Genomic DNA, 110,965 nt, shown 5'->3' on the forward strand with positions numbered 1-110,965 from the left:
GAGTTATTGGTTACAAAGGCGAAACCTTTCAATTGACAGATCCTTCAACAAGAAATATCTCTAACGGTATTGCTAAAAAATTAAATGATATCCGTTATGGCTTGGCTCCAGATGAATTTGGCTGGAACTGGGTATTGTAAAAAAAATATTTAACACAAAAAAATGCCTCAACTTCTTTTAAGTATGGGGCATTTTTTTTTGAGCTAATCTTTATTCCTTTATCTAATCTTATTTATCTAAAATTACTACACCTTTAGCTTCGAAAGCCAATTCCTTTTTTGGATCAGTAATTTTGGCAACTTCCTCTGGCGATTTTTTAGCATCTTCAGCATAGTGACGTAAAGTTTCTACCGAGATGGTTTGTTTTTTAGCGATACCGTCTAAAACAACGTTTTTACCAACAATATCCATTGGCATAAAGAAAGCATAATCTTTAAACGTTACACGCATTGGGTCGCCGTTTGGCATTTGCAATGTCATCCAACACCCTTTTTTCTTGCAAACATCAACAACCTTACCTTCAATTTTCATGTCGACTGTTTTTTTGTCGCCCATTGCTGCTTCCATTTTAGCTGCAGGCTTAACATCACCAGATTTAACTTCTTCACCAAATTTCTGACCTGTATAGGCTGTTTGAGCAAATGCTATTGCGGCGAATAGCCAAAAACCAAGGCTTAAAATGATCTTTTTCATTGTTTATATTTTAATATCTGTTTCAGTTACTTATCTGATCCAAAGTTATTTAAAATTTTTCTAAATAGTGAAGACAAAAAAAATCCTTGCTAGCTCTCACTAACGAGGAAAATCATCCCTATTGTTATAGATCACATCCCATGATGTACAACATAATACGTTAGGCAAATCTTAAACCAAAATGCCAAACTCCTATTGTTAGGTTGTTATTATGTTGCTTATTAATATTTTATAAATTTTTAAATAGTGTGCCAAATATTTTTATAATGTGGGACTGGGTAATCTATTCAACTAATTGTAGAAAAGTGTAGAAAATATTCCCCGGGATATAAAGCGAAATTTAACCGAAAATCATTCCAAAAACTTCCTCAATTTTACTTACCGCTTTAATTTCGATGTTGTATTTTGAAATGTCTATTCCTTTTAGATTATATTTTGAAATGAAAATGGTTTCAAAACCTAATTTATCTGCTTCGGCAATACGTTGTTCAATTCTATTTACTGCTCTAATTTCTCCTGATAAACCAACTTCAGCAGCAAAACAGTTTTTTGAAGAAATTGGAATATCCTGCTGCGATGAGATGATGGCAATTAGCACTGCCAAATCAATCGCAGGATCTTCAACTCTGATTCCACCTGCAATATTTAAGAAAACATCTTGCGTACTTAATCTGAAGCCACAACGTTTTTCTAAAACAGCCAGTAGCATATTCATTCGCTTAGTGTCGAAGCCAGTTGCAGACCTTTGCGGTGTGCCATAAGCGGCAGAACTTACCAGTGCTTGTGTTTCGATAAGCATGGGTCTGGCACCTTCTAACATTGCTGATATAGCGATTCCGGTTAATTCTTCATCACGTTGAGATAAAAGAATTTCTGATGGATTAGAAACTTCTCTCAATCCACTTCCCTGCATTTCATAAATACCCAATTCTGCTGCGGCGCCAAAACGATTTTTAATGGAACGCAAGATGCGATACACGTGATGCCTGTCGCCTTCAAACTGCAAAACCGTGTCGACCATGTGTTCCAGTATTTTAGGGCCTGCAATGGCACCATCTTTTGTAATATGGCCTATAAGAAAAACAGGAACGCCGGTTTCTTTAGCGAAGCGCAACAATTCGGCAGTACATTCTCTTACCTGGGATACACTTCCTGGTGTGGAATCAATATGAGAAGAATGTAAGGTTTGGATGGAATCAACAACCAATATTTCAGGTTCTAAAATTTCAATTTGCTTGAAGATGTTTTGGGTTGATGTTTCGGTTAAAATATAGCAATCTGATGAAGGTGTTTCTTTAATTCGTTCGGCCCGCATTTTGATTTGCTGCTCACTTTCTTCACCAGAAATATAAAGCAGTTTTTTGCCTTTTAGGTTTAATGCCAGCTGGAGCATTAAGGTAGATTTGCCTATGCCAGGTTCTCCTCCAATTAACACCAATGAACCTTCTACCAAACCTCCGCCTAAAACCCGGTCCAGTTCTTTATCGCCAGTTAAAATTCTTCTCTCGACCGATGATTGAATATCATCAACCTTACTGGGTTTACTTAATTTCCTGGTGCTGGTTTCTGTTTTCCATGTTGGAACCGATGTAGCAGTTTTCTCAATGATTTCTTCTACAAAAGTATTCCATTGATTACATGATGGGCATTTACCCAACCATTTTGCCGATTCATAGCCACAGCTTTGACAGAAGTATGCCGTTTTTGTTTTTGCCAATTGATTTTGAATTTTAGATCCGATTTTTTAATCAGATTACGAATTTAGCTTTTCTCTTTTAAAAACCTCGCAGGTTTATTTTGGGGTTAATGTTTTTATTCGCCTTGTGGAGAACTGTGCTATTTTTAAACCTGCTGGGTTTGGAAATTCTTTTAAACAAAAAAGCCTGAATTTTAAAAATCCAGGCTTTTTATAAAAGGTTTTGAGTTATAATTTTATCTCTTCATCTTTTGATGAGATGAAATGAAACTCGTTTAAGTAGTACGATGATTGTGATTTCACCTTCACCCATTGGCCATATTTGAAGAACCAACGACGCTGAAGGTTGAAAATGCCTTTTGTTATGTAAGCTTCTATGTAAGGGTGCACGCAAAGGGTCACACCTTTTTCATTCTGCTCACGTAAAATATAATTCAGGTTATTTTCAATATCATCCATTAAAACGATACTCGCTTTAATTTCGCCAGTGCCTCCGCAGGCTGGGCATTTTTCTACCGTAACAATATTCATCTCCGGACGCACACGTTGTCTGGTGATTTGAACCAAACCAAATTTACTTGGAGGTAAAATGGTGTGCTTCGCTCTATCCAATAACATCAGCTCACGCAAATAATCGAATAGCATTTTACGGTTTGTTGGCTTGTGCATATCGATAAAATCGATGACCACAATGCCGCCCATATCACGCAAGCGCAATTGACGGGCAATTTCTTTCGCCGCCTCTTTGTTTACCTGTAAAGCATTTTCCTCTTGGTTTTCTTTACTGGCAGTACGGTTTCCACTGTTCACATCTATTACGTGAAGTGCTTCGGTATGTTCTACAACTAAGTAGGCGCCACCCGGTAAATTTACTGTTTTGCCAAAAGCATTTTTAATTTGCTTTTCTATTCCAAAATGATCGAAAATGGGTTCTTTTTGCTTATAAAGCTTCACGATCTTTTCCATTTCTGGAGAAATATCGTGTACATAAGAACGGATATCATCGAACAGCTCGGGTGTGCTCACGTAAACGTTTGTAAAATCAGGATTCAGAATATCACGAATTAACGTAGATGATCTGTCCATTTCGCCCCAAACTCTTTTTGAAGGTTCGGTAGAAGGTACTTTCTTAATGAAGTTTTCCCATTTTGCAATCAAATCCAAAAGATCTTTTTGCATTTCGGCAACTCCACGTCCTTCAGAAACGGTTCTGATAATTACCCCAAAATTTTGAGGTTTAATACTTTCGATAATCTTTTTTAAACGATTACGTTCGGTATTGCTTTTAATTTTTTTTGATACAGATATGGTATTGGAGAATGGCACCAGTACCACATACCTGCCGGCAATCGAAATGTCGGAGCTTAAACGAGGTCCTTTAGTAGAAATTGGTTCTTTAGCAATTTGTACCGGTAGGAGCATGTTTTTCGCCAGCACATCAGAAATTTTGCCCGCCTTATTTATATCGGCTTCGAGCTTTAAATTATCTAATAATGTGCCTGTAACCGAGCCATTACGCTTGATCTTCGTTAGCTTAATTAAAGATTGCACCTGAGGGCCCAAATCAAAATAATGCAAAAATGCATCTTTTTCATAACCAACATCCACGAAAGCAGCATTCAGGCCGGGCATAATTTTTTTAATGCGGCCTAAATAAATATCGCCTACGGCGTAGTTATTATTGATTTGTTCTTTGTGAAGCTCAACAAGTTGTTTGTCTTCAATCAACGCTATGGTAACTCCGGCAGGAGTCGAATTGATAATTAATTCTTTTACCAACAGCTACAGATTTAAGGCTTTCGCCTATTAACAAATGGATAGTAAACGAGAAAAAAAACTTTGATATAGCGCTATTAATGGATTAAAAAAATACATAAATACTTTAAACCTCATAACATTAGCTATGAGGTTTAAAGGGCTTTTATCAAAATAAGAAATCTATTTTTTCTTATGTCTGTTTTTTCTTAAACGTTTTTTACGTTTGTGGGTAGCCATTTTATGTCTTTTTCTTTTTTTACCGCTTGGCATAGTTTTAAGTTTTAAATGTTTTTATTAATCCGTTAATTAATTTTTATTCTTTAGTTCGGCCACTTTTTTATCAATGAAAGAAGATAAAGTCGGGTTAGCCGCTAATTTTTTGCTGTCTAAATAAGCATTCACTGCTTCTTTGTTTCTGCCTAAATTTTCTAAAGCTGTCCCTAAATAGAAATAGGCTTCAGGGGTTGGAGCAGTAGCAATTACCGTATTAAAACGCGGAATCGCCTTGTCGAACTGACCTGATTTAATAGAGAAAATACCTAGATTCATATTTGCTTTAACATTTTTAGGTTCTTTAGCAACGACTTCAAGCAGCATTGCAATACCTTGCATTGGTGCGCCTAAGCCGTTTACTATTGTTACACCTAAGCCAGTTTTAGCTTCAATGTTTGTAGAGTCTTTCTCTAATGCATTTTTGTAGGATGTATTCGCCTTCTGTAATAATGCAGGTTGTGCTAAACTATCCTGTGTACTTTCAAAAGCTTTTATAAATTGATTGCCTGCTGCTACCCATGTTTTTGTTGTGGGTTCGCCTTGCGCAACTATCTCTAAATAAAGTGCTGATGGAGTAATTTGCTCTACATCGTCCCATTTCTGAGCCAACTGTTTTGCTAATTCAATTTTTTCAGTACCATTTGATCCTTTGTAACTGTTTTCTAATGCTGTAATATCTGTAGCTAAATTTTTATTCAGTACATTTTTCGCGGCAGTAGATGAAGTTTCTAGGCTCAACACTGATGAAGCTGATGGTGTTTCTGCTCCAGCCATTTGGCCAGTTGCAGGCATTTTGCCATTTTCTTCTGTTGGTTTTACTAAACCTTTTATGTCTCTTGTAAATAGAAAAGCAACAAGCAATAAAACTGCTCCAATAATAATGATTTGTTTTGATCTTGTGCTGCTATTCATAAAAAAGGACTTAGGCTTCTACACTAATTTTTTTTGAGTTGCTTTTAACTTTATCAACAAAAACTTTTGCTGGCTTAAAGCTAGGTACAAAGTGTTCTGGGATAATTATTGCAGTGTTTTTAGAGATGTTTCTAGCAGTTTTTTGTGCTCTCTTTTTAACAACAAAGCTTCCGAAGCCTCTTACATAAACATTTTCACCGCCAATCATACTCGTTTTGATAACCTTGAAAAATGCCTCAACTGTTTCCTGTACATCAACCTTCTCAATTCCGGTTTTTGTTGATATTTCTGAAATAATATCTGCCTTAGTCATATTTACTTATTTATATATATTGTGTTTTAATATTACTACTGTTTTGGGGTTGCAAAAGTATTGCTTTTTAATGAGATAGGGAAATAAAAGATGATTTTTTTATCAGTTAAGTTATCACTCTAATGCAAGTTTTTTTTTAAACCGATAATTACACCGTAATTTGCAGTAATGACATTCCAAAATGAATTGATAAACTGGTATCAATTAAACAAAAGAGATTTACCTTGGCGACATACAAAAGATGCATATACCATCTGGTTATCAGAGATTATACTGCAACAAACACGTGTTGAACAGGGCTTACCATACTTCAATAAATTTGTAGAAAATTTTCCAACTGTACAGGATTTTGCATCAGCTACTGAAACCCAGGTTTTGAAGCTTTGGCAGGGTTTAGGTTATTATTCCCGGGGTAGGAATATGCATGCTACTGCACAAATTGTAGTCAATAATTTTGATGGAATCTTCCCAAATCTACATGATGAGTTGTTAAAATTAAAGGGAATTGGAGAATATACTGCGGCTGCAATTTCCTCTTTTTCATCAGGCGAAGCCCGAGCTGTTGTAGACGGAAATGTGTTTAGAGTTCTAGCTCGTTACTTTGGTATCGATACACCAATTAATTCTCCGGCGGGTAAAAAGCAGTTTTTTAAACTTGCCAATGAACTGCTCTATCGTGAAGATTCTGCATTGTACAATCAAGCTATAATGGAGTTTGGTGCAATACAATGTAAACCTAAATCTCCAAACTGCAGCATCTGCCCGCTAAACCAAGGATGTTTTGCATTAAGAAATAGCATGGTTAATGTATTACCTGTTAAGATTAAAAAGGCAGCACAAAAACATCGGTTTTTGAATTACTTTATATGTAGAAAGGATGATCAGATTGTAGTAAGGGAGCGTAAAGCAGGTGATATTTGGCAGCATTTGTACGATTTTCCCAGTATAGAATTTGATGAAAATATAGACTGGAAGGATTTATCATTCCAAACTAAAGTGGCAGAGTTATTTGGTGAGGATGTTATTTTAGCGTTTTTAACAAGCAAAAGGCATATTTTAACGCACCAAATTATCCATTTACATTTTTTTGCATTAAAAAATTATATATTTAACTTTAGTAAACAAAAGGAACTTAATTGGGTTTCTTTACATAAGCTAGATGAGTTGCCGCAACCGAAAGTTATTCACGATTTTATAAATGAATATCTTACACCTTAACAGGATGGAGTAACTAACCATTTTGCGATAGATCATTAGAAACAAAAAAAACTAACCAAAAATATTTATGTCTGGCATCAACAAAGTTATTTTAGTAGGCCATTTAGGCAAAGACCCTGAAGTTCGCCATTTAGACGGCGGTGTAACAGTAGCAAGTTTTCCTTTAGCTACTTCAGAAACCTATAACAAGGATGGAAAGAGAGTAGAACAAACAGAATGGCATAATATTGTATTGTGGCGTGGACTTGCCGAGGTAGCCTCTAAGTATTTGCAAAAAGGTAAGCTTGTTTACATTGAAGGGAAATTACGGACAAGATCATTCGAAGATAAAGAGAAGGTGAAAAAGTATGTAACTGAAATTGTAGCAGAAAATTTTACCATGTTGGGTAGGAAAAGTGATTTTGAACAAAGCCCAAATGCTGCAGTATCGCAAAGTAGCGATTCTAAAATTCAAGATGAATATACTATTGGGCCATCAGATGAAAATGGAGATCTACCCTTCTAAATATCATTATGGGGCATAAAAATAAATTAGGCCATCAACTTTTTATATTTTCCATTTTACTTCTAATTATAAATGATTTTTATTTAAAATATACTTTTCACAATTCATTTACGGGAAAGCTATCAGATTTTGTTGGTCTGTTTGCTTTCCCTTTTTTCTGGAGTATAGTTTTTCCTAAAAGAGTAAAGACAGTGCATTTTATTACGCTTATTCTGTTTTTATTTTGGAAATCCGAGTTCTCGCAACCTTTAATTGATTATATAAATTTATCAGGTTTAAAAACTTTCCGAACGGTAGACTATACTGATTGTATGGCGCTTGGAAGCATCTTGCTGTCATACTGGATAATTCGTGAGCCATTTCATTTTAACAGTAAACCTATTTTTAAGAAATTATTGTTTGGATTATCTCTTTTTGCTTTCGTTGCAACTACTCAAAAAAAGGATGCACCCACTTATGAAGATGGTTTCAAATCAATTGATGTGTACAATCAAGGGAGTAAAAAACTTAAATTAATCGTTGATTTTAAATATTCAGAGCAATTACTTAAAGAAGATAGCCCATTAAATAACGAATTTAATCGAATTGATACTCTAGATTTACCTGCAGGAGGTAGTGAAAGAATCATCACGCCCATTTTGCAGGTTGATAGTGCAAATTTCCCCATCAATTTTAATATAACTGTTTTAGACTCTTTAGGCAATAAGCTTAAAGTTTATTCTAAAGAAACGTTTTTGAAAGCAGCCACAGTAGATTACAAAAGCGAATTTGGAGATGAATATTCATCATCCTGGAGTCTCATTGTTGGTGATAAAATACCGGATAAATTAAAAGTTTACAAGATTTACGGTCGTTGGAAAACAGAATCTTCTGTAAAGAGAATGCACACATTTGAGATAAGAGAGCAATACTATTACGATGTAGATCCAGATAGTGATTTAGCCAAATACGAAATTCAGGACAGCTCAATTATAATATCCTATCCGAAAATGAGAAGACAGGGTAAAATAGTAGAGTTGGATGGCAGAAATTTAACCATTAAATGGGAGGATAAGGGAATGTTGAAGTACCATAAACTTTATGAATAGACCCACTCGTTTCCGAGCGGGTCCTGATTTTTATTTATTCTACTGTTACAGATTTAGCCAAATTTCTAGGTTGATCAACATTACAGCCTCTCATCACCGCAATATGATACGATAATAATTGTAAAGGAATGGTAGCCAAGAGCGGTAAGAATGCCTCATTCGCATCAGGAATTTCAATGCAATAATCAGCCATTTTCTTCACTTCTGTATCGCCTTGCGTTACAATAGCGATAACTTTTCCTTTTCTTGCTTTGACCTCTTGAATATTACTAATTACTTTCTCATAAGATGAATTTTGTGTAGCGATAAACACTACAGGCATTTCCTCGTCGATTAATGCGATAGGTCCGTGCTTCATCTCTGCGGCAGGATAACCTTCAGCATGAATGTAAGAGATTTCCTTAAGTTTTAATGCGCCTTCTAAAGCAACAGGAAAACCACTTCCTCTTCCTAAAAATAAACAATTTGTCGAATCCTTTATTTTTTCGGCAACCTCTTTAATGATATCATTTGATTCAAGTGCTTGCTGAATTTTCTCTGGGATGTTATCCAGTTCTGTCAACAATTCAATCATCTTCGAAGTGGTAATGGTTCCCTTTTGTTGGGCCATGTAAAAGGCCATCAGCGTTAATACTGTTACCTGTGCGGTAAATGCTTTTGTTGACGCTACTCCTATTTCTGGTCCGGCATGCGTGTAAACACCTGCATGTGATAATCTAGGAATGGATGCACCAGCAACATTACAAATGCCAAAAATAGTTGCTCCACGTTCTTTTGCCATCTCTATGGCAGCCATAGTATCGGCAGTTTCACCAGATTGAGAAATGGCGATTACCACATCCTTCTCTGTAATGATTGGATTACGGTATCTAAATTCTGAAGCATATTCTACCTCTACAGGAATTCTGGCATATTCTTCAATTAAATACTCACCAACCAAACCAGCATGCCACGATGTTCCGCAGGCAACAATAATAATTCTATCTATGTTTTTGAGTTTCTCAGCAAATTCTTTGATCCCGCCCAGTTGAACTTTACCTTCTTCAGGGTAAATACGGCCACGCATACAATCTTTTATCGATCGGGGTTGCTCATATATTTCTTTAAGCATGAAATGATCAAATCCTCCTTTTTCAAGCATTTCTAGTTTTAGTTCCAGCTCTTGAATTAATGGAGTTTGAACAACATTGTCCAATTGCTTAACCAAAAGATCATTTTTGGTGATCAGTGCAATTTCATTATCTTTTAGATAAATTACATTTTTTGTATATTCAATAATTGGAGTAGCATCAGATGCAATGAAATATTCTCCCTTGCCAACGCCAATTACCATAGGACTGCCCTTTCTTGCGGCAATAAGTCGATCGGGATTTTCTTTGTCCATAATCACGATAGCATAGGCACCGCTCACTTGGTGTAGCGACAAACGAACTGCCTCCAATAAATCAATTTGTTCTATTTTTTGAATTTCTTCAATTAAATGGATCAGGACTTCTGTGTCAGTATCGCTATTAAATTTATGCCCACGTCCAAGTAATTCTTCTTTCAGCGTGGCATAGTTTTCAATAATTCCATTATGAATGATAGAAAGCTTCCCATTATTAGAGGTGTGAGGATGAGAATTTCGATCTGAGGGAACTCCATGGGTTGCCCATCTGGTATGGCCTATACCGATAGATCCTGTACGATCCTGATTTTCGGCAAAATCTTCGAGAACTGCAACTTTCCCGGCTTTTTTATAAATTTGTTGCCCGCTTTCATTCATTAGGGCGATGCCAGCACTATCGTAACCGCGGTATTCTAATCTTTTTAAACCTTTTAATACAATTGGCCAAGCTTCTCTATAGCCTATGTAGCCTACTATTCCACACATATTTTTGAGATATTATAAATCGCTACTAATATACTAAACAAACGTTTGTTTTAAGCCCAAAGGAACTGTAATGCAAAAAAAAAGCCTTGACCATCTTATAATGATCAAGGCTTCTAAATGATTAAATTCCTTAATTTATTTTGGTGTAATAAATATTCAGTTTGATTTTATTGGTAGTATTTCCTGCTGATCCTATTACAGCTCTACCAGCTGATGTTACATCTGGCGACACATAAAAATTGGTCGGTGATGCTGGTGTAACCAATGAGGTTGGTGCTAAAAATGTACCATAATCAGTTAATTTTTTATCAATAAGATCTTGCACATATGAGGTTACGATAAATACATATCTGTTCTTTATTGAATCAAAGTATCCATCGAAATAAGGACCGGTAATTGAAGACCTAGGATCAGTTGGATTGTTGTCTGGTAAAAAGGTTGGTTGTTCAGCGATATCCCAACGATAAAGTGAAAGTCTTTGTGCAGGCGCAAATGGATTAGCAAATGTACCAGCACTTAACTCAACAACTAATTCTGCTTTATTTACTAATGCTTTACCATATGTATTAGTAAAGTTAGTTAATGATGGAAAAGAAATTTTAGTTTTAACACCAGCTAAAGCCTGTAAATAAGTCACATTATATTGTGTATTTGCATTGGCAGGAAGGAGTTGGGTAGCAATTTCGGTTCCCGAGTAATCGTGTTTAATGTTTGCAGCAGCATTCGAAGTAGAAATTGGAAAATTTACACTTACCGTATCTTTTCCGTTAGAGGTGTTCGTTTTTTTATACACCAATTGTAAATAAGAACTTGCACTAGCGAAGTTTAAAAATGCTACACCACCAGCGCCTGTAGTGTTTTGTTTATTTACTTGGGCATATAATCCTTTAAAATAATCAATAAACTTAGCTTCTGTAGAAGTTGCTGTAGGCGCAAGGTTTAATATCGTTGACTGAACAAAATTATTATCAAGTTTAATTCTGATTTGAGCTTTAACAGTTTTTAAGGTGTCGGCTTTTCCAGTAACAATATCCGTTACTTTTATTGGTGTTTTTGGGAAAATTTTACTGTTAAAACTTCCTAACAATTGAGCATTGTGAGCTTGCACATCAGAACTTTTATATGTTGTAAGTTTGTTGGTAAGCTGATAAACATCAATACTATATTTTGTATTTGCTGTATCGCCATAAAATTGTGTACCAAGGTTTAATACCAAAATTGCCGAATCTAAAACGGGTGATGTTCCGAAATCTTTACTAAGAACATCAGGAACAATAGTCATTGATAGATTTGATTCAGTTTTGCCGAAAATTGGATCAACCATGTACCCAAGTGGATAAGCACTTAACCCTGAAGTATTCACATCGCCTTCTTTAATAGTTTGCGATTTAATTGGTTCGTTGTTTACTAAAGTTCCCGTGATAGCAGTACCTGGATCAACATCTAAACCAACACCATCCGGATTTTTACACGATGCAAAAAGAAAAAGACTTATCAACAGGGTTAATAAGTCTTGTTTTGTAAATTTCATATTTAAAATAATAATACCTAATTAAGCAAGAGAAACCAATTCGTCATTTGAAATTTCTTCGTAAAAGTTATAGAAGTTTTCAAAATTCTCGGTTAAGTTAAAAGCTAATGTTGGCTTATTGGAATCTTTAACAAATTTTAACACATCTTTGTTCAGGTTTTCATCTGCTAAAACAATTGCATCAGAGTGAGTTACAGCGCCAATATGCATGCTATTGCAGTCTGATGGTAAGAATGCTTTAGTGTCATCCTCTGTCATATGTGCCATTACTGCCTTTTTAGAGAAATTAGCATTTAATTTTTCTTCAAAGCAATCTTCATAAATAGAATACACAACTTTAGAATTTTTAAAAGTTGGATCGTTTTTATAAGTTGTTTTAATGTAAGCAGGAACTAGAGAACTCATCCAACCATGACAGTGAACGATATCTGGAGCCCAGCCTAATTTTTTTACGGTTTCTAATGCGCCTTTGCAGAAGAAAATTGTACGTTCATCGTTATCATCAAAGAATTTTCCGCTAGCATCTCTAAACACTTGTTTGCGTTGGAAATACTCTTCATTGTCTAAGAAATAAACCTGCATGCGTGCAGCTGGGATGGATGCTACTTTAATAATTAAGGGATTATCATTGTCATCAATAATGATGTTCATTCCCGATAAGCGGATTACTTCGTGTAAACGATTTCTTCTTTCGTTGATGTTACCAAACTTAGGCATCAAGATGCGGATTTCGAATCCTTTCTCTTGCATCGCCTGTGGTAGTTGACGTGTGATTTCAGAAATTTTAGTAAGCTCGAGGAAAGGCGACATCTCGTGTGTAACAATCAGCAGCTTCGTTTTTGCCATCTCCATATTCTAAGAAAATATTAAGTTAAATAAAAGATAATGAGCTGCAAAGGTAAGCATAATAATACTATTTATCAATATAGGCAAGCATTTGTTTGGTTTCGTTTAGATTATTTTACACCTTTACCGCTTTAACTTAGATTGTCCAATTGGAAATATTTAAAACCAAATCAGCGCTTAAGGCTTTCTTAAAACCTTTAAAAGCATCGGGTAAAAAAATAGCACTTGTGCCAACCATGGGTGCTTTGCATAATGGTCACATTTCACTTATCGATCTTGCAAAAGAAAATGCCGACACTATTATATGTAGCATTTTTGTAAACCCAACTCAATTTACCGATCCAAAGGATTTGGAAAAATATCCCCGACCTATTGAACACGATTTAGCCATGCTTGAAGCCGCAGGGTGTAGTGGTGTTTTTATGCCCGATGTAAATGAGATGTATCCGCAGGGGGGAGACGAAAATTGGCATATTGACTTAGGAAATGCAGAATTTTTATTGGAAGGTGCATTTAGAAAAGGACATTATCAGGGTGTAACCCAAATTGTTAAAAAACTCTTTGATGCTGTTGAGCCCGATGTTGCCATGTTTGGGCAAAAAGATTTTCAACAGGTGCTGATGATTAAAAATATGTTAGCCTATTTTAAACTTCCCATTACCATTATTACCTGTCCGATTATTCGTGAGGAGGATGGGTTGGCCATGAGTAGCCGCAATATTCATTTATCTACAGTTGATCGCAAACACTCTTTAGTACTAAGCCAATCTCTTCAGTTTGTTGTAGATCATTTTGATAATTATTCGCTAAAAGAATTAGAGGATAAGGCGAAATCATTTTATAAAAATATTGATGGCGTGGAATTAGATTACTTTACCATTGCAAACGGCGAAACACTTATGCCTGCCAACTCAAAAGAAGAGCACAATTTGGTTGCTCTCGTTGCTGCCAAGGTTGGATCAACGCGTTTGATCGATAATATGATTATAAAATGATGTAAGATATGAGAGGTAAGATGCCTGTGTCAGCTTATGATCATTCATTTTCCATATTATATCTTCTATTACCTAAACTCCAAACTGATTACTAACTTTGCTAAATGGTTATTACAATATTAAAATCGAAAATACACCGTGTTAAAGTAACACAAGCTGAATTAAATTATGTTGGCAGTATTACGATAGACGAAGATTTGATGGATGCAGCTAACATTATCGCTAATGAAAAGGTGCAAATCGTAAATAATAACAACGGTGCCCGTTTCGAAACTTATGTAATTAAAGGCGAACGTGGAACCGGCACCATTTGTTTAAATGGTGCAACAGCTCGTTTGGCGCAACTTGGTGATATTTTAATCATTATGTCTTATGGTGCGCTTCCAATTGAAGATGCTAAAAAATACAATCCAATACTTGTTTTTCCAGATGATAATAACCACTTGCTAAAATAACCTTGTGACATTCGATCTCAAAACAGCGCTAAAGTATATTCTCCTGTTTTTAATAGGAATAGTAGTTTTATACTTAGCATTTCGAGGTCAGGATTTAGAGAGGATTTGGTTTGAAATTAAAACAGCCAACTATTTTTGGATTAGTGCATCAGCTTCTGCTGTACTAATTGCGCATGTATTGCGGGCATTACGATGGCAAATGCTGTACAAATCTCTTCACTACAAGGTTACTTTATCGAATGCTTATCACGCCGTAATGATTGGGTATCTGGCGAATTTAGCACTGCCTCGTTTTGGCGAAATTGGTAGATGTTCAGTAATTCACGAAGCTGAAAGGGTGCCAATGTTTGCTTCGATTGGTACTGTAATTACCGAGCGGCTTGTTGATGTACTGGTACTTTTACTCACAGCCATCGCGATGATAATTTTTCAATATCATGTCGTATCAGGTTTTTTATACAAAGCCATTTATATTAATCTGATAAGTAAAATTTCTTCTTTAAATTATCTTTGGATAACCATTATTGTGATTTTACTGCTTTCTACTGTTGTAGTTGCTGTATATCTTCTTCGTCAAAAATTTAGTAAAAAGCTATTAAGGATATTTGTAAACCTTCGTCAAGGCTTTGGCTCATATGGTAAGTTAAAGCAAAAAGGCTTATTTCTTACATACACGCTTGCGATTTGGGTTTTTTATTGTTTATCTATGTATTTTGCATTTTCGGCAATCCGGGCAACGGCTGATTTAAGTTTTAATGCTGCGTTTACTGCAGTTGTATTTTCTGGTTTTGCCATGGCAGCCCCAGTACAAGGTGGAATAGGTGTTTTCCATTGGATGGTTGCCCAATCGCTAGTATTGTATGGTATCTCCTTTAAAGATGGATTAGCTTATGCAACTATCATTCACTCCTCACAAGTTTTACTAATCTTAATTCTTGGAAGTTTAAGTTTATTGATCATCTTAACAAAGAAAAAAATCCATTAATTTTTTCTTTCTCTTTTAAATTGAGGTATGTTATCTTCTACTGTCACCCTTCTGAATACATTTCTTATTTGATCAGTATAATAGTTAAAGTAATACTTTCCGTTATTAACTTAATAGCCCTTAGCCACAATCATCAAAAATAATACTATGCAGCCATAGCATTATTAATCTTAAATTGGTACATTTGATTTACTAACCTTTTATACATAAATGTTATGCATTTCGAACTAAGTGAAGAGCAATTAATGATTCAACAAGCTGCCCGCGATTTTGCACAGCAAGAACTAAAACCTGGAGTAATTGAGAGAGATGAACATCAAAAATTTCCTGTCGAGCAAGTAAAAAAACTGGGAGAGCTTGGTTTTTTGGGAATGATGGTCAACGAAAAATACAATGGTAGCGGATTGGATGCAATTTCTTATGTTTTGGTGATGGAGGAGCTTTCTAAAATCGATGCTTCTGCATCAGTTGTGGTTTCCGTTAACAATTCTTTGGTTTGTTATGGTTTAGAAGCTTATGCCAGCGAAGAACAAAAGGAGAAATATTTGAAGCCATTGGCATCAGGAGAAAAAATTGGAGCTTTTTGTCTTTCGGAGCCCGAAGCTGGATCTGATGCAACCTCGCAAAGAACTACGGCTGAAGATAAGGGCGATTATTATCTGTTAAACGGGACTAAAAACTGGATTACTAATGGAAATTCGGCCTCAACTTATCTGGTCATCGCACAAACCCACCCGGAATTAAGACATAAAGGCATTAATGCTTTCATTGTAGAGAAAGGAATGGAAGGATTTACCATTGGTCCGAAAGAGAATAAGTTAGGAATTCGTGGTTCGGATACACATTCTTTAATGTTTAATGATGTTAAAGTACCAAAAGAAAACAGAATTGGAGAAGATGGCTTCGGTTTTAAATTTGCTATGAAAACATTGGAAGGTGGCAGGATTGGGATTGCGGCACAGGCATTAGGCATTGCCCAGGGAGCGTTTGAATTGGCCACGCAATATGCAAAGGAACGTAAATCGTTCGGAAAGCCTATTTCAGAACATCAGGCCATTGCCTTTAAATTAGCAGATATGGCTACGCAAATAGAAGCGGCAAGATTGCTGGTTTACAAAGCGGCCTGGTTAAAAGATCAAGGTTTGCCTTACACTCAAGCAGGTTCCATGGCTAAATTATTTGCATCAAAAGTTGCAATGGATATAACCATTGAAGCGGTTCAGGTACATGGCGGTTATGGTTTTGTAAAAGAATACCACGTAGAGCGTTTAATGCGTGATGCCAAAATTACTCAAATTTATGAGGGTACTTCGGAGATACAAAAAATGGTGATTTCGCGAGAAGTTATAAGATAAATTAAATGATGGAAGATGTAAAATGGATAATGGAATTTGATTACCCATTTTCCATCTAACATCTTCCATCCTTAACTATTCTTTTTCTCCGGCAATTGCACCAAAAATTGCTTTAATCAGGGCAACAATGATGGCTAAAAAAGCAGCTGCTAAGAAACCTGATGTATTAAATGAGGTCATCATATTATCTACCAATAAAATCATTAAAACAGTAATGATAAAAGATACCAATCCCAACGTTAGGAAGTTAATCGGGAAAGTAAGTAATCTTAAAATGAACCCAATAGTAGCGTTTGCTAATGCAATTAAGATTGCCGCAATAAGTGCGCTGGTGTAGCCAGAAACCTCAACTCCAGGCACCAGTTTTGCTCCAATAAAAAACGCCAATCCCATCAAAAGGATTTCAATAATTAATCTCATAATGTTTAATTTTGTGAATGTTTAAAAGCTTATTTAAATTTTCGGTTTTTGTTGTAATAACATCAGTTATTATTTCATGTTCAGGTACAAACAATAAACCAATAATTAAGTTTTCCAGGGATAGTACATCAATTATAATTAAAAATTTCGATGAGGCAAGCTTAATGCAAGTTAGAAATGCATATTCAAATCAAGCCAATTCAAATAATTTAGTTGCAGTACTAAGGCAGGCTGGTGAATTAGATAGTTTGCAAGATGATATTTTGGTTTCAGGAAATTTTAAAATGTACGGCGATTCTCTTGTTTTCGTTCCAGAAAAGCCTTTTATCAAAGGAAATAATTACTTAATAGAAAGTTTTATTGATGTGCAATTCGGAAATGCCGGAAAATTGATTTCAGGCAATGCTAATTACAATTTGAAGCCACAAAAACAAATACTTAAGCGGTAATAATCAGTAGAATAATTAAAGCAGGTGTTTGATTTTTCATATAAATTTCTTACATTTGCATCGTAATCGAAGAAAAGAGAAGGGGACCGTGTCCCCTTTTTCTATGAAATCAGGTTAAAATATGCAGGTAGAAAAGAGAGTTGCAACCCTAGTTGAGGAAAAAATTGCAGATCGACCAGAACTGTTTTTGGTTGAAGTGAAAATGTTGCCAAACAATAAATTAATTATTCATGTTGATGGCGATGAAGGTATTAGCATACAGGATTGTGTAGCCATAAGCAGGCATGTTGGTTTTCATTTGGAAGAAGAAAACGTAATTGAGCAAGCTTATAATTTAGAAGTTTCTTCGCCAGGTGTTGGTGAGCCGTTGAAGTTAAATCGCCAGTATGTTAAAAATATCGGGCGTACTTTGAGCATCAAATTAAACGGCGGTGTTAAAAAAGAAGGTAAACTTTTATCAGTTACAGAAAATAACCTACTGATTGAAGAATCGGTTAAAGAAAAAGGGAAAAAAGCGGCTACAGTGCAAACAGAAGTGCCGTTTAATGATATATTAGAAACCAGTGTGTTAATTTCTTTTAAATAAAAATGAGTACTACAACAATTAATTTGATCGACTCTTTTCAGGAGTTTAAGGATTTTAAAAATATAGATCGCCCAACGGTGATCAGTGTGTTGGAAGAAGTTTTTCGTAGTATGTTGCGTAAAAAATACGGAACAGACGAGAACTGTGACGTAATTGTGAATCCTGACAACGGGGATTTGGAGATCTGGAGAACAAGAAGAGTAATGGAGGATGGGTTTTCTGAAGATGATGATTTGGAAATTGAACTTGCTGAAGTTTCTAAGTTAGATAGCACTTTGGAAGTTGGTGATGATTACATCGAACAAATTACATTAGAGAGTTTTGGGCGCAGAGCGATTTTAGCGGCTCGCCAAACTTTGGTTTCTAAAGTATTGGAGTTAGAAAAAGACGAAATCTTCAAAAAATATAAAGACCGTGTGGGTGAAATTATCACTGGCGAGGTTTATCAGGTTTGGAAAAAAGAAACTTTGGTTTTAGATGATGAAGGTAATGAGCTTTTAATGCCTAAAACGGAGCAGATTCCTGCTGATTATTTCAAAAAGGGAGATTCGGTAAGAGCTGTGATCTCTAAAGTAGAAATGATCAATGCGAACCCAAAAATTATTATTTCAAGAACTGCACCTGAATTTTTACAGCGCTTGTTCGAGCTTGAGGTTCCAGAGATTTTTGACGGTTTAATTACTGTTAAGAAAATCGTTCGTGAACCTGGAGAACGTGCTAAAGTTGCGGTAGAATCTTACGATGATCGTATTGATCCGGTAGGTGCTTGCGTAGGTATGAAAGGGTCTCGTATCCATGGTATCGTTCGCGAATTGAAAAACGAAAATATTGATGTGATTAACTTCACAAATAACATTTCATTATACATTACCCGTGCTTTAAGCCCGGCAAAAATCACCTCTATTAAATTGGATGATGAAACTAAACATGCATCAGTTTACTTAAAACCTGATCAGGTTTCATTAGCTATCGGACGTGGCGGACACAATATCAAATTAGCTGGAAAATTAACTGGCTATGAAATTGATGTATATCGCGAAGCTGGAGAAGAAAGTGACGAAGATGTGGATCTAGAAGAATTCTCAGATGAGATTGATAGCTGGATCATTGATGAATTAAAGGCTATCGGTTGCGATACTGCTAAGAGTGTTTTGGCACTTACAGTAGAAGATTTGGTAAAACGCACCGACTTAGAAGAAGAAACCATTAAAGAAGTGGTTCAGATTTTACAGTCAGAATTTGAATAAGTGGTGTAATTGCCAAATAAACACTACTTTTGTATTATTAAGAAAAAATAACAGGAGCTAAATGTCAGACGACAAACCAATCATTTTAATTAAAGCTATTAAAGAACTTAATATAGGCATGGGTACGGCCGTTGAGTTTTTAAACAAAAAGGGATTCTCTGCCGAGAAAAGCCCTATGTTTAAACTTACGGGAGACATGTATGATGCCTTATTGAAAGAGTATCAGGGAGATAAGATCGTAAGAGAAGAAGCCAAACAAATAGTGATTGGTAAAATACGTCGTGACGAGCCTGAGACTGAAAAGCCAGTAGAAGCGCCGAAGAAAAATATCGACTTTGAAAAAAGCGATGAGATTCTGATTAAGAATGCTCAGTCATTTAATCCTCCGGCAGAGAAACCAAAGGCTATTGAAACTCCAGCACCTAAGGTAGAAACTCCTGCTCCTGCGGCAGCAGAGCCTGTGAAAGAAGCAAAAACAGTAGATAAAACTGAAGAAAGTGGTTTGCCAGGTGTGAAAATTGTTGGAAAGATCGATTTAAATGATCTTAACTCAAAAACACGTCCTGTTAAAAAGGAAGAAGCACCTGTAACTCCACCTGCACCAGTAGCTAAAGTTGAGGAGCCAGCTAAACCAGTTGAGCAGCCGAAAGCAGAAGAAAAACCAGTTGAGGCTAAGAAGGAAGAAGCCCCTGTTGTTCAAACGCCAGTTCAAGCTTCACCTCCAGCAGCGAAAGCAGAAACGCCAGCTAAACCAGTTGAGCAACCGAAAGTAGAAGAAAAACCTGCTGAAGTTAAACCTGCTACTAACGAACCGGAAGTAATGAAGGCTCGTACTGTTAAATTAACTGGTCCGAATATTATTGGTAAAATTGTATTACCAACTACTCCAGATAGAAGAAACGGTCCGGTTGCATCTTCAAGTGATAGTGAAGCAGCAAAACGCAAACGTAAACGCAAAAAAGCTCCGGGAGCTCCGGGTCAACCAGGGCAACATGGTGGTCAAGGTCAGCAAGGGCAAAACCCAGCAGGCCAAGGTCAAGGTGGAGCACCAGGACAGCCTCGTCAACCTTATCAAGGTAACAGACCAGGTGGCGGTACACCATACCAGGGTAACAGGCCAGCCGGACAGGGTGGTACTCCTTACCAAGGAAATAGAAATAATAACAGACCAGGTTTCCAAAATAGAAATGCTACACCTAGCGGACCTAAAGAAGAACCTACTGAGAAAGAAATTCAAGATCAGATTAAAGCAACACTTGCTCGTTTAAGTGGAGCAGGTAAATCTGGTAAATTTGCGCAACGTGCTAAGTTGCGTCGTCAGAAACGTGATGATGTCGCTTATAATGCAGAAGAAGCAGCAAACGAACTTGAATCTCAATCAAAAATATTAAAAGTAACAGAATTTGTTACGGCGAATGAGTTGGCGAGTATGATGGATGTTCAGGTAACCAAAATTATTGGTACTTGTATGAGTCTTGGCATGTTCGTATCAATCAACCAACGTTTAGATGCTGAAACTTTAACTATTGTTGCTGATGAGTTTGGATACGAAATTCAATTCGTTAAACCAGATGAAGACGAAGAAAACGTTATTGAAGAAGTTGATGACGAAGCAGATTTAATCGAAAGAGCGCCGGTTGTTACAATTATGGGTCACGTCGATCACGGTAAAACCTCATTGCTGGATTATATCCGTAAAGCAAATGTGGTTGCTGGTGAGGCAGGGGGTATTACACAGCACATTGGTGCATACATGGTGACTACACCTTCAGGAAAAAAAGTTACATTTTTAGATACACCAGGTCACGAAGCCTTTACAGCGATGCGTGCCCGGGGTGCTAAAGTTGCTGATATTGCCATTATTGTGGTTGCTGCGGATGATGCGGTGATGCCTCAAACAAAAGAGGCAATTAACCATGCGCAGGCGGCAGGTGTACCATTGGTATTCGCTTTTACTAAAGTAGATAAGCCAGGTGCAAATGCAGATAAAGTTCGTGAGCAATTATCAGTAATGAACATTTTGGTTGAAGATTGGGGTGGTAAATATCAATCACAAGAAATCTCAAGCAAAAGTGGTTTAAACGTAGATTTGCTTTTAGATAAAGTATTATTAGAAGCTGAATTATTAGAATTAAAAGCTAATCCAAATAAGAGAGCTACAGGTTCGGTTATTGAATCAGCATTAGATAAAGGTCGTGGTATTGTAACTACAGTATTGGTTCAGGCTGGTACCTTGAGAGTTGGAGATCCAATTTTGGCAGGTAGTTATAGTGGACGTGTTAAAGCGTTAACGAACGAACGTGGTCAAAAGGTTGAATCTGCTGGTCCATCACAACCTGTACAGGTTTTAGGTATGCAGGGCGCACCAACTGCTGGTGACCGTTTCAATGCTTTAGAAAGCGAAACTGAAGCACGTGATATTGCAAACAAACGTATGCAGTTACAACGTGAGCAAGGTTTACGTACGCAAAAACACATTACCTTGGATGAGATTGGTCGTCGTTTGGCTATTGGAAACTTTAAAGAACTTAACATCATTGTTAAAGGTGATGTGGATGGTTCAATCGAGGCATTAGCCGATTCACTATTGAAGCTTTCTACCGAGCAAATCCAAATCAATATCATTAGTAAAGGTGTTGGTCAGATTTCAGAATCTGATGTATTGTTAGCTTCGGCTTCTGATGCGATTATTATCGGTTTCCAGGTTCGTCCATCAACAGGTGCACGGAAGTTAGCTGAAGCAGAGCAAATTGATATCCGTTTATATTCTATCATCTACGATGCGATCAATGAGATTAAATCGGCAATGGAAGGTATGTTGGATCCAGAATTTGAAGAGAAAATCGTGGCTAACGTAGAGATTCGCGAAACGTTCAAAATCACTAAAGTGGGTACCATTGCAGGTTGTATGGTATTGGATGGTAAAATTACCCGTAACAGCAAAATCCGTATCGTTAGAGATGGTGTTGTGGTTTACACAGGTGAGTTGGCATCATTAAAACGCTTTAAAGATGATGTGAAAGAGGTAAATAAAGGTTACGAGTGTGGTCTAAACATTCAAAACTTTAATAACATTGAAGTTGGAGATATCGTAGAAGCTTACGAACAAGTTGAAGTAGCTAGAAAACTGTAATATTTTACATACAAAAATGTTAAAGAGTCTCGAATTTATTCGGGACTCTTTTTTTTTAATTGATATTTGCTGAATCAACTACCTATTTTATTAATGAATACTGAATTACAACAGACGGCTCAACCTGCAAAAAAGAATTTTAATTTTATTGATACCATTCGCTGTATTTCAATGATGGGAATAGTATTTGAGCACTGTTCTGTATTTTGGGGATTTAGTTATGCCAGCAAAGTCGATACCTTTATTGAGGTTTCCATTATGCAATTTCTGAAGTTCGCAACTATCGCTTTCTTTTTAATTAGTGGTTTCCTGATTAATCATAAATTTCAAGAATATACTCCTCTAGAATACCTTAAAAATCGATTTAAAAATACCATCAAACCTTGGATAATCTGGGTTCTAATATTTGTATTCTTAGATATTGTAGATCGGCTTGTTGCATTTAGTAAAGGGAGTGATGATCGAATTGCTACGCAAACTTTATCTTACATAGGAATGGATTTTGTTGATACCATTTTCTTTACCAGTTACTGGTTTATACTAAATTTTCTAATCTGTATTGCAATATTGCTCTTATTTAAGAAGTATTTGTATAAAGTTTGGTTTGGTGTAATACTAGGTTTAGTGTCAATTGTTTATAGTCTCAACTTGTATCACAATTGGTTTATGACACAACATTCAACAGCACTTTTTGGATTCGTGTTTTACCTTTGGCTTGGCGTTTATCTGAATCGGAACTTTGATCAGCTACAGAAATGGATTGCTCGTACTCCCATTTATGTTTTTATTATCATTACCCTAACGCTTCTTGTTGCATCCAATGTCGAAGCAATACACCTTATAAAATTAGGAAATGATGATCCTTACAATACATTAAAAATTACTAATATTTTATATTCACTTGGTGCATTTTTGCTTTTGCTAAAAATTGGAAACATTCCATTTTTACAAAAGAAATTCGATCCAAGAAATACAACATTTGGTATTTATTTGGTGCACTCGGTGGTAATTAGTAGATTACTTCCACTCATTTTTACGCCACTTAAATTAGATTACAAGCAATATTCTGTATGGACGAATGGAGGAATAACTTTGCTGAAATTTTTATTCGTTTATTTTATCAGTTTTTGGCTGACTAAATTATTGCTTAAAACCAGAGGGAAGTGGATTGTTGGACGATAATTTGTTATTCAAATTTTTTATATTTCTCCACATGATCTTCTAAACCAGAAATTTTATACTTTTCAATTTCTCTATCTAAATGGCCGTACTGCTTTGCATAGTAAGGACCACAGGCATGAAAGCAGTAGGAGTTTTTGATTAAGCCATATTTAAGGTGCAAATATTTTGAGAATAAAAAAGATAATAACCCATCTTCACTAACTTTCATATTTACTTTAGCAAATAAGAACTTGAATAAAATTTTACGATAATCTTTTTTTCTAAAACAAGCACACCATCCTCCAGCGGGTCCAAATTCCATTACTTTATCACCTTTAGTTTCTTCAGTATACAATTCTATTGGAGGCTTAGCGCCATCTGTAAATTCATTTTGAATTACGTTCAATGCAATAAATCCATAATCAGTGAATGTGGTCATGTAATCGAGAAACAATGCATCTAGGTTTGCTGGGAAATCAAGTACATCATCATCAATAATTACTACATATTCTCCTCTTGTATGAAAAAACAATCTCTTATAAGCATTTAAGCCATAATTTTTGCTTCTTGTAATTACCCTTATGTTTTTGTTTTTTTTGTATTCTTTTAAAATTTGAGGAGTTTCGTCTGTAGAGCCATTATCCATTATAACGACTTCATATGAATGTGCTCCGCTAATACTTTTTAATAATGCGGGAATACACTTTTCTAAAAACTTGTACCTATTCCAAGTTAAAATAACAAAACTGAATTTCATTATAGTGAGTTGATTTGGTTGATCTCTGATGAATAAATTTTTCTTACATGATTTAGCTCACTAAAGAAGCTCTTGCGATCAAGATAAAAAAGGATTGAATTGTATTGGAGCAAAAATAGGAAAAAAGAAACACCTTTTTTACCAAGACTGTAATTGTATAAAATGTTATAAATTTTATTGATTAGGCGAGCATTCTTCGCATATTTAAATTGTGCTAAATGTTTTATCCATTCTAAATCGTAAGTGAAGTATTTATTCCCAGGTAATGTTTTTTGTTTTTCTTCTGCTGTTGAATGGGAATTAGTGACATTACTATCATGTTTCCTATAGTGTACAAGAATATTTGGAATGTATTTTATTTTGCCAACACTTGCTGCAACGTATGCAATCCACCAATCGTAATAAAATCTTTCATCAAATGGAAAAATATAATCTTTCAACTCTTTTCTGAATAAACTAGCATGCCCTGAAACCGAATTTTTTGTGAGGAAGTATAAATTGCAATTTCCAGAATGGATTCTGGTTTCAGTAGACATTTTTTGATTACTTAATTTTTTATCATCTACGTCGATTAAATGCGAATCGTGATAAATAAGAATGTTATCTTCAATTTCTTTATATAAAATTTCAATTTTATTAAGCTCCCATAAATCGTCCTGATCGCTAATGGCTATAAAATCTCCGGAGCAAAGTTTTATAGCTTTCTCGAAATTTTTCACAAAACCAAGATTTTGATCATTGATAATTGCTTTGAAAAAAGAATACTTTTCTTCGTATTCTTTTAAAATTTTAAATGTCCCATCTTTTGATTGATCATCTAATGCAATAATTTCAAGGTTTGGGTATGTTTGTAAAACTAAGGTATCTAATTGTTTGCGAAGATATGTTTCACCATTATAGGTGCAAAGTGCAATGGAAATAAGCGGGAAAGTATTATTCATGTAGTTTAAGGTAGTGATCTATTTTAACTGCTCTTATTATAGAACGGTGGTTTTTTGGAAAACGCTACTTTACGGGCATAGTTTATTTTACTGGTTAAGCTTTTTTTCTTGCTGATGATATAGAATATCTGGTCGTAATAATGGATTAAGAATAAAAATAACCTTAATCGGCTTTTACCAAATTGAATATCATAAAATAATTTATAAGCTTTTTTTATCAATTGGGGTTGTTTGTTTGCGCTAAATTTACTGCACTTTTCTACCCAATCAATATCGATTGCAATTCTATTTGTTGGCTCAATAACAACTCGTTTCTCTTTTAAATTCAGATTATCCGTAATGCTTAAATCATGCTGGCGATAGTGAACCAAAATATGATCCAGGTATTTTACAGAACCAATATTGAATGCCACATAGGCTAACCACCAGTCATGGTAAAATCTTTTATCAAAAGGAAGTAGATACGGAACAAGTTTTATAGAGAACATTGCAGCATGACCGGATATGCAATTTGATAAAATAAATGGCAAAGCACTATATCCTTGATACATATTATACCGACTAGACATGCTTTGAAAACCTATTTTATCTCCCTCATCGTTAATAAAATCAGAGTCGTGGTAAATTAAAATGCTATCATTAATATTTTTTACTAACTGCTCAATTTTATCTAATTCCCAAATATCATCCTGATCGCAGAGGCAGATATATTCTCCTTTGCATAACGTAATGGCCTTCTCGAAATTTTTAGTGTATCCTAAATTCATCTCATTTTGATGAAAAGAAAGCTTTATATTATTGTAAGAAAGGCAGATTTTTTCTGTATCATCAGCCGAGCAATCATCAACTATAATGATTTCTATTTTTTGATAAGTTTGATTTATTAAACTATCAAGTTGCTCCCTGAGATAGGTTTGACCATTATAAGTGCATAAAGCAATAGAAACTAAAGGAAGCTCTAAATCCATCATTGATCCTTGTCCTTTAATACATACCGCTTCTTATGAAAAAAAATTTTGTAATACTGCCTCACAAAAAACTTAACAGGTTGCAAATTGTAAAGCCAGGCCGTAAACCAATTGCCCGAAATGTAGAAACGAGTAATAGTGGTAGTTAAAAAGCGGCTGCGAAAGGCATGTTCATATTTGGTTATAAATTCTTTTCTAAGCTTGTGGAAAGTATGGTCGGCATTTCCATCGCTTTTATGAATGATATTAAAATCAATAATATAGGAATTGAAGCCCAAAACATCTGCAATCAAACACAGATCTGTTCCGTATAAATGAAAACCAGAAAGATTATGAGAAAGCACCAAATTTGCGCTATTCTTTACTATCATAAGGTTTTCATCAACAGTTTTGGTTTTAAGCGGCAAACGTTTTTCTTTAATCCTATTTCCAGATCCTTGAGTTAAATTTGTAGCTATCCATTTAAAATTAATTCCACCAGCATTGGCCAATAAAGCCCAGTTTGGATCATTTTTTTCAATCTCTTGGATCTTTTTATCTAAATGATTTCTATCGTGGTCATGAATGATAATATCCTGATGGCATAAAATGATGTATTTTCCTTTTGCTTGTTGCAGAAAATGATTTAAGCCTTTAAAAGCTTCGAATGTACACTGACTAGAATTGTCGATATAGAGATATTCACAACTTTTTTCATCAAAACCTTTTTGAAGAAAAGAACTGAGCATTTCCTCATATTCTGCTTTTCGTGTTACAAGAGTACAAATTGAATATTCAAACTCATAATTTGTAGCTGTAATAGAACGGGCGATATTTAAAGTACTGCTCATCTGCTAATCAACAAAAGCCTGCATATCAATTAAACGTTTGTAAAGCCCACTTTGGTTCATCAGATCGCTGTGCGTACCTGTTTCAACTACATGTCCTTTATCAATCACCACGATTTGATCTGCGTGCTGTATTGTGCTTAAACGGTGGGCAATTACGATTGAAGTGCGGTTTTTCATTAAATTATTCAAAGCTTCCTGGACTAACTTTTCTGATTCTGTATCCAAGGCAGATGTAGCTTCATCGAGTAACATAATTGGAGGATTTGCCAAAACTGCACGAGCTATACATACACGCTGTCTTTGTCCGCCCGATAACCTATTGCCTCTATCGCCTACAAAAGATTGATATCCGTTTTCAGTATTCTCAATAAAATCGTGCGCATTTGCAATTTTAGCCGCAGCAATAACTTCTTCCATTGTTGCATCAGGTTTTGCGAAAGCTATGTTGTTAAAAATGGTATCATTAAAAAGAAACGATTCTTGATTAACAGTTCCCATTTGCGCCCTAATACTTTCTACTGTCAGATCTTTATAGTCGTTACCATCTATAAGGATTTTTCCAGACTTGGGATCGTGAAAGCGGGGAATTAAATCCATAAGCGTACTTTTTCCGCCGCCAGATGGACCGACCAATGCTATCGTTTTTCCCTTTTCGATATTGAAATTAATTGAATTTAAGATTGCTTTTTCGCCATAGCTGAAAGAAACGTTTTCAAATCTGATTGCGTTTTTAAATCCACTTAACACTTTAGCATCAGGTGCATTAACTAATAATGGTTTGGTGTCAATTAAATCCAAAACACGCTCGCCTGCGGCAATACCAGAATGAATACCACTGAATGAATCGGCGAGTGCCTTAACGGGCTGCATTACTTGTGAGAAAGTGGCTATATAAACCAAAAATTTTGACGGCGTCAAGTCTCCTTGCCCGGTCAAAATCATTGTTCCCCCGTAAAGCACTATAAAAACAACCACAAAAACGCCAAGTGTTTGCGAAACCGGCGAGGCCAGTTGCTGTCGCCTTGCCATTTTTCGATTTAAAAAAGAATAAAATTTATTCTCTTCATCGAATTTATCTTTAATTCGTGGTGTGGCGTTAAAGGCTTTAATAATTTTTATTCCACTTAACGATTCATCTAAAAATCCTAGCATTTTTGCGAAAGATTCATGAGATTCTTTTGCTTGATGCTTCAATCTTTTAACAATTTTACTGATGATAAATCCAGAAATTGGAATAACCAAAAGCGAAAAAAGAGTTAATTTAATTGAAATGGAAACGAGTACGCCGATGTAAAATAATAATTGTAATGGTTCTTTAAAAACAACCTGAAGTGTATTTGTAACGGTAAACTGAACTACTTGAACATCAGATGCAACCTTCGAAATAATATCGCCCTTGCGCTCATTGTTAAAGTATCCAATGTGTAAATTCATTACATTGTTGAAAACCGTTTTCCGCAGATTTAACAATGTATGCACTCTCAAATCTTCCATAAAACGCTGCGATAGATAACGGAATAAATTTGCGAGCACTACTGTAATAACAATGACAATACACACAATTTTAAGCGTTTCAGTTTTGCCATATACATCAATAGCATGCTTAATGTACTCACTAAATTTGCCCATGAAATCAATAGAAGAGCTTACTTTAGATAAGGCAGTTGGCGCATCTTTAATAAATAAGGTTTCTAATAAAGGCCCTAATAAAGTGAATAAAAAAGTATTAAAAACGATCGCAAAAATTGTTGCAATTAAATAAGGAATGGCAAACTTTTCAATTGGTTTGGCAAAAGATAATAAACGAAAATATGTTTTCATTTGCTGTAAAATGGAATATGTAAGGTGGATGATGGTTCAAGTCATCTCCAAAAAAAATCTAATATAACTTGGTAAAGGTAAGGTTTTCGATTAAACCAATCACGATTTACATATTGAAGCACTTTAAAATTACAATCGCTTAATTATTTTGTTAACAAGTGATTGATTAATAAAGCTAATAATGTCATCTAATTCGAGGTTAGAGTTATATTTGCTTTTCAAAAAAAGCAATCTTTCTTTACTTGCAGCAATTTTTGCCTTATGGTTTAAAAAATCTCTATAGCTTGCCCAGATCCAGGTTTTACCTGTGATAAGTTTTGGAATAAGTTCTGTGAAAATTTGCTGTAGTGGATACATCGTTTTTCGCCAGCCATTGAGATGAATCCCTTGTAAAATATAACGGTTTCGGTAATATATCTTTTTAATGAAGTTCGATTTAATTTGTGTTTTGGTACTTCCGCTAACATGATGGAAACAAAAGGATTGATGCTCATAATAACATTTCCATCCAACTTTCCAGGCACGTAAACTTAAATCGAAATCTTCAGATGAAAATGGTGAAAAAATTTCATCAAAGCCGCCAAGTTCTTTAAGCTTCTTTGCATCTACCAATGCATTTGCGCCAGAAAGATAAGCTGTATATATGTTTTGATCTTCAGGATTTTCATTATAGTAAAATTTATTTGCCTTAATTCGGCAGCCAGAATAGTAAAGCAATCTTGCTGAATCTTCAATTCTGCTTTCGTCGAAACTCATAATTCTGGCCATAACGCCAAAAGTATCTTTATGATCAAAATATTTCCATTGCGCTGCAAAATAATCGGGATCTAATTTGACATCAGAATTTAATAATAGTATAAGTTCATATTTAGATTCTCTTATTCCGTGATTGCAGGTAAAGGAAAAACCACGATTACTATCATTAATAAGCAGTTTAACATTTGGATACTCCGATTTTATAAAAGCTATGCTATTATCTTTTGATCCATCATCAATTACAATAATTTCAAATTCTGTTTTTGCATTTTCGGCTGCTAAAAATACCGAGGGCAAATATTTTTCTAGCAAATGCTTGCCATTATAATTGGGTATAATGATGGAAATGCTTCTCTGCATTTATTTAACAATTTTATAATTACGGTATTCGAATAAACGCAATCCAGTCAAGTCCTCAATTTTTTGCAACAACTTTCTTCTGAAATTCATTTTAGGTGTTTCCTTGGTTAAATCCTTCTCGAATTTCCAATTTGCAGCCTTTATTCTGTTGGCCATTACTGCCGGGTGTGTTCCTTTGAAATGAACCAGTCGATCAGCATTATGCATATCAAAAGTCTCCTGGACAGGATAATTTTCTTCAATCCATTCTTCAGTCTGATAAAACTGATTGAAATTTCTCACTTTACCTTGTAAGCCTTTAGGTGGTTTTACCCAACCATAATGGTAAATGTAAGCATCTATTAACTTAACTTTAAGTTTGCGATCATTTATTCGAAAACCTTGTGCATCGCGATAAGAATGAACACCAGGCAAATTCTTAATAATTCTAACCTCTCTTCTATACCAACGCCTTGATTCGGCCAGATAATCGTATGATGCGTAAAAGTGTTTGTATTTAAGCAGCAAAGCCTCCACTTGATGGTTTTTTAATTCCATCTCCATCTCTTTTTTAATTAAGGGAAGATAATCCTCACGAATGGCTTCATCGCCTTGAATGTAAATCATCCAATCGGTATCACTAGAAATGGCAGCAATGGCTTTATTGGTTTCGTCGGCGAAAACTCTACCGCCTTCCCTGATGCTTTCATCCCAAACGGTATCAACGATTTTGATTTTTGGATCGATATTTTTAACGAGTTCTGCTGTTTCATCAGTGGAGTTACCCAATGCAATTACAAACTCATCGCAAAGCGGAAGTACTGAAAGAATGGCTTCTTTAGCCGGATAATCATTTACGATTGCATTTCTTAAAAAGGTAAATCCGGTAACTTTCATTTGGGTGTGATAGATTGCTTAGGCTGGCTGTGTTCCTCGCCTCACAATAGCTATTAAAAATAAATATGTTAATTTGTACAAAGATAGTTTTATTGATGAATACCCATCTATCCATTTTAAGCGAAGTAAAGAGAGGCAATTATAAGGTTTTGGCCAGGGTACTAACCTTAGTTGAAAACGATATTGCTCCGTCAGACTTAATTTTAAAAAATTTAGAAAATAACGCTAACAAACTTGTGATAGGCATTACTGGGCCACCGGGTGCTGGTAAAAGCACATTGGTAAATGCGATTACCAATTATTTTACCGCAGCGAATAAAAGAGTGGCCATATTGGCTATTGATCCCACTTCGCCTTTTAACTTTGGTTCATTATTGGGCGATCGCATCAGGATGGCATCACAGTTTAATAACCCAAATGTGTTTATTCGTTCATTAGCCACTAGAGGTGCATTAGGTGGTATTTCGGCAAAAACCATCGAAATGGTTGATGTATTGAAAGCTTCAGATTTTGACTTAATTATTGTAGAAACGGTTGGTGTAGGTCAATCGGAAGTTGAAATTGCAGGGCTTGCCGATAAAACAATTGTGGTCTTAGTGCCAGAATCTGGCGATGAAGTGCAAAATATTAAATCAGGCCTGATGGAAATTGCAGATTACTTTGTGATTAATAAAGCTGATAGGGAAGGTGCAGATACTTTTGCAAACAATTTGAAAAAGATTGTGCATCAGGGTGCAAAATCAATACCCATACTAAAAACTGTTGCTGATAAAAATATAGGAATAGATGATTTATGCAGATGGATATTAAAACCTATTGAAACAACAAACCAGCGAAGAGAATTTCTATATGCCGAAAAGGCCTGGCGGATAATTCAAAGTCAAAAGATGATGAGCGTGGATAAAAAAAGGCTGCGAGAAGAGATTCAGGCAGCCTTAAGTGCTAATGATTTTAATATTTATCGCTTTGTAGCCGATTTTGTAGAAAAGAATTAGGCAGTCGTTTTGTTTTTTAGGTCGTTACTCCTCAGTTTTTTTAATCCCAACTTCTGGCTGTTTGATTAGACTTACGTTAACTATTCATAATGCTTTCAATCTCGTCAGCTTCAACAGGAATATCAGCCATTAAATCGATATTGCCACCAGCAGTAATCAAAATATTATTCTCTAATCGAATACCTAAACCTTCTTCAGGTATATAAATCCCAGGTTCTACTGTTAAAATATTTCCTGCAGCAAATGCCGTATATCTCCCTGCAAAATCGTGAACATCAATTCCTAAGTGGTGAGATGTACCATGCATAAAGTATTTTTTATAAGCAGGATAGTTAGCGTTCTGATTTTTAACATCAGTTGTAGAAATTAAACCTAACTTAACCAATTGCTCTGACATGATTTCCCCAACTTGCTCGTGATAAGTATTCCAAACTGTATTGTCAACAAGGAGTTTTGTAGCTTCTCTCATTACATGCAAAACAGCGTTGTACACCTCTTTTTGTCTCGAAGTAAATCTCCCGTTTACAGGAATCGAACGGCTCATATCAGCATTGTAATTTGCGTATTCAGCACCGAAGTCGAAAAGGATTACATCTCCATCTTTACATTCCTGGTTATTGTCGTTATAGTGAAGAATGTTGGCATTGTGGCCAGATGCAATAATAGGCGTATAAGCGTGTCCGGTACCACCTTGCTTAATAAATTCATGAATAATTTCTGCCTCGATTTCATATTCTTTTACGCCAGGCTTTGTAAATTTTAAAACCCTAACAAAAGCATCACGGGTAATTGCGCAAGCTTTTTTAGTGAGTTCTATTTCCACATCAGATTTTATAGCCCTTAAACCACGCATAATTGGTGCCGAACGCTCATAATGGTGCAATGGATATTTCGAACGCATTTGTTCTATAAAACGGACATCACGGTATGGAACCGAATGTGCATATCTATCATTTTCATTTGTGTTGAGATAAATGTTATCAGCATAATGAACAATACTGTGCAAAATATTATCAAAATCTTCCAGCCAATAAATGCTTTCGACACCAGAAGCTGCTTTAGCTTGCTCTTTTGTGTATTTATAGCCTTCCCAAACCTTAATATAATCGTTGGTCTGTCTTAAAAACAGGACTTCTCTGTATAAAGGATTAGGACAATCAGGATATAGTAGTAATATTGTTTGCTCTTGATCGATCCCTGATAAATAAAATAAATCGGGATTTTGCTTGAAGATAAAATTTTGGTCACCACTTCTGGGAAACTCGTCTGCAGCATTAAAAATAGCTAAAGAATTGTTTTTAAGCTTATTAGCGAAGTTTTTTCTATTTAATATAAAAAGTGATTGATCAACTTGAGGATATTTCATAATAATAACTGTTTTAACGAGGTAATGGTCAAATGTAAGAAAATGATTAAACAGAGAGAACTTTGGAACGGAGTTTGTATAAAAGTTTGAAAATTTAAAATTTTGTTTAATTTTGCGATTACAAAAAATTAATCAATTAGATTGTTTACCCTTAAAAAGAAAAAAAGATTATGAATTATTCTACTTTAAAGAAAAGTGTTGCGCTTTCTTTAGTGGCTTTAACAGGAGTTGCTACTCTTGCTGTCGCTCAAGATGCACCTGCAACTACTTCTGGTACCAAGGTATTTGGTGGCAGAGGACAGTACAGAACCTGGTCAATTGGTTTAAACGGTGGTGTTTTAATGCCAATCGCTCCAATCAGCAGTACTAATGATTACAACAGATGGGATGTTAATTTAGGTTACGGTTTAAATATCCGTAAACAATTAGGTCATTCATTTGCATTAGAATTAAACGGTACACGTGGTAAAATCTCTGGATCAAATGATGCTACCATTTTTGGAGCTGGTTCTACAAACAGAGAATTTGAAACTGAATTACAATATGCTGTAGATTTACGCGGTGTTGTTAATTTAGGTTCTATCGATTTCTTACGTCGTGAGAATGCAGTTGGTTTCTTCTTAACTGCTGGTTATGGTTATATGGCTTATGCACCTAAAGTAACGTTAGCTAACGGTACAGTTATCGATTCTAAAGGTAACAATGGTGGTAATGCTGATAACGGTAACAACGTAACTAAATCAGGTGACAGATCTGATTATGCTAAAGGTTTCTACATTCCAGTAGGTGCTGGTGTTAAATTCAAAGTGTCTGAGCGTGTTAACTTTAACTTAGGTTACACTATGAACTTTGTTGATGCTGATAACTTAGATGGAACTTATGCAAAAGGTACTTCACAAGATAAATTCTCTTACGGATATGCTGGATTAGAATTCTCTTTAGGTTCTTCTGCAAAACCAAGTTTAGAATGGTCTAACCCATTGGCTACTATGTATGATGAGTTAAAAGATCCTACTTTACGTCAAGAAGTTGAAGCGTTGAAAAACCGTGTATCTAATGTAGAAAAATCTGTTGAAGATTTGAAAAAAGATACTGATGGTGATGGTGTTGCTGATCAATTCGACAAATGCCCAGGAACTCCTGCAGGTACTGCTGTTGATGGTTCAGGATGTCCACTTCCTAAATTCCAAGCTGATTCTACTCAGAACTCTAATGTAACTGGTTTCGAAAAAATCGGTTTCGATTTCAACTCATCAGTTTTAAAAACTGAAGCTTATCCAACTTTAGATAAATTATCTTCAGTGTTACGTGAAAACGGTGGTAAAGTAACTGTAAACGGTTACGCTTCAAGCGAAGGTACTGCTGCATATAACTTGAAATTATCTAAAGACAGAGCTAATTCTGTTAAAACTTACTTAGTAAACTCTGGTGTTAACGCTAGTCAAGTTGCTACTAAAGGTTTAGGCGAAGCTAATCCAATTGCTTCTAACGATACTGAAGAAGGTCGTATCCAAAACCGTCGTGTTGAAACTGCTAGAAACTAGTCTTTCAATATAAAGTTTAAAAAAAAGTCCCGATGAAAATCGGGACTTTTTTTATGCCTTTTAATTTCCTGTATTAAGCTTTTTATCTAAGTTTGTAGTATGTACTTCTTCAGGAAAAGAGACCCAAATAGGCCAAATAATATCAATATTAAAATTATGCATTTCATTAATGCATTGGCTATAACCATTTTTCTGGCAGGTATAATCTATAAAGTCATTCAGTGGCTTACTAAATAACATTAAATTTTATGAAACAAATCATCACTACTACAAATGCTCCAGCGCCAATTGGACCATATAGCCAAGCTGTACAAGCGGGAAATTTTTTATTCGTATCTGGTCAGGTTGCTATTAATCCTGAAAGTGGTGAATTAAATATTCCAAATATTGAAGAGGAAACCCACCAGGTAATGCGAAATTTAAAGGCAGTACTTCTGGAAGCAGGATTATCTTTTGATCATGTTGTAAAATCTACTATTTTTTTAACCGACATGGGCACTTTTACTCAGGTAAATGAAATTTATGGGCAATATTTTACAGCTGATTTTCCTGCCCGAGAAACAGTTCAAGTTTCAGTATTACCTAAAAATGTGAATGTAGAAATCTCTGTGATTGCCATTGTAGGATAATTTTGGCAAGCAGTAAAAGTAAATATTTCGTAGCAGGTATTATTCCCTATATTATATGGGGTACAATGTCAATTCCCTTAAGAAACATTAAAGGATTTCCACCGCAGGAAATTTTATACTATAGAATATTTGTTTCTATTGCCGTGGTTTGGGGCATAATTTTTTTATTCAGACGCTCTGTTCTTAAAAAGGATATTCACTTTTTAAAATTATTGCCAAAAGATAAAAAGATTAGGTTATTGCTATTAACTGTTCTATCTTCTATTCTCATTACAGGAAATTGGTTTACCTATATTTATGCTGTAAACAGCGTAAGTTTAAAAGCTGCGGCTTTTGCTTACATGGTTTGCCCGTTATTAACAGCCTTGTGTGGTTTTGTTATATTAAAAGAGCAATTAACAAAAGCTAAAATTGTTGCGCTGATAATAGCTTTCGTAAGTATAATACTATTGGCAACAGGCTCAATGCATGAGGTGCTTTGGGCAATTTTAATTGCATCGTTTTACGCAGTTTATGTTATTGTTTTAAAAGTAATTAAGGATATTGATAAGTTTAATTTTTTAGGTGTTCAGTTGGTTTTGTCGGGATTGATGATGTTACCAATGTATCTAATCAATTCAAATCCATTTCCAACAGATACATTTTTCTGGTCACACATATTTCTTATAGCAATTGTATTTACTATTATTCCTTTATTCTTAAATGCTTATGCCCTTTTAGGAATGCCATCATCTGCCTTAGGGATATTGATTTACTTAAACCCAATTGTGGCGTTTACAGTAGCGTTCTTCTATTTTAAGGAGAAAATAGATGTGCACCAACTTTTCGCCTATTTGCTATTGCTGTTGTCGATCGTTATTTTTAATGCGCAATTGCTAAAAAGCATTGCTTACAAGAAAGCATAATCATTTTGTACCATTCGATTTTAGATACACCTATTGAGTTTATAAAAGGCGTAGGGCCAAGTCGTGCAGATGTTTTGAAAAAGGACTTAGGTCTTTTTACTTTTCAAGACATGCTGTCGCACTATCCTTTTCGCTATATTGACCGTACAAAATATTTCAAAATCAATCAAATTGATCCTGATTCGCAATACATTCAAATTATTGGTAGGGTAATCAGCAAGAAAGTAATTGGTGATAAGAGAGCGAAACGAATAATCGCCCTTTTTAAAGATGAAACCGGAATTATGGAATTGGTTTGGTTCCAGAGTTTAAAGTGGGTTGACGATCATATTACCGTAGGAACAGCTTATGTAGCTTTTGGCAAACCCAGCTTATTTAACGGGACATTCAGTATATCACATCCAGAAATGGAATTATACCAAAATAAGCCTTCAGGAAGAGGAAATTTAACTTTACAACCAATTTATAGTTCTACGGAAAAACTCAAAAAGTTTACGCTAGATTCAAAAGGTATTCAACGATTAATCGCTGGTTTGCTTGATCAGGTTATTCCTCAAGTGCCTGAAAATTTACCTCAATATATTATCGATAAATATCAGCTGCCAGATAAAAAAATGGCATTACTCAATATTCATTTTCCTAAAAATCAAAAGGATTTGAATGCGGCTGAACGAAGGTTAAAATTTGAAGAACTCTTTTTTATTCAACTACAATTATTGCATAATAAGCAATTGAGACAGCTGAAGTTTAAAGGTGTGACTTTTGATAAAGTTGGTGAGAAGGTTAACCGGTTTTATAAAGAATTTTTGCCATTCGAATTAACCAATGCGCAAAAACGCGTGGTTAAAGAAATCAGAATTGATACCCAGCGTGGTGTACAAATGAATCGGCTTGTACAGGGTGATGTAGGAAGCGGTAAAACTGCGGTAGCATTGATGAGTATGCTATTGGCCAATGATAACGGTTATCAAGCCTGTATGATGGCACCAACGGAAATTCTAGCCAGGCAACATTATGCATCCGTTACTGAACTGGTAACTGATGATCTTGTTAAAGTTGCTATCTTAACGGGCAACACCAAAAAGAAAGAAAGAACCATTTTACACGAACAGTTGGAAAATGGTGAAATAGATATTCTTATTGGTACTCATGCATTAATTGAGGATAAAGTTAAATTCAAAAATCTTGGCCTGGTTGTTATTGATGAACAACATCGTTTTGGTGTAGAGCAACGGGCAAAACTCTGGCGTAAAAATATTATTCCGCCGCATATTTTGGTCATGACTGCCACACCCATTCCACGTACGCTTGCAATGACCCTATATGGCGACTTAGATGTTTCCATTATTGATGAATTGCCTGCAGGGAGAAAACCTATTGAAACCCGACATTTATTTGAAGGTCAACGCATGCGGATGTTTGGTTTTATGAAGCAGGAAATTGCAAAAGGCCGACAGGTTTACATTGTATATCCACTGATTAAGGAAAGTGAAAAGCTCGACTTGCTCCATTTGGAAGCTGGTGTTGAGCAATTAAGTTACCAATTTCCTCGCACTGATTATCAGATTAGTATTGTTCACGGACAAATGCCCAATGCAGATAAACAATTTGAAATGCAACAATTTATTGAAGGCAAAACTCAAATCATGGTGGCCACTACAGTGATTGAGGTTGGGGTAAATGTTCCTAATGCCTCGGTAATGGTGATTGAAAATTCTGAACGTTTTGGCCTATCTCAGTTGCATCAACTACGTGGCCGTGTTGGTCGCGGGGCAGAACAATCCTTTTGCATTTTAATGAGCGGAAACAAATTAAGTAGGGAAGGTAAAGTTCGTTTAGAAACAATGGTGCGGACAAATAACGGTTTCGAAATCTCTGAAATTGATTTACAACTTCGCGGTCCTGGAGATATTACCGGAACCCAACAAAGTGGCGTGCTGGATTTAAAACTTGCCGATTTAGCAAAAGATCAGATCATTTTATCCGAGGCTAGAAATACCGTTATCGAAATTTTTTCAGAAGACCCGCAATTGGAAAGGACTGAAAATAGTATGCTTAAAACACACCTTCAAAAATTAGAACGTGGAATTTCTTTTGATAAAATTTCTTAATATCATTTATTGGTAACGTTTCTAACGTGAATTTAATTCTTTTGCAATTTTAAGTTTGCAAACCTTAGTTTTGCGAAAATATATTCTCGTGACAGATTCAGATTCCAACCCCGTAATTATTAAACAAGATCCTTTCGCAGCACTTCGTTTTAAAGAATTTAGATCATTTTTAGGCATGCGCTTCTTTTTTACGCTAGCCTATCAAATGCAAGCGGTAGTTATAGGATATCATATTTACGATTTAACACACGATCCTTTAAAATTAGGTTTGGTTGGCTTGTGCGAAGCTATTCCAGCAATTGGAATTGCTTTATACGGCGGTTACATTGCCGATAAAAGTGAGAAACGTGGATTGCTCATCAAAATATTTTCAGGGGTTTGGTTGGCTTCGGTTATCATGCTTATTATAACCAGCAAATATTTACACCTTAAAGAAGATGTCATTGTACTTATTATGTATGGCTTGGTGTTCTGTATAGGGTTGGCAAGGGGCTTTTTTGGTCCGGCAACATTTTCGCTCATGGCGAACATCATCCCGAAAGAACTTTATCCAAATTCGAGCACATGGAATAGTAGTAGCTGGCAATTGGCCACTATTATTGGTCCGCTTTTGGGCGGTCTGGTTAATTGGCTTTGGGGAATTACGGCCGCTTACAGTGTTATTGTATTATTTGTTTCAGTATCCTTAATTTGCATTTTTACTTTTAAAAAGCATCCGGCAACCTTTGCACCAACTCAAAATATTTTTCATAGTTTAAAAGAAGGAATTCAATTTGTATTCAAAACTAAAATGATGGTTTGGGCAATGAGTCTTGATTTAGCTTCTGTATTTTTTGGTGGAGCTGTGGCCTTGTTACCAATTTTTGCGAAAGATGTTTTCCATTTGGGATCTTTTGGATTGGGTATGATGCGAGGTGCAGCGTCATCAGGAGCGGTTATTACCATGCTATTAATGACACGATTTTCGCCAATGGGAAAACCCTGGCGCAACTTACTAATTGCAGTAACCGGTTTTGGTTTAAGCATCATTTGTTATGGTCTATCTAAAAACTTCTATTTAACCTTATTCTTTTTGTTTTTAGAAGGATCGTTTGATAGCGTAAGTGTTATTATTCGCCAAACCATTATGCAATTGCTTACGCCAGATCATATGCGTGGACGGGTCTCGGCAGTAAACAGCATGTTTATTGGATCGTCCAATGAAATTGGGGAGTTCGAATCAGGACTCACAGCAAGGTACATGAAACTGGTTCCCGCTGTAGTTTTTGGCGGAAGCATGACGATTGCCATTGCAGGAATTACATGGCTTAAAACAAGAGCATTAACGAAGTTGAGTTTGCAGGATATTAACGAGCAAACAGCAAAGGTTTAATGTATTTGAAAAGGCAATTTGAGAACGTATTGATGTTCGGCCTGCCTTACCTCCAATCTTTTAAAAACATCTATCACGCTGAGTTTTTATTTTCGTCATTGCAATTCCGATCCTTCATCGGGAGAAGCAATCTTATTTGTAAAAAAAGGAGATTGCCGCAGTCGTGAAATACTCCCTCGCAATGACGATCGCCTTAAAATATCACTCATTTTTATTTTTATGAAATAAATTAACCCTCAGCATGACAGCTTATTTGAGCCTGCTGCTATTTACGTTTGCCCGGCGAAACCCTTAAAAAGATCGAAAAACCCTGCAACATAAACCCGATGGCACGGATGCCGGTTTTTTGCCAAACAATCGGCACTAAAATAGCACCGGCAGTAGGAACAGCGGGACAGAACCCAAACTAAGGGTACTGAAATTGCTTTCCAAATCCAATCTTACTAGAAATTTTAAAACTTCCGATTTTTCCCCCAAATTAGGTAAATTATTGAACCTAGAAATGGTGCCAATAGGATGATGACAAACCAAAGTATCTTGACTGGAAAAACCATTGTTCGGTTACGCGAAATGTGATATAATGCAGTTAATATAAGTGCCAACCAAAGGATGGCACCAATGATTATGATAATGCCAATTTCGTTGCTTTCAACTTGTGCTAGTAACATAGGATGAAGTTTTATTATACTTCAACAATTCTTTCGCCAATTTGTTGGCGCCACATGGCTTGATACAATCCATTTTGAGCAATTAATTCTTCATGTTTCCCTTGCTCGATAATGCGTCCTTTCTCCAATACGTAAATTACATCGGCATGTTTGATGGTTGATAAACGGTGGGCAATTAAAATGGTAATGTGATCGGTTAAGTTAGATACGGAGCGAATGGTTTTGGTAATTTCTTCCTCGGTGATGGAATCTAATGAAGAGGTTGCCTCATCAAATACCAATATATCTGGCTGGCGCAATAATGCTCTGGCAATAGATAAACGTTGTTTTTCTCCGCCAGAAACCTTAACACCACCTTCGCCAATTAACGAATCCAATCCTTTATCGGCTCTGGCCAATAGCGTTTGGCAAGCTGCCTGATTTAAAACTTTATAACACTCTTCATCGGTGGCTGTTGGGTTTACAAAAAGCAAATTTTCTCTTATGGTACCCGAAAATAGCTGCGTATCTTGAGTTACAAAACCTATTTTTTCGCGTAATGCATCTAAATCAATATCGTTGCTAGAAATCCCATTGTATAAAATCTCCCCGTCTTTTGCAGGATATAATCCAACCAAAAGCTTTACCAAGGTTGATTTTCCAGATCCTGATGGACCAACAAAAGCAATGGTTTGTCCGTTGTGGGTATCAAAGGAAATATTTTCTAATGCGTTTCTATTTGCCGTTAAATGTTTAAAACTTACCGCTTTGAAAGCAAGCTCTTTTATCTTTTTGATTGAAATTGGATTAACAGGTTTTTTATCTACAGGTGTGCTTAAAATCTTTTTAAAGTTGCCTAATGAAACCTCTGCTTCACGCCAAGCTAAAATTACATTTCCAAGTTCTTGCAACGGACCGAAGAGGAAAAATGAATAGAAAAGGAAAGTTAAATATTGCCCAGCTGTGATGGAATTATCAAAAATCAGCAACAATAAAACCAAAATCATTGTGCTCCTTACCAAATTTACAGTAGTGCCTTGAACGAAGCTCATGCTACGAACATATTTCACTTTCTTTAATTCCAAGCCTAAGATTTTGTAAGTCGTTTTATTTAACCGCTCAATTTCCTGATCGGCCAAACCTAAACTTTTAACCAGTTCAATATTTCTTAATGATTCGGTAGTGGAGCCTGCTAAGGCGGTTGTTTCGCCAACAATAGAGCGTTGGATGGTTTTAATTTTACGACTTAAATACCAGCTTACAAAACTAATAAGCGGAATGGCTGTGAAATAAACCAAGGTTACTTTATAACTGATGGAAACCGAATAAACGATAACGAAAATCATTCCGATTAAGCTCACAAACAAGATGCTGATGAAAGAAGTGATGAATTTTTCAGAATCTAAACGAACCTTTTGTAAAATACCCAAGGTTTCGCCACTGCGCTGATCTTCAAAAACCTGATAAGGTAGCTTCAAAGAATGTTGTAAGCCATCTGCATACATTTTTGCCCCAACTTTTTGGACAATAACACTGGTAAAATAATCCTGAAAGTTTTTAGCGATACGAGAAATCATTGCAGCACCAATGGCCAGTCCGATTAATCCCAATGAACCCCATAGGTACTGACTATAGGTTAGTTTATCTTTTTGATTGATAAAACGATCTAAAATTCTTCCGGTGATATATGGATCTAAAAGTGAAAAGCCAATATTTAAACCTGCAAGCAATAGCGCTAAAACCACAATCCACTTGTGGTTTTTCAGGTAGTCTAATAATAATCCCATTAAAGTTTTGTTGTTTGTAAATGCAAACATAAAAAAAGGGAATGGATAAAAATCCATTCCCTTTTTTTATGACTTTTTGGAAAGATACAGCCTATCTTCCTGTGACTAAAATCCGTATCTCAAACCGATTTGTGCCTGCCAAGGGTTACCCGTTGGCACTACAATTCCCGAATTATTAATGCGGTAATTAAATTGACGGTTAGCCGTGTCGTAATTGGCTACCGCAGGAGTGGTGACACCACCAGTTGTGCTTGCCGGAATTCCTAAGCCATAGATTGCCTGTGTACCTAAGTTTTCAGATGTTCCCCAGGTTTTTCTAAATAAGTTGGCTACGTTAAATAAATCGCCAGAAATTTCAAGACTTTGTTTTCTTCCATTGCCAAACTTAATTTGATAAGCAAGCCTTAAATCAATAGTGCCATAGAAGCCATTAATTCCGCCATTACGCTCGGCAAAAGTACCCTCATATTTTAAAATATAATCTTTTAAACTCTGGCTTGCTAATGGATTATCCAATAATGCTTGCAAACCGTTGCGAACATTTGCTGGAACACTAGGATTGTTTCTATCAAATATAAAAGCTAAATCATTGGTAGATACAAAATCGCCATTGGTGTTACCACCAGATAATAAACTATATCTTGTTCCACCAATTGCTGAATAACGTATACCTGCTTTGATTCCGTAGAATGAAGGTAAAGTACCATACACAACTACTTTATTGCGAAACTGACTATTTGAGTAAGTCATTTGGCTTAAGTTCCTTGGATCATCTACTACTGGTAATGATAATGTAGCGGAGTTGGCCACGTTTCCATTATATGAAGTATTGTCCTTTGCATCATTCCAGGTATAACTTGCAGTAATTTCACCATCTTTGAAATATCTCCAGGTACCATCAACCACAACAGCAAATTGGTTTACTTTTCCTTTGCTGTTTAATTCCAATACTCTACCAAATGAAGTGGTAGTTAGTCTTCCTGTTTTCCAGTCTGCTACACCATTTGATGGAATTGAAGGTACAAATACACCTCTGTTCCCTTCATTAGCCAATGTAAAATACGGTGTGGCAGCCATGTTTCTATCCACATACATGTAATTGTTGCGGGCCAAGGTTGCAAAAGCAGTTACACCTAAACGAATTTTATCGTTGATTAATTTACTGTATGATAAATTGGCTTTATAAACCACAGGCAATTTAGCATCTTCAGCATAGGTATTGATGGTTGCCAATTGTGATGCAGCTAAAGTAGGTGCTTGTCCGCCATTTCTGTAATCGTTAAAATTTGGAGTAGGTACAGCAGCTCCGGTTACGTCAACAGTTCCGAAGTGCTTTCCATCAAAAGTTAAGTTGTTAATCGTTACATAATTGTTAACGTCTGAACCAAAAATACCGGCACCGAAACGTAGATAATCTGTATGTTTCTCATTAACATCCCAATTGAATTGGATACGTGGCTGAATTAAAAACTGCTTTAACTTGTGGTCAGTTCTTACACCAATCGCATCAAACAATTGCTGGTTTAGCGGAGATGTTGGATAGCTGCTGTAATCAAGACGTAAGCCTCCTGTAAAATCCAGACCTTTTCCAAGCTGCGTTTGCATTTGACCATAAATGGCCGAGTTTAATAATTTACCCACCACTGTTGGATCGGCAACCAATGGCACCTCTCTATAATAACGGTTTGCTATGAGGTTATCGAAATTTTGTAATGAAGTTTGTACGTTTCCTGCCGCTGCGGTACCTGAGTTGGTAAATTCAAATCTTCCGTTCACTTCACTTCCATACAACGATTTTGCATGCGTGTACATGATATCCACACCAAAAGTAAATTTAATTTTGTCGGTGTTGTAGTAAAGATTATCAACCAATTGGAAAACGTTATTGGTAAATCCTTCCTGACCAAAGCGATGGCCACCAATTTGAATGGCACTGGTAACGTTGCTTCCGTTTGATAATGTTGAACCTAAATTACCCACAACTGCTCTTGGAATAGCGTATGACAATTGATCGTTTTGTGTACTCGCCTGATAAGTGTATAGATGTTGAACTTTTAATTCATTGGTTACCTTGCTGCTAATGGTAGAACGCAATGTTGCCAATAAACTATTATCAACGTTTTTATCGTTTCCGTAACTTTCGTAAAAGTTTATCGCTGTATTATCAGCCAGGCCAAGTGGGTTTCTATCGTTTGTATAATTATCTCTAACGGTTAATAGATTTTTCTCATCAATTTGCCAATCTAAACGAAGAAAACCTGCATCAGTACCTCTTTTTTTATCGAAAGAACCATATTGAGCACTATTGGCCACACCGTATTTGTTTCTTGCAACAGCTAAGAAACTACTTAAAGTGGCGTTTGTAACGTTAAAACGAGCTTCATCAGCAAGAGAGCCAATATCAGCAATAATTAACGGGCGAGAATCTCTTTGGTGATCCCATGCTGCAAAATAATGTAATTTATCTTTGATGATTGGTCCGCCTAAGCTAAATCCATATTGATAAGTAGAGAAATCGTTTACTCTTTTATTTCCTCTGATGTCGTAACTGCTGGCTAAAAAATCTGCCCTGTTGTAAGCAAATGCACTTCCTGTAGTTTCGTTTGTTCCTGATTTTGTTACTGCACTGATGGTTCCACCGCCGGCACGACCCAAACTTACATCGTATTGGTTGGTTACAACCTTAAACTCACGAACGCTCTCTATTGAGATTGAATAAGGTGCACCACTTCGGCTAGTTGTACTTCCTGATGATGTTGGGTTTTTTGCAGTCATACCATCAATGGTAAAGTTGGTTGAAGAACCCAGCTGACCAGAAATACCACCAGGACCAGCTAAAGGTGACAGGTCAGTTAAACTGGAGAAGTTACGTCCGTTTACTGGCAATAGATTCATTGTTTTTGATGAAATTTCAGTTGAAGCTCCAAATTGCTGTGCTTTGTTTCTTAATGCAGAACCGTTAACCTCAACACCACCCAGGTTTTGAGAAGTTTCTTGCATGTTAATTGGGATTTTAACAGCATCACCCTGGTTTAACATAAAACCAGTTCTATTTTGTTCAGCATAGCCAATATAAACTGCCTTTACCGTGTAAGGCCCACCCAATGGAAGTTCTTTAAAAGTGTATTCGCCATTGGCATTGGTAGAAGTTCTGGTGGTAAAACCAGTAGAGTTGTTTTTAATTTGAACGGAAACTCCAGGGATGGGTTTCTTTTGTTCATCCGTTATAATACCGGATATGGATGCCTGGGTAGTTTGTGCAATTGCTGAATGGGTAGCAAATGACAATAGCAGCATCACTGCAACTAGTAAATTTTTCATCATTGTTTGATTTTTTTAATAGGTTATGATGCTTGCATGAGCTTGTGCAATATTGATTTTTGCTCTTGCAGGTTTCATCATGATTAGTTCTGATTTTTATGATGCAAAATTGTAGTTGTAGTGTTAAGCTAGATTCGATTTTATGTTATCAAATGATTTATAAATTGGTTGATTTATGAATTAATGTTAAAATAAAAAACGGCCAATAAATTAATATTGGCCGTTTTCTGTTAAGTTATTGTGAATTTACTTCTTTTCCGAAGTATACTTATCGCTGAATTTTTTATCCAATTGTTTGTGCAAGTTATCCAGGTTGATATCTCTTCCCTGAATAAACGCCTGTTCTACTTTATTGGTTCTCATATCCAGAGCATCGCCGGCAGAAATAAAGAACGTAGCGTCTTTGCCAGTCTCGATACTGCCAGTAGTTTTATCAACGCCCATTACCTTTGCCGCATTTAATGTAATGGTAGATAAGGCCTTTTCTTTATCCAATCCCCAGGCTGTAACTGTTCCAGCCATAAAAGGCAGATTACGTTGTTGCCAATAACCATCAATACTCAATACTACATTCAAGCCTGCATTTGCTAAAACTGCCGCATTTTTATAAGGCATATTTACATCATCATCATTATTGTTTGGCAAAGCATGAGGTTGTTTAACCACCAGACTGATATTATTTTCTTTTAAGAAATCGATCACCAAATAAGCTTCATCAGCTCCGGTAATTACAGGAGTAATTCCGAATTTCTTAGCGAAATTTACGGCAGCAACAATGTCTTTCTGACTATCAGCTGAGATAAACAGTTTTTCCTGGCCAGAGAAAACCTTTTTCATGGCATCAAAGCGATTGTTGATTACTTCGGGTTTACCCATTTCAGAGTAAGCTTTTGCTTCTGCAAAGAAAGACGTCAGTTGGGCAACTGCTGCTTGAGTTCTTTCTGATAAAGCTTCAGGCGACATTTGCGGTCTGCCAAAACCACCAAAACCGCCCCTAAAGCGTGGCGTAACCGGCCAGCTCATGTGCATGGCATCATCGGTTTTAATCGCTGCATCTTCCCAATTCCATGCATCCAGTTGCACAACTGATGAACTTCCGGAAACGGTGCCACCTTGTGGTGTAGGCTGCGCCATTAAAATACCATTGCTACGTAACGTTGCCGGAACTTTCGAATCGGTATTATAGGCAACAATAGAGCGAATGTGCGAATTGAAATCGCCAATTTCCTGATAATCCAAAGTTGCTTTAATTGATTCAGTTTCTGCTAAACCTAAATTGGTGGTCGCAGCAATGAAACCTGGATAAATGTGCTTTCCGGTGGCTACAATACGGCTCACATCATCAGCAGGCACCTGGCCATTTGCAGTAACCGAAATAATTTTTCCATTACTGAAAAGAATAGTTCCATTTTCGATCACTGTTCCATTGCCTACATGTACAGTTGCGCCAGTAATGGCGATGGTTTTAGTTTGTTTTTTAGCTGGCGAAATGTTTGCCTGGGCAAAACACATCAGGCTTGTTGCCGAAAAAGCCAGACTCATTAAATATTTTTTCATGTTAGTGTGCATGTTCTTTCTCGGTTAATTCTGCTGAATAATTTTCTAAAGTTTCGCAATTGTACAAACGTGGTGCATCTCCCATTGGGCGTTGCATTCTGCCGCCTTTACTTTTGCTTTCTAACATTTTTTGAATCAAACGTGCTTTTTCAGCTTGCTGCGATTTAATTACCTGCGCATCTTTTTCGATATCCCAATAAGCAATACCATCAACAAATGTTTTCTCTGCTTTTGCGTAGATTGAAAGGGGATTAGCAGTCCAGATCACCACATCAGCATCTTTACCAGGCTTTAAACTTCCCACTTTATCATCAATATGAAGCATACGGGCAGGGTTCAAAGTCACAAATTTTAATGCATCTTCTTCAGGAACATTTCCATAAAGAACAGATTTTCCAGCTTCCTGATTCAAGTGACGGGCCATTTCTGCATCATCGGAGTTAAAAGCAGTAGTTACACCCACATTGTGCATAATTTTTCCATTGTAAGGAATGGCTTCAGCAACCTCATTTTTATAAGCCCACCAGTCAGAAAAGGTTGAACCTGCAATACCATGTGCTTTCATTTTATCAGCCACTTTATAACCTTCTAAAATGTGGGTAAAAGTGTTGATTTTAAATCCTAAGCTATCGGCTACGTGAATTAACATGTTGATTTCGCTCTGTACATAAGAGTGGCAAGTGATGAAACGTTTGTTGTTCAGGATTTCAACGATTGCATCCAGTTCCAAATCTCTGCGAACGCTGTTGCCTTTAACCTTCATTGCTTTTTCGTATTCTTTAGCACGGGTAAATTCATCCACAAAAGTTTGCTCTACACCCATACGCGTAACCGGGAAACGGGCACCTGTACCAAAGTTACTTTGCTTTACATTCTCTCCAAGAGCGAACTTGATGAACCCATCGGCACCAGCGAATTTTAATTCTTCAGGTGATTTACCCCAACGAAGTTTAATCAATTGCGATTGGCCTCCAACCGGATTTGCCGAGCCGTGTAAAATATGAGAAGTGGTAACGCCACCAGCCAACTGGCGATAAATGTTTACATCCTCAGAATTGATGATGTCTGCAATGCGAACTTCGGCAGAAACTGATTGTGCGCCCTCGTTAATTCCACCGGCGCCAGCAATGTGCGAGTGCTCATCGATGATACCTGCGGTAATGTGTTTGCCTGTAGCATCAATTACTTTTGCACCGCTGGCAGATAGATTTTTGCCAACGGCTTTAATTTTTCCATTTTCTAACAATACATCAGCATTTTGAAGGATGCCATCTTTTTCATTTGTCCAAACGGTACCATTTTTAATCAAAACGGTTTCTACTTTTGGTAATTCCGTGGCACCGAAAGCTGTGAATGGATAAATTAGAGAACCTACCGCTAACGAAGGTTTTGGCTCATCTTTTTTCGGCATTTCTTTTGCCGCTTCTTTAAAAGTTGCTGTAAATTTCCCTGCCGATCCATCGGCCAAAGCCGATTCGCCTTTGATGGTAATTGGGTTTGCAGAAGTAATGTATCCACTCAAACGCACATCACCTTTTGGGTTTTTCTTCAGATTGAAATTGATGCTTACCCAGTCGCCATTTCTGGTGAAAGTTGCAGTAGTTTTAACGCTATCTACACCAGTCCTTTCAATTGCAGCAGTTGAACCGCCACCCGTTCCGGTGATTTTTAGAGTTAAAGCGCCAACGCCATCAACATTTAAATTGTAAGTTCCACGCACATCGCTCACATCCATTTTGTTAACAATGAAACGCTTGCCCTGAACCCAATTTTCGAAAATGATATTTCCGTTTTTAAATAAGTTATCGGATGAAATTAAGAAATTGGCCACTTTACCTTTTTCTAACGATCCTACTTTATCGTTAATGCCTAAAAGTTCAGCAGGAATTGTGGTTACAGCAGCTAATGCTTGTTTTTCAGTTAAGCCATTTTCTATCGCAGTGCGAATATTGGCCCAAAAATCGCGACTGTTTTCCAATCCAAAAGCCGTTAAAGCAAACTTAACACCAGCTTTTTCTAAAGCTGCCGGATTAGTTGGTGCCAATTCCCAACCTTTCATTTGCGATAAAGTTACGTTTCTGGCTTCTGCCGGATCTTCTACATCATATGCTTTTGGAAAAGATAAAGGAACGATCAAACTGGCACCTGTTGCTTTTACTTCGTTGATGCGTTGATATTCATCACCACCCGACTTAATAATAAACTTTTTGCCAAATTCTTTTCCAATTTTATCAGCACGAAGTACATTCTGCCAGCCATCAACCTCAAAAATTTGCGGAATGCTCTGTTGCTTTCCGAATTCGTCCAATGAAATGTTGTATTCATCTTTTTGTTTGCCATACCAAGCTGCGTCATAATATGTTTGGCGTAACAACGCGATAGATCCCATTAAAGAAGTTGGATAATCGTTTGATGAAGTGCCTTTATTGAAAGAATAATTTGCTGCGGTCTGATCTTTTAAAATTACACTGTTATCAGCACCTTCGTTTAATGTTACTGCACTTGAAACGCCACGGGCAATACCATCGCGACTGATTACATTCACACTTCCAAAACCTACTTTACGTAATTCATCAGCTTTTTTAGTATCAACAGAAAAAATATTTTTTACATAAGTTTCTGGTCTGATGGCTTCGTTCCAACCGTAAGCACCTTTTTTTGTTGAAACAAAAATAGATTGGCGTTGTCCACCAAATCCACGAGCCTGGGCGGGTGCTTCTGCAATTCCGTAATTCGAAAAAGCATCAACCATTGAGGGGTAAATAAATTTTCCTTTCAAATCTACTACCACATAACCTTTTGGCACAGCAACACCAGCGCCTACTGCCTGAATGGTTTGTCCTTTGATTAGTAAGGTAGCATTTGTTAAGGTTTGATTGGCATTTACTACAATGGTGGCGTTTGTAAAAGCAAACATTCCTGGTCGGGTATCAAAAGAACCATTTACAGGGAAAGTAGTTTGTTGTGCAAACATGATTGTAGTAGAAAATACCATCGCAATAGCGAGTAAAATTTTCTTCATGATCAGTTTAGGGGTTTATTTTGTTTAAAACTAATATAAATTAGTGTTGGTTGCGCTGAATATCCTATTTTTTACAATTAATGCCTATTTTTGAGGAAACATATTTTAGAAAAATGTACAATATCTTAAAATCTGCGCACTCTGGATGGCGCTACATCGTATTAATATTATTGGTTGCGGCAGTTGTTAATGCTTTATCGGGCTGGTTAGGCAAAAAGACTTATACGGAAGGCAATCGCAAGCTGAATGTTTTTACATTAATTAGTGCGCATATTCAATTATTAATCGGATTGGTAATGTATTTTTTAGGTGATTGGTATAAAACAGATAGTAGCAATGCTGTTGGCCGCTATTGGAAAATGGAACACATTAGCATGATGATAATTGCTATTATTCTAATTACTGTTGGAAATTCAAAATCAAAAAAAATTACAGAAGCCGTGGCTAAGCACCGTACTATTGCCATCTTTTTCGGTTTGGCTTTAATCTTAATAATTATAACCATTTTCTTGATGGTTAAGGATGTGCCAGGAAGATCATTTTTCGGTATGACCCATTAAATAATAAAACTATTATCATAAATATTTCGGATTTTCATAATTCTTTATATTTTTGTCGCACATGATTAACAATATACATACATGGCTTTGGCAAAGTAATTCAACACAGAATTGCGCCGGCTGCGTATGAGGAAAATATTTTTATCAACCTAAACTAAATTGAACCATTAAAGCCCGGCGTAGAACCACACGCCGGGCTTTTATTTTTTAAAATAATTCCGTCATTGCGGGGTACGAAGCAATGATGACAACCAAAAGAAAATGTTTAAAATAAATACCACTTACAAAAAAATGCTTGCCGATACCACAACACCTGTGAGCATTTATCTACGTTTACGTGATGTATATCCGAACAGTATATTGCTGGAAAGTTCAGATTATCACAGCCGTGAAAACTCCATGAGTTTTGTTTGTGCCGATCCTGTTGCCGGAATTATTTTAAGGGGAAACCGACTGGAAACTTATTTTCCTGATGGCACAGTAGGAATTACCGAAAGTAAAAACCTGATGGATGAGATTGCTGATTTCAAAGATAAGTTTAAAGAAACCGAATTGCCTGAAATCAAATTTATTTCCAGCGGATTATTTGGATATTTTACATGGAATGCGGTTCAGCATTTTGAGGATATAAAATTCAATTCTGAAACACCAGATGGGGAAGAAATTCCCGAAATGCAATATCATTTGTATCGTTACATTATTGCTATTGATCATTTTAAAAATGAAATTACGCTTTTCAAAAATACATTCGACGAGGAAGAAGAAGGTGGTTTGGAAAAAATGGAATATCTGATCCAAAATAAAAACTATCCTGAATACAAATTCCAGCTTCGAGGAGAAGAAAGTTCAAACCTAACAGATCAGGGATTTATGGATTTGGTAGAGAAGCTTCAAAAACATATTTATCGTGGAGATGTATTTCAAATTGTGCCTTCAAGAGCTTTTAAACAGGCATTTACCGGTGATGAATTTAATGTTTACCGTTGTTTACGTTCGATAAATCCATCACCTTATCTATTTTATTTCGACTATGGAAATTTTAAGCTTTTTGGTTCCTCTCCAGAAGCACAAATTACCATCAAAAACAATACAGCCAATATTTTTCCAATTGCGGGAACTTTTAAGCGCAGTGGAAATGATATTGAAGATGCTGAACAAGCTAAAAAACTGGAGCAGGATCCAAAAGAAAGCGCAGAACACGTTATGCTGGTAGATTTGGCTCGAAATGATTTAAGCAGGCATTGCAATCGTGTAGAAGTAAAATCGTTTAAAGAAGTTCAATATTATTCACATTTAATTCACCTGGTAAGTAAAGTGAGTGGTCATTTGCAGGAAAATGTAAGTGCTTTTAATGTGGTGGCCGATACTTATCCGGCAGGAACTTTAAGTGGTGCGCCAAAATATAAGGCTATGCAACTGATTGATGAAAATGAGAAATTGGGCCGAAATTTTTATGCTGGGGCAATTGGTTTTATGGGTTTCAACGAAGATTTTAATCATGCCATAATGATCAGAACTTTTATGAGCAAAAACAACGAATTGCATTATCGTGCTGGTGCTGGCATAGTTGCAGACTCTGTACCCGAAACCGAAATGCAGGAAGTAAATAATAAAATTGCAGCCTTACGTAAAGCCTTGGAAATGGCAGAAGGAATTTGATAGTAAGTAGGAAATGTAAAATGGATGAGGTGTTTTAAAGAAAGAATTAATGGAAAACAAAGATAAAAAAACCGTTTTAGTGATTGATAACTATGATAGTTTCACGTATAATCTGGTTCATTTAATTAATGAAGTGGGTTACGAAGCGGTAGTTTGGAGAAACGATAAATTCGACTTAACTGAAGTTGAGCAATACGATAAAATTTTGCTTTCTCCCGGGCCTGGTATTCCTGAAGAAGCTGGATTATTATTAGATGTGATTAAAACTTATGCGCCAACAAAGAGTATTTTTGGCGTGTGTTTGGGTCAGCAGGCAATTGCTGAAGCATTCGGAGGTACATTGCTCAATCTCGGCAGGCCTATGCATGGCATTGCAACACCAGTTACAGTTGTTGATGGTGATGAGCATTTATTTTGGGAATGTCCGCAAACCATTAATGTTGGCCGCTACCACAGTTGGGTGGTAAGCAAGGATAATTTTCCTTCTTGTTTAAAAATTACAGCCAGAGACCACAAGAGTGAGATTATGGCTTTGCGGCATGAAAGTCTGGATGTTCGTGGGGTGCAGTTCCACCCAGAAAGCGTGCTAACTGAACATGGTAAACAAATGATGGAGAACTGGTTGACAACCCCCTATTCCCTTGAAGGGGGGAACTAAAGGCAAATTGGAACAGCGACTTTATTTAAAAACAAAGAGAAAATATTAATGCAAAATAATATGAACGATGGAAATTCAAAGTCCCCTTTAGGGGATTTAGGGGTTGGATCTATTTTAGATAAAATCGTATTACGAAAAAAACAAGAAGTTGCTGATGCAAAGCAATTGATTTCTATACAAGATTTAGAAAAGGCTGATCATTTTAAACGTACGCCATATTCTTTTAAAGAATTTTTATTGGCTCAAGACAGAACTGGAATTATTTCAGAATTCAAACGCCGTTCGCCTTCAAAGGGATTAATTAATGGTGTGGCGGATGTTGCTGAAGTAACGCAAGCTTATAATGCTGCCGGAGCTTCTGCGCTTTCTGTGTTGACCGATGTAGATTTTTTTGGTGGTAAAACCGATGATTTGCTGGCTGCCAGAGCAGTGAACGATATCCCAATTCTTCGTAAGGATTTCATGATTGATGAGTACCAGATTTTGGAGGCTAAAGCTTGGGGGGCGGATATTATTTTATTGATTGCAGCAATTTTAACACCGAAACAAATTAATGATTTTGGCAAATTCGCTCAAAATTTAGGGTTGAACGTATTGTTAGAAGTTCACAATCTCGAAGAGTTAGAAAGAAGCATTTGCCCGAATTTGGATGCCATTGGTGTAAATAATAGAAACCTTGCAGATTTTACCGTTGATATTCAAACCTCGTTCGATTTAGTGAACCGCATCCCAAATGAATTTCTTAAAATTTCAGAGAGTGCGATTAGTAATCCACAAACGATTAGAGAACTAAAAACAGCTGGATTTAACGGGTTTTTAATTGGTGAAAATTTCATGAAAACTAATGATCCCGGGGCTGCTATAAAAGAATTTGTTTCGCAGATTTGAAAATCTTCTAAGCGATTTTTGTCATTCTGAGCCTGTCGAAGACCACTTTATAGCGTTTCGACAAGCTCAATGCGACAATTTCTAAAAAACAAAGTGTTATATATGTATTTAATTAAACAATGCAAAAATGTAATACTTCCGATATCGCCTATTTTTTCTTTCGCAAACAAACCATAAACGTTGTTGTTAATCTGTTGAATAATCTTCAATACTTAACCAACAAATTTTGTTTATGCAGTACCTCGACCATATTTTCGGTTATCCTATTCCTATTTTCGTTAAAAACTTAATTATTGGTGTTCTCGCTATTTTGTTGGGTCTGGTAATCAAATTTATCATTCATAAAACCTTTATTTTACTTTCCCGGTGGTGGGATTTTATCATCATTAAATCAACTATAAAACACCTCCGTCGGCCGGTTGCAGTTTTTATTCCTTTACTGTTGCTCAACTCCTCTTTGGACTTAATGATTATGTCCACATCAGCACGTTTGCATTTGGAAAAGGCATTGGAAATTGCCCTTACTGCAGTTTTTGCTTTAATATTAATCAGGCTTATAAATGTTTTGGAAGATTTTTTCTATCTCAAATACGACTTAAATAAGGAGAACAATTTAAAGGAGAGAAAGATTAGAACCCAGTTACAATTTGTAAGAAAATTTGTGGTATCGCTGATCATTTTAATAACCGCCGCCATCATTTTATTAAGCTTCGAAAGTATGAGGAAAATAGGAGCGGGCTTGCTTACTGGAGTTGGGATCGGGGGAATTATCATCGGTTTTGCTGCCCAAAAATCATTAGGAAACTTATTGGCCGGCTTTCAAATTGCCTTTACCCAACCCATCCGAATCGATGATGTTTTAATTGTAGAAGGAGAGTGGGGAAGGGTAGAAGAAATCACATTAACCTATGTGGTAGTAAGCATTTGGGATCAAAGAAGATTGATTTTGCCAATTACTTACTTCATCGAAAAACCCTTTCAAAACTGGACAAGAGTTTCAGCAGATTTATTAGGAACTGTTTTTCTTTACATGGATTATACCATTCCAATTGAACCTTTGCGACAGGAATTAACAAAACTTTTAACTTCAAATCACCTTTGGGATAAAAGAGTTAATGTGGTTCAGGTTACCGATACAAATAAAGATGGCTCTATAGAAATCAGATTTCTGATGAGTGCTTCCAATTCTTCGAGGGCTTTTGATTTGCGTTGTTATGTTAGGGAAGCGATGATTACTTTTATCCAGAATAACTATCCTGAAAGTTTACCCAAAACAAGATTGGAGCATAAGGATAAATTTGCGGGTTTGTAGATTGTCAGTCTGAGCTTGCCGAAGTCTTTTAAAAATACTTCAACAAGCTCAGTGTGACAAGTTTCGAATACTATTTAAACATACCTTTTAGCTTTGCTAATTTCTCCTGCAAATCGCCATCGGCATCTTTTTTTTCTGGCTTGGGCTTAGAATTAGATTTTCCGGTTTGAGGTTTAAAATCTTGCTTTGATTTTTGCTCCTTCGGCTTCGGGCTTCGGTCTCCAGATTTCGGACTGTTTTCAGTTTTCATCGATAAGGAAATTCGCTTACGAGCTGCATCAACTTCCATTACCGTAACTTCTACTTTTTGATGTACTTTAACAACATCATTTGGATTTGCCACAAAACGGTTGGCCAATTGGCTGGTATGCACTAAGCCATCTTGATGAACACCGATATCAACAAAAGCGCCAAAATTGGTGATATTGGTTACAATGCCAGGTAGTTTCATGCCTATTTTTAAATCAGCAATTTCGTTTACACCATCCGTAAAGCTAAAGGCTTCAAAAGCTTCTCGCGGATCACGGCCTGGTTTGGCCAATTCTTTTAAAATATCATTTAAAGTAGGTAATCCAATTTCTTCAGTAACATATTGTTGTGGCTTAATCTGTTTTTGTAATTGGGTATCCTTCATTAATGCAGAAACAGTTGTGCCTAAATCTTTGGCCATTTTATCAACCAGGGAATAACGTTCGGGGTGTACGCCGCTGGTATCCAGAATATTATCAGCATTGCGAATGCGTAAAAAGCCTGCTGCTTGCTCATAAGCTTTATCGCCCAGGCGAGGGACTTTTTTTAAGCTTTCGCGATTTTTAAAGGCGCCGTGTGTATTTCTATATTCAACAATATTTTGCGCCAATGTTGGTCCTAAACCAGAAACATAAGCCAAAATTTGTTTCGATGCAGTATTCAGCTCTACACCAACAGCATTTACTGCACTGATTACAGTATCATCCAAACTGGCCTGCAATTTATTCTGATCGACATCGTGTTGGTATTGGCCGACACCGATAGATTTCGGATCGATTTTTACCAATTCAGCCAAAGGATCCATTAATCTACGACCGATGGAAACTGCACCACGAACAGTGATATCTTGTGTCGGAAATTCGGTTCTTGCTACTTCTGATGCCGAATAAATGGAGGCTCCACTTTCATTTACCATCACGATGGTAACATGCGGCAAATTTAAGTTTCGAATAAAAGATTCTGTTTCTCTGCCTGCAGTTCCATTACCAATTGCAATAGCTTCTATATGATGCTTTTCGCAAAGCTGTTGAATGGTAAATTCAGCATTTTTTACGTTTCCTTGTCCGGTATGTGGGTAAATAGCCGTGTTTTCCAATAATTGCCCTTGTTTATCCAGGCATACTACTTTACATCCAGTACGGAAACCAGGGTCGATGGCCAATACATTTTTTTGTCCCATTGGGGCAGCCAATAATAACTGACGAGCATTTTCTGCAAAAACACGGATGGCTTCTTCATCTGCTTTTTGCTTGGTTAACACCCGAAGTTCTGTTTCCATTGCAGGTTCTAGTAAACGTTTGTAACCATCTTCTAAAGCCTGCTGAACCTGTTTTGAAGCTCCATTGTTTCCTAAAACAAACTGATTTTCCAATAGCTCTATTGCTCCTTCTGCAGGTGGCAAAGCATCAAGTCTTAGAATCAACTCCTTCTCGCCACGGCGCATGGCCAAAACACGGTGTGATGCCGCTGTTTTTACAGGCTCATGCCAATCGAAATAGTCTTTATATTTAATTCCTTCTTCTTCTTTTCCTTTAATCACTTCAGCTTTAAAAGCTGCTTTATCGTGAAAATACAAACGCATTTTTGTGCGTGCTTCTGCATTTTCCGAGATCATTTCTGCCATGATGTCTCTGGCTCCAGCTAAAGCCTCTTCCAAAGAATTTACCCCTTTTTCTGCGTCGATAAATTTATCCGCTTCAGCCTCTAAATTGAAATTCTTTTGATCAAAAATCTGCAAGGCCAATGGCTCTAAACCCTTTTCTTTTGCTATTGATGCCCGGGTTTTCCGTTTTGGTTTGTAGGGCAGGTAAATATCTTCCAGAAGAGATATGGTTTCTGCTTCGTTGATTTTCTTTTCAAGTTCTGGTGTCAGCTTACCAAGTTCGGTCATCGATTTTAAAATCGCTTCGCGGCGTTTATCCAGATCACGCAACTGAATTACCTTATCGCGGATTGCCGCCACCTCAACCTCGTCTAAACTTCCGGTTAATTCTTTTCGGTAACGTGAAATAAAGGGCACTGTTGCACCTTCATCCAATAAATTTACAGTTGCTGTAACTTGTTTTTCTGCAATTTTTAATGCTGCAGCTATGATTTTATGGTGAGCTAACATATCAAGATTTTCAATTTTAAAGGGAGCAAAGCTAATCAGGATTTACGGAATTTAAGGGTTTTTAAAATCAAGTTTTCCACCGGAAAATGTGAGGAAATTTTATCGAATAAAATTGTACGTGAATATAATTTCGCAAGATCATAAAAATTTGAAAAGCAATATCAGCAGGCAAATTAATGTTCGTCTGGCTTTCCGCTAAATGCCCGATAAAGAATCGGGCGATACCGCTGCAATCCAGTTTAGGTGGATAGGTAAATGCAACTATCTGCAGTTGCAAAGCTTATCTAATTCTAACCCGTTCTGAAGATGGCATTCTGGCTTAAAACTTCATTACCATTGCGCTTTAGCCGATGGTAATCAAATAATAAAAATGGCCTGTTATAACAGGCCATTTCATTTAATACATTAAGAATATCGTTGGTTTTTTATGAAGATCAATTTCTTCTTTACGCCAGTTATACACGCTTTGAGTTTTTATAAATTCATCTTCAGCGGTGAGGTTGCTGGCCACACAAATTTGGGTGTTCGATTTACAGCTTTTCAGTACTTCTTCAAAAAGCTGGTTGTTGCGAAACGGTGTCTCAATAAAAATCTGCGTTTGTTTATATCGGCTTGCTGATAAATCTAAATCCTTAATACGTTTTGTACGTTGCTCCTTATCTATGGGTAAATATCCCCAAAAAGCAAAGCTTTGGCCGTTAAAACCCGAGGCCATCAATGCCAGTAAAATAGAGCTTGGCCCAACTAAAGGCACTACTTTTATTCCCCTTTTATGTGCTTCGGCAACAATATCTGCACCAGGGTCGGCAATGCCAGGGCAACCTGCTTCGCTCATTAAGCCAACATCTTTACCTGCCTGAAGCTCACTAAAAAACTGCCCTAAATCTGTACGATTATGTTTGCCGTAATCATGAACGATTAAATCTTTTTGTGGAGTTTTCAATCCTGCTTCCTTTAAAAAGCGGCGAGCTGTTTTGCTGTTTTCTACAATATAGGTGTCAATTTGATTAATAGTATCAACCAAATAAGGGGTAAATGTTTTATGTGCTACCTCTTCAGCTAGAGGAACAGGAATAAGATATAAAGTGCCGTTCTGCATGGTACAAAAATAGCTACAATAAACAGAATTTTAGTTTTAAAGTTTTGCGCTGTAGCAATATAATCTTTTTTGTAAACACAGGTGTAGCAAATTTTATTTCTAAATGACTTATTTTCTGCACAATTATAATGTACTTAAAACGTTAAATAATAGTTAAATATGCCTCCAAAAGCAATATTTGGCAGAAAACTAAAAAACTATGCAAGCATATTAAACCTTGTAAATTTTTGGTTCTCTAATTGATACACACACATTAGGTTATTAAAATAAACACACAAATGAAAACACTGAAATCTGCGGCAATTGTGCTGGGGCTTTTTACGCTCCTTGCCGGAACCACAACCCTAGTCAGGGCACAAGACTATCAAGACAATTACCAGGATGATGGTTACAGCACTGGAAATATTTCAATGCAAACCTTTTACGATGAACTTAGTCCGTATGGAACCTGGATTCAGGATGCGCAATATGGTTACGTTTGGCGTCCTGATGTAGACCAGAACGAATTCCGCCCATATTATACAAATGGCCGATGGGCAATGACTGAATATGGAAATACCTGGGTTTCTAATTACGATTGGGGATGGGCACCTTTCCACTATGGTAGATGGGTGATTAACAGTTACCGCCAATGGATTTGGTTGCCAGATACCAATTGGGGACCAGCTTGGGTAGATTGGAGAAGTGGAGATGGTTATTACGGTTGGGCACCAATGGCTCCAAGCATCAACATAAATTTAAGTTTCGGACGCCGTTATTCTGTTCCTGAATTTTGCTGGAATTTTATTCCACAAAGAAATATTTATATCAATACTTTCCCGAGATATGATTATGGAAGGAATAATGTTTACATCCGCAATACCACCATCATCAACAACACTTATGTGTATAACAGAAGAAGTTATTATGGTGGCCCAAGGATGGAAGATATCAGAAGAGCTACCAATCGTGATGTAACGGTTTATCGTTATGCGCAAAGCAATCGTCCGGGTGCAAGTAGGGTAGGTGGAAGAGAAGTTTCGATCTACAGACCAAGACCTGAACGCAATGCGGTTGATAATAGAAATGCAGCGCCAAGAAAATATGAACAAGGTAATGCAGGAATAAATAGAGGTGGAAGAAACGAAGGTTTTGCCAACCGCGACCAAAGAGGGGGAAATAATACCAACAATCGTGGAAACAATGATCAAAGGGGCAATAATGATAATCGTTTTGGTTCAAGAAATGATAATCGTACAGGCCAACCAAGTAGGGGTAACGATGCTAATGTAAGCAGAGATAATAATCAACCTAATAATAGAGGTGAAGCTTACGATAGAAATGCCAGCGGCAGAGTAAATCGTGGAAATACAAATGGAATTGAGCAAAGGGGCGATAATGGAAACGTAAACCGAGGTCAAGATCAGCAACGTTTAGATCAAATGCGTCAGCAACGTAGTCAACAAGATCGAATGAGTCAAGATCAGCAGCGTGCTCAACGCGAAGTGAGGGGAAATGACGATCGTTCGCAGCAAATGCAAAGACAGCGTACAGAACAAGCTGCTCAACAAAACGCTCAACGTAATGAGCAGATGCAGCAACAGCGTTCGCAACAGATGGAGCAGCAAAGAGCACAACGCGATCAACAAGCGCAGCAACAACGCAGTCAGCAGGCAGATCAACAACGTGCTCAACGTAATGAACAAATGCAACAGCAACGTTCGCAACAAATGGAGCAACAGAGAGCACAACGCGATCAGCAAATGCAACAACAACGTACTCAGCAGGCTGAACAGCAAAGAGCACAGCGTGATCAGCAGGCACAGCAACAACGCTCACAACAAGCTGAACAGCAAAGAGCGCAACGCGATCAACAAATGCAACAACGTCAAGAGCAAAGAAGAACTGAATCAGCGCCTCAACAACAAAGAGGTGGTGGCGAAAGAAGTGGCTCTGAAGGAGGAAGGCCATCGAGAGGTGGACGAGGATAGATGGATTGAAAGTCCCGATGAAAATCGGGGCTTTTTTTTTATGGGTAATTATTGCCCCGCTGCTTCATGTAAACGGCTCAAATCCTTTTCACGATAAGAGCTTTCGGCATTTGGATGAATATTTTCTGGGTCTAAAAGATAGGTTTCAATGCCGAGTTCCAGGCCGAATTTTATTTCAGATTCTGCATCATCGCCAATAATTAAAATATCATTTTTATTAAAATCGTATTTTTCAATCAGTTCTATAAAGGCTTGTTTCTTATTTGATACAGCAACATCAACCACACATACCTCTTCGAAATCATCAGCTATACCCAGCATCTTAACTTTCGATTTTTGTTGTTTAGGGAATCCTGCTGTAACAATAAATTTCCTTCCTTTTAGTGCCTTAATATAATGATAATCATCGCTGGGTATTAAAGGTTTTACCACTTCTCTGTTGGCCAAAAAATCAACGGTTTTATCCATTACTGCTTTAGAAAAGTTATATTTCTCTGCAACTTTTAAAAATGGAGTTCTCAGCATTTCTTCTTTTGCTAATTGGTAATCATCATCAGCAATAGCTAAATTTTGTTTATCCAGAAGATCATATAAATCAGTCATTAAAATCATCTTGTTTGGTTTGGTAAAGTAGATGGTATTATCAAGATCAATAAAAAATATTTGCTTCATTATGGATTGGTTTTTGTAAGATGAAAAAAATTAAAACACCACAAGGTTAATTATGTTTAATTACTAAATAGCAAACATCATGAAAAAAGAGACAAAAATTATAGTAGGCGTATTGGCCGGAGCAGCATTAGGCGCAACCATAGCATTAGCATTATCATCAGATTCTACTAATGATTTAAAAGGTAAAGTATCAGATTTTTTTGCTGATTTGCTAGATGCATCAAAAGATAAATTAGCTGGTATAGCAGATAAGGCTTCTGGTTTAGCTGATAAAGCTGCGGGTGTTGCAGATAAAGTTAAAGATAAAATTGCCGAAGTAAACGCTTAAAGAATTGGAAATGCCGGAAATATCCGGCATTTTTATTTCAATATTCTAACCACACCTAAATGAAGATTGCCTTTCATGGTGCTGCCCGTACAGTTACAGGAAGTAAGCACCTCATTACTTTAACTAATAATACCCAAATATTATTGGATTGTGGACTTTTCCAGGGAATGGGCCACGTTACCGACAAGCTGAATGATTACTTTGGCTTCGATCCTAAAAAAATAACTTATCTTATTTTATCTCACGCTCACATCGATCATTGCGGATTACTCCCAAAATTGGTTGCCGATGGTTTTGAAGGAAAGATTTTTTGTACACCAGCAACGATGGACTTAGCCAGAATCCTCATGATGGATTCTGCAAAAATTCAAATGCAGGATGCTGAATATTTAAACCGACATTTAGGGGAAGGAGAAGAGATGGAAGAAGCGCTTTACACTGAAGAAGATGTAACCAAAACGCTTAGCCAAATGAAGATTGTGGAGTATGAGGAAGATTTCGAAATTGATGAAAACATTCGTTTAAAACTTACTGATGCCGGACACATTTTGGGTAGCGCCGCCGTACATTTAACCATTACTGAAGATGGTAAAACTCAAAGAATTACTTTCTCTGGAGATGTTGGCCGTTATGGCGATTTACTTTTAAAAAGCCCACAACAATTTGATCAGGCAGATTATATTTTAATGGAATCTACTTATGGAGATTCACTTCATAAAGATTTAGATCCTATCGAAGATATGCTTTTCGAAGTCATCAATCATACTTGTAAGGTTAAAAAAGGTAAAGTTATTATTCCTGCTTTTGCGGTGGGGCGTACGCAAGAACTGCTTTATGCATTAAATGGTTTGGAATTGAAAGGTAATTTACCTGATGTACCCTATTATATAGATAGTCCATTATCGTCAAAAGCTACAGAAATTTTAAGGAATCATCCTGAAGTTTACAATAATGGTGTAAAGCAGGTATTAAAGGTTGATCATGATATTTTCGGTTTTAAAGGGTTACGTTTTATCGAAAGTGTGGAAGAATCGAAGAAATTAAATGAAGATCCCCGACCATGTGTAATCATTTCCGCTTCAGGCATGGCCGATGCGGGACGAGTAAAACACCACATCAGAAATAACATTGGCAACCAGAAAAATACCATTTTAATGGTGGGTTACTGCGAGCCAAATTCGCTTGGCGGTCAGTTAATTGCCGGGAAAAAAGTAGTAGAGATTTTTAGAGATTCTTATGATGTTAAAGCTGAAATACAATCTATAAAATCGATGAGTGCACATGGTGACTATGAAGATTTACTGCAGTTTTTATCCTGCCAGGATTCTGCAAAAGTAAAGCAACTTTTCTTGGTTCATGGAGAGTACGAAGTGCAACAGAATTTTGCCACCCGCTTAAAAGATCATGGATTTAAGCATGTAGCCATTCCTGAATATCATCAGGAATTTGATCTCGATCCGGCCCAGCCCGAAGGAGATGGAGCCAAAATCGCATAGTATCTCTTTTTAACCTCAACTTTGAACTTTTAACCTACAACTTTCAATTATCTTTGCCCCATGGATGTTTTTGGTAAAGCGCTAACTGATATTTACGAAACTGGCGAGGCGGATATACTTTGGTTGCATAATTCTTATGGCGAAGCAGAAGAGATGCCATTAGAATTTTTCTTTCGTGATGATGAAGATATGCCGGTATTGGAACTTCAGGCATTAAAAATGTGCGAAGGAAGGGTTTTGGATATTGGTGCGGGTGTTGGCAGTCATGCTTTGCTTTTACAAGCTTTTAATATCGATGTTACCGCGATAGATGTTTCAGAAGCTGCGGTTAACATTATGAAAAATCGTGGAGTAAAAAAAGCATTGCTTCAGGATGTGTTTACCTATAACGAAAAATTTGATACCATTTTAATGTTGATGAATGGAATAGGCCTTACCGGAACATTGGCTGGCTTTAAAGATTTTCTCATCAAAATAAAAGATTTAGTTAACCCTGATGGACAAGTAATTTTCGATTCATCAGACATTTCATATCTGTATGAAGATATGCCAAAACCAAAAAATCAGTATTATGGAGAAGTTTCTTATCAGTATGAATATAAAGGTGAGAAAGGAAACTGGTTTAATTGGGTTTATGTGGATGAGGAAACGATAAAAACCATTGCAAGGGAAACAGGCTGGGATTGTGAAATGATATTTGATGATGGAGAAGACCAATATCTGGTAAAACTGACTTTAGCGGCTCATTAACTTACCAAGTTTAAAAAGCTGATTTGCTTAGGTGCAATTTTTGTAGTTTCAAGAATAAATTCCATTGTAACTTACGAAGTCTCGCTGCGTTTTAAACTGGCGAGACTTCGTAATTTGAAATTTAAAAGCTGAAAAATGTTTGTCTGCCACCAACTTTCTGACCAAAATTCTGGATGTTATAGGTTAATGTTAACATTCCGTATCTGCCCAAATTGTTTGTTTGGTAATCAATTACACTGTTTCCTGTAATTTCAACAGAGCGCCTCACATTACTCTGCAAAATATCATTTACCGCAAATTTCAATTGTAATCTGTCATTTTTCATAAATAGATAAGTTACCGCCGCATTCCATAGTTTAATGTTGTTATTATAACCTGCAATCTGTTGTGTATTAGCGGTTATTGCAAAATTGGTTTCGAATACCACTTTTTTAGGATACCTAATAATGAGTTCTGATGTGCTGTTTTGGGTATTGTAGCTCAAATCTGTATAAAAATCATCCTGATAACGGCTGCGGTTTAAACTAATGGAATAAGATTGGTTTAGCTCTACAACATCATTCAGGTTTAATTTTACACTACCATTCGGACCCACATAAAATACGTTTGCATCACTTCTGATATCATTAATAATTACTGGTGTATGATTGAAGTTGGCCCAAAAACCCAATCCAACTTTTAAAGTTGTTTTGTTAATTTTAAAATCCTTCGATCCGTTGGCTCCACCATTGAAACTATAAATTCCGCTTACGTTTATTGGCGTAACTGTTTGCACACCATTGCTAATACTCGTGGTATTTACGATGCCATTTTTTGTGAAGTTTCCATAACCGTATAAATTGTAATTGACTAAATTTTTAGGATCATATTTATACATATTTAAACTCAACCTTTGCGTTCTGGCGGGCAATAAATTAGGGTTTCCGTTTCTGATGTATAAGGCATTTGTATTATCGGCAACGGGTTGCAAATAATTTACATTGGGCTCTGTAAATCTGGCATCGTAATTCAGTCTGAAGATTTTATAAACCAATTGGAAAGTTGGCCAAATGAAATTATAACGTTGATCGATATTTGCGTTATTGCTAAAACGGTTATTGAGTAAAATATAATTGTGTACAATACCCGGCTGGATATTAAAATCCTTCGTTATTTTGTACCTAAGGCTTAAGTTTGCATTTGTTTTGAACCCATTTTGCTCTACCGTTTGGCTTAAACTCGGGATTGCAATATCATACAACTGATTGGCCGGATTTCTGTAAAAAGTGCTTAAAGCATTTTCGTTGTTCAAAATATTTCCACTCAAATCAATTTTAAAACTTAGCTTTTTACTAATCGGTTCACTATAATTGGTATAAATGAACGATCTAAAATTTTCGACCTGATTGTTCCTTAACTGATCTATTTCAGAAGTTGATGGCGTGATGAAAAAGTTGCTATTGCTACGGTTATAATTTAATGTTGGGTTTGGAGTGGTAGATATATCGAAACCTATATTAAATGATCGTCCAGCTTTTGCAAAATCTTTGCTTAAATCAGCCACAAGCTGATATTTGTTAGAAGATGAATTTCTGTTGTTTACATTTTGCAAATTATTAACCAACTGGCCTGCAGCATTCGTATTTGTTGAAAAATTAGTGCTAATGGAATTATTTGAATTTAAAACGATAAATGGCTCAATGGTTAATTGTGTGAGTGAATCGATTTGCCAGTCTAATTTACCAGCAATATTATGCTTTAGCGTTAAAGCGTTTGTATTTTCATTCGCATTGGTAATCAATCGATCGTTGCCCAAAGTTTGGTTGGTATTGGTTAATCGCTCCAGTAAATTATCGTTACGACCGAAAAAATATTGTGTATTAAGTTTTATACCTTTCTTGGTTAGGGTATTAAAATTAAAACCGCCGCCCGATGAAGTTTGTACGCCACTAAAACTTCCTCCAAAACTAATTCCGTTAAACTCGAAATAACCACCCGAGCTCATCATCATGGAATTTACTCCACTGCGGTTAAAACCACCAATGCGTTGCACATCATTCGGATTAAATCCTGGTTGGTTGATGTTGTTGCCATAAGCTAAAATGCTTACCTGTGTAGTGTCGCGGAAAAAGTTCATTAATCCGCCAGCCTGATAAAGCTCTTTAACACCTCCACCAGCGTACAGTTTTCCAAAAGCCCCCTTTTTAATTGCTTTTTTTAACTTCAGGTTGATGATTTGAGGTATTTCTGCCGCAGTTAAATCCGGATCTCTTCTTTTCGCTTGTTTATCATCTACTACCTGAACCTTATCTATGATATTTGCAGGTAGGTTTTTTGTTGCGATTTGCTGGTCGCCACCAAAAAATTCCTTTCCATCAACAAGAATTTTGCTAACCGCTTTGCCATTTACCATAATAGAACCGTCTTCGGCAATTTGCACCCCTGGAAGCTTTTTCAACAAGTCTTCAACCACTGCTGATGGAAGTGTTTTAAAGGATTCTGCATTAAATTCGATGGTATCCTTTCGCACAATAACTGGCGGTCTTTCGGCTACAATGTTTACTTCGTTTAAATCGTTCGATTTAGTAGAGAGGTACAGTGTTCCTAAATTTATAGCGGGATTCTCCGCTGTAACCAAAACTTCTGTGCGGTAGGTGCCGTATTGCCAGGCAGAAATTACTAATCGGTATTTAATCCCGGTTTGAAGGTTATTAATTTTAAAAGTCCCTTTATCATCCGAGAGTTTGTAGGTGGTTAATACGCTATCGCCAGTTTTGTAAACCGAAACAGTAGCATAATTTAAAGTGGTTTTGTGGTTTGCACTGTCGGCCAAAATTCCAGTGATGCTACCGTTCTTCTGGGCGAAGAGATTTAAAAAGAATAGGCAAAACAAAATTGAGAGTAAAAGCTGCTTCATATAAAATAAATAAAGGATGTTTGGCTAAATTAATGTTGAAGTTTAAATGGTTTTAAAAAATGTGACGAATCCCATTTGATATGTGATGAATTTAAATTCTCCATTCATTTGACACCAAAGAATAGATAATGTTGCATTATTTAAATTTCAACTAAATCTTTAGGTAAAGATGATTTTATATTTGGTTAATTACAAATGCAATCAAAAAAATTACAAAACAAAAAATCCTCAAAGACCAAACTTTGAGGATTTAAACTAGTGGATGAATTTATTTTAAATCGTTATAGTTGATGATTTTAACCTCAGAATTTTTCGCTAAAATTTCTTCCATCCAAACCCGGTGTGCGGCTCCTACACCAACAACTACTCGTTTGGCGTTTTTAGCTTTAGCCTGTTCTATAATATTTTTGCACATGCCTTCGTTTCTGTTTACCCATTGAGCCACCATGTCTTTTAAATTTTCGGTTGGGAAACCAGCGTAGCCATAAAATTTACGACCGCCATAAAAATTCCAGGCTTCAATCAATTCTCCATATTTTTCAGTAGCCATTCCTGCATATTCATCAGCCGAAAATTTCTTTTCCTCCTCATTGCTGTAAACCCAATATTTATCTATTGCGCTCATGGTTTTACCTTCTGGCGATAACGAATCTGCTTTGGCTTTTTGTGCCAATACCTTATAGGCAGAATCCATTTTGCCCCAAGCCTGGCCCCAAGCTTTATCATAAGTTTGGCAATCCATATTATAGATTTGATTCTGGCCAAGTTGATAGATCAACGGAAAATATATTTTGTTGTATTCACTTCCTGGCCTGATGATCCCAAGTTTTTTTAGCGAATCAAGGCTGCCAAACATTTCTGAATACTCTTTTTCTTCTCCCTTCCCAAACCTAGATTTCATATGGTTTTCCAAGACAAACATTTGATAGTCGAAATTCCCCCTGTCCCATGTTTTGGCGTATTCAACTGCCAAATTCATTCTGGTTTTATGGTAGTATGGATAGGATGCCAATGCCTTCTGATTTTTCTTAATCAAAGTGGTATTGTTTTTTGCTGTTTCAGGATTTAATCTATTGATGTAGTTAACCTTATTTCTAAATGCTTTTTTAGCCCAATGATCATTTTCCAATTTCGCATAATCTTCGGCAGGTAAGTATTCGCCAAAAACCATATCGGGTTTAAAGTTTTTAAGTTTATCAATAATCGCCTGGAAGTTTTGAGTTGATTTAGAATTATCGTGACTTGATGCCACAATTACAATTTCTATTTGATTTTGGGCATTACTCTTAATAGATACACCGATTAAAAGTAGTAATGCAAGGCTAAAGTTAAAGATGATTTTCATAATGAATCTTGTTTTGATTTGTTGATTCAAATATGAGCAGAAGCGCTGTGATGGTATATTTAATTATCCCAATGGCTTAGAATATTATCCAAATGGTTTATGGTGTGAATTATGATGTTCGTCAGCCAAATTTAGGAGTTGAGATAATGCTGGAATAGTTTCATCCCTAAATGAAGATTAATTCATTAACTTTTTATTGAAATCTACGATCAACTTAAAAAGATCATTGTATTCATTAAGTGGTAAAGTTTCTGGTTTATCAAAAACATCATGATAAGCCGATGGACCACCTTGAGTATAAATAAAAAATGCAGGAACACCTTTTTCGGTAAAGAAATAGTGATCACTGTTTGCTGCTTTTCCTCGGGAATTTATTTTGGAGATGTATTTATGCTCAGTGTTGATTTCCTTAAGAACCGAAAATGCCTTTGGGTAAACGGAAGCATTTACAATCGTCACGCCTGCTTCGCCTGTTCCTACCAAATCCAAATTGATTAAGAATTTAATGTTTTTCAATGGAAAGAGCGGATTTTCGGTGTAAAACCTCGAACCCAATAAACCAGCTTCTTCGCCTGCAAAGCAAATAAATCCGATGGAATATGGTTGAGGATTTGCCGCATAGTATTTGGCCAAACTCAATAATGTTGCCACACCGGCAGCATTATCATTGGCGCCAGGAAAGTAGGTGTCTTTTCCCATACCGCCCAAATGATCGTAGTGTGCAGTGATGATTAAAACAGAATCTGGATATTTTGTACCCCTGACCAAACCGCAAATATTTGACGCTTTAAAATCGGGAATAAACTTATTTTCAATGTCGACATTTATCTGCTTTGGAATAGTTGCCAAAGATTTTTTATTGATTTGGATTTGTGTAACCTGACCGACCTCTGTAGCAACCGACCATGTTAATTTATCTTTTAATGCAACCTGTAGCGTTGGACTTGCCTGAAAATTTAAGCTATCGGCTTGCTTTAAGTCTGCTTTCAATTTAACCGTCGGACTTTCGTTATTGATGATGAAATCTTGGCCGGGAATTAACTTTTGGCCATTAATTTCTACCATCATTGTGCCAGGGAAGGTGTTAACTGGAAAGTTAAAAATCTGTTTGTAGCTGGTTCCCAGCGGAATTAAGCCCAGCTTTTTATATTCTGCGGCTATGAAATCTGCAGCTTTTGCCATTCCATCTTTTGTGTAACCACGGCCCCAAAATTCTTTTGCAGTAAGTTTATTTACCATTTTTCTGGTGTAAACAGAATCTTGAGCGGAGACGCTAAGAGTTGAAAACAGGATGATAATGCAAATGTATTTTTTCACTTTGATACAATTTGGTTGTGGCTACGGTTCTGCTAATGTGTTGCGAGTTAAAATTAGGCAAAAAAAATGGTTGGCTGCAAAAGCAACCAACCAAGGTTTAGTATGTATGGCTCCTGGCCACAAAGATAAATGATTGATAATTAATTGCGCATGAATCAGTTCATAGTATAACAATTACTTCACCAAATATGGTTGTAAAGCAGTTTTAATTTTTTCTTTATTTTGGTTGGCTGTCCACTTTTCTTTGATCGATTGATCGCCTAAACTGAATAATGTTTCATATAGCAATTTACCATTTACGTTGGTTTGAACTTTGAAATTAGTATTAGAAGTTTTGGCTAAATCGGCCCAAACATCACGTACATCTGCCCAATATGTTTTTTGGCTGTCCCACCATTTTTGCGCATAAGCAAACTTTGCAGCATCAATTTTGGTAAATTCTTCGTAACCTTTCTCTACTGCGATCAATTTATCTCCTTGAGGTGTGCGAACCACTTTTTTGTTATCCTGCTCAAACATCCAACCATCTTTTGTAATGGTAATTCGGCTTCCGCGATTTAATACGTTATAATCTTTACGAACTGTAGATTCTCTTCTTGGTAGGGGAGAATCGGTTTCGCTTTGCCATGCATCGCGACCGCCAACGTGGCTCCAGGTTCCATACCCCTGGTAACGAGGACTATCATCAACCTGATAAACTTTTTGTGTCCATTTGCCTTTAACATCTGCAGGGTTTAGGGTAACCTTTTTCCAGGCATTATCTTGAGTATAAAGCATAATTTCTGGATCTTCATAAGTCCAGTCTTGACGCCAATGCTTAATTACAGTAGAATCATTAATTGCCAGCATGTGCTGGATTACAATTCTTTTTGGTTCATCGATAATTACTTCTGCCCACTCGTTGCCATGGCTTCTGTAAGGTTTGCTAAAAGTGTAGTTCGGATCGGGTGAGGTAACTTCGCCATAGTTAAAGTTTACTTTATAAAATCCAGCCAATGATTTTATAGCTTTTCTATCTTGCTCGAGTTTATCTTGAGCTTGGGCACCTACAGTTAAAAAGACTGTAAAGACTAAAATTAGGTTTAAAATTTTCATTGTATAATTTATTGTGGTTTTATTTTATTGGGTTGTTGCCGCTGGTTTTTTCTTTTTTTTATTCCGTCCAATCCAGATTAATACACCTGTAACTGGCATACTAGCTGCAATTAAACTAGCCAAAAAAGCAATGATTTTTCCGGGTAGGCCAGCAATTGCACCAACATGGATATCATAATTCATGCGCATTATTTTATCGGCAACTGATGCATTTTTCAACTTACCGAAAACATGTTTTACTTCAATCTCTTTCAATGTATGTTGATCATAATACCTGTAATCAGCTTTCCAATAGGTATCACTATCTGGATTTTTGGCTACTTCTATAGATGCTTTTTCGTTTTCAGGAATATGTACATCCAAACTGCCATTAAATTTTGGATCAGCATCGATATAAGATTTCCAGATTTGATCGGCAGCAGAAGCATTTAATTTTAGCTTAGTATTTCTAGTTGTATCTGAATAGGTTTCTTCGAATTGATTGAGTGTTTTGCCTCCAGAACTCACAAAGTACACTGATTTAGCAAACCATTGGAAACCCATCACCATACCAGATAAGGCGATGAAAATAATAATCCAAGTGATGTAGAAACCCAACACATTGTGAAAATCGTAGTTTACCCTTCGCCATTTTGCATTCCATTTTATGGTGAAACGTTGTTTGGATGCGGCTTTGTTTTTTGGCCACCACAAAATCAATCCCGAAAACAGCAAAATTACAAATAAGAGCGTAGCCGTAGTAAGTATAGGTTGGCCAATTTCTGGTGGTAGCCACAAATAATAATGCCCCATAATCACGATCCTAAAGAAATCGTCGTTCATGTTTTTGACTTTGATAACCTCACCCGTGTATTGATTTACGAATACGATATAATAATATTCTGGGTCGAAATTGTAGTAAACCACTTGCGTTGCCTTGCCTGGTTGATAGGTAACACTGTGGGCATGTTTATTTGGTAAGGCTTTATCCGCTATTTGTTTTAATTGCGATGGCGGTAATAATGGCTGGCTTTGTACTGCTAATTTTCGGTAAGGTTGACTGAAATATTCGATTTCTTTTTCAAAGGCTAAAATACAACCCGTTATCCCCAAGAAACACACAAACAGCCCGGAAATTAATCCGAGCCATAAGTGTATTCTTCCCATCCAATATTTAAAGGTTTTATTTTTTTTCTTGTCAGACATGAACGCTGATTAAAATTTATAAGCTACACTAACTCTAAAGTTTCTTGGCGCTTCTGCTTGCCAGGAATAGACCGCTTGATTATAATCTGGAGCATTCCAGTAGCCAGTATAGTACGAACCACTGTATAAATATTTATCCAGAATATTAAAAACATTAGCGTTGATTTTCAATTTCCTGTTTCCCCAAAATAAACCTCCATCTAATTTAAAATAATCAGGTAAATTTTGTTCAGGGTTGGTTGGGCTGAAATTGGCTGTAGCACGATCGGCCAGGTAAGTGAAGCCTCCTGAAATTCCGAAGCCTTTTAGTGCACCATTTTGCAAAGTGTAGGTTAGCCAGGCATTAGCTGTATGTTTAGCAAAGCCAGGGACTACCTGCCCCACAAAAAGAATATCAGTTACCGCACCATCGGCTACCTCCGTAACTTTACCATCGGTATAGGCATAATTTGCAATCAGGTTTAATCCTTTAGTTAATTCTCCACGAATATCAAATTCTATACCTTGGGCTTGTTTTTCCCCTACTACGATGCTAAAGTTTTCGCCTGCCTGGTTAAATGGATCGGCAGCAAGTTCATTTTGTTTGGTAATTCTATAGGCAGATAAAGTGGTATTCCATCGACCGTTAAACCAATCTTTCTTAATTCCGATTTCTTTATTATTGCCTGTAATTGGTTTCGGTGTAGATGCATCACGCAATAACCCAGATTGCGGAGTAAAAGCCTCGTCGTAAACGGCATAAACTGATGTGTTTTTATCAACCGAAACACTTAAGCCAACTCTTGGCGTTACATGTTTGGCTTTATCTGGCGCACCACCCCAGGCCGATTGGCTAACATATGTATATCGGCCAGCCAAGGTTAAACGAATTCTGTTTTCCCAAAAACCCAATTCATCCTGAAGGTAACCGCTTAAATACTTTTGATCCATTAAACCGCCTGCAGCAAACGCTCTTGCTGATAAGCTTGCCGAGCGATCGAAATTTGGATAACCATTTGATGGAAAGCCATAGTTCGGATTGGCTAGGTTAAATGGCGATGATGCTGCATCTAAATCGTGAGATTGACCCCAATCTGCCATGTAATCTTTCATGCCGCCATCAAAACCTGCTAAAATACGATGTACAATTCCACCGGTTTTTACAGTTCCGTTCACAAATACCTGTGCCAGTTTCATCGAACTTTCTGCATCCCAAATCCCAATATTTCTAATCAATGTTCCATTTGGGTAAACAGCTGATGGCCATGAACTCGAACCAATTTGTAAATATTTATAATAAGCAGCCTGTGCTGTTAATTTCCAGTTCTGACCAAGTTGTTGTTGCAAATTTAAGGTTAAGCTATGGTCGTTAATACGGGTGGGTTGTACGCCAGGTTGCGTTAATGTGAAATCTCTCGGCAGGGTTGCATAACCTGTAGTGCTAAACAAATAGTAAGAACCTACCTCGGTCATTTTTGCATTTTGTAAGGTGTATTCTGCAGTTAGTTTGGTGCTGGGAGTAATCTGATAACTCAAAACCGGAGCAAAACTAAATCGATTGTTTTCTTCATAAGGTCTGAAAGATCCTTTGCTTTGCGCAGCTGCATTTAGCCTAAATAAGAATTTACCATCCGATGTTAGTTTATGGTCTAAATCTACAGTCGTTCTAAATAAATCGTAACTGCCTGCGGTAAATGAAACTTCTCCCTGGTTTAAGCCTGTTGGCTTTTTGGTTACCACGTTATATAAACCACTTGGATCGCCATTGCCCAACATAAAACCTGCCGGACCTTTAACAAACTCGATATGATCTACAAAACTCATATCTTCTGTTAATGGACCCCAATATGAAGACACGATATTAAAACCATTACGCATGGCCTGAATTTGAGATCCACGCATGGTGATGTTGGTATACAAATCTCCCCAATGCTCCAAACGAACAGCACCACTTACATTTCTTAATACACCATCGCTCATGCTAATCAACTGTTGATCTTTAATCGCCTGGCTACTTACAACCTGAATATTTTGAGGTGCTTCCAGTAAAGGTTCGTTTAGTCTTAAAGTAGCCGATGGTAAACTGATTTTATATTTTTCATTTATTCCGGCAATCGTAACTTCTTCTAAAGCCTGATCATTTTCTACTAAAACAAAATTTACTATCCTGTTTTCACCAGCAACTAAAGTAATTGTCTGCTCTGAAGGATTTATTCCAACAGCTGAGGCTTTGATGATATAGGTGCCAGGTTTTACACGGTTAATGGTGTATTTTCCATCTTCATCAGTTGTTGTTCCCTGACCTTTACCTTTAAGTCTGACTGATATATAGGCAGCTGATTTGCCATTTGATGTTGTTACAACTCCTTTAATGGTACTTAATTGCTGTGCAAAGGATACTAAGCTAATAAATGTGAATAGAAACGTTAAACAATAGGGTTTGATTTTGTGCATGTTAAATTTATTTGGATTAATTCTAAACAGCCGCAAAATAACGGTACAAATTTTTATTATCCAAATTATTTTGAACAATTCTAAATAAGAGTAAAAGATTTAACATTTAACCAGATGTAATCCAAAGATTAATTATGATGGTTATAGAAGCAAAAAAAAGGATTGCCAATAATTCGACAACCCTTCGAACGGTTATTTTTTGGGGTAAAATTTTTATTTAACCATAAGTACGATTAAGTTAAGCGGTCGCTCTGTATCATTGGTTGGATTTATTAAACCACCGCAGATAATATCGTAATGATATCCGGCAACTAACGTAGTGCTTTCTGAACTAACTTTTGTAATACCGCTAGTGGTCTCCTTTGCTTCGAACGTAAGTGTTCCGGGCGATATTGCTATAAATCCACTCGATGTTTTATAAGTCTTATTGCTGATTAATAATGTAGTTTCGCCTGTTTTGAATAGATCAAGCGCTGGTGCATCGGGCGATAAATTAATTAAACGAACGTAAGCTTTATCTACAGCGGGTAAACTCAAATCATCAGTAACAAGTAAGCCATCTAATAAACCAGGTTTGTTAATTAAATAAAAGCTGTTGTACGTACTTGGGTTTAAAGTAAAACTTTTGGTCAGTAAACTTTCAGCATTGTTTTCTGAAGTAAATTTAACGGTGCTTACACCAGCTGAAACCGTTCCAAAAGCGGTTGATCCGCCATAAGGTAAGGCCGCCGAACTTACTGATGTGCTATTTAAAAAAGGATAGTAGGTAGCCAGAGTTGGTGCTGCATTAATAACCCTGATATAACTTAGAGAGCTGTCGGTTTCCTCTTTTTTACAAGCACCTAATAATGTTAAAATCAATAGAAAAATGGCAGGGGCAAAGACTAGTGTTTTCAATTTGGATAGGGAAAAATTTTTCATCAATTTTTAGTTTTTTTTAATGTTTAACGGATACTATTTAAACGGCATCGAAAATGAATTCGCTACAACTATGCAAATATTGGGAATGAGCATTTGATGGGTTGTTAAATCGTGTTAATGCTTGTTAAACTTTAATTGTCGATTTTAACAATGTTAATTTTAGTAAAAAATCTTATTTGAGAATGATGCTTGGTAAAACAAAAAAAGGAGGTAGCTGTTCATCTAAAGTTTACCTAACCATTTAGTAATCTTAACATTAAATACTCATTGCATTTATAATTTCGATCAACCATCAAATCCTAAAAAAAATGATAAAAAAAATCTCAAAATTAGCCTTAATCTCGTTAGGCGTAATTTCGCTATCATCTTGTGGCAATTCTTCAAAAGATAAATCTGACGATGCAGATACTACCATCACAAAAAGTGAAACCATCATTAAGCATGGCGCAAAAGCTGAAAACGGGCCCGAAACTTTTAATTATACCGTTTCTCCAGATACTGCAGTTTTAGGGAAAGCAAAAGAAGCCCTTGTAAAAGTGGTAGAGGCTACTTCGGTAAAATTGCAGGACGCAGAAGGGAAATCGACTGGTTCAGAACTAACGGTAAAACTTTTGATTACAAACAAAAGCACTTTGGATGCAAAAAAATACTTTTCGGTATCTGCATCTGATGCAAGGTTGCAACTTGATAATGGTATATCAGTTCCTGGAACTAAAGAAAATGGAAGTGCAGAACCAGAACCTGAAGCATCAACAGAAGCACTTTGGAAATTTCAAATTCCAGCAGATGCTAATCCTTCAAAACTTAACTTTTTCCTGGATGGAACAAGAGTTTCTGTAGGAATTATGAAAGAATAAAATGTAAAATCCCGAGCAATCGGGATTTTTTGTTTCTTTAAAGTTGTATAAAAATGTAAAAAAGTTAAAAAATATTGTGTAACTCAATTTTTATTTAAACCTTTGCACCTCAATAGAGTTAAAGCCGTTATAATACGCAAGAGATGATTAAAAATTTTTTACATAAACTTTCTGTTTTCACAACGCAATTGGCGTTTGGGAAAAGTTTGTTTATTAATCATTTCCAACCCGTATTTTATTATCCCACAAGTCGGCAAAATTTCACTCCACGTATTTAGTACTCCACTAAACGTAACGAGGAATTGATCCTCTCTAAAAACCCAATTAACAAGAATACTTATAATTTTTCGTTAGAAAACGAATGGATATTAACGAATTTATAGTGCAGGTTGCACTTCCTGAACATCGTGTATTTGCAGAACAAATCGTAACCGAGATGGCCGAATCTGCGAAAGCACGTGGTACCGGTATTGCAAAACGTTCTCCTGACTATGTTGCAAATAAAATGCAAGAGGGCAAAGCCGTTATTGCATTCCACAAAGATGGTACATGGGCTGGTTTTTGCTATATCGAAACCTGGAGCCATGGGCAATTCGTTGCCAACTCCGGCTTAATCGTTTCGCCTGAATTTAGAAAAGCAGGTTTGGCACATGCCATTAAAGAAAAGGTTTTTGAACTTTCCAGAAGCTTGTACCCAAAGGCAAAGATTTTTGGCTTAACCACAGGTTTAGCTGTAATGAAAATTAACTCTGATTTAGGTTACGAACCTGTTACTTATTCAGAATTAACACAGGATGAAGAATTTTGGAAAGGCTGCCAAAGCTGCGTTAACTTCGAAATTTTGAAAATGAAGGAACGTAAAAATTGCATGTGTACAGCCATGCTTTACGATCCTGCTACTCAAAAACACGATGCCGCCAAAAAATTCGCCGAGGAGTTACAAAAGAAACCCAAATTATACGAACGTTTTATGCGCATCAAACAACGTTTAGTTGTTAAACCTAAGCCAAAATCAGGCTTTAAAGTATTGATGTTTTTATTTACCCTGTTATTTAATAAATAGTGATGAAAAAAGTAGTTTTAGCTTTTAGCGGAGGTCTTGATACCTCATTTTGTTGTATTTATCTTGCTCAAGATCGTGGTTTGGAAGTTCATTCGGTAATTGTAAATACCGGTGGTTTTTCTGATGAAGAATTACAGGAAATAGAAAAAAGAGCTTATGCTTTGGGTGTAAAATCACATGCAGTGGTAGATGAAACCGAAAGTTATTACGATGGTTGTATTAAATACTTAATCTTCGGGAACGTATTAAAAAACGCAACTTATCCGCTTTCGGTGAGTGCAGAACGTGTTAGTCAGGCTACGGCTATTGCTAACTACGTAAAAAAAATCGGTGCTGATTACGTGGCTCACGGAAGTACAGGCGCAGGTAACGACCAGGTTCGTTTTGATATGATTTTCAATATCATTATTCCAGAGGTTGAAATCATTACGCCTATTAGAGATTTGAAATTATCCCGCGAAGCGGAAATAGAATATTTAGCCGAACATGGTGTTGAATATAGTGCTGAAAAGGCAAGATATTCAATTAACAAAGGCTTGTGGGGAACTTCGGTAGGAGGAAAGGAAACTTTAACCTCTCATGAAACTTTACCAGAAAGCGCCTGGCCAACTCAGGTTTCGGAAACGGAATCGCGTAAGCTGGAATTAACTTTCGAAAAAGGCGAATTGGTGGCCATTGATGGAGAGATTTTAGCTCCGGTAAGAGCGATTCAGAAATTACAAGCGATTGCTCAACCTTTCGGAATTGGTCGTGATATTCATGTTGGCGATACGATTATTGGTATTAAAGGTCGTGTTGGTTTCGAAGCTGCAGCACCAGTTTTAATTATCAAAGCACATCATACTTTAGAAAAACATACGCTAACGAAATGGCAGTTAAGTTGGAAAGAGCAATTGTCTTCTTTCTATGGCAACTGGTTGCATGAAGGCCAATTTCATGATCCAATTATGCGGAACATTGAAGCTTTCTTAGCCGATACGCAGAAAATGGTTAGTGGTAAAGTTTTCATTGAATTAATGCCTTATCGTTTCCAGATTATTGGTATTGAATCGAACCATGATTTAATGAGCAATAAATTTGGTAGCTACGGTGAAATGAACAATGCCTGGAGCGGCGAAGATGTTAAAGGGTTCTCTAAAATCTTCGGTAACCAGGTGATGATTTGGCATAAAGTAAATAGCGAGGCATAGCCTCTGAGGTTTGAGGTATAAAGGATAAAGGCGTAAGTTTAGAACGCCCAAACCTTAAGCCTTAAACCCCAAATCTTAAACCTTTTTAAATATGAAAATTAAAGCAGGAATAATTGGTGGGGCAGGATATACAGGTGGCGAAATGCTCCGTATTCTAATCAACCATCCAAACGCTGAAATTGCTTTCGTAAATAGCACAAGTAATGCTGGAAATTTAATTTCTGATGTACATACCGATTTAATTGGCGATACAGATTTACGTTTTATAAGTGATATTCCCAAAGATATTGACGTGCTGTTTTTGTGCGTTGGTCACGGCGATGCTAAGAAATTCTTAGCTGCAAACCCGATTAATGAAAACATTAAAATCATAGATTTATCTCAAGATTTCAGGTTAACTGCAAATGCAAGTTTTGAAAATCGTGAGTTTTTTTACGGACTTCCTGAGTTAAATCGAGATAAAATTAAAACGGCAAAAAACATTGCCAATCCGGGTTGTTTTGCTACTTGCATTCAATTGGGTTTATTGCCATTGGCCGCAAAGGGTTTAATTAATGCAGAAGTTCATATTAATGCAACTACAGGTTCAACTGGTGCAGGACAAAGTTTAGCAGCAACATCGCATTTTAGCTGGAGAAATAATAATCTTTCGATTTATAAGGCGTTCGAGCATCAGCATCTAAATGAAATAGGTGAGAGCTTATTGCAGTTGCAACCATCACTTTTAGAAAATTTAAGTTTCATTCCGCAACGCGGAGATTTTACTCGTGGTATTTTGGCAGCGATGTATTTACAAAGCGATTTAACTTTAGATGAAGCGCAAAAAATTTACGAAGATTATTATAGTGTGCATCCTTTTACGCATGTTAGTCGGAAAAACATCGATTTAAAACAGGTTGTAAATACCAATAAAGCGCTGGTTCATGTAGAAAAACATGGCAATAAATTATTCATCATCAGCATTATTGATAACCTATTAAAAGGCGCCAGCGGACAAGCGGTTCAGAATATGAATTTAATGTTTGGCTTGGAAGAAACGGCGGGGCTGCGATTGAAGGCGGCGAACTTTTAATAATCTGTCATACTGAGACACGAAGCATCTGCAAACGATGAAATAGATTCTTAGTTCCTTAGAATGATAAAATCTCAAAAAATATGAACTTATTCGATGTATACCCCCTTAACGATATAGAAATTATAAAAGCATCAGGCAGCAATGTTTGGGATGCCAACGAACAAAAATATTTAGACTTATATGGCGGTCACGCAGTGATTTCGATTGGACATACCAATCCGCATTATGTAAGTCGTTTGACTGAGCAATTAAACAAAGTTGGCTTTTATTCTAACTCAGTTAAAATTCCTTTACAGGTTCAATTGGCAGAGAAACTAGGTCAGGTTTCTGGGAAGAAAGATTTCCAATTGTTTTTAGTGAATTCTGGTGCAGAAGCGAATGAAAACGCTTTGAAACTGGCCTCTTTTTATAACGGAAGAAAGAAAGTAATCTCTTTCACTGGTGCTTTCCATGGAAGAACATCTTTAGCAGTTGCGGTAACCGATAATCCGAAAATTGTAGCGCCGGTTAATCAAACCGAAAACGTAATCTTCCTACCTTTTAATAACGAAGTGGCATTAGAAGAAACTTTTAAATCGCAGGGCGATGAAATCTCAGCTGTGATTATCGAAGGCATTCAAGGTGTGGGTGGAATTAAGGAAGCTTCAAAAAGTTTCTTACAAAAAATCCGTTCACTTTGTGATGAATACAATGCAGTTTACATCGCCGATTCAGTTCAGTGTGGTTATGGAAGAACAGGTTTGTTTTACTCACATGATTATTCAGGAGTTGAAGCAGATGTTTACACCATGGCGAAAGGAATGGGCAACGGATTTCCAGTTGCTGGAATCTCAATTGCGCCAAAATTTAAGCCATGGCATGGCGAATTAGGCACAACTTTCGGAGGTAACCATTTGGCTTGCGCAGCGGCTTTGGCAGTTTTAGAAGTGATTGAAAAAGAAAACCTATTAAAAAACGCTGAAGAAATTGGGAACTATTTAATTGCTGAATTGAAGAAATTTAAGCAGGTAAAAGAAGTTCGAGGTCGCGGTTTAATGATTGGAATTGAATTACCTGAAGAACTTGCTCATGTAAAAAAGGAGTTATTATTTAAACACTTTATCTTCACTGGCGAGGCAAAACCAAACGTAATCCGTTTATTGCCAGCGTTAAATTTAACTAAGGCACATGCTGATGAGTTTTTGGCAGCCTTTGGTAAGTTAGTAAAATAAACCTGTCGTCATTGCGAGGTACGAAGCAATCTTAATGCGTTAGAAACTTAACCCATAGTTTTAAGATTGCTTCAAGCCTCGCAATGACGGAAAATATGAAGTTAGTACATACTAATTTCTTTTTTGAAATTTTTAAGAGGTGGTGCAGGGAAACCTTAAACCCTATACCTCAAACCTTAAACCCTAAAAATATGAAGTTATTCACTTCCGTACATGATGTTCCAAGCATCAAACAATTTGTAAAAGATGCGCTTGAATTAAAGGCTAATCCTTATGCGAACCAAGATTTGGGTAAAAACAAAACTTTGGGTTTAGTATTTATGAACCCTAGTTTGCGTACCCGATTAAGCACCCAAAAGGCTGCCTTGAACTTAGGTATGAACGTAATGGTAATGAACCTGGATAAAGAAGGCTGGGCTTTAGAAACTCAAGATGGCGTGGTGATGAACGGTTCTACTGTTGAACATATTCGCGAGGCTGCTGCCGTAATGGGACAATATTGCGATATTTTAGGATTACGTTCTTTCCCAAAACTGAACAACCGTGAGGAAGATTACAGCGAAGATTTCTTTAATAAATTTGTGAAATACTGTGCCATTCCGGTAGTAAGTTTAGAAAGTGCAACACGCCACCCATTGCAAAGTTTTGCAGATATTATTACCATTCACGAAACGTGGACCAAAAAACCTGACGGCAGAAAACCAAAAGTTGTTTTGGCTTGGGCGCCACACGTAAAAGCTTTACCTCAAGCTGTTCCAAATTCTTTTGCTGAATGGATGTGCAAAGCGCAAGAAGAGAGCATGATTGATTTTACCATCGCTCAACCCGAGGGCTACGAATTGTCTGAGGAATTTACATCTGGCGCCGATATTCAATATAATATAGAAGAGGCTTTAGCTGGTGCTGATTATGTTTATGTGAAAAACTGGAGCAGTTATAAAGAATACGGTAAGGTTTTAACCTATCCTGATGGCTGGATGATGAACAACGAGAAACTGAAACTGACTAACGATGCTAAAGTTATGCATTGTTTGCCTGTCCGTAGAGATTTGGAGTTATCTTCAGAAATTTTAGATGGACCAAATTCACTGGTTATTCACGAAGCTGGAAATCGTTTATGGGCAGCGCAAGCGGTGATAAAATCGATGTTGGAAGAATTATAAATCTGTTATCGGTTACGGGTTCCAAGTTACAGGTCTAAGCGCCTAAAACTCGCAACTCATAACAGGCAACCTATAACTCAATGTATGAAACAACTCACAATCATAAAAATTGGTGGAAACGTAATTGATAACTCTGAAAACTTACATCAGTTTTTATTGGATTTTACGGCTTTGCCCGGCGATAAAATTTTGGTTCATGGTGGTGGTAAAATCGCAACCGAATTGGGCGAAAGCTTAGGCGTGGAAGCAAAAATGGTTGATGGTCGTAGGATTACCGATATTGAAACCTTGCGGATTGTAACGATGGTTTACGCAGGTCTGATCAATAAAAACATGGTTGCCCAATTGCAAGCCAAAGGCAGTAATGCGATTGGTTTAACGGGAGCCGATGGAAATATTATCAAAGCCAAAAAGCGTCCAATTAAAAAAATCGATTATGGTTTTGTAGGTGATTTAGATGAGCATTCTGTTTCTTCAACTACGTTGGATAGTTTACTGAAAGCTGGTTTGGTGCCAGTTTTGTGTGCGATTACCCATGATGGCGAAACGCAATTGCTCAATACCAATGCCGACACAATTGCCTCTTCGGTTGCTGTGGCGATGTCGGCATTATATGAAACGCGTTTGGTATATTGCTTTGAGAAAAAAGGAGTGCTGAAAGATGTGACTGATGATGATTCGGTTGTGAGAGAAATTAAAGCTGATGAATTTAATGGTTTGAAAGCTGATGGAACTATACAAGGCGGAATGATTCCAAAATTGCACAATGCTTTTGAAGCAATAAAAAAAGGCGTTTCAGCAGTTTATATTGGCAAAGCGAATGAATTGGCTGAACTTGCAGTAGGCACTTTTGGGACGAAGATGTTGAAATAGGGTTTAGAGTAAAAGGTCGACGGCCCATCACTATTTCGTCATTGCGAGGTACGAAGCAATTTTAAAATTATCGCTATTCAATCTATCGCATTAAGAGTGCCTCGTGCCTCGCAATGACGGAAGTTTTTATAAACCTGATAAGAACGAAAATACTTTTTTGTAGAACGAATAATAAAGATTGCCACGTCGTTCCTCCTCGCAATGACGAAGTAGTAGCGCATGACAAGTGTTGAAAAAGATTGAAGTGAATAGCAGGACTGACGTTAATAGTATTACTGAACTTGCTTTTCAAAAAATAAAAATCAGTGACATAAAACAATCGGTGTAATCAATCCGAAGGAAAATAACGAACCACAATGAAAAAAATTGCCATAATCGGTAGCGGAAACATCGGTTTATCTTTAGCAAAAGGTTTGGTGAAAGCCGATTTTGCAAAGGCTGCCGATATTACGTTAACCCGTAGAAATATCGACCATTTAAAATCTTTTGCGGAAGCTGGATTTGTGGTGAGCAATGAGAATAAACTAGCAGTTGCAGGTGCGGATATGGTAATTCTTGCTGTTTTGCCACAACAATTAAACACGGTTTTAGATGAAATTAATTCATCTGTAGTTTCGTCAAAGCATTTGATTATTTCGGTGATTTCTGGTGTAAGTTGCGCTGCGGTTCGTGAAAAATTGGGTGATGAGGTGGAAGTGATTCGCGTTATGCCAAACACGGCCATTGCCATTGGCCAGTCAATGACTTGTATGGCGAGTGATAATGCTTCGGTAGAAAATATTGCTGAGGTGACGAAAATGTTTGAAACGGTTGGGTCAGTTGTAAAAATAAACGAAGACTTAATGACTTCCGCTACGGCACTGTGTGCTTGCGGAATTGCATTCTTTTTGAGGGCAATCAGAGCGGCATCGCAAGGTGGAGTAGAAATTGGTTTCCATGCCGATGAAGCGCTTAAAATGGCCGTTCAAACAGCAAAAGGAGCCGCCGATTTGCTTTTATTACACGGCACACATCCAGAATCAGAAATAGATAAGGTAACTTCGCCGAAAGGTTGTACTATTGCGGGTTTAAACGAAATGGAGCACAATGGCTTTAGTTCATCATTAATAAAAGGTATTAAATTATCGGCTTTAAAGGCGGGGAATTTATATACAAAGGAAGGTTAGAGGTGTAAGGTAGAAGGTTTAGGGCTTAGGTTCAAAATCTGGATACTTGATACTTAATACTTGATACTATGTTATTAGAAAATATACAAAAAGAAAGTTTAGACTTATTACGGCAGCTGATTCGCATCCAGTCGTTTAGTAAGGAAGAAGATAGAACTGCGAATTTAATTGCTCAGTTTTTAGAAGAGCGAGGGGTAAAAACCTACCGTAAAATGAATAATGTTTGGGCTTACAACAAGCATTTCGATGCGAGTAAACCAACATTGCTATTAAATTCTCATCACGATACGGTTAAACCAAATTCTGGTTACACCCGCGACCCATACGATGCTGCGATTGAAGGCGATAAGCTTTTTGGTTTGGGCAGTAATGATGCAGGGGGTTGTTTGGTTTCGTTAATCGGAACATTTTTATATTACTACGAACAAGAAAATTTAAAATATAATATTTGTTTGGCCGCAACGGCGGAAGAAGAAATCTCTGGAAATAATGGTTTGGAATTGGTTCTGCCAGATTTGGGAGAATTGGAATTCGGAATTGTGGGCGAACCAACTGAAATGCATTTAGCCATCGCAGAACGTGGCTTATTGGTTTTGGACTGTGTTTCTCACGGAAAAGCTGGTCACGCGGCTAGGGAAGAGGGCGAAAACGCGATTTACAAGGCTTTGGCAGATATTGAATGGTTCAGAAATTATCAGTTCCCGAAAGTCTCTGAAGTTTTCGGTCCGCTGAAAATGACGGTGACAATTATCAACGCAGGTTCGCAACATAATGTGGTGCCTGCAAATTGTACTTTTACGGTTGATGTTCGGGTGACTGATGCTTACACTAATGAAGAAGTTTTAGAAATTATCAGAGCGAATGTTGGTTGCGATGTTACACCGCGTTCTATCCGTTTAAAACCATCATCAATTGATAAAAATCATCCAGTTGTGCAGGCTGGTGTAGCGTTAGGCAAAACCACTTATGGTTCGCCAACTACTTCAGACCAGGCTTTACTGGATATTCCATCGGTAAAATGCGGTCCAGGTTTTTCTGGTCGCTCGCACATGGCTGATGAATTTTTATATGTTCGGGAAGTAGCTGAAGGCGTTGAGGGTTATGTAAATATGTTGAAACCAGTGATACTGTAAATCGTCATTGAGAGGTACGAAGCAATCTATTTTGTAAATACTAAGCTTTGAGGTTAAAATGTAAAAGGAAATTGCTTTCCCGAATTGTCGGTATAAACTGTGCCTCGCAATGACGAGATGGCGATAAAACCCTTTGCGCTCTCTGTGAAAAACTCAGTGCCCTCTGTGGTAAAAATAATAAAATAGCTTTGTGCCCTTTGCGAAAAACTTAGCGCTCTTTGCGGTTAAATAAAGTAAAATGAAAATCTGGCAAAAAAATATAGATGTAAATAAATTTGTAGAAAGCTTTACGGTTGGAAAAGACCGCGAACTGGATTTACAAATGGCAAAATTTGATGTTTTGGGATCGTTGGCTCACACAGAAATGTTGGAAACGATTAATTTGCTAACCGCAGATGAATTGAAAATCGTTCAAAAAGAGCTTAAAAACATCTACGCTGAAATTGAGGCTGGAAACTTCACCATCGAAGACACGGTTGAAGATGTGCACTCGCAAGTAGAATGGTTGCTCACTCAACGCATCGGCGAAGCAGGTAAAAAAATCCATAGCGGTCGCTCGCGTAACGACCAGGTTTTGGTAGATTTAAAATTGTTTTTTCGTGCTTGCATTGAAGATATGGTTGGCCAAACCTCAACTTTGTTTAATCAATTAATAGAATTAAGCAACACGCACAAAGATAAATTGATGCCTGGTTACACGCATTTGCAAATTGCGATGCCATCATCTTTTGGTTTGTGGTTTGGCGCCTATGCCGAAAGCCTTGCCGATGATATGGAATTGATGCTTGCTGCCTGGAAAATCACCAATAAAAATCCATTGGGTTCTGCTGCAGGTTATGGTTCCTCATTTCCATTAAACAGGACGTTAACCACTAATTTATTGGGTTTCGAAAGCCTAAATTACAATGTGGTTTATGCACAAATGGGTCGCGGTAAAACCGAAAGAATTTTAGCTCAGGCAATGAGTGCTGTTGCTGCAACTCTAGCTAAAATGGCGATGGATGTTTGTTTGTTCATCAACCAGAATTTTAGCTTTATCAGTTTCCCACCAGAGCTGACAACAGGTTCGAGCATTATGCCTCATAAAAAAAATCCTGATGTTTTTGAGTTGATTCGCTCTCGTTGCAATAAAATTCAGGCTTTGCCAAATGAAATTGCAATGATGATTACCAATCTTCCATCGGGTTATCACCGCGATTTGCAGTTGCTTAAAGAAAATCTTTTTCCAGCAATTACCTCTCTAAATGAATGTTTAGAAATCGCGACTTTCATGTTTCAAAACATCACCATTAAGGATGACATTTTGAAAGATAAAAAATATGATTATCTGTTTAGCGTAGAAGTGGTTAACGATTTGGCTTTGCAGGGCATTCCATTCAGAGAGGCTTATAAAATAGTTGGCGAACAAATAGAAAATGGTACTTTTGCACCATCAAGCCAAATACATCATACACACGAGGGGAGCATCGGCAACCTTTGTAACGAACAAATTGCTGCATCAATGCAAGCGGTTTTATCTCAATTTGGTTTCGATAAAGTAAATAAAGCAATAGAAGATTTGGTTAAATAATTTCCTAATTTTATAATATGACAACTTTAACAATAGAAATTAAGGATAAAGATGCTGGATTCGTAAAGGAATTTCTTAGTAAGATTGGTGCTAAAGTTAAGGCTGAACCAACAAGTCAAATTACTTCCGAAATTGCTCAAGCGTTAAAGGAGATTAAAGAAATTCAGCAAGGTAAAAGAAAACCATTGAGCTTAAAGGATATCTAATGGATAATAAAATTATTTATTCTGCCACCTTTATCAAAAAAGCAAAAATTTATAAAAAGAAATATCCCTTATTAGTTGAAGACCTTTACCAGCTAGAAGAAAAGTTGCTGGAGAATCCTGAACAGGGTAATGATTTAGGTGCTGGACTTTACAAAATTCGCTTAGCTGTAAAAAGTAAGGGAAAAGGCAAAAGTGGTGGGTTTAGAGTAATTACCTACTTAGTTTCGAATTTGCCGGATGAAACCGTTATCAATATGCTTACCATTTATGATAAATCAGAAGAAAGTAGTATTGATAAAAAAGAGCTTCAAAAAATAATTAAAGGATTATAAACTTGCTGATTACAGCATTTAAAGAATAAATATGAAAGTTTCAGTATTAGCCAGTGCATTAATTGGCTCAGAAATTATAAAAATTGGTAACGAGGTTAACGACATGAAACGCAAAGGCGCATCAATCGCTAACTTAACCATAGGTGATTTTGATTCGAATATCTACCCAATTCCAACCGAATTAAAAGCTGGAATTGTAGATGCTTATAATGCAAACCAAACCAATTATCCACCAGCTGATGGTGTTTTACAACTTAGAGAAACCGTTTCTGAATTATTAAAAGATAGATTTGGTTTAGAATATAACACCAACAGTATTTTAGTTTCTGGTGGTTCTCGTCCGTTAATCTATGCAGCTTACTTGGCGGTAATCGATCCAGGAGATACCGTTGTTTTTCCTGCACCATCCTGGAATAATAATCACTATTGCCATTTGACTTCGGCTAAATCAATTGCGGTAGAAACCGATGCAGCGCATAACTTTATGCCAACTGCAGCACAATTAAAACCGCATTTAAAAGGTGCAACAATGCTGGCTTTATGCTCGCCATTGAATCCAACAGGTACCATGTTCGATGCAGATTCATTAGCTGAAATCTGCGATGTAATTTTAGAAGAAAATGCATCTCGCGGAACTGATGAAAAACCATTGTACTTAATGTACGACCAGATTTATTCGCTCCTAACTTTCGGAAAAGAGCACGTAAATCCAGTTTCGTTGCGTCCTGAAATGCGAGAGTTTACCATTTTTGTTGATGGAACTTCGAAATGTTTGGCTGCAACCGGCGTTCGTGTGGGCTGGGGTTTCGGTCCGGAAGATATTGTGAACAGAATGAAAGCTCTGGTTGGGCATATGGGTGCTTGGGCACCAAAAGCCGAGCAGGTTGCGATGTCTAACTATTTTAACGATAAGGCGCAGGTTGATACCTTTTTAACTAGTTTCAAAGCTAAAATTCAAGATAGTTTAAATGCACTTTACAACGGGTTTAACGAACTAAAAAGTGAAGGTTTTAATGTTGATGCAGTTGAGCCAATGGGTGCAATTTACCTAACCATTAAAATCGATTACATCGGAAAAACAACGGAAGACGGTCAGCTTTTAAAAGATAGTGCAGATGTGAACTTCTATCTAATTAAAGAAGCAGGTGCAGCTTTAGTTCCATTCTCTGCTTTCGGTAACGAACACAGCATGCCTTGGTTTAGGGCATCAGTTGGCGCATGTAATTTACAGGATATTAAAGATATGCTGCCAAGAATAAAAGCTGCTTTGAGTAAACTGAAATAGAATATTTTGAACACCCAAATCAAACAATTATTTGACTTGGGTGTTCAAATAAAAAATCTCATTTACGCTTTTCATGGAAAATAAATACACACCTCAAGGCTACGCTTCGCCGTCAGCCATCATCATTACTTTAGCCATTGGTATTTTAGCATCATTAGTTTTACCCATAATTTATATTATTCTCGGCCAACTAATTCCCAACATTTGGTTTATTGCCATTATTGCTTTTCTTTTAGGTATGGGGCTGGGTTTTTTTATCGATCTTGGTGTGAAGATTGGAAAACTCAGGAATAAGAAAATCGTAACGTTTATAGCTATCTTTTGTGGATTATTGGCATTTTACATCCAATGGGTATTTTTCGATACTTTAATTTACAGTAGAAAAGGCTTTACTTTCAATCTTAATTCGGCAGATCTGAAAATTTTACTCGATGATTTCTTCTTCCTTTTTACACATCCAAATATACTTTTTCAGGAAATTATTAATTTAAACGAAGTTGGATCTTTTCGAATAAAAAGTACAGGCAATGTAAACGGACTTCTATTATGGGTAATTTGGGCTGGAGAATTTGTTGTAATTCTTGGTGGAATTATATTTGCCGTTTTAAATGGTCAGGTTATTAGGCCTTATTCTGAAATAAACGATAGCTGGATGATAAAGCGTAAATTTCTTAATCGCATTCCGGTGGTCGAAAACAAAGAGTTACTTTTGAATGAACTCAATAATCGAAATTTCACAGTTTTAAATGATCAACCCTTGTTGGATAATGAAACAAATTATGCGGAAGTAATTGTTTTTGAATCAACAGGCGACCCAACAAAATACATTAGCATATTAAATGTAACAAACCCAACAGGCAAGGCAAAAGACAAAAAAGTGGTTAATATGATTACATTTTATCCACTTCATAACGCTAATATTTAGGTTAAGTTGATTGCAATTGTCTAATATCAAACGCTTTGATTTGATAATTAGAGTGGTTTATTTCAGCTCGGCTATTTCTTAAGCCTTTGCCATCAACTCGCTTACATGCTGTGTCAACTTTACAAAATCATCAACTGTTAACTGCTCAGCTCGTTTTTCAAAATAAATATGGTCATCCATTTTATCTTTGGGCATTACAGCAGAAACTGCGTTTCGCAAGGTTTTTCTACGTTGGTTAAAGCCAGCTTTTACCACACGCCAAAATAATTTTTCGTCGCAATCCAATGTTTCAACTTCATTTCTGGTTAAACGAATAACTGCAGAATGTACTTTTGGTGGCGGATTAAAAGTGCCAGGTTTTACGGTGAAAAGATATTCAATTTTATAATAAGCTTGAAGAAAAACACTCAAAATTCCGTAGTCTTTTGTACCTGCAGGTGATGCACAACGTTGTGCTACTTCCTTTTGAAACATACCAACCATTTCCACCACTTTGTTACGGTTATCTAAAATTTTAAATAAAATCTGTGAGGAAATGTTGTAAGGAAAGTTGCCGATAATCGCAAATTTATCTGGAAAAATGGCATCGAAATCCAGTTTCAAAAAGTCGCCATTAATTAAACGGTCGCCTAATTCAGGGTATTTCTCATTTAGAAAATGAAAGGACTCCGTATCAATATCAATTAAATAGGTTTGTAAATCTTTGCGTTGCAACAAAAAATCAGAAAGTATTCCCATACCAGGGCCCACCTCTAAAACCTGATTGTATTTATCTGTATTAATCAAACTTTCTACAATACGGTTGGCAATGCCTTTATCGGTTAAAAAATGCTGGCCTAAATGTTTTTTTGCTTTTACTAAACTCATAATAACAAAGGTAATGATTTAAGGTGGAAGGTATAAGGTTTAGGCCGCAAGGTATCGTATTCAATTTAGAAACCCTATACCTTAAACCATTCACCCTATACCATATTTATCAAATCAAATCAGTAATTTGCGCTAAAATTTCCCAGTAATTATGAGCGATAAACTTAAAATTGGCATCAGTATAGGCGACCTAAACGGCATAGGTTTAGAGGTAATCATTAAAACATTATCCAACCCTGCTATTTTAAACTATTGTACTCCAATTGTTTATGGTCATACTAAAGTTTCATCTTTTCACAGAAAGGCAAACAACCTTGGCGATTTTAGTTTCAATGTAATTAATCACGCCAATCAGGCGCAGATTAAAAAAGCCAATATGATCAATTGCTGGGAAGAAGATGTAAAAATCGAACTCGGTCAGGTAACGGCTACGGGCGGGAAATATGCACTTTTATCATTAGAAAGAGCTACAGCCGATTTAATAGCTGGTGATATTGATGCCTTAGTAACGGCTCCAATCAATAAGCATAACATTCAATCAGAAACATTTGCTTTTCCTGGTCACACTGAATATTTACAAGAGAAAAGCGGCAGTAAAGACGTGCTCATGTTTTTAATTAGTGAAAATTTACGTGTGGGTGTAGTTACCGGGCACATTCCCGTTAAAGATGTACCAACATCGATTACTAAAGAAAAAATTCTTGGCAAATTAAAGCTGATTAATGATAGCTTGAAAAAAGATTTCTGGATCGAGAAACCAAAAATTGCTGTTTTAGGATTAAACCCACATGCCAGCGATAATGGTTTATTAGGTGCTGAAGAAGCAGAGATTATCACGCCTGCCATTCAAGAAGCTTACGATAAAGGTTTAATGGTTTTCGGACCTTATCCTGCCGACGGTTTTTTTGGTAATGGAAGCTATAAACAGTTTGATGCGGTTTTAGCCATGTATCATGATCAGGGCTTGATTCCCTTCAAAACTTTGGCATTCCACAACGGTGTAAACTATACCGCAGGATTAAAATTTGTTCGTACATCGCCAGATCATGGTACGGGTTACGACATTGCGGGCAAAAATCTGGCCGATTCTACTTCATTTGCAGAAGCATTGTTTTCAGCAATTCATATTGTTAAAAACCGCAGGGAGCAAGAAGAGATGCTGGCTGGTCAATTGCGTTCTGGTGGCAAGGTTGTAGAAACACAATTCGATATAAAGGACGACGCATCTTAAGGCTTCAAGCTTAAGTTTTTGCTAAATATTTTTTAGAAAAGCAAGGTCTGTTGTTTCATCGGTTTCGGTAGTCCTGCTCATTCGTTACAATCTTTTTTAAACTCCTGCTATTCCTCCCATTGTCGTCATTGCGAGAAGGAACAATGTGGCAATCTTTCTCGTAATAGCCAAAAAAGTATTTCCACTTCTATCAGGTTTATTTTTGCTAAAATTGTGCATCAAATTCAAACGAAATGAGTAAAATTTCCCCAATCATAAAACCTGAAGATTTAACTTGGTTAAATTTAGATAATGAAATTGTTATTATAGATGCCAGTGCTGGCGCTAGAGACCGTTATGATGAGCAACATTTAGCAGGTGCAATTTACGCTGATGTAAATAATGATTTGGCCAATATTGGCGATTTTGCAATGGGTGGTCGTCATCCGTTACCAACTTCCGAACAATTTTCAGCTGTATTACAAAAATTAGGTGTCACAAAAAGTAGCCATGTGATTGTTTACGACGACAAAAATGGCGGTAATGCAGCAGCAAGATTATGGTGGATGTTTAGGGCAATTGGGCACGAAAAAGTACAGGTAATTGATGGTGGTTTTCAGGCAGCTGTAAAAGCTGGCTTCCCTACAACAAGTAAAGCTGAAACACCAAAATCAGTCGAAAAATACGATGTTCAAAATTGGAACTTACTATTGTCAAATATCAACGAAGTAGAAAAGGTGGGTGAAACAGATAACCACATCGTTATTGATGTTCGTGATGCAAATCGTTTTGCTGGTTTATCAGAGCCAATTGATTTAATTGCAGGCCATATTCCTGGTGCAATTAATATTCCGTTTACCGAAAATCTTGATGCCGATGGTCGCTTTTTATCCCCGGAAGAATTGGATAAAAAATATTCTGCAGTCGTGGGCAAAATTAATCCTGAAAATATTATTGTCCATTGTGGTTCTGGCATTACAGCTTGCCACACGCTTTTGGCAATGGATTACGCAGGTTTGCCTATTCCGAAACTTTACGTTGGCTCATGGAGTGAATGGAGCAGAAACGGCAAGGAAATGATTTTGGCTAATGGTTAGCGATTTGTTATACAAGCTTAGGTGAGCTAACCCGATAGGCGCAAACATACTTTTTATTTGTCCTAACCCTCAATATACTGCCATAATGGATTAGTTTATTTCATAAAAATCAATATAAATGACATTTTAGGGTAATCATCATTGCGAGAAACTATTTTTCATAGTTTCGTGGCAATCTCATTAGATAAAATTTTATCAATAGTGAGATTGCCTTTCCCGAGGAAGTACCGGGATTGCAAAGTAGGAAAATAAAAAAGTCAACAGTGGGTACGAAACATGACAGAATTTAAAAAAGATTGAAATGGAAAGTGAAACGTACTGAACCGAAAAGTAGTGAAACTGATTTTCAAAGAATTATATTTAGATTAATAAGTTAAAAAGATGTTTTACTAACATCAACAATTTTTAAAAAACATTTTTTATCTAATTATTTTATCCATACATTTGCAGGCTAAAATTTTATAGTACTTTGAAGCCATTAAAACAATTTTCTATACCGTTTACCGGATTAAAATTGGGAGCTCATCATTTTGATTATGAGCTTGATGACCACTTTTTTAATGCTTTTGAGTATTCATTAATTAAAAGTGGGAATTTAAAAGTAGAGCTGGAACTTGATAAACAAGAGACCATGTTGCTTTTAAAGTTCAAAGTTATTGGTACAGTAAATTTAGATTGCGATAAATGTTTATCGGAGTTTGCTTACCCGGTAAACTTGTACGAAAGACAAATTGTAAAATTTGCTGAAGACGAGTTGGAAAGCGACGATGAAGAAATCATTACGCTGAGCCGAAAAGATTCCGAGATTGATATATCGGCGCCTTTATACGAAATGATAAACGTGGCAGTGCCTTATATCAAAAACTGCGAGCAGGCAGGTAAAGATTGTGATCAGGAAATGATTGATCGTTTAGAACAACTCTCTATCGATAAGCAGGCAGAAGAAAATGAACAAACAAGCGACCCACGTTGGGAAGCCCTTAATAAGTTAAAAAAATAATTAGATTATACACCAATGGCACATCCAAAACGGAAAATCTCGAAACAGAGAAAAAATAAAAGAAGAACACACTACAAAGCAGTGACGCCTTCTTTAGCAACTTGCGCAGCAACAGGTGCTATTCACGTACCTCACCGTGCATACAACGTTGATGGTAACCTATACTATAACGGTAAATTGGTTATCGAAAATACTCAAATCGGGTAATTTTCTTAAGAAATTGTTTGTGTTTTCAGCGGGTTTAGTCATACCTTAGTCAACTGAATATTCAGGATTTAACCTGACACTAACACAAACAAATTTTTTCTATGAAAATAGGCCTCGACATAATGGGCGGAGACTATGCTCCCAAAGCAATCGTTTTGGGAGCAATAGCAGCTCATCAATCGCTAAACGCTGGAGAACATTTAGTTCTAATCGGCGATACCGAACAGATTAAACCGATTCTCGCAGAAGAGGGTTTTAATCCGGATCATTTTGAATACGTTCATACTGATGAAGTTATTGGTATGGGCGAACATCCCACCAAAGCAATTGTTCAGAAACCAAACTCGAGCATCGCAGTTGGTTTTAATCTTTTAAAAGAAGGTAAAATCGATTCGTTTGCAAGTGCTGGTAACTCTGGAGCAATGTTAGTTGGCGCTGTTTTTAGCGTTAAAACTATTCCGGGCATCATCCGCCCTTGTTTATGCTCTATTCTTCCAAAACTTAAAGGCGGTACCGGCTTATTATTAGATGTAGGTGCCAATGCCGATTGCAAACCTGATATTCTATTACAATTTGGTGTACTGGGTAGCCTTTACGCTGAAAATCTTTTCAAAATCGAAAACCCAAGGGTTGCGTTAATGAATATTGGCGAAGAAGACGAAAAAGGAAACATGCTAAGCATGGCTACTTTTCCGTTAATGAAAGATACCAATCTATTTAACTTTGTTGGTAACGTAGAAGGTAGAGATTTATTTAACGATAAATCGGATGTAATCGTTTGCGATGGTTTTACCGGAAATGTAATGCTTAAACTGGCAGAATCATTTTATGTAATTACCATTAAAAAAGGTTTAAAAGATGAGTTTTTCGATCGTTTCAATTATGAGCAATATGGTGGAAGTCCGGTTTTAGGTGTTAACGCTCCCGTTGTTATCGGACATGGAATTTCTAGTCCGCTGGCTGTTAAAAATATGGTTCTTCAATCCAGAGAAATGATTACCACCGGATTGGTAGAAAAAATTAGAATGGCATTTAAATAATTTATTAAAATTTTTAAAATGAGTAAAATTCACGCTGCTATTACGGCAGTTAATGGTTACGTCCCCGACTATGTGCTAACAAACGCAGAGTTAGAAACCATTGTTGATACTTCTGATGAGTGGATTACCAGCAGAACGGGAATTAAAGAACGCAGAATTTTAAAAGGTGAGGGTTTAGGTACTTCAGATATGGCTGTTCATGCTGTAAATGGTTTGCTTAAAAAAAGAGGTATTGATGCAAAGGAAATTGAACTAATTATCTTTTGCACCACTACGCCAGATTTTACTTTCCCTGCAACTGCTAACGTTTTGGCTGATAAAGTTGGTGCAACAAATGCCTGGGGTTACGATTTACAAGCAGCTTGCTCTGGTTTTATTTTTGGTTTATCTACAGGTGCTTCATTTATAGAATCAGGCCGTCATAAAAAAGTATTGGTTGTTGGTGGCGATAAAATGTCATCAATTATTAATTATGAAGACCGTACAACCTGTATTATTTTCGGCGATGGATGTGGATGTGCATTATTAGAGCCAAATGAAGAAGGCTTAGGGATTCAGGATTCTATTCTAAGAACTGATGGTTCTGGTAGAGATTTCTTAGGTATGAAAGCAGGTGGTTCTGTTAAACCGGCAACCCATGAAACCATTGATGCAAGAGAACATTTTGCGCATCAGGAAGGCCCAACGGTTTTCAAATTTGCGGTAACCAATATGGCTGATGTTGCAGCCGAAATAATGGAACGTAATGGCTTAACTGCTGATGATGTTGCATGGCTAGTGCCTCACCAGGCTAATAAACGTATTATTGATGCTACAGCAAACCGTATGGGCGTAACAACCGATAAGGTAATGATTAACATCGAGCGTTACGGAAATACTACAAACGGAACTATTCCATTATGTTTATGGGAATGGGAAAGCCGACTAAAAAAAGGTGATAACATTGTGTTAGCTGCTTTTGGTGGAGGCTTTACGTGGGGTTCTATTTATTTAAAATGGGCCTACGATACAAAATAGGAATTTGGAAATAATCAATAGATAATAGACAAATGCATCATAAGCGTTGCCTATTTCTTATTTCCCATTGCCTATTTTCTCTATAATTACAAACAAAAAAAGTATAACTTAGTTAATTCATTTATACACTATTTTTTACATAACAAGGATTAAAAAATGGATATCAAACAAATACAGGAACTGATTAAATTTGTTTCTCGTTCTGGAGTAAACGAAGTTGCTATTGAGCAGGAAAACTTCAAGATTACGATTAAAACAAACCAGGCACCAACTTATGTGCAGGCTACCGTGCCACAAGCACCACTTGTACAGGCTGCCGCACCAGTTGCAACAGCTCCTACTGCTCCGGTTGCAGCTACACCTGCAGTGCCAGTTGCAGAAGACACTTCTAAATACATTACGGTTAAATCTCCTATGATTGGTACATTCTACCGTTCTGCCAGTCCGGATAAACCAATGTTTGTAAATGTTGGCGACGAAATTGGTACTGGTAAAGTAATTTGCATCATTGAGGCAATGAAACTTTTCAATGAAATTGAAAGTGAAGTTTCAGGTCGTATCGTTAAAATTTTGGTTGATAATGCATCACCAGTAGAATACGATCAACCGTTGTTTTTAGTAGAACCTATCTAATTAGCTAATTCACTAATTAGCCAATAGCTAATTTAAAATATATGTTTAAAAAAATACTTATTGCCAACAGGGGAGAAATCGCTTTGCGTATTATCCGTACCTGTAAGGAAATGGGCATCAAAACGGTTGCTGTTTATTCTACCGCCGATCGCGAAAGTTTACACGTTCGTTTTGCTGATGAGGCTGTTTGTATTGGTCCTCCTCCAAGTAAAGATTCTTATTTAAATATTCCAAATATTATATCAGCAGCGGAATTAACGAATGCTGATGCCATACATCCAGGTTATGGTTTCTTGTCAGAAAATGCTAAGTTTTCTAACATTTGTCGTGAGTATGGTATCAAATTTATTGGTGCAACTCCAGAGCAAATCAATGGCATGGGCGATAAAGCTTCTGCAAAAGAAACCATGAAAATTGCGGGCGTACCAACCATTCCGGGTTCTGAAGGATTATTAACCAGCGTTAAAGAAGGTATCGCAATTGCGAACGAAATGGGCTATCCGGTTATTCTTAAGGCAACTGCCGGCGGTGGTGGTCGTGGAATGCGTGTAGTTTGGAAAGATGAAGATTTTGAAAATGCATGGGATAGTGCTCGTCAGGAATCTGGTGCAGCTTTCGGTAACGATGGTTTATATCTAGAGAAATATATCGAGGATCCACGTCACATTGAAATCCAGATTATTGGTGATCAATTTGGCATGGCTTGTCACTTATCAGAACGCGATTGCTCTATACAACGACGCCACCAAAAATTAGTGGAAGAATCTCCATCACCATTCATGACGGAAGAACTTCGTGTAAGAATGGGTGAGGCTGCCATAAAAGGTGCACAAGCTGTAAATTATGAAGGCGCTGGTACAATCGAATTTTTGGTTGATAAACACCGAAACTTCTACTTTATGGAAATGAATACACGTATTCAGGTAGAGCATCCGGTTACGGAAGAAGTAATTAACTTTGATTTAATCAAAGAACAAATTAAAGTTGCTGCCGGAATTCCAATTTCTGGTAAAAACTATTTCCCTGATATGCATGCAATCGAATGTCGTATCAATGCAGAAGATCCGGCAAATAATTTCCGTCCTTCGCCAGGAAAAATTACCAATTTTCATTCTCCAGGCGGTCATGGTGTTCGTGTAGATACACACGTTTATGCAGGTTATTCCATTCCATCAAACTACGATTCGATGATTGCAAAGTTGATTTGCGTGGCACAAACCCGTGAAGAAGCCATTTGCACCATGGAGCGTGCTTTAGGCGAATTTGTAATTGAAGGCGTTAAAACGACAATTCCTTTCCATTTACAGTTAATGAAAGATCCGAACTTCAGAGCCGGAAACTTCACAACGAAATTTATGGAAACGTTTGAGTTTCAAGATTCAGAATAAAAAAGTTATAAATATTTTAAAAGCGGTCAAGTTTGCGAAAACTTGACCGCTTTTGTTTTAACGCTATTAAAGAAAGCTGTAAAAATTCACTTTAAATTTAAATATTTAACTTAACCTTGTAGCGTTTAGGTAATTACATTCGTTTCTATATTTAAAACCCTCAAATTATGAAAAGAAATCTATTTAGCGCTTTACTACTTCTTTTAACAGTCGTAGCATTTACTCAATGTAAAAAAGATGAATATGAAATCATCCAGATTACCAAAATGATTACCGTAGAACAAATGAGAGCCTTACCTGTAGGGTTAACTAAAGCAGTGCCAGCCAAGAAAACTGGAAAAATCTACATCTATAATGATTATCTTTTTATTAATGAGCCTGGTGAAGGTATTCATATTTACAATAACGTTAACCCTGGTTCGCCGGTTAGTATTGCTTTTGTACAGGTACCAGGTAATGTAGATCTCGCCATTCATAATAATATTCTTTACGCTGATAGTTTTATTGATTTGCTGGCTTTCGATATCTCAAATATCGGCAGCATAAAACAGGTAAAAAGAGTTAATGATGTTTTTAAACAAGTTTATTCGGCAGGAGCTCAAAAATTTTTATATATCACAAAGGATACTTTGGTTAAGAAGCAAGTTTATAAAGGCAGTGGATATAAAGATGCCGTAGCGTATTCAAATAGTGCATCTCAAAGCAGCTCTTCGGGTCAGGGAGGTTCAATGGCAAGGTTTACTTTAATGAACGATTATTTGTATACTGTAGGAATGAACGAGTTAAGCCTTTTTGATGTTAAGACAGCCTCAAATCCATCCTTTATTAAATCAATAAATTTAGGCTGGGGTATTGAAACAATATTTCCTTACGAGAATAAATTATTTATTGGCACCAATACAGGAATGCATATTTTCAATGCAACTGATGCTGCCAATCCAGTTAAACTTTCTACTTACAGCCACGTTTTTGCCTGCGATCCGGTAGTGGTTCAAGGAAAGTTTGCTTATGTAACATTACGTACAGGTACAGCATGTAGGCTAGGAAGTAACCAATTAGAAGTAATAGATATTGAAGACCCGACAAAACCAAAGATGATTGCATTTTACCCTATGCAAAATCCCCATGGCTTGAGTGTAGCTGGAAATAATCTATTCTTATGTGAAGGTAATTTTGGTATAAAAAGCTTTAACATAGCTGATAACAAGGCTATTGGAAATAATATGTTGCAGCATTTACAAAATATTAAAAGCTACGACGTTATTGCAGGGCCAAAATCATTAATAGTAACTGGCGATGATGGAGTTTATCAATTTAATTACAGCAATGCCGCTAACATAAGGCAATTGAGCGTGATTAAAGTTCAGAAATAGATTATTGCACATATGCAAACTCTATTTTTACGGGCTTTTCTCATAATTAAATAAACTATTTCTATATTTAACACGTAAATACCATTCTATTCATTTAGAATGGTATTTTTGTTTTCAACATGAGCGACACTAAAAAAACTTCCCTTACAAAAGCTATAGGACAAAAGAGTACAACTTTAGAGGCAGAAATGTCTTTTTTTGATCACCTCGACGTTCTTCGTAAACATTTAATCAGAGCCGTAATCGCCATTGCCGTTTTTACAGGTATCGCTTTTTACTTTAACGAATTTATTCTAGATAAGATTATTTTTGGGCCTAAAAAGCCAGATTTTTGGACTTATCGCATGATGTGCAAATTGGTTGAGAAATTTCCATCGCTAGGTGCTGATATGTGCATCACGAAAATCAATGGAGAGATCATCAATACTGAAATGGCCGGTCAGTTTAATCTTCAACTAAATGTTTGTGTAATGTGTGGCATTGTAGTAGGTTTCCCATATCTACTTTGGGAAATTTGGCGCTTCATTAAACCTGCTTTGCATGAAAATGAGCGTAAATCTGCAAGTGGCTTCGTGTTTTTTGCCTCAATGCTTTTTATTGTCGGTATTTTATTCGGTTACTTCATTGTGTGCCCGCTTTCAGTTAACTTTTTAACAGGTTATACGGTAAGTGAAGAAATTAAAAATACATTCACAGTCGATTCATATTTATCATCGGTTGCCACTTTAACCTTAGGAACTGGTATCATTTTCGAACTTCCGGTAATTATTTTCATCTTATCAAAACTTGGATTAATGACGCCGAAATTAATGAGATCGAGCAGAAGATATGCAGCTGTAATCATTTTAATTATTGCCGCAATTGTAACGCCAACACCAGATATTATGACGATGTTGATCGTTGCTACACCATTGTTCCTGCTTTATGAATTAAGTATTTTCGTTTCTGCTTTTATCGAAAGAAAGAAGAAAAAAGATGAAGCTGCGTTCTTCGCTAACTAACAAAAACATTACGAATAGATTTTAGAATTCTATATAAATTTGGACATGTCTGAAACTAGAATAAAAATAGCGATTGGTGGAGATCACGCTGGTTTTGAATATAAAGAAGTGCTAAAAGATTTTCTCGCAGATTATGAGATAAAAGATTTTGGTACGTATTCATTAGATTCTGTTGATTACCCTGATTTTGCTCATCCTGTAGCTTCAGCAGTGGAAACTGGTGAATATGCATTTGGTATTTTACTTTGCGGATCAGCAAATGGTGTAGCCATTACCGCTAATAAACATGCAGGTATTCGTGCAGGTTTATGTTGGGAGAATGAAGTAGCATCTTTGGTAAGAAAACATAATAATGCAAATGTTTTATGTATTCCCGCTCGATTTGTTTCAGAAGAATTGGCAAAAGAAATTACCACTACTTTTTTAAATACTGAATTTGAAGGTGGTCGCCATCAAAACAGAGTTGATAAAATTTCGTGTTAACCTATATCAAACTAACTAACTTACCCATAATGAATAAAAAATTTTTAACCCTAGGCTTGGCGTCGATACTGAGTGTTGGCTGCTTTGCTCAAGTTAAACCGCTCGCACCGAATAAAGATGCAATTAGGTTTAGCAAAGCTATTAATCCTGAAAACGCATTTAAACATCTTTCTATTTTAGCGTCTGATGAATATGAAGGTCGTGAAACAGGTAAAAAAGGTGCCTGGATGGCAGCAGATTACATTCGCGATTATTTTAAATCACTTGGATTAAAAGGCCCGGTTGATGGTGGTTACTTCCAAAAAATTGATTTAGCTACTTATGCCATTAGCGAAAGTATGTTAACCATTAACGGACAACCAAAGCAAGCTTACAAAGATTACCTTATTACAAGCAATGCTGTAGGTTTAAATGGTTTTACATTCAGCGCTGATGATATTGTTTTTGCAGGTTATGGAATCTCAAAAGATGGTTTTAATGAATATGATGGCCTAAATGTAGAAGGCAAGGTTGTTCTGATTTTTGCAGCCGGAGATCCGACAGTTAAAACTGGTGACAAGCCAGATAGACGTGCGGCGATGATGGCGAGACAAAAAAAGATGAATTACCTGGCTCAAAATAAAGCAAAAGCTGTTATTTTAATTGATCCAGCTGTTGATAATATTTCTCCTGAGCGTAAGGCATCATTAGAAGCTGGACAGGTGGTTATGAGAACAGAAGAAGTGGTGGAGCGCATGAAAAAACAGAATCCATTTACAGTAATCAGTGTATCTACAGCCACAGCAAATGAAATTTTAAAAGCCGCCAATACTTCGGTAGAAGCTTTTGAGAAGAAAGTTGCTGAATCTTCGAAACCAGCTTCTCAAACCATTAACGTTGCCATTTCTGCTAGTGCAATGAAAAAAGGCACTGATGTTCGTGGAGAAAACGTTTTAGGCTTTTTGGAAGGAACAGATCCAAAATTAAAAAAAGAGGTTTTGGTTTTAACAGGTCACTACGATCATATTGGCATTACTCCAGAAGTTGAAGGACCGGATAAAATTAACAATGGTGCAGATGATGATGGATCAGGAACAACAGGTGTTCTTTTGATGGCCAAAGCATTTACTGATGCGAAAAAAGCAGGAAAAGGATCAAAACGAAGCATTCTTTTTATGACGGTTGTAGGTGAGGAAAAAGGTCTGTGGGGTTCTGATTGGTATTCGCAACATCCGGTTTTTCCGGTTGAAAATACAATCGCAAACTTAAATACAGATATGATCGGGCGTATTGGCGAAGAATATTTAGGTAAACCAGATTCTGCCAACTACATTTATTCGGTTGGCTCTAACATGCTAAGTAGCGAATTAGGACAATTAAGTGAGCAAGTGAATGCTACCTATACTAAAATGAAATTGGATTATAAATATGATGATCCTCAAGATACACAACGTATTTACTACCGTTCAGATCATTATAACTTTGCGAAATTGGGCATTCCTATTATCTTTTATTATGATGGAATGTTGGAACAGGATTATCACAGACCAGGCGATGAAGTAAGCAAAATTAACTTCCCTTTATTATCGAAGAGAGCCAAATTAACTTATTTCACGGCATGGGAATTGGCTAACAGAGCTAAACGACCAACTGTAGATAAGGATAGTAAAGGCAATCCAAAAAAATAATAAGATAAAAATATTATGCCTCTCGATTATTCGGGGGGCTTTTTTATGCACATTACTTTTGGTGGCAATAGAAATTCCTATCTTTGAAATATGATGAAAACTGCCGAGGAATTTTTAGAGAAATCTGATGAGAAAGCGTTCGATTTACCGCATCGTAAAACCATAAATTATAATATTGGTAAATACAATACGGCTGTTGAGCGTGGCTTATCAAAATTCGAAAACCTCGAAGCATCCAAGAAAAAAGCCCACGTTATTAAATGGCGTGTCATGGAAAATCTCGATAAGTTCTTGCCTGAATTTGAATCTAATTTTCAGCGCAGAGGTGGAAAAGTGATCTGGGCAAATGATGCCGAAGAAGCGCAACAGGAAATTTTAAAAATCATCAAAAGAAATAACGGCAAAACGGTTATCAAATCTAAATCGATGACTACCGAAGAAATTCATTTGAATGATTTTCTGGAAATTAATCAAATTGAATCTTTAGAAAGTGATTTAGGCGAGTACATTGTTCAATTGCTTGGGCAGGCGCCATATCATATTGTTACGCCGGCGATGCACTTAAGTGCAACGGATATTGCCAAGTTATTTCATGATAAATTCGGGACACCAATTGATGCAACACCGCCGCAGCTGGTTCAAAAAGCTAGAGAATTACTTCGTGATAAATATTTAAATGCTGATATCGGCATTAGCGGAGGTAACTTTTTAATTGCAGATACAGGAAGTATTGCCATAACAGAAAATGAAGGAAATGCCCGATTAAGTACCACTTTCCCTAAAATCCACATTGCCATTGTGGGCATCGAAAAGATTATTCCATCGATGGCTGATTTGGATTTATTTTGGCCTCTGCTGGCATCTCATGGAACCGGACAGAATTTAACAGTTTACAATACCATTTTGAGCGGTCCTCGCCAACCAAATGAAACCGACGGACCAGAGGAAATGTATGTGATCCTTTTGGATAATGGACGTACAAATCTCTTAGCTCAAAAAGACCAGCGACAGGGCTTATACTGCATCCGTTGCGGCGCTTGTTTAAATGCTTGTCCGGTTTATAAAAATATTGGTGGGCATACTTACAACACAACTTACAGCGGGCCAATTGGCTCGGTAATTACGCCGCATTTAAAGGGTATGGAAGAATTTAAACACTTAAGCTATGCTTCTAGCTTGTGCGGAAAATGTTCTGAAGTTTGTCCTGTTAAGATTGATATCCATAAAATGTTGTTGTTGAATCGCAGAGATGCGGCGGTAACTCATGAGAATGGCAAAGTTGAAGAAATGGGTTGGGGAATGTTTAACCGAATGATGCAGAAACGCAAGTGGATGGACTTTTTTGGAGGGAAATTCAAGAACTTTATGCTTAAAACTTTCTTCAAAAAGAGCTGGGGTAAATACCGTGAAATGCCAAAAGTTGCTGATAAATCTTTCGCAAAGCAATTTGAAGAAATGAAAAAAAACAGGGAGTCGTAAACTTCAATTCAACCAACAAAATAACCAAATATGCAATTTAATCGAGGAGACAAAGACGACCAGTTTTTAATGAATCTATATAAAAGATTGCTTTATCCTCGAATGGTTGAGGAAAAAATGTTGAAACTTCTTCGTCAGGGGAGAATTGGTAAATGGTTTTCAGGAATTGGACAGGAGGCGATAGCTGTTGGTTCTGCTTTAGCGATGCAGGGTGATGAATACATCCTGCCAATGCATCGTAATCTTGGTGTTTTTACTTCTCGAGATATTCCCCTAAAAAAGTTGATGGCGCAATGGCAAGGTAAACTTACTGGCTTTACCAAAGGTCGCGACCGTTCCTTTCATTTTGGTACACAAGATTTTAAAATCATCGGAATGATTTCGCATCTCGGTCCGCAAATGGCTTTGGCCGATGGAATTGCTCTGGCCGATGTGTTGGCAAATAAGCAAAAAGCAACATTGGTTTACACGGGCGAAGGCGCAACAAGTGAGGGCGACTTTCACGAAGCAGTAAATGTTGCAGCTGTTTGGAATTTGCCTGTTATTTTTCTCATCGAAAACAATGGCTATGGTTTGTCAACACCAAAATCGGAGCAGTTCAGATGTAAAAATCTGGTAGATAAAGCGATTGGTTACGGTATTGAAGGCAGGCAAATTGATGGAAATAATATTCTTGAAGTTTACGATACCATTCATCAGCTGGCCAGCGAAATTCGTAAAGATCCCCGTCCGATCTTATTGGAGTGCTTAACATTTAGAATGCGTGGGCATGAGGAAGCATCAGGAACCAAATACGTTCCGCAAGAATTATTTGATGAATGGGAGAAGAAAGATCCTTTAAGCAATTACGAATCATATCTGATTGAACAAGGTATTTTAACCTCTGATGTTGTCACCGATATAAAAATTCAAATCAAAAAAGAAATTGAATTAGAAGTGGAAGAAGCTTTTGATGAACCAGAACCTGAAGCAAATTCAATTTATGAAGAGGCGGATATGTATTTCCCTTACGAGCAAAAAATAATTGAACCAAATCAATCTTCTACAGAAAAAAGATATTTAGATGCGATAACTGATGGCTTGGATTTAGCCATGCAAAAATATCCAAACCTGGTTTTAATGGGACAGGATATTGCCGATTATGGCGGGGCTTTCAAAATAACAGATGGCTTTACGGCAAAGTATGGCAAAGAACGAGTTCGCAACACACCTATTTGCGAATCGGCTATTGTTGGCGCTGGCTTGGGATTATCCATAAATGGTTATAAAGCTGTTGTAGAAATGCAGTTTGCCGATTTCGTTACGGTTGGTTTTAACCAGATTGTAAATAATTTAGCTAAAACGCACTATCGCTGGGGCGAAAAAGCCGATGTTGTGGTGCGGATGCCTACAGGTGCGGGAACTGGCGCAGGTCCTTTTCATTCACAAAGTAACGAGGCATGGTTTACCAAAACACCTGGCTTGAAAGTGGTTTATCCAGCTTTTCCTGAAGATGCGAAAGGTTTGCTTCTGGCCGCAATTGAAGATCCAAATCCTGTGCTATATTTTGAACATAAATATTTGTACCGAAGTTTATCTGCGCCCATTCCAGATGGATATTATACAACTGAAATTGGTAAAGCGAATACATTGACCGATGGCAATAAATTCGCCATCATCACTTATGGTTTAGGCGTTCATTGGGCGTTAGATTACATCAAAAATAATCCACACTGTGATGCAGCTCTAATTGATTTAAGAACATTGCAGCCTTGGGATAAAGAAACAGTTGCAGCAGCTGTGAAATCTACAGGTAGAGCTTTAATCTTGCATGAAGATACATTAACCAATGGTTTTGGTGCAGAAATCTCAGCGTGGATTGGCGAACATTGTTTTCAATATTTAGATGCACCCGTATTGCGCTGCGCCAGTTTGGATACAGCAATCCCGATGAATAAAGTATTAGAAGATGATTTTTTAGCGAAAGCAAGGCTGTCAGAAACGATTGATAAATTATTGAAATACTAAGTTATTTTGCCACGGAAGCACTGAAATCACGGAAGTTATAGTTTTAATTCCGTGTCAATCCGTGTTTCCGTGGCTAATTCATATAAAACAAAATGAGCAATTTTAAAGTCCAGGGAAACATAGTTGATATCACAAAGCGAAATATTTTCTTTGGTGAAATAGAAGTGGAAGGTGGAAAAATAAAATCCATCAATAGAATTTCTGATGCTAAAAGTGATGCTCATTTTATTCTCCCAGGCTTTATCGATAGCCATGTTCATATAGAAAGCAGCATGCTGATTCCCAGTGAATTTGCAAGGTTAGCGGTAACTCATGGTACGGTTTCTACCATCAGCGACCCACATGAAATTGCTAATGTTTGCGGCATGGAAGGTGTTGAATTCATGATTGAAAATGGCAATACCGTTCCTTTTAAATTCAATTTTGGTGCGCCAAGTTGCGTGCCTGCTACGATTTTTGAAACCGCAGGTGCTGAATTAAATCATGATGATGTAAAAGCACTTTTAGAACGCCCTGAAATAAAATATCTTAGTGAAATGATGAATTTTCCTGGTGTACTTAGTAAAGATGAGGAAGTTTTAAAAAAGATAGCTGCTGCACATGAGTTGGGGAAACCAGTCGATGGTCATGCACCTGGTTTACGCGGCGATGCTGTTCAGCAATATATCGATGCAGGGATTTCAACCGACCACGAATGTTTCACTGCAGAGGAGGCTTTAGATAAATTGCAACGAGGAATGAAAATCTTAATCCGTGAAGGAAGTGCGGCTAAAAATTTTGATGCCCTTATTGATTTGCTAAACGACTGGCCTGAAATGATGATGTTTTGCAGTGATGATAAACATCCTGATAGCTTAGTCGAAAGTCATATTAATGAACTTTGCGCTAGGGCAGTTGCAAAAGGTATCAATGTTTTTAATGTTCTTCAGGCAGCTTGTATCAATCCGATTCTTCATTACAAATTAGATGTCGGCCAATTACAGATTGGTGATTTTGCCGATTTTATCATGATTGAAGACTTGATAAATTTCAAGGTTAAACAAACTTATATTGATGGGGTTTTGCTTGCCGAAAATGGTCAAATGATTGGCGATTGGGTTAAACACTCAAAGGATAAAGAGTCTGTTAATCATTTTAATTGCAGTTTAAAAAAGGTAGAAGATTTTTTTTATCCATTTCAAAATCAAAAGGAAATTCCAGTTATTGAAGCGCTAGACGGACAATTGATCACCAACAAACTTATTGCAAAACCTAAGGTTTTAAACGGAAATATCATCAGCGATTCAGAAAACGATGTATTAAAAATGGTTGTAGTTAACCGCTACCAAGATGCGCCAATTGCAGTTTCTTTTGTTAAAAATTTTGGCCTAAAGCAAGGCGCAATTGCATCAAGTGTGGCACACGATAGTCATAACATTATAGCTGTTGGTGTTGATGACAAAAGTATATGCGATGCGGTAAATTTAGTTATCCAAGAAACCGGTGGTGTAGTTGCTTTGGGCAATGGCAATGAAAAAGTTTTGCCGCTGCCTGTAGCTGGTTTAATGAGTAACCATAATGGCTATGAAGTTGCTGAACGTTACACTTCAATCGACAAGTTTGCTAAAGATTTAGGTTCAACTTTAGTTGCTCCTTTTATGACGCTTTCTTTTATGGCCCTATTGGTTATTCCACGCTTAAAATTGAGTGATAAAGGTTTGTTTGATGGCGATAATTTTGAGTTTATTTAATATGATTGTCATTGCGAGGCACGAAGCAATCTTAATGCTTTGAGTGTTATAGCGAACGTTGCAGGATTGTTTCATTTCTTGCAATGACGACAGTTTTATCTACTCCACTACAAAAACCTCAGCCAGCGGGTTAAAAAGATAAATCCGCTTATCATCTAAACAAACACAACGATAGCGTTTTCTAATGCGTTCGCCTTTGGTAAAGCGGCGGCCATCTTTAATTTTGAAAATGGTATTTACGGGTAGTTGTTCCAGGTGTAAAGTTTCAACTTTGTGAGAATCATATTTCTTTAAAGCTCTGGATAAATGTAAGTCAGAACAGCTTGATGCCGCTGGATTCGACATGTAATTATCGATTGCCTTATGAATGTCAGCTGGAAAAATTTTCATATCAAAAAATGGCACCATCATTCTTTGGAAGTTCTTTTTCCATTCTAAACCATGTGGTTTTACTTTGTTTTTAAAATCGTTCCAGGTTAACAAATGTGCAAATTCATGAACGGTTGTAACCAGAAAAGCGTAGTTATTCAAATTGAAATTTACAGAAATTCTATGGCCTTTATCGCGGTAAGGATGGCGGTAATCGCCGAGTTTGGTAGAACGGGTTTTAGCGATTTTAAACTCGCACTGAAAATAATCTATCCACTTTGCAATTAGCGGCGCTGCCTCAGCAGGCATGTATTGTGCTAATAAATCAACTTTCTCCACAAATGCGAAGATAAGGAATTAGTAAAATATTTTAACTACATGGTCATAAGAATTACAAAGAGAAAACAGATTGATTTAGCCACAGAGTACACATGTTTTTTATACACATAGTCTACCAGCTCGTCATTGCTAGGTACGAAGCAATCCTAATGCGGTCGCTGTAAAACTCATAATAGTAAGATTGCTTCGTACCTCGCAATGACGACCGTTTAAATGATTAATAAACACTACTCCTCCGATGGAAACATCGACGCCAGCACCAGTTTAATCTCGCCAAAAGAATAATCTTTACCTAAAAACTCCCGAATCGTAGCCATCGATTTTGTTTTCTGGCTTTCTACTGCGTCTGCTATATTTCTAATTTTATTAGGTTTCACCAATTTAGAAACATCAATTTGCTGGGTAGAAACATAGTAAGCTAAATGCCCCTCAATAGTACCCACAGAAAAACCACGTTCCTTTGCAACTTCATCAATCGTTTTTCCTTGCTCGTAAAGCTCAAAACTGATAAGTTTCGTATCAACTTTTGGTTCTTTCTTTTTCTTCTCAACAGCCGATTTCACTTTCAAAACCTGTCCTTTCAGCTGAATGGCTTTTTGCAATTGTTCGTTCCGTTCCGATTCATTTAACAGTGCATCAGTATCAGCTTTGCTAAATTCTTTCCCATCGATTATGGCAAGTAATAGGGCTTTACTTTTATGCATTTTTTTCAGCTGCTCGTAAACCAAAATTTCTAATTCCAGCAACTCGGTTAAATAAGTTTTTATCCCTTTTTCTTCCTTTACATGTTCGATATGAGCTAAAAATTTATCAGAAACGCCTTTTAGTAGTGGATTAAAATATTTTAATGCCGCCTCTACCCGTTTAGAAACATTAAAAAAAGTATGTTCCGTTTGCACAGCAAAAAGTCCTTTTAGTTGGTTGATAAAAGTATCGGCAGTCGCCGTAATTTTTTGAAAGTCAGCATACAATTCCATTGTCCAGTCGTCATAGTGCTGCTTGGTCGATTTATCACTTTTATCAAAAGTTTGAAGATGCTCTTTAATGTAATACCTGATTAAATTCAAATCGAAGGCCGCCAATAAATAAGTTCTGATAAAATCGTAACTCTCTATACTAATTTGCTCGGTTAAAACTTCAGCAGGTTGTTTTGTGCTGGAAAAGTAATGGATGTTTTGGTCTTGTTGCAAACCACTTTCACGTAAGTGCGAAGTTAAAACCAAACCTTTTAGCGAACGTAAACGCGAAAGTGCTACGTAAGCCTGACCAGGTGCAAAGGCATCGCCAACATCAATAATGGCCTTATCAAAAGTTAATCCCTGACTTTTATGCACCGTAATGGACCAAGCCAATTTTATCGGATATTGCACAAATGAGCCAGCAACATTTTCAGCAATTTCGTTGGTTGCTTCGTTCAGTTTGTACTTTACGTTTTCCCAGGTATATGGCGAAACCGAAATCACGGTGCGTTCTTCTGGCAATTCGATTTCGATAACATCCTTTTCTATATGATGCACAACGCCTATTTTGCCATTGTAATAACGTTTTTCGGCAGTCATATCATTCTTAATAAACATCACTTGCGCACCCACTTTCAGCTCTAAACTTTTCTCATTCGGATAAGCATACTCATTAAATTCGCCTGTAACTTTTGCATCAAAAAAGTAAGATTTGGTTTTCAACTGCGTCAATCTTTCGCGGTTAATACTATCAGCTTTGTTGTTATGCGTAGTTAAAGTGATGTAATTTTCATCCGAGGCAGGTTTAAAATCCTGCTTAAAATGCTGGCGAAGTAAAGCAGTATCTTGTGGTGTAATTTTGTTATTCCTCAGGTTGTTTAATAAATCAATAAACACGGCATCATCCTGACGATAAATTTTATCTAACTCAATATAAATTGGCTGATTATTTTGCAGAGCCAAAGCATCAAAGAAATAAATGCTCTTGTAAAAACCTGCCATAACCCGCCATTCATCGTTTTTTACCACAGGCGGCAACTGATGCAAATCGCCAATAAATAGCAGCTGAACCCCACCAAATGGAACATTTCTATTCCTGCGGATGTATCGCAACGCGAAGTCGATTGCATCGAGCATATCGGCCCGTAACATACTCACTTCATCAATAACTAACAGTTCCAATTCCTGCAACATTCTGCGCTTATTTCCTTGCATATTCATGTGTTTCACAATGGTTCGCGGGGTGTTGAAGTTAAACGTGATGTTCTGATTCATGATATTCCCTGCCGCATCTGGAAAAAATGCACCAAATGGCAACTGAAAAAGCGAGTGAATAGTTACTCCCGAAGCGTTGATTGCCGCAATTCCGGTGGGTGCACAAATCATCGCTTTTTTATGCGTTAGTTTGATCAGTTTACGCAAAAAAGTAGTTTTTCCAGTCCCTGCTTTCCCGGTTAAAAAAACGTGTTTCGAAGTGTAATTGATAAACTTGGCAGCAATTTCTGCAGCCATAGAAGTTTCCTCTATTTGTGGCATCGGCAATAAGATTTTAGGTTGCTTTAGTTCGGTGGGATTATTAAAGCTAACAATTTTAGTACAAAAATAAGTATGATTTTTAGTTTTCGGCTAATAAATTTCAGTGGGCGAGGTTATATGATTGGAAATGAATGCTCAGTTTTTCATCGGGAATAGCAGCCCCGCTGTGCGCTTTATCCGATGAAATATCGGGATGCTCGCTGCCATCAGGTTTATTTAACAAAGGGTTGTCGCTTTTGGCATAAAACCACCTCAAAAAATACAGCCGCTTTAATACATATTCCAGTGTTTAAAAATTAAAATATAAGAATGCAAGTTTTTAAACGATGGGTTTTAAAACTATCCTAAGAATTACTCGGGAAGTTATCTAAACCCTAAGGGACAGCAGCGGAAATACTCCTATGATTAATATTAGTCATTTAGCATAGAAAAGGCCAAAGCTTTCCTTTAGAGCAGCAGACATTTATTATCTGCCGTTCTTCCGGACATTTCTTTCTCATTACAAATATAA

Annotated in this window: 93 protein-coding genes (1 of these 93 only partly in view); 58 read left to right on the top strand and 35 right to left on the bottom strand. The window is 36.8% G+C overall.

Annotated elements, in window-relative coordinates:
- Nucleotides 1-140, top strand: the 3' portion of a protein-coding gene (locus LUA91_RS13045; RefSeq protein ID WP_231426494.1) for a branched-chain amino acid aminotransferase. It extends 925 nt beyond the left edge of the window; 140 of the gene's 1,065 nt are visible here — the last part of the coding sequence; the start codon falls outside the window, past its left edge; it ends in the stop codon at nucleotides 138-140.
- A gap of 88 nt (nucleotides 141-228) precedes the next feature.
- Here LUA91_RS13045 and LUA91_RS13050 read toward each other — a convergent pair whose 3' ends face one another.
- The 5 genes from LUA91_RS13050 to LUA91_RS13075 form a co-directional block, all read right to left on the bottom strand.
- Nucleotides 229-693 (bottom strand): DUF4920 domain-containing protein, encoded by a 465-nt coding sequence (locus tag LUA91_RS13050; RefSeq protein ID WP_231426495.1) that lies wholly within the window; start codon nucleotides 691-693, stop codon nucleotides 229-231.
- A gap of 340 nt (nucleotides 694-1,033) precedes the next feature.
- Nucleotides 1,034-2,410 carry a DNA repair protein RadA gene (radA, locus tag LUA91_RS13055; RefSeq protein ID WP_231426496.1) on the bottom strand — a complete coding sequence of 459 codons (1,377 nt, stop codon included), beginning with the start codon at nucleotides 2,408-2,410 and terminating at the stop codon, nucleotides 1,034-1,036.
- A 207-nt stretch (nucleotides 2,411-2,617) separates the two neighbouring features.
- On the bottom strand, nucleotides 2,618-4,168 hold the full coding sequence (locus LUA91_RS13060; RefSeq protein ID WP_231426497.1) for an Rne/Rng family ribonuclease: 1,551 nt from the start codon (nucleotides 4,166-4,168) through the stop codon (nucleotides 2,618-2,620).
- 285 nt (nucleotides 4,169-4,453) lie between these two features.
- Complete coding sequence (locus tag LUA91_RS13070; RefSeq protein ID WP_231426498.1) at nucleotides 4,454-5,332, bottom strand: M48 family metallopeptidase; 879 nt, start codon at nucleotides 5,330-5,332, stop codon at nucleotides 4,454-4,456.
- A gap of 10 nt (nucleotides 5,333-5,342) precedes the next feature.
- Complete coding sequence (locus LUA91_RS13075; RefSeq protein WP_010601128.1) at nucleotides 5,343-5,645, bottom strand: HU family DNA-binding protein; 303 nt, start codon at nucleotides 5,643-5,645, stop codon at nucleotides 5,343-5,345.
- A gap of 168 nt (nucleotides 5,646-5,813) precedes the next feature.
- Between LUA91_RS13075 and mutY the strand changes: the two genes are divergently transcribed.
- The 3 genes from mutY (at nucleotide 5,814) to LUA91_RS13090 (ending at nucleotide 8,456) form a co-directional block, all read left to right on the top strand.
- Nucleotides 5,814-6,863 (top strand): A/G-specific adenine glycosylase, encoded by a 1,050-nt coding sequence (mutY, locus tag LUA91_RS13080; RefSeq protein WP_231426499.1) that lies wholly within the window; start codon nucleotides 5,814-5,816, stop codon nucleotides 6,861-6,863.
- 67 nt (nucleotides 6,864-6,930) lie between these two features.
- Nucleotides 6,931-7,368: a single-stranded DNA-binding protein gene (locus tag LUA91_RS13085; RefSeq protein WP_231426500.1), complete on the top strand. Its 438-nt coding sequence runs from the start codon at nucleotides 6,931-6,933 to the stop codon at nucleotides 7,366-7,368.
- Between the two features lie 311 nt (nucleotides 7,369-7,679).
- Nucleotides 7,680-8,456 (top strand): hypothetical protein, encoded by a 777-nt coding sequence (locus tag LUA91_RS13090; protein WP_231426501.1) that lies wholly within the window; start codon nucleotides 7,680-7,682, stop codon nucleotides 8,454-8,456.
- A gap of 34 nt (nucleotides 8,457-8,490) precedes the next feature.
- Here the strand turns inward: LUA91_RS13090 and glmS are convergent, their stop codons facing one another.
- The 3 genes from glmS to LUA91_RS13105 form a co-directional block, all read right to left on the bottom strand.
- Nucleotides 8,491-10,329 (bottom strand): glutamine--fructose-6-phosphate transaminase (isomerizing), encoded by a 1,839-nt coding sequence (gene glmS, locus LUA91_RS13095; protein ID WP_231426502.1) that lies wholly within the window; start codon nucleotides 10,327-10,329, stop codon nucleotides 8,491-8,493.
- 130 nt (nucleotides 10,330-10,459) lie between these two features.
- On the bottom strand, nucleotides 10,460-11,860 hold the full coding sequence (locus tag LUA91_RS13100) for a DUF4270 domain-containing protein (RefSeq protein WP_231426503.1): 1,401 nt from the start codon (nucleotides 11,858-11,860) through the stop codon (nucleotides 10,460-10,462).
- Nucleotides 11,861-11,881: 21 nt separating this feature from the next.
- On the bottom strand, nucleotides 11,882-12,706 hold the full coding sequence (locus LUA91_RS13105) for a glycogen/starch synthase (RefSeq protein WP_231426504.1): 825 nt from the start codon (nucleotides 12,704-12,706) through the stop codon (nucleotides 11,882-11,884).
- A 149-nt stretch (nucleotides 12,707-12,855) separates the two neighbouring features.
- On the opposite strand from LUA91_RS13105, the gene panC reads away from it, so the two are divergent.
- From panC to LUA91_RS13125, 4 genes are all read left to right on the top strand, one after another.
- Nucleotides 12,856-13,701 (top strand): pantoate--beta-alanine ligase, encoded by an 846-nt coding sequence (gene panC, locus LUA91_RS13110; RefSeq protein WP_231426505.1) that lies wholly within the window; start codon nucleotides 12,856-12,858, stop codon nucleotides 13,699-13,701.
- Between the two features lie 104 nt (nucleotides 13,702-13,805).
- Entirely contained in the window at nucleotides 13,806-14,156 is a 351-nt protein-coding gene (gene panD, locus LUA91_RS13115) for an aspartate 1-decarboxylase (RefSeq protein ID WP_131556200.1), read from the top strand.
- A gap of 4 nt (nucleotides 14,157-14,160) precedes the next feature.
- Complete coding sequence (locus LUA91_RS13120) at nucleotides 14,161-15,141, top strand: lysylphosphatidylglycerol synthase transmembrane domain-containing protein (protein ID WP_231426506.1); 981 nt, start codon at nucleotides 14,161-14,163, stop codon at nucleotides 15,139-15,141.
- 215 nt (nucleotides 15,142-15,356) lie between these two features.
- Nucleotides 15,357-16,496 carry an acyl-CoA dehydrogenase gene (locus LUA91_RS13125; RefSeq protein WP_231426507.1) on the top strand — a complete coding sequence of 380 codons (1,140 nt, stop codon included), beginning with the start codon at nucleotides 15,357-15,359 and terminating at the stop codon, nucleotides 16,494-16,496.
- Between the two features lie 75 nt (nucleotides 16,497-16,571).
- Here LUA91_RS13125 and LUA91_RS13130 read toward each other — a convergent pair whose 3' ends face one another.
- Complete coding sequence (locus LUA91_RS13130) at nucleotides 16,572-16,916, bottom strand: phage holin family protein (RefSeq protein ID WP_231426508.1); 345 nt, start codon at nucleotides 16,914-16,916, stop codon at nucleotides 16,572-16,574.
- Between the two features lie 17 nt (nucleotides 16,917-16,933).
- Between LUA91_RS13130 and LUA91_RS13135 the strand changes: the two genes are divergently transcribed.
- The 5 genes from LUA91_RS13135 to LUA91_RS13155 all read left to right on the top strand — a co-directional run bounded on the left by LUA91_RS13135 (nucleotide 16,934) and on the right by LUA91_RS13155 (nucleotide 23,513).
- A complete protein-coding gene (locus LUA91_RS13135; protein ID WP_231426509.1) occupies nucleotides 16,934-17,365 on the top strand; it encodes a hypothetical protein in 432 nt (143 codons plus the stop codon).
- 121 nt (nucleotides 17,366-17,486) lie between these two features.
- A complete protein-coding gene (rimP, locus tag LUA91_RS13140) occupies nucleotides 17,487-17,951 on the top strand; it encodes a ribosome assembly cofactor RimP (protein ID WP_231426510.1) in 465 nt (154 codons plus the stop codon).
- A 2-nt stretch (nucleotides 17,952-17,953) separates the two neighbouring features.
- Entirely contained in the window at nucleotides 17,954-19,198 is a 1,245-nt protein-coding gene (gene nusA / locus LUA91_RS13145) for a transcription termination factor NusA (RefSeq protein ID WP_231426511.1), read from the top strand.
- A gap of 61 nt (nucleotides 19,199-19,259) precedes the next feature.
- A complete protein-coding gene (gene infB / locus LUA91_RS13150; protein WP_231426512.1) occupies nucleotides 19,260-22,331 on the top strand; it encodes a translation initiation factor IF-2 in 3,072 nt (1,023 codons plus the stop codon).
- A gap of 93 nt (nucleotides 22,332-22,424) precedes the next feature.
- On the top strand, nucleotides 22,425-23,513 hold the full coding sequence (locus LUA91_RS13155) for an acyltransferase (RefSeq protein WP_231426513.1): 1,089 nt from the start codon (nucleotides 22,425-22,427) through the stop codon (nucleotides 23,511-23,513).
- Nucleotides 23,514-23,517: 4 nt separating this feature from the next.
- Here the strand turns inward: LUA91_RS13155 and LUA91_RS13160 are convergent, their stop codons facing one another.
- From LUA91_RS13160 to LUA91_RS13190, 7 genes are all read right to left on the bottom strand, one after another.
- Nucleotides 23,518-24,249 (bottom strand): glycosyltransferase, encoded by a 732-nt coding sequence (locus tag LUA91_RS13160; protein ID WP_231426514.1) that lies wholly within the window; start codon nucleotides 24,247-24,249, stop codon nucleotides 23,518-23,520.
- Nucleotides 24,249-25,190 (bottom strand): glycosyltransferase, encoded by a 942-nt coding sequence (locus tag LUA91_RS13165; RefSeq protein WP_231426515.1) that lies wholly within the window; start codon nucleotides 25,188-25,190, stop codon nucleotides 24,249-24,251. Before LUA91_RS13165 ends, LUA91_RS13160 begins: the two co-directional genes overlap by 1 nt.
- A gap of 23 nt (nucleotides 25,191-25,213) precedes the next feature.
- Nucleotides 25,214-26,161, bottom strand: a complete 948-nt coding sequence (locus LUA91_RS13170) for a glycosyltransferase (RefSeq protein WP_231426516.1) — start codon at nucleotides 26,159-26,161, stop codon at nucleotides 25,214-25,216.
- The gene (locus tag LUA91_RS13175) at nucleotides 26,158-26,988 is read right to left on the bottom strand and encodes a hypothetical protein (RefSeq protein WP_231426517.1); all 831 of its coding nucleotides are present in this window, start codon (nucleotides 26,986-26,988) and stop codon (nucleotides 26,158-26,160) included. Before LUA91_RS13175 ends, LUA91_RS13170 begins: the two co-directional genes overlap by 4 nt.
- A 3-nt stretch (nucleotides 26,989-26,991) precedes the next feature.
- Complete coding sequence (locus tag LUA91_RS13180) at nucleotides 26,992-28,809, bottom strand: ABC transporter ATP-binding protein (RefSeq protein WP_231426518.1); 1,818 nt, start codon at nucleotides 28,807-28,809, stop codon at nucleotides 26,992-26,994.
- Nucleotides 28,810-28,938: 129 nt separating this feature from the next.
- Nucleotides 28,939-29,925, bottom strand: coding sequence for a glycosyltransferase family 2 protein (locus LUA91_RS13185; protein WP_231426519.1), 987 nt, complete (start codon nucleotides 29,923-29,925; stop codon nucleotides 28,939-28,941).
- Nucleotides 29,926-30,801 carry a glycosyltransferase family 2 protein gene (locus LUA91_RS13190; protein ID WP_231426520.1) on the bottom strand — a complete coding sequence of 292 codons (876 nt, stop codon included), beginning with the start codon at nucleotides 30,799-30,801 and terminating at the stop codon, nucleotides 29,926-29,928.
- 95 nt (nucleotides 30,802-30,896) lie between these two features.
- Between LUA91_RS13190 and meaB the strand changes: the two genes are divergently transcribed.
- Entirely contained in the window at nucleotides 30,897-31,796 is a 900-nt protein-coding gene (meaB, locus tag LUA91_RS13195) for a methylmalonyl Co-A mutase-associated GTPase MeaB (protein ID WP_231426521.1), read from the top strand.
- A gap of 76 nt (nucleotides 31,797-31,872) precedes the next feature.
- On the opposite strand, the gene LUA91_RS13200 is transcribed toward meaB, so the two are convergent.
- Nucleotides 31,873-33,162 carry an aminopeptidase P family protein gene (locus LUA91_RS13200; protein ID WP_231426522.1) on the bottom strand — a complete coding sequence of 430 codons (1,290 nt, stop codon included), beginning with the start codon at nucleotides 33,160-33,162 and terminating at the stop codon, nucleotides 31,873-31,875.
- A 170-nt stretch (nucleotides 33,163-33,332) separates the two neighbouring features.
- Between LUA91_RS13200 and LUA91_RS13205 the strand changes: the two genes are divergently transcribed.
- From LUA91_RS13205 to LUA91_RS13225, 6 genes are all read left to right on the top strand, one after another.
- The gene (locus LUA91_RS13205) at nucleotides 33,333-34,706 is read left to right on the top strand and encodes an OmpA family protein (RefSeq protein WP_231426523.1); all 1,374 of its coding nucleotides are present in this window, start codon (nucleotides 33,333-33,335) and stop codon (nucleotides 34,704-34,706) included.
- 99 nt (nucleotides 34,707-34,805) lie between these two features.
- On the top strand, nucleotides 34,806-34,943 hold the full coding sequence (locus tag LUA91_RS20785; RefSeq protein ID WP_316796615.1) for a DUF6728 family protein: 138 nt from the start codon (nucleotides 34,806-34,808) through the stop codon (nucleotides 34,941-34,943).
- Between the two features lie 11 nt (nucleotides 34,944-34,954).
- Nucleotides 34,955-35,335 carry a RidA family protein gene (locus LUA91_RS13210; RefSeq protein ID WP_231426524.1) on the top strand — a complete coding sequence of 127 codons (381 nt, stop codon included), beginning with the start codon at nucleotides 34,955-34,957 and terminating at the stop codon, nucleotides 35,333-35,335.
- A 2-nt stretch (nucleotides 35,336-35,337) separates the two neighbouring features.
- The gene (locus tag LUA91_RS13215; RefSeq protein ID WP_255717811.1) at nucleotides 35,338-36,240 is read left to right on the top strand and encodes an EamA family transporter; all 903 of its coding nucleotides are present in this window, start codon (nucleotides 35,338-35,340) and stop codon (nucleotides 36,238-36,240) included.
- Between the two features lie 5 nt (nucleotides 36,241-36,245).
- Complete coding sequence (recG, locus tag LUA91_RS13220; RefSeq protein WP_231426526.1) at nucleotides 36,246-38,351, top strand: ATP-dependent DNA helicase RecG; 2,106 nt, start codon at nucleotides 36,246-36,248, stop codon at nucleotides 38,349-38,351.
- An 88-nt stretch (nucleotides 38,352-38,439) separates the two neighbouring features.
- Complete coding sequence (locus tag LUA91_RS13225) at nucleotides 38,440-39,723, top strand: MFS transporter (RefSeq protein WP_370633637.1); 1,284 nt, start codon at nucleotides 38,440-38,442, stop codon at nucleotides 39,721-39,723.
- 452 nt (nucleotides 39,724-40,175) lie between these two features.
- Here the strand turns inward: LUA91_RS13225 and LUA91_RS20670 are convergent, their stop codons facing one another.
- The 5 genes from LUA91_RS20670 to LUA91_RS13250 form a co-directional block, all read right to left on the bottom strand.
- A complete protein-coding gene (locus tag LUA91_RS20670) occupies nucleotides 40,176-40,391 on the bottom strand; it encodes a PLDc N-terminal domain-containing protein (RefSeq protein WP_255717812.1) in 216 nt (71 codons plus the stop codon).
- A gap of 14 nt (nucleotides 40,392-40,405) precedes the next feature.
- The gene (locus LUA91_RS13235; RefSeq protein ID WP_231426527.1) at nucleotides 40,406-42,157 is read right to left on the bottom strand and encodes an ABC transporter ATP-binding protein; all 1,752 of its coding nucleotides are present in this window, start codon (nucleotides 42,155-42,157) and stop codon (nucleotides 40,406-40,408) included.
- 105 nt (nucleotides 42,158-42,262) lie between these two features.
- Nucleotides 42,263-45,481: a carboxypeptidase-like regulatory domain-containing protein gene (locus LUA91_RS13240; protein WP_231426528.1), complete on the bottom strand. Its 3,219-nt coding sequence runs from the start codon at nucleotides 45,479-45,481 to the stop codon at nucleotides 42,263-42,265.
- Nucleotides 45,482-45,724: 243 nt separating this feature from the next.
- Nucleotides 45,725-47,035 (bottom strand): amidohydrolase family protein, encoded by a 1,311-nt coding sequence (locus LUA91_RS13245; protein WP_231426529.1) that lies wholly within the window; start codon nucleotides 47,033-47,035, stop codon nucleotides 45,725-45,727.
- Between the two features lies 1 nt (nucleotide 47,036).
- Nucleotides 47,037-50,057, bottom strand: coding sequence for an amidohydrolase family protein (locus tag LUA91_RS13250; protein ID WP_231426530.1), 3,021 nt, complete (start codon nucleotides 50,055-50,057; stop codon nucleotides 47,037-47,039).
- A 113-nt stretch (nucleotides 50,058-50,170) separates the two neighbouring features.
- On the opposite strand from LUA91_RS13250, the gene LUA91_RS13255 reads away from it, so the two are divergent.
- From LUA91_RS13255 to LUA91_RS13275, 5 genes are all read left to right on the top strand, one after another.
- The gene (locus tag LUA91_RS13255) at nucleotides 50,171-50,617 is read left to right on the top strand and encodes a cytochrome B (RefSeq protein ID WP_231426531.1); all 447 of its coding nucleotides are present in this window, start codon (nucleotides 50,171-50,173) and stop codon (nucleotides 50,615-50,617) included.
- A 261-nt stretch (nucleotides 50,618-50,878) separates the two neighbouring features.
- A complete protein-coding gene (locus LUA91_RS13260; protein ID WP_231426532.1) occupies nucleotides 50,879-52,276 on the top strand; it encodes an anthranilate synthase component I family protein in 1,398 nt (465 codons plus the stop codon).
- A 49-nt stretch (nucleotides 52,277-52,325) separates the two neighbouring features.
- Entirely contained in the window at nucleotides 52,326-52,934 is a 609-nt protein-coding gene (locus LUA91_RS13265; protein WP_231426533.1) for an aminodeoxychorismate/anthranilate synthase component II, read from the top strand.
- Between the two features lie 60 nt (nucleotides 52,935-52,994).
- Nucleotides 52,995-53,822 carry an indole-3-glycerol phosphate synthase TrpC gene (trpC, locus tag LUA91_RS13270; RefSeq protein ID WP_231426534.1) on the top strand — a complete coding sequence of 276 codons (828 nt, stop codon included), beginning with the start codon at nucleotides 52,995-52,997 and terminating at the stop codon, nucleotides 53,820-53,822.
- A gap of 232 nt (nucleotides 53,823-54,054) precedes the next feature.
- Entirely contained in the window at nucleotides 54,055-55,134 is a 1,080-nt protein-coding gene (locus LUA91_RS13275; RefSeq protein ID WP_231426535.1) for a mechanosensitive ion channel family protein, read from the top strand.
- A 70-nt stretch (nucleotides 55,135-55,204) separates the two neighbouring features.
- Here the strand turns inward: LUA91_RS13275 and LUA91_RS13280 are convergent, their stop codons facing one another.
- Complete coding sequence (locus LUA91_RS13280; RefSeq protein WP_231426536.1) at nucleotides 55,205-57,496, bottom strand: Tex family protein; 2,292 nt, start codon at nucleotides 57,494-57,496, stop codon at nucleotides 55,205-55,207.
- A gap of 397 nt (nucleotides 57,497-57,893) precedes the next feature.
- Nucleotides 57,894-58,595: an SAM-dependent methyltransferase gene (locus tag LUA91_RS13285; protein WP_231426537.1), complete on the bottom strand. Its 702-nt coding sequence runs from the start codon at nucleotides 58,593-58,595 to the stop codon at nucleotides 57,894-57,896.
- A 278-nt stretch (nucleotides 58,596-58,873) separates the two neighbouring features.
- Here LUA91_RS13285 and LUA91_RS13290 point away from each other — a divergent pair, with 278 nt between their 5' ends.
- On the top strand, nucleotides 58,874-60,565 hold the full coding sequence (locus LUA91_RS13290) for a DUF6600 domain-containing protein (protein WP_231426538.1): 1,692 nt from the start codon (nucleotides 58,874-58,876) through the stop codon (nucleotides 60,563-60,565).
- A 48-nt stretch (nucleotides 60,566-60,613) separates the two neighbouring features.
- On the opposite strand, the gene LUA91_RS13295 is transcribed toward LUA91_RS13290, so the two are convergent.
- The gene (locus tag LUA91_RS13295) at nucleotides 60,614-61,237 is read right to left on the bottom strand and encodes an HAD family hydrolase (protein WP_231426539.1); all 624 of its coding nucleotides are present in this window, start codon (nucleotides 61,235-61,237) and stop codon (nucleotides 60,614-60,616) included.
- A gap of 79 nt (nucleotides 61,238-61,316) precedes the next feature.
- Between LUA91_RS13295 and LUA91_RS13300 the strand changes: the two genes are divergently transcribed.
- Genes LUA91_RS13300 through LUA91_RS13310 form a run of 3 tightly spaced genes read left to right on the top strand, consistent with a single transcriptional unit; the run spans nucleotide 61,317 to nucleotide 63,811 of the window.
- The gene (locus tag LUA91_RS13300; RefSeq protein ID WP_231426540.1) at nucleotides 61,317-61,565 is read left to right on the top strand and encodes a YtxH domain-containing protein; all 249 of its coding nucleotides are present in this window, start codon (nucleotides 61,317-61,319) and stop codon (nucleotides 61,563-61,565) included.
- 59 nt (nucleotides 61,566-61,624) lie between these two features.
- Complete coding sequence (locus LUA91_RS13305; RefSeq protein ID WP_231426541.1) at nucleotides 61,625-63,061, top strand: MBL fold metallo-hydrolase RNA specificity domain-containing protein; 1,437 nt, start codon at nucleotides 61,625-61,627, stop codon at nucleotides 63,059-63,061.
- Between the two features lie 60 nt (nucleotides 63,062-63,121).
- Nucleotides 63,122-63,811, top strand: a complete 690-nt coding sequence (locus LUA91_RS13310) for a bifunctional 2-polyprenyl-6-hydroxyphenol methylase/3-demethylubiquinol 3-O-methyltransferase UbiG (RefSeq protein WP_231426542.1) — start codon at nucleotides 63,122-63,124, stop codon at nucleotides 63,809-63,811.
- Between the two features lie 121 nt (nucleotides 63,812-63,932).
- On the opposite strand, the gene LUA91_RS13315 is transcribed toward LUA91_RS13310, so the two are convergent.
- The 7 genes from LUA91_RS13315 to LUA91_RS13345 all read right to left on the bottom strand — a co-directional run bounded on the left by LUA91_RS13315 (nucleotide 63,933) and on the right by LUA91_RS13345 (nucleotide 75,003).
- Nucleotides 63,933-66,707, bottom strand: coding sequence for an outer membrane beta-barrel protein (locus tag LUA91_RS13315; protein ID WP_231426543.1), 2,775 nt, complete (start codon nucleotides 66,705-66,707; stop codon nucleotides 63,933-63,935).
- A 268-nt stretch (nucleotides 66,708-66,975) separates the two neighbouring features.
- On the bottom strand, nucleotides 66,976-68,052 hold the full coding sequence (locus LUA91_RS13320; protein ID WP_231426544.1) for a DUF5694 domain-containing protein: 1,077 nt from the start codon (nucleotides 68,050-68,052) through the stop codon (nucleotides 66,976-66,978).
- Between the two features lie 177 nt (nucleotides 68,053-68,229).
- Nucleotides 68,230-69,369: a M28 family metallopeptidase gene (locus LUA91_RS13325; RefSeq protein WP_231426545.1), complete on the bottom strand. Its 1,140-nt coding sequence runs from the start codon at nucleotides 69,367-69,369 to the stop codon at nucleotides 68,230-68,232.
- Between the two features lie 174 nt (nucleotides 69,370-69,543).
- Nucleotides 69,544-70,464, bottom strand: a complete 921-nt coding sequence (locus LUA91_RS13330) for a DUF6607 family protein (RefSeq protein ID WP_231426546.1) — start codon at nucleotides 70,462-70,464, stop codon at nucleotides 69,544-69,546.
- Nucleotides 70,465-70,488: 24 nt separating this feature from the next.
- On the bottom strand, nucleotides 70,489-71,649 hold the full coding sequence (locus tag LUA91_RS13335) for a PepSY domain-containing protein (RefSeq protein WP_231426547.1): 1,161 nt from the start codon (nucleotides 71,647-71,649) through the stop codon (nucleotides 70,489-70,491).
- A gap of 9 nt (nucleotides 71,650-71,658) precedes the next feature.
- On the bottom strand, nucleotides 71,659-74,082 hold the full coding sequence (locus LUA91_RS13340) for a TonB-dependent receptor (protein WP_231426548.1): 2,424 nt from the start codon (nucleotides 74,080-74,082) through the stop codon (nucleotides 71,659-71,661).
- 213 nt (nucleotides 74,083-74,295) lie between these two features.
- On the bottom strand, nucleotides 74,296-75,003 hold the full coding sequence (locus LUA91_RS13345) for a DUF4397 domain-containing protein (RefSeq protein ID WP_231426549.1): 708 nt from the start codon (nucleotides 75,001-75,003) through the stop codon (nucleotides 74,296-74,298).
- 308 nt (nucleotides 75,004-75,311) lie between these two features.
- Between LUA91_RS13345 and LUA91_RS13350 the strand changes: the two genes are divergently transcribed.
- The 14 genes from LUA91_RS13350 (at nucleotide 75,312) to LUA91_RS13415 (ending at nucleotide 89,052) form a co-directional block, all read left to right on the top strand.
- A complete protein-coding gene (locus LUA91_RS13350; RefSeq protein WP_231426550.1) occupies nucleotides 75,312-75,860 on the top strand; it encodes a hypothetical protein in 549 nt (182 codons plus the stop codon).
- Nucleotides 75,861-76,221: 361 nt separating this feature from the next.
- Nucleotides 76,222-76,923, top strand: a complete 702-nt coding sequence (locus tag LUA91_RS13355; RefSeq protein ID WP_010600148.1) for an N-acetyltransferase — start codon at nucleotides 76,222-76,224, stop codon at nucleotides 76,921-76,923.
- A complete protein-coding gene (gene argG, locus LUA91_RS13360; RefSeq protein ID WP_231426551.1) occupies nucleotides 76,923-78,113 on the top strand; it encodes an argininosuccinate synthase in 1,191 nt (396 codons plus the stop codon). Before LUA91_RS13355 ends, argG begins: the two co-directional genes overlap by 1 nt.
- A gap of 91 nt (nucleotides 78,114-78,204) precedes the next feature.
- A complete protein-coding gene (argC, locus tag LUA91_RS13365; protein ID WP_231426552.1) occupies nucleotides 78,205-79,185 on the top strand; it encodes an N-acetyl-gamma-glutamyl-phosphate reductase in 981 nt (326 codons plus the stop codon).
- Between the two features lie 83 nt (nucleotides 79,186-79,268).
- Nucleotides 79,269-80,399 (top strand): aspartate aminotransferase family protein, encoded by a 1,131-nt coding sequence (locus tag LUA91_RS13370; protein ID WP_231426553.1) that lies wholly within the window; start codon nucleotides 79,269-79,271, stop codon nucleotides 80,397-80,399.
- A 191-nt stretch (nucleotides 80,400-80,590) separates the two neighbouring features.
- Nucleotides 80,591-81,562: an acetylornithine carbamoyltransferase gene (locus tag LUA91_RS13375; RefSeq protein ID WP_231426580.1), complete on the top strand. Its 972-nt coding sequence runs from the start codon at nucleotides 80,591-80,593 to the stop codon at nucleotides 81,560-81,562.
- An 84-nt stretch (nucleotides 81,563-81,646) separates the two neighbouring features.
- Nucleotides 81,647-82,435 (top strand): acetylglutamate kinase, encoded by a 789-nt coding sequence (gene argB / locus LUA91_RS13380; RefSeq protein WP_231426554.1) that lies wholly within the window; start codon nucleotides 81,647-81,649, stop codon nucleotides 82,433-82,435.
- A 356-nt stretch (nucleotides 82,436-82,791) separates the two neighbouring features.
- Complete coding sequence (gene proC / locus LUA91_RS13385) at nucleotides 82,792-83,601, top strand: pyrroline-5-carboxylate reductase (protein ID WP_231426555.1); 810 nt, start codon at nucleotides 82,792-82,794, stop codon at nucleotides 83,599-83,601.
- 68 nt (nucleotides 83,602-83,669) lie between these two features.
- Nucleotides 83,670-84,734 carry a M20 family metallo-hydrolase gene (locus LUA91_RS13390; protein ID WP_231426556.1) on the top strand — a complete coding sequence of 355 codons (1,065 nt, stop codon included), beginning with the start codon at nucleotides 83,670-83,672 and terminating at the stop codon, nucleotides 84,732-84,734.
- A gap of 238 nt (nucleotides 84,735-84,972) precedes the next feature.
- Nucleotides 84,973-86,304, top strand: coding sequence for an argininosuccinate lyase (gene argH, locus LUA91_RS13395; RefSeq protein ID WP_231426557.1), 1,332 nt, complete (start codon nucleotides 84,973-84,975; stop codon nucleotides 86,302-86,304).
- Between the two features lie 17 nt (nucleotides 86,305-86,321).
- Nucleotides 86,322-86,510 carry a hypothetical protein gene (locus LUA91_RS13400; protein ID WP_231426558.1) on the top strand — a complete coding sequence of 63 codons (189 nt, stop codon included), beginning with the start codon at nucleotides 86,322-86,324 and terminating at the stop codon, nucleotides 86,508-86,510.
- Complete coding sequence (locus LUA91_RS13405; RefSeq protein WP_231426559.1) at nucleotides 86,510-86,842, top strand: type II toxin-antitoxin system RelE/ParE family toxin; 333 nt, start codon at nucleotides 86,510-86,512, stop codon at nucleotides 86,840-86,842. The genes LUA91_RS13400 and LUA91_RS13405 overlap by 1 nt, the downstream gene beginning before the upstream one ends.
- A gap of 31 nt (nucleotides 86,843-86,873) precedes the next feature.
- The gene (locus LUA91_RS13410; RefSeq protein WP_231426560.1) at nucleotides 86,874-88,127 is read left to right on the top strand and encodes a pyridoxal phosphate-dependent aminotransferase; all 1,254 of its coding nucleotides are present in this window, start codon (nucleotides 86,874-86,876) and stop codon (nucleotides 88,125-88,127) included.
- Nucleotides 88,128-88,200: 73 nt separating this feature from the next.
- Nucleotides 88,201-89,052 carry a hypothetical protein gene (locus tag LUA91_RS13415; protein ID WP_231426561.1) on the top strand — a complete coding sequence of 284 codons (852 nt, stop codon included), beginning with the start codon at nucleotides 88,201-88,203 and terminating at the stop codon, nucleotides 89,050-89,052.
- Nucleotides 89,053-89,130: 78 nt separating this feature from the next.
- On the opposite strand, the gene rsmA is transcribed toward LUA91_RS13415, so the two are convergent.
- Entirely contained in the window at nucleotides 89,131-89,919 is a 789-nt protein-coding gene (gene rsmA / locus LUA91_RS13420; RefSeq protein ID WP_231426562.1) for a 16S rRNA (adenine(1518)-N(6)/adenine(1519)-N(6))-dimethyltransferase RsmA, read from the bottom strand.
- 151 nt (nucleotides 89,920-90,070) lie between these two features.
- On the opposite strand from rsmA, the gene pdxA reads away from it, so the two are divergent.
- The 15 genes from pdxA to ade all read left to right on the top strand — a co-directional run bounded on the left by pdxA (nucleotide 90,071) and on the right by ade (nucleotide 107,251).
- Nucleotides 90,071-91,150: a 4-hydroxythreonine-4-phosphate dehydrogenase PdxA gene (gene pdxA, locus LUA91_RS13425; protein ID WP_231426563.1), complete on the top strand. Its 1,080-nt coding sequence runs from the start codon at nucleotides 90,071-90,073 to the stop codon at nucleotides 91,148-91,150.
- Between the two features lie 233 nt (nucleotides 91,151-91,383).
- On the top strand, nucleotides 91,384-92,226 hold the full coding sequence (locus tag LUA91_RS13430; RefSeq protein ID WP_231426564.1) for a sulfurtransferase: 843 nt from the start codon (nucleotides 91,384-91,386) through the stop codon (nucleotides 92,224-92,226).
- 469 nt (nucleotides 92,227-92,695) lie between these two features.
- Nucleotides 92,696-93,226 (top strand): DUF177 domain-containing protein, encoded by a 531-nt coding sequence (locus LUA91_RS13435; protein WP_231426565.1) that lies wholly within the window; start codon nucleotides 92,696-92,698, stop codon nucleotides 93,224-93,226.
- A gap of 15 nt (nucleotides 93,227-93,241) precedes the next feature.
- Nucleotides 93,242-93,433 carry a 50S ribosomal protein L32 gene (rpmF, locus tag LUA91_RS13440; RefSeq protein ID WP_010600130.1) on the top strand — a complete coding sequence of 64 codons (192 nt, stop codon included), beginning with the start codon at nucleotides 93,242-93,244 and terminating at the stop codon, nucleotides 93,431-93,433.
- A gap of 101 nt (nucleotides 93,434-93,534) precedes the next feature.
- Nucleotides 93,535-94,473 (top strand): phosphate acyltransferase PlsX, encoded by a 939-nt coding sequence (plsX, locus tag LUA91_RS13445; protein WP_231426566.1) that lies wholly within the window; start codon nucleotides 93,535-93,537, stop codon nucleotides 94,471-94,473.
- Nucleotides 94,474-94,491: 18 nt separating this feature from the next.
- Entirely contained in the window at nucleotides 94,492-95,490 is a 999-nt protein-coding gene (locus LUA91_RS13450) for a beta-ketoacyl-ACP synthase III (RefSeq protein WP_231426567.1), read from the top strand.
- Nucleotides 95,491-95,646: 156 nt separating this feature from the next.
- A complete protein-coding gene (gene accB / locus LUA91_RS13455) occupies nucleotides 95,647-96,123 on the top strand; it encodes an acetyl-CoA carboxylase biotin carboxyl carrier protein (protein ID WP_231426568.1) in 477 nt (158 codons plus the stop codon).
- A 41-nt stretch (nucleotides 96,124-96,164) separates the two neighbouring features.
- Nucleotides 96,165-97,511 carry an acetyl-CoA carboxylase biotin carboxylase subunit gene (accC, locus tag LUA91_RS13460; protein WP_231426569.1) on the top strand — a complete coding sequence of 449 codons (1,347 nt, stop codon included), beginning with the start codon at nucleotides 96,165-96,167 and terminating at the stop codon, nucleotides 97,509-97,511.
- A gap of 167 nt (nucleotides 97,512-97,678) precedes the next feature.
- The gene (locus LUA91_RS13465; RefSeq protein WP_231426570.1) at nucleotides 97,679-98,884 is read left to right on the top strand and encodes an LVIVD repeat-containing protein; all 1,206 of its coding nucleotides are present in this window, start codon (nucleotides 97,679-97,681) and stop codon (nucleotides 98,882-98,884) included.
- Between the two features lie 119 nt (nucleotides 98,885-99,003).
- Entirely contained in the window at nucleotides 99,004-99,885 is an 882-nt protein-coding gene (tatC, locus tag LUA91_RS13470) for a twin-arginine translocase subunit TatC (RefSeq protein WP_231426571.1), read from the top strand.
- A 45-nt stretch (nucleotides 99,886-99,930) separates the two neighbouring features.
- Nucleotides 99,931-100,368, top strand: a complete 438-nt coding sequence (gene rpiB / locus LUA91_RS13475) for a ribose 5-phosphate isomerase B (protein ID WP_231426572.1) — start codon at nucleotides 99,931-99,933, stop codon at nucleotides 100,366-100,368.
- A gap of 29 nt (nucleotides 100,369-100,397) precedes the next feature.
- Entirely contained in the window at nucleotides 100,398-102,035 is a 1,638-nt protein-coding gene (locus LUA91_RS13480) for a M28 family peptidase (protein ID WP_231426573.1), read from the top strand.
- A 90-nt stretch (nucleotides 102,036-102,125) separates the two neighbouring features.
- Nucleotides 102,126-103,514, top strand: a complete 1,389-nt coding sequence (locus LUA91_RS13485) for a LutB/LldF family L-lactate oxidation iron-sulfur protein (protein ID WP_231426574.1) — start codon at nucleotides 102,126-102,128, stop codon at nucleotides 103,512-103,514.
- Nucleotides 103,515-103,544: 30 nt separating this feature from the next.
- On the top strand, nucleotides 103,545-105,521 hold the full coding sequence (locus LUA91_RS13490; RefSeq protein ID WP_231426575.1) for a thiamine pyrophosphate-dependent enzyme: 1,977 nt from the start codon (nucleotides 103,545-103,547) through the stop codon (nucleotides 105,519-105,521).
- 92 nt (nucleotides 105,522-105,613) lie between these two features.
- Entirely contained in the window at nucleotides 105,614-107,251 is a 1,638-nt protein-coding gene (ade, locus tag LUA91_RS13495; RefSeq protein WP_231426576.1) for an adenine deaminase, read from the top strand.
- A gap of 99 nt (nucleotides 107,252-107,350) precedes the next feature.
- On the opposite strand, the gene LUA91_RS13500 is transcribed toward ade, so the two are convergent.
- Both LUA91_RS13500 and LUA91_RS20700 read right to left on the bottom strand, forming a co-directional pair.
- Entirely contained in the window at nucleotides 107,351-107,959 is a 609-nt protein-coding gene (locus LUA91_RS13500; protein ID WP_231426577.1) for a SprT-like domain-containing protein, read from the bottom strand.
- Nucleotides 107,960-108,186: 227 nt separating this feature from the next.
- Nucleotides 108,187-110,454: a helix-turn-helix domain-containing protein gene (locus tag LUA91_RS20700; RefSeq protein WP_304622637.1), complete on the bottom strand. Its 2,268-nt coding sequence runs from the start codon at nucleotides 110,452-110,454 to the stop codon at nucleotides 108,187-108,189.
- Between the last annotated feature and the right edge of the window lie 511 nt (nucleotides 110,455-110,965).

The sequence above is a fragment of the Pedobacter sp. Leaf250 genome, from assembly GCF_920984735.1.
Classification (GTDB): domain Bacteria; phylum Bacteroidota; class Bacteroidia; order Sphingobacteriales; family Sphingobacteriaceae; genus Pedobacter.

Coding starts and splice junctions, on each gene's coding strand:
- LUA91_RS13050 (WP_231426495.1), bottom strand. CDS start 693: ATGAAAAAGATCATTTTAAGCCTTGGTTTTTGGCTATTCGCCGCAATA.
- LUA91_RS13070 (WP_231426498.1), bottom strand. CDS start 5,332: ATGAATAGCAGCACAAGATCAAAACAAATCATTATTATTGGAGCAGTT.
- LUA91_RS13075 (WP_010601128.1), bottom strand. CDS start 5,645: ATGACTAAGGCAGATATTATTTCAGAAATATCAACAAAAACCGGAATT.
- mutY (WP_231426499.1), top strand. CDS start 5,814: ATGACATTCCAAAATGAATTGATAAACTGGTATCAATTAAACAAAAGA.
- LUA91_RS13085 (WP_231426500.1), top strand. CDS start 6,931: ATGTCTGGCATCAACAAAGTTATTTTAGTAGGCCATTTAGGCAAAGAC.
- LUA91_RS13090 (WP_231426501.1), top strand. CDS start 7,680: ATGGCGCTTGGAAGCATCTTGCTGTCATACTGGATAATTCGTGAGCCA.
- glmS (WP_231426502.1), bottom strand. CDS start 10,329: ATGTGTGGAATAGTAGGCTACATAGGCTATAGAGAAGCTTGGCCAATT.
- LUA91_RS13100 (WP_231426503.1), bottom strand. CDS start 11,860: ATGAAATTTACAAAACAAGACTTATTAACCCTGTTGATAAGTCTTTTT.
- LUA91_RS13105 (WP_231426504.1), bottom strand. CDS start 12,706: ATGGCAAAAACGAAGCTGCTGATTGTTACACACGAGATGTCGCCTTTC.
- panD (WP_131556200.1), top strand. CDS start 13,806: ATGGTTATTACAATATTAAAATCGAAAATACACCGTGTTAAAGTAACA.
- LUA91_RS13125 (WP_231426507.1), top strand. CDS start 15,357: ATGCATTTCGAACTAAGTGAAGAGCAATTAATGATTCAACAAGCTGCC.
- LUA91_RS13130 (WP_231426508.1), bottom strand. CDS start 16,916: ATGAGATTAATTATTGAAATCCTTTTGATGGGATTGGCGTTTTTTATT.
- LUA91_RS13135 (WP_231426509.1), top strand. CDS start 16,934: ATGTTTAAAAGCTTATTTAAATTTTCGGTTTTTGTTGTAATAACATCA.
- rimP (WP_231426510.1), top strand. CDS start 17,487: ATGCAGGTAGAAAAGAGAGTTGCAACCCTAGTTGAGGAAAAAATTGCA.
- nusA (WP_231426511.1), top strand. CDS start 17,954: ATGAGTACTACAACAATTAATTTGATCGACTCTTTTCAGGAGTTTAAG.
- infB (WP_231426512.1), top strand. CDS start 19,260: ATGTCAGACGACAAACCAATCATTTTAATTAAAGCTATTAAAGAACTT.
- LUA91_RS13155 (WP_231426513.1), top strand. CDS start 22,425: ATGAATACTGAATTACAACAGACGGCTCAACCTGCAAAAAAGAATTTT.
- LUA91_RS13160 (WP_231426514.1), bottom strand. CDS start 24,249: ATGAAATTCAGTTTTGTTATTTTAACTTGGAATAGGTACAAGTTTTTA.
- LUA91_RS13165 (WP_231426515.1), bottom strand. CDS start 25,190: ATGAATAATACTTTCCCGCTTATTTCCATTGCACTTTGCACCTATAAT.
- LUA91_RS13170 (WP_231426516.1), bottom strand. CDS start 26,161: ATGATGGATTTAGAGCTTCCTTTAGTTTCTATTGCTTTATGCACTTAT.
- LUA91_RS13175 (WP_231426517.1), bottom strand. CDS start 26,988: ATGAGCAGTACTTTAAATATCGCCCGTTCTATTACAGCTACAAATTAT.
- LUA91_RS13180 (WP_231426518.1), bottom strand. CDS start 28,809: ATGAAAACATATTTTCGTTTATTATCTTTTGCCAAACCAATTGAAAAG.
- LUA91_RS13185 (WP_231426519.1), bottom strand. CDS start 29,925: ATGCAGAGAAGCATTTCCATCATTATACCCAATTATAATGGCAAGCAT.
- LUA91_RS13190 (WP_231426520.1), bottom strand. CDS start 30,801: ATGAAAGTTACCGGATTTACCTTTTTAAGAAATGCAATCGTAAATGAT.
- meaB (WP_231426521.1), top strand. CDS start 30,897: ATGAATACCCATCTATCCATTTTAAGCGAAGTAAAGAGAGGCAATTAT.
- LUA91_RS13200 (WP_231426522.1), bottom strand. CDS start 33,162: ATGAAATATCCTCAAGTTGATCAATCACTTTTTATATTAAATAGAAAA.
- LUA91_RS13205 (WP_231426523.1), top strand. CDS start 33,333: ATGAATTATTCTACTTTAAAGAAAAGTGTTGCGCTTTCTTTAGTGGCT.
- LUA91_RS20785 (WP_316796615.1), top strand. CDS start 34,806: ATGTACTTCTTCAGGAAAAGAGACCCAAATAGGCCAAATAATATCAAT.
- LUA91_RS13210 (WP_231426524.1), top strand. CDS start 34,955: ATGAAACAAATCATCACTACTACAAATGCTCCAGCGCCAATTGGACCA.
- LUA91_RS20670 (WP_255717812.1), bottom strand. CDS start 40,391: ATGTTACTAGCACAAGTTGAAAGCAACGAAATTGGCATTATCATAATC.
- LUA91_RS13235 (WP_231426527.1), bottom strand. CDS start 42,157: ATGGGATTATTATTAGACTACCTGAAAAACCACAAGTGGATTGTGGTT.
- LUA91_RS13240 (WP_231426528.1), bottom strand. CDS start 45,481: ATGATGAAAAATTTACTAGTTGCAGTGATGCTGCTATTGTCATTTGCT.
- LUA91_RS13245 (WP_231426529.1), bottom strand. CDS start 47,035: ATGAAAAAATATTTAATGAGTCTGGCTTTTTCGGCAACAAGCCTGATG.
- LUA91_RS13250 (WP_231426530.1), bottom strand. CDS start 50,057: ATGAAGAAAATTTTACTCGCTATTGCGATGGTATTTTCTACTACAATC.
- LUA91_RS13255 (WP_231426531.1), top strand. CDS start 50,171: ATGTACAATATCTTAAAATCTGCGCACTCTGGATGGCGCTACATCGTA.
- LUA91_RS13260 (WP_231426532.1), top strand. CDS start 50,879: ATGTTTAAAATAAATACCACTTACAAAAAAATGCTTGCCGATACCACA.
- LUA91_RS13265 (WP_231426533.1), top strand. CDS start 52,326: ATGGAAAACAAAGATAAAAAAACCGTTTTAGTGATTGATAACTATGAT.
- trpC (WP_231426534.1), top strand. CDS start 52,995: ATGAACGATGGAAATTCAAAGTCCCCTTTAGGGGATTTAGGGGTTGGA.
- LUA91_RS13275 (WP_231426535.1), top strand. CDS start 54,055: ATGCAGTACCTCGACCATATTTTCGGTTATCCTATTCCTATTTTCGTT.
- LUA91_RS13280 (WP_231426536.1), bottom strand. CDS start 57,496: ATGTTAGCTCACCATAAAATCATAGCTGCAGCATTAAAAATTGCAGAA.
- LUA91_RS13285 (WP_231426537.1), bottom strand. CDS start 58,595: ATGCAGAACGGCACTTTATATCTTATTCCTGTTCCTCTAGCTGAAGAG.
- LUA91_RS13290 (WP_231426538.1), top strand. CDS start 58,874: ATGAAAACACTGAAATCTGCGGCAATTGTGCTGGGGCTTTTTACGCTC.
- LUA91_RS13295 (WP_231426539.1), bottom strand. CDS start 61,237: ATGAAGCAAATATTTTTTATTGATCTTGATAATACCATCTACTTTACC.
- LUA91_RS13300 (WP_231426540.1), top strand. CDS start 61,317: ATGAAAAAAGAGACAAAAATTATAGTAGGCGTATTGGCCGGAGCAGCA.
- LUA91_RS13305 (WP_231426541.1), top strand. CDS start 61,625: ATGAAGATTGCCTTTCATGGTGCTGCCCGTACAGTTACAGGAAGTAAG.
- LUA91_RS13310 (WP_231426542.1), top strand. CDS start 63,122: ATGGATGTTTTTGGTAAAGCGCTAACTGATATTTACGAAACTGGCGAG.
- LUA91_RS13315 (WP_231426543.1), bottom strand. CDS start 66,707: ATGAAGCAGCTTTTACTCTCAATTTTGTTTTGCCTATTCTTTTTAAAT.
- LUA91_RS13320 (WP_231426544.1), bottom strand. CDS start 68,052: ATGAAAATCATCTTTAACTTTAGCCTTGCATTACTACTTTTAATCGGT.
- LUA91_RS13330 (WP_231426546.1), bottom strand. CDS start 70,464: ATGAAAATTTTAAACCTAATTTTAGTCTTTACAGTCTTTTTAACTGTA.
- LUA91_RS13335 (WP_231426547.1), bottom strand. CDS start 71,649: ATGTCTGACAAGAAAAAAAATAAAACCTTTAAATATTGGATGGGAAGA.
- LUA91_RS13340 (WP_231426548.1), bottom strand. CDS start 74,082: ATGCACAAAATCAAACCCTATTGTTTAACGTTTCTATTCACATTTATT.
- LUA91_RS13345 (WP_231426549.1), bottom strand. CDS start 75,003: ATGAAAAATTTTTCCCTATCCAAATTGAAAACACTAGTCTTTGCCCCT.
- LUA91_RS13350 (WP_231426550.1), top strand. CDS start 75,312: ATGATAAAAAAAATCTCAAAATTAGCCTTAATCTCGTTAGGCGTAATT.
- LUA91_RS13355 (WP_010600148.1), top strand. CDS start 76,222: ATGGATATTAACGAATTTATAGTGCAGGTTGCACTTCCTGAACATCGT.
- argC (WP_231426552.1), top strand. CDS start 78,205: ATGAAAATTAAAGCAGGAATAATTGGTGGGGCAGGATATACAGGTGGC.
- LUA91_RS13370 (WP_231426553.1), top strand. CDS start 79,269: ATGAACTTATTCGATGTATACCCCCTTAACGATATAGAAATTATAAAA.
- LUA91_RS13375 (WP_231426580.1), top strand. CDS start 80,591: ATGAAGTTATTCACTTCCGTACATGATGTTCCAAGCATCAAACAATTT.
- argB (WP_231426554.1), top strand. CDS start 81,647: ATGAAACAACTCACAATCATAAAAATTGGTGGAAACGTAATTGATAAC.
- proC (WP_231426555.1), top strand. CDS start 82,792: ATGAAAAAAATTGCCATAATCGGTAGCGGAAACATCGGTTTATCTTTA.
- LUA91_RS13390 (WP_231426556.1), top strand. CDS start 83,670: ATGTTATTAGAAAATATACAAAAAGAAAGTTTAGACTTATTACGGCAG.
- argH (WP_231426557.1), top strand. CDS start 84,973: ATGAAAATCTGGCAAAAAAATATAGATGTAAATAAATTTGTAGAAAGC.
- LUA91_RS13400 (WP_231426558.1), top strand. CDS start 86,322: ATGACAACTTTAACAATAGAAATTAAGGATAAAGATGCTGGATTCGTA.
- LUA91_RS13405 (WP_231426559.1), top strand. CDS start 86,510: ATGGATAATAAAATTATTTATTCTGCCACCTTTATCAAAAAAGCAAAA.
- LUA91_RS13410 (WP_231426560.1), top strand. CDS start 86,874: ATGAAAGTTTCAGTATTAGCCAGTGCATTAATTGGCTCAGAAATTATA.
- LUA91_RS13415 (WP_231426561.1), top strand. CDS start 88,201: ATGGAAAATAAATACACACCTCAAGGCTACGCTTCGCCGTCAGCCATC.
- rsmA (WP_231426562.1), bottom strand. CDS start 89,919: ATGAGTTTAGTAAAAGCAAAAAAACATTTAGGCCAGCATTTTTTAACC.
- pdxA (WP_231426563.1), top strand. CDS start 90,071: ATGAGCGATAAACTTAAAATTGGCATCAGTATAGGCGACCTAAACGGC.
- LUA91_RS13430 (WP_231426564.1), top strand. CDS start 91,384: ATGAGTAAAATTTCCCCAATCATAAAACCTGAAGATTTAACTTGGTTA.
- rpmF (WP_010600130.1), top strand. CDS start 93,242: ATGGCACATCCAAAACGGAAAATCTCGAAACAGAGAAAAAATAAAAGA.
- plsX (WP_231426566.1), top strand. CDS start 93,535: ATGAAAATAGGCCTCGACATAATGGGCGGAGACTATGCTCCCAAAGCA.
- LUA91_RS13450 (WP_231426567.1), top strand. CDS start 94,492: ATGAGTAAAATTCACGCTGCTATTACGGCAGTTAATGGTTACGTCCCC.
- accB (WP_231426568.1), top strand. CDS start 95,647: ATGGATATCAAACAAATACAGGAACTGATTAAATTTGTTTCTCGTTCT.
- accC (WP_231426569.1), top strand. CDS start 96,165: ATGTTTAAAAAAATACTTATTGCCAACAGGGGAGAAATCGCTTTGCGT.
- LUA91_RS13465 (WP_231426570.1), top strand. CDS start 97,679: ATGAAAAGAAATCTATTTAGCGCTTTACTACTTCTTTTAACAGTCGTA.
- tatC (WP_231426571.1), top strand. CDS start 99,004: ATGAGCGACACTAAAAAAACTTCCCTTACAAAAGCTATAGGACAAAAG.
- rpiB (WP_231426572.1), top strand. CDS start 99,931: ATGTCTGAAACTAGAATAAAAATAGCGATTGGTGGAGATCACGCTGGT.
- LUA91_RS13480 (WP_231426573.1), top strand. CDS start 100,398: ATGAATAAAAAATTTTTAACCCTAGGCTTGGCGTCGATACTGAGTGTT.
- LUA91_RS13485 (WP_231426574.1), top strand. CDS start 102,126: ATGATGAAAACTGCCGAGGAATTTTTAGAGAAATCTGATGAGAAAGCG.
- LUA91_RS13490 (WP_231426575.1), top strand. CDS start 103,545: ATGCAATTTAATCGAGGAGACAAAGACGACCAGTTTTTAATGAATCTA.
- ade (WP_231426576.1), top strand. CDS start 105,614: ATGAGCAATTTTAAAGTCCAGGGAAACATAGTTGATATCACAAAGCGA.
- LUA91_RS20700 (WP_304622637.1), bottom strand. CDS start 110,454: ATGCCACAAATAGAGGAAACTTCTATGGCTGCAGAAATTGCTGCCAAG.